This is a genomic window from Bradyrhizobium sp. CIR48 (genome assembly GCF_014198315.1).
Lineage (GTDB): Bacteria > Pseudomonadota > Alphaproteobacteria > Rhizobiales > Xanthobacteraceae > Bradyrhizobium.
This window is the reverse complement of record NZ_JACIHG010000019.1, coordinates 1-112,167: the sequence shown is the minus strand read 5'-3', so window position 1 is coordinate 112,167 and position 112,167 is coordinate 1. Positions and strand designations below refer to the sequence as shown.

Here is a 112,167-nt window from a genome sequence, read left to right as displayed (position 1 = left end):
CCAGGAACTCAAAAACCATTTGCCTGTGTCCAAAAAACACACGGCTTCTTAAGGCAAATCAGATGCTTCCGACCGTTTTCAACCTCGCCCTGGGGTGGATCTCGGCCTGCGACAGCACCGTCGTCTGGGCCCGGAACCGCTCCACCAGGGAGCGGACGAAGGGACGAATTGCCGCAGACGTGACCAGCACCGGCGCCTCGCCTTCGCGGGCGGCGCGCTCGAACGCCTCGCGCACGCCGGTCATGAACTCCGACAATTTCGAGGGCTGCATCGCAAGGCTGCGCTCCTCGCCCTGACCGATGATGGATTCGGCAAAGGCCTGCTCCCATCGCGCCGACAGCGCGATCAGCGGCAGATAGCCGGCATAGGAGGTGTTCTGCGCGCAGATCTGCCGCGCCAGGCGGGCCCGGACATGCTCGACCATGGTGGCGGGATTGCGCGAGAAGGCGAGCGAATCGGCGATGCCTTCGAGGATGGTGGAGAGGTCGCGGATCGAGATGCGCTCGGCGAGCAGGAGTTGCAGCACGCGCTGGATGCCGGAGACCGTGACCTGTCCCGGCACGATGTCCTTGACCAGTTCGCTCTGCTCCTTCGGCAGCTCCTTGAGCAGCTTCTGCACCTCGCCATAGGAGAGCAGGTCCGACATGTTGGCCTTGAGCAACTCGGTGAGGTGGGTCGAGAGCACGGTCGCGGCGTCGACGACGGTGTAGCCCTTGAGCGAGGCCTCCTCCTTGAGGCTGGCGTCGACCCAGGTCGCGGGCAGGCCGAAGGTCGGCTCGGTGGTGTGGATGCCGGGCACCTGCACCTGGCTGCCGCCGGGGTCCATGACCATGAACTGGTTCGGCCAGATCTTGCCGGTGCCGGCGTCGACCTCCTTGATCTTGATGATGTAGGTGTTGGCCTCGAGCTGGACGTTGTCGAGGATGCGCACCGCCGGCATCACAAAACCCATCTCGATCGCGAGCGAACGGCGCAGCGCCTTGATCTGCTCGGTCAGGCGGTCGGTGCCGTCGGGGCCGTTGACCAGCGGCAGCAGCGCATAGCCGAGCTCGATCTTGAGGTCGTCGATCTTGAGCGCCGCCGAGATCGGCTCTTCGGCGGCCGCAGCGCCCGGTGCACCGGGCTGGCCGGCGACCGGCGCGGCCATGGCGGCTTCCTCGGCCTTGACGGCGGTGCGCTTGTGGTTGCGGGCGTGCCAGGCCAGCGCGCCGGCGCCGGCGCCGAGCGCCAGGAAGGGGATGGTCGGAATGCCCGGCAGCGCCGCCAGCACCAGCATGACCGCCGAGGACATCGCGAGCGCCTGCGGATAGCCGGAGAACTGCTTCATCAGCGCCTTGTCGGCGGCGCCGGAGACGCCGGCCTTGGAGACGAGCAGGCCGGCGGCGGTCGAGACGATCAGCGCCGGCACCTGGGTGACGAGGCCGTCACCGACGGTCAGCAGCGTGTAACTGCGCCCGGCGTCGGCAAAGGACATGCCCTGCTGCGCCACGCCGATGATCATGCCGCCGACGACGTTGATGAAGACGATCAAAAGGCCGGCGATGGCGTCGCCGCGGACGAATTTGGAGGCACCGTCCATGGCGCCGAAGAAGCCGCTCTCGTCCTCCAGCTCCTTGCGGCGATGCTTGGCGACCTTCTCGTCGATCAGGCCGGCGCCGAGGTCGGCGTCGATCGCCATCTGCTTGCCAGGCATGGCGTCGAGGTGGAAACGGGCGGCGACTTCGGCGATACGGCCCGAACCCTTGGTGATGACGACGAAATTGACGATGATCAGGATGGCGAAGACGATGATGCCGATGACGAAATTGCCGCCCATCACGAAGCTGCCGAAGGCCTCGATGACGTGACCGGCGGCAGCCGTGCCCTCGTGCCCGTGCGACAGGATCAGCCGGGTCGAAGCCATGTTGAGCGACAGGCGCAGCATGGTCGAGATCAGCAGGATGGTCGGGAAGGCCGAGAATTCCAGCGGTGTCTGGATGAACAGCGAGGTCATCAGGATCAGGATCGAGAGCGTGATCGAGATCGCCAGGAACAGGTCCAGCACGATCGCGGGCAGCGGCAGGATCAGCACCACCAGGATGGTGAGGATGCCGAGCGCCAGCGCGATGTCGCCGCGCTTGAGGACGTTGACGATCTCGTTGAGGGAGGGAATCGAGGGCCTTGCGGTGCCTACGCCCTGTCCCGCGGTGACGTCGACCATGGTAGCTGCCTCCCCGCGCGACTGCCGTCCGCGCGCCCCAAACGTCTGCGCGGCGGCCGAAGGGCCGCCGTTCCGAAAGTGAGGCACCGCACTGGCGTCCACGGGAGCTCCCGTTCTACGCGGCTGACGACACTCGACTTCACCCGGCAATTTTTGCCCGGTGTATGGTTAGCAAAGGGTTAACGCGGGGGCGGGAAGCGGGGCGGACCGGTGTGTTTCGGGGGCCGAAGGCCGTCATTCCGGGGCGATGCGAAGCGTCGAACCCGGAATCTCGAGATTCCGGGTTCGCGCCAAGCGGCGCGCCCCGGAGTGACAGTCGAGTCGAAGGCTCTACTTCGCCTTGTCCATCTTGGTCACCGTATACCCCGAGGCCGCCTCCTCGGCCTCGAAGGTGACCTTGTCGCCGACCTTCACCTGCTTGAGCATCGCGGGGTCCTTGACGCGGTAGACCATGGTCATGGGGTCCTCCATGCCGAGGCTCTTCGCCGGCCCGTGCTTGAGCGTGATCTTGCCGGCGCCCTCGTCGATCTTTTTGACCTCGCCGCTGATCGAGGCGGCCCCAGCCGCGAGGGCGGCAGTGGTAAGGCCGACAGTCAGCGTCAGCGCTGCGGCAATGCGGATGATGCGGTTCATGGGAGTCTCCTTGTCGCTACTTCACGGTGACGTGGCCGACCATGCCGTAGTCGCGGTGGTCGGGAATGAGGCACGAAAATTCGAACGTGCCGGCCTTGCTGAATCTCCAGAGGATCTCGGCCGTCTTCTGCGGCGCGAGCCTGACCCCGTTGGGATCGTCGTGCTCCATGTGGGGATGCTTTTTCATCTCGACGGCATGCGCGAGATTCTCCTTGGTGGTGGCGAGCAGGAATTCGTGGTCCTCCTTGCCGACATTGCGCAGCACGAAGCGGACCTGTTCGCCGCGCTTGACCTCGATTTTGGCAGGCGCGTAGTCCATCTCGTTCAGCAGGATCTCGATGGTGCGCGCGGGCTTGTTGGGATCGCCGGGCTCGCCGGCCGAAAAACTCGCGTGCCCGTGCTTGTCGTGCGCAAGGGCCGGCGCGGTCAAAAGCGCCGCCAGCGCGAGGCCGAGCTTGATCGTCTTCATCGTCATCTCCAGTTGGTGGTTCATCGAAACGCTCACATCTTCATCTTGTGCGTCGGTTTGCCCTGCTGCCGTGCTGGCTCTGCGGACGGCGCCGAGACCTCGTAGGCGACGCTGCCTTGCGGAAACTTGTACGGGCCGGGATCGCGATAATCGTCGCGCGCGAGGTCCTCGCGGATCTTCATCACGGTGAACATGCCGCCCATCTCGATCGGGCCGAACTGGCCGGTGCCGGTCATCATCGGCAGCGTGTTGTCGGGCGCGGGCATCTCCATGTTGCCCATCGCCATGCCGGTCGAGCCCATCGCCATGCTGTCGGGCGCGAGCTTGCCGACGGCCTTGGCGAGGTCCTTGCGCGACACGCCAATCAGATTGCGCACCTCGTGCCCCATCGCATTCATGGTGTGATGCGACTTGTGGCAATGGAACGCCCAGTCGCCGGGATTGTCGGCGAGCACGTCGAACACGCGCACGGCACCGACCGGCACGTCGGTCGTCGTCTCCGGATATTGCGCGCTCTCCGGAACCCAGCCGCCGTCGGTGCAGGTCACCGCGAAGGCGTGGCCATGCAGATGGATCGGATGGTTGGTCATGCTGAGATTGCCGATGCGCACGCGTACCTTGTCGCCGAGCCGCACCGGCAAGGGGTCGATGCCGGGAAACACCCGCGCATTCCAGGTCCACATGTTGAAGTCGGTCATCTCGTTGACCAGCGGCAGATAAGTGCCGGGATCGACGCGATAGGTGCTCATCACGAACACGAAGTCGCGGTCGACCGGCCGGAAGTTCGGATCGCGCGGATGCACGACGACCATGCCCATCATGCCCATCGCCATCTGCACCATCTCGTCGGAATGCGGGTGGTACATGAAGGTCCCGCTCTTCCTCATCTCGAACTCGTAGACGAAGGTCTTTCCCGGCTGGATGTGCGGCTGGGTCAGCCCGCCGACGCCGTCCATGCCGCTCGGAATGATCATGCCGTGCCAGTGCACGGTGGTGTATTCGGGCAGGCGGTTGGTGACGAAGATCCGGACCTTGTCGCCCTCGACCGCCTCGATCGTCGGGCCCGGCGACTGGCCGTTGTAGCCCCACAAATTCACCTTCATGCCCTCGGCGAATTCGCGCACCACGGGCTCGGCGACGAGATGGAATTCCTTCCAGTCGCCGTTCATGCGAAACGGCAGTGACCAGCCGTTCAGCGTCACGACGGGGCGATAGTCCGGTCCGCTGACGGGGTGCAGCGGCGGCTGCATCACCACCTTGTCCATGTGCGCAGCTTCCGGGATCGATGCCGCCTGCACGCGGCCTTGCACCGCGGATGCGCCGACGAGCGCGGCGGTGCCCAAGAATCCTCTGCGGGAAAACATGCCGGCCTCCATCTCAGTGGCCGCCGTCGGCAGGCGCTGCCGCGGCAATGGTGGTTGAAGTGTCGCCGCCCGCAGCAGGCGCGCCGCCGCCATTGACGGCGGTCTGCAGGTCGGACTGGGCGAGGAAGAATCGTTGCCGGGCGTCGATCGCGCCGCGCAGCGAGGCCAGACGCTGTCGTGCTTCGGTGAGCAGCGCAAAGATGTCGACCTGCATGCTGGAGAAGCGGAGCTGCATCTCCTCGGTGATGATCTTGCGCAAGGGGATGATCTCGCGCTGGTAGTGGCTGGCGATGTCGTAAGTGGATCGGTAAGTCCGATACGCATCGCGCGCCTCCGAGCGCACGTTCACGGCGCGCTCGGTCAGGCGGTTGAAGGCGAGATTGTAGATCTCTGCCGCCTGTCGCATCCGCACCTCGCCGCCGTCGAAGATCGGGATCTGGAACTGGACGTCGAAGCCGCGTTCGCGGAACGGCGCGCCTTCGGGATCCCTGGTGCGGCGGGAGATGCCGGCGAGATCGAGCAGCGTCACGAAGCGGGTCGCCTCGGTGAGGTTCAGCGACTTCGCCAGCGCCGTCAGCTCCAGCCGGGCGATCTGCAGATCGATGCGATGGGCCACCGCATCGGCCTCGATCGAGGGCAGTGCCTGCGGCCGGCGCGGCAGCGGCGGCAATTGATTGGGCAGACGGAAGTCGAGGCCGCCGTCCCACAATCCCATCAGCCGCGCGAGCCTTTCGCGCGCGCTCGTCGCCGCCTGGCGCGCGGTGGCGAGGTCGGCGGTGGTCTCGGCGTAGAACACCTGCTCGCGGGCCTGGTCGAGCTTGTTGAGCGAGCCGGTCTCGCCGAGCTTGACCGCAAGCTGTGCGGTCGATTCCGCCGTCGCCTTCGCATCCGTCAGCAGCGCCACCATCTCGTTGCCGGCGACAGCGCGCACGTAAGTGCCGCGGACGTCGGCGGCGAGCCGCAAGGTCGCCAGCGCCGCGCGCAGCTGCGCCTGGCGGAATCGGTCGCGGGCAATGTCGGAGCGGAACGGCAGGGTGGCGAGCGCAAGAATGTCGCCGACCACCTGGCGCTCGATCTCGCTGGCGCCGTTGCCTGAGATCCGCGAGATCGAGAACACGGGATTGGGCGGCAGGCTCTGCTCGACCAGATCGGTCTCGGCCAGCGCCAGCTCGTTATAGGCGGCTTGCAATCCCTTGTTGTTGAGCAGTGCGATCTGAACGGCGGCCTCCACGCTCAGCGCCCGCGACAATAACTGGCGAACGCGCGCGTCAACCGCGCCCGCTCCCTCGGGCGTGCGCACGAAGGCGACATCCTTGTTGATGGTCTGGCTCGTCAGCTCTGAGACATCAGTCATGCCGCTGTCGGGCGAGAACGCGGCGCAGCCGGCAAGTCCGGGTGCGCCAAGGCCGAGCGCGGCGAGAACGAGCAGGCTTCGCGCGAATTGATGGGTCATGGCGCGCTCCTACCGGTCTTGCTTCGGCCGCGGCGCGACGGCGTCGTTGCGGTCGCGCCACGGCGCCGGCGCTGCAGGCCGCAGGCTGGTGTAGGGCGCAATGGTCGACCGATAGCCGACAGGCGCGACCTTCGCCGAGGGATCGGCGGGATCGGCGCCGGCGACTAGCGTCGTTGCCGGGGTGCAGCCGGACAGCGCCAGCGCCATCACGGCCAGCAACGGCCAATGGAATCGAAAGTGTCGTCCACCCACCGCGGATGCGGCGGCGAACTTCGCCCCGGAAAGCGTAAGCATGATTCATCCCTGATCTGAAAGACCACAGGTCCGCGCGCGCAAAAGCGCGCACAGCCCGAAATCGTCGTGTCAGATCAGGCGATGGGAGGACGGTAGTGCAGGGGCGGCGCCGCGCTGTGCAGGCTGGCCACGATCTCGGCCGCACAGGTGGACATTGGCTGGACCGGCGTCGCGACGACCGGCAGATCGGCCGGCAACGCGCTGACGCACATCATCGCACAGCAGGGGCCGACTGTTCCCTTGCCGCCATGGTCATGCTGAGCCGGCGCGTCCTGCTTGGCTTGGTGATGCGCGTGCACCCCCGCGTGGTCGTGCGATGCGCCGTCGTGCGCATGACCCGCCGCCATCTGATGATGGACTGGTGCGGGATCTGCCAGCAGGGCCTCATCAAGGCACGGCGCCGGGCCGCTGCCCAAGGCGAGGCTTGCGGCCGGCGCGAGCACGCAGAACAGATAGGCGAGGGCGATGATCCGCCCCACCCTGATCCGCATCGCTCGTGTCAAACGCAGCAACATTCCGCCGACATGTGTTCCGCGCGGCGATTTGCTCACGCAGATTGCAAACTAATCGCAAAACGCGCGTTCGCCAAGAACTTATTACCGCAGTGCACCGCGCATGCCCAATATCGCGCCACGATGCTTGACCGCAAGGCGATCCGCGAACATGTTCCGCGCGTGCACGCGCCCAATCATCCAGGACAAAGCTCTGATTCATTCAGCCCTGATTCCCGTCAGGCCTGGATGCGGCTGCTTATTGCGCTTGTGATCGGCTCGATCGGCGCCGTCGGCATGTGGGCGGTCGTGGTCGTGATTCCCGTGGTGCAAGCGGAATTCGGTGCCACACGCGGCGCGGTGTCGCTCGCCTTCACGCTGATGATGTTCGGTTTCGGGCTTGGCGGCGTGATCGCCGGCAAGATCACCGACCGGTTCGGCATCGTGCCCGCGATGGCGATCAGCATCGCCTTCCTCGGCGTTGCCAATGTGCTCGCGGGGCTGTCCGCGCATCTCTGGCAGTTCGTGGCGGCGTATTTCCTGATCGGCCTCGGAACGTCGGCGACCTTCGCGCCGCTGATGGCGGAGGCCTCGCACTGGTTCGAGCGTTATCGCGGCCTTGCCGTGACCATCGTCGCCAGCGGCAATTACTTCGCCGGCACGATGTGGCCGCCGATCGTGAACTGGGGCATGCAGGAGGTTGGCTGGCGTCACACCCATATCGGCATCGGCATCGTCTGCGTCAGCCTGATGACGTTGCTGGTGCTGGTGTTGCGTGCGCAGATGGGCGACGACAAGGTCCAGGATCACGCCAATGCGCCGCCGCCGCGCGTCGACCTCAAGCTCTCGACCAACACGCTGACGGTGCTGCTTTCGATCGCCAGCATCTCCTGCTGCGTCGCCATGGCGATGCCGCAGGTGCATATCGTCGCCTATTGCGGCGATCTCGGCTATGGCGTGGCGCGCGGCGCCGAGATGCTGTCGCTGATGATGGCCTGCGGCATCGTCAGCCGGATCGGCTCGGGCTTCCTCGCCGACAAGATCGGCGGCATCCGCACACTGCTGGTGGGATCGGTGGCGCAGGGCTTCGCGCTGGTGTTCTATCTGTTCTTCGACAGCCTCGCCTCGCTGTATCTCATCTCCGCGATGTTCGGCCTGTTCCAGGGCGGTATCGTGCCGAGCTATGCCATCATCGTGCGCGAGGCGATGCCGGCGAGCGAGGCGGCGACGCGCGTCGGCATCGTGATCTTCGCCTCGGTGTTCGGCATGTCCTTCGGCGGCTGGGTGTCGGGCATCATCTTCGATGCCACCGGCTCCTACGCCGCGGCGTTCGCCAACGGCGTGGCGTGGAACGCGCTCAATATCGGCATCGTCGTGTTGCTGTTGATCCGCTCGCGGATGAAGTCGGTCAGGACCGGACCTGGCTTCGCAACCTAAACCGCCTGTCCCGCCTTCAGCAGCGAGCAGCCGGTGATCTTGTAGTTGCCGTCGGCCTGCTGTTCGAGCGTGTAGAGCGCTTCCCAGGCTTCGCCATTGGCGTCGATAATATGAACGCGCTGTGCAATCCAGCTGCCTTCGCTCTTGCTCTCGCCAAATTCAAAACTCTTGTGCCGGTAGACCGGCGCGTAGCCGCTTTGCACCATGGCCATGAAGATGTCCGGCGCGGGAAAGATCTCCCGGATCGCCGGCGCGGCAAAGGAATAGGCCGCGCTCGCATCGTCGCGGGCGAAGGCCTGCTCCTGGGCCCGGATCACGCCCTGCGCCGCGGCAACATCGTCCGCGAGGGCTGCGGTGGAGCTGAAGACAATGCTGATAGCGACGAGCAAGGCGGCAATGCGCATGACAGGCTCCGCGTTGAAATCCCGGCAATGCTGATCCTAGCATGACCTCAGGGAAATACGGGCGCGCTATCGCTTCCGTTTCACCGCGGGCTTGGCTGGCTTGGCCGCGCGCGCCTTGGTCTTGGCAGCGGATTGCACCCGCAATCCGTCGACGAACACGTCGAGCAGGCGCAGCACCGAGGATTGCCATCCCGGCTGATCGTGTATGTAGCACATCCCGAAAAACGCCCGCAGCAGGTCCTCCGGGCTGATATCGGCGCGCATCTGGCCGGCCGCGACCGCGCGCTCGAGCAGCGAGCCGATCGCCTTGGTCAGCCGGTCCATGGAGAAAACGGCAAGTTCCGACGAGCTCTGATACGCCAGCGCCAGCGCGGCTAACATGCCTTTCTTGGTGGCAACGAATTCGACGGCGGACTGCAGCCAGCGCCGCAGCGCCTCGACCGGATCCTTGGCGCTTCGCAGATGCTCGGCAAGCTCGCTGAGCTGCTCGACCTCGCGCCGGTACACCGCCTCGAACAGATCCTCACGCGTCGGAAAATGCCGATAGAGAGTGCCGATGCCGACGCCGGCGCGCTTGGCCACGGCCTCCAGGCTCGCCTCCGGGCCGCCGGCGTTGAACACGGCCTTGGCTGCTTCGAGCACGCGCTCGCGATTGCGCACGGCATCGGCGCGGGGCTTCCGGGTCTGGTCGGTGTGGTCGTCCATATCAGGCAATGTAGATCACGAATTGGTTAGATTGAACCCTCGTTGAACCCTTGCCGGGCTGCATCGCGTTGGAGGCGCACGGGGTTTTGACCAATTCCAATATTTTTCCACTGGCCCTTGTTAAGCGGAGGGAGCCTCCGTATCTTCGCCTCGATGTTGGCCGGCTTCTGCCCGGTCAATTTGGATCGACGGCGGCCACGACGGTGGCGCGCTGCGCGATCACTCATGTCCAAATCTGATCGAGAGCCTTGTATGAACCACTCCATCAGCCTCACCGTGAACGGTGCGCGGCGCGACTTCGTCCTCGACGATCCACGCGTCACGCTGCTCGATCTCCTGCGTGAGCGCCTCCATCTCACCGGAACCAAGAAGGGATGCGACCGCGGCCAGTGCGGCGCCTGCACTGTTCTGGTCGACGGCAAGCGCATCAACTCCTGCCTCGCGCTCGCGATCAGTCATGACGGCGCCGACATCCTCACCATCGAAGGCATTGCGCGCGGCGACCAGCTGCACCCCGTGCAGGCCGCCTTCATCGCCCATGACGGATTTCAGTGTGGCTTCTGCACGCCGGGTCAGGTCATGAGCGCGATCGGCATGATGCGCGAAGGCCAGGCCGGCAACGATCCCGAACGCATCCGCGAATGCATGAGCGGCAATCTGTGCCGCTGCGGCGCCTATGCCGGCATCGTCGATGCCGTGCTCGATGCGCAAGGACAGATGGACGAAAGCGATCAGAGGCGCTCCGCATGAGACCGTTCGATTACGTCAGGCCTGCCACCGTCACTGAAGCGGTTGCCGCCGCTGCCCAGCCGGGCGCGGTCTATCTCGCCGCTGGCACCAATCTGCTCGATCTGATGAAGGGCGGCGTCAGCCGTCCGGATCGTCTCGTCGACGTCACGCATCTCGATGGGCTCGACGGCATCGAGCGCCTCGCCGATGGGTCCTTGCGCATCGGTGCGCTCGTCAGCAACGCCGATCTCGCGCATGATGCGGACTTTGCAAGGTCCTATCCCGCCGTCGCCGAAGCCCTTCTCTCCGGGGCATCCGCGCAGTTGCGCAATGCCGCGACCGTCGGCGGCAATCTGCTGCAACGGACGCGCTGCGCGTATTTCTACGACACTGCCAGCCGCTGCAACAAGCGCGAGGCCGGCAGCGGTTGCGATGCGCGTGAAGGTGAGAACCGCACCCACGCGGTGCTCGGCTGGAGCGAGAGCTGCATCGCCACGCATCCCTCCGATTTCTGCGTGCCGCTGGTCGCGCTCGGTGCGGTCGTCGAGATCGAGGGGCGGGCGGGCCAGCGCGAGATCGCGCTCGACGAGCTGCATCGCCTGCCAGGCGATACGCCCGAGCGCGAGTCCGCGCTCGAGCCGAGCGATCTCATCGTTGCGGTGCGCCTACCGCCGGTTGCGCGCGAATTTGCCCCGCATGCGCGCTACCTCAAGGTCCGCGAGCGAACCTCCTACGCCTTCGCGGTGGTCTCGGCCGCTGCTGCGTTGCGGATCGAGAACGGCAGGATCGCCGAAGCGCGGCTTGCGCTCGGCGGTGTCGCCGCAAAGCCCTGGCGTGCCAGAGCTGCCGAAGACGTTCTCAAGGGCGTCGCGCCCACGGCCGATGCTTTCCAGGAAGCCGCCTGGCGTGCGCTCACCGACGCAAAACCGTCCGGCGACAACGCCTTCAAGATCGAGCTCGCACGCCGCATCGTCGTGCGCGCGCTGACCCTCGCTGCCGCCGGTACGCCCGCGCGCCTGCCGGCGCTGCCGGCCTCTCCCTTTGCCTCGACATCAGGAGCCATCCATGCCTGAGCTCAACCTCACCAGCGCACCCGCCCATCTGCGCCACGGCTCTAATATCGGCCAGCCGCTGACCCGTCGTGACGGCGTCCTCAAGGTCACGGGGCAGGCGACCTATGCTGCCGATAATCATCCGCCCGGCATGCTGTTTGCGGTGATCGCGACCTCCAGCATCGCGCGCGGACGTGTGGCGTCGCTCGATGTCGCCGCCGCCAAGCGCCATCCCGGCGTCGTCGATGTCATGACGTCCGACCACAAGCCACCCCTCGCCATCGACCCCGAGATCAAGACTAATCCCTTCGTGTTTCGGATGGAGGCTTTGCAGAGCAACGAGGTCCGCTACGCCAATCAGCCGATCGCGGTCGTGATCGCCGAGACGCTTGAAGCCGCGACGGAAGGTGCCGCGCTGCTGGCGCCGCGCTATGAGACGCTGCCTGCGCTCATCGGCCTCGATGCCGGCGAGAGTTTTGTGCCGCCCGTCGTCGGCGTCGGCAACCCCACCGAAAATCACCGCGGCGATGTCGAGGCGGGCCTTGCCTCGGCCGAGACGCAGATCGACGCGACCTACGAGACGCCGCCGCAATATCACAACGCGATGGAGCCGCATGCGGTCGTGGCTCACTGGGATGGCGACAAGCTGTCCGTGGACATGCCGACCCAGGGCCTGAAGCTGTCGCTCGCGCGCATCGCCGAGCTGTTCGGCATTGCGCATGACAAGATCCACATCCGCAGCCCGTTCCTCGGTGGCGGCTTCGGTTCGAAGGGGCTCATGGGCGGCCCGCCGGTCCTCGGCATCATGGCGGCGAAGCTGGTCGGCAAGCCGGTCAAGCTGGTGCTGCGCCGTGAGCAGATGTACGGCCCGGTCGGCCATCGCGCGCCGACGCGCCAGCGCCTGCGCATCGGTGCCGACGGAGAGGGGCGCCTCACCGCGCTCGATCACCATGCGCGGACCGTATCGAGCACGTTCGACGATTTTTACGAGCCCGCGGCCGATGCCTCGCACACACTCTATGCGGCGCCTGCCATCCGCACCTCGCATGACGCCGTGCGCGTCAACACCGGCACGCCGCTGTTCATGCGCGCACCCGGTGAGGCGACCGGCTCGATTGCGCTGGAGAGCGCGATCGACGAAATGGCGTGGGCCTGCGGCATCGATCCGCTTTCCTTCCGCCTGAAGAACTATGCCGAGGTCGAGCCGATCACGGGAAAACCGTTCTCGTCAAAGGCGCTGCGGGCCTGCTACGATCAGGGCGCGGCGCGCTTCGGCTGGGCGAAGCGTCCGCTGCAGCCGCGTCAGATGCGCGACGATGCCGGCCTGCTGGTCGGCTGGGGCATGGGCACGGCGACTTTCCCGGCGCTGATGTTCCAGGCCGAAGCACGCGCGGCGATCCGCCGCGACGGCTCGGGCGTGATGGAGATCGGCGCGCACGACATGGGGCAGGGCGCCTGGACGGCACTGGCGCAGATCGCGGCCGACGCCGTCGGCCTCGATGTCGACCGCGTCACGTTCAAGGCGGGGACATCGGACCTGCCCGATGCCGGCATCGCCGGCGGCTCCGCGCACACCGCAACCGCGGGTGCGGCGATCCACAGCGCGGGCGCGGCCGTGATCGCAAAGCTCGCCGATCTCGCCACCAATGACGAGCGCTCTCCGCTGTTCGGCGCCGGCAATGCCGGCGTGATCGCGCGTGACGGCAGACTGATCCGGCGCGATGACGAGAGCCGCGGCGAGAGCTATGCCGAGATCCTCGCGCGCGCCGGCGTCGCCGAGGTCGAGGGGCACGGCACCGGTGCGCCGAACCCTGCGGCGATGGAGGAATATGCCATGCATGCCCATGGCGCGGTGTTCGCGGAAGTGAAGGTCGATCCCGAACTCGGTCAGGTCCGCGTCACCCGCATGGTCGGGGCCTTTGCCGCCGGGCGCATCGTCAACCCGCGTATGGTGCAAAGCCAGCTGTTCGGCGGCATGATCTGGGGCCTCTCCTTTGCGCTGCACGAGGAGGCCGTCACCGACCGCCGCAGCGGCCGGATCATGAACGCCAATCTCGGCGAGTACCACGTTCCCGTGAATGCCGACGTGCCGCCGCTCGACGTGATCACGGTCGAGGAGCCCGACCCGCACGTCAATGCGCTCGGCATCAAGGGCGTCGGCGAGATCGGCATCACCGGCAGTGCCGGCGCGGTCGCGAACGCGGTCTGGCATGCGACTGGCGTGCGCGTCCGCAAATTCCCGATCCGGATTGAGGAGTTGCTGACGCAGCGTTGAGGCGGTAGGCGGAGCGAGGCCCGCTCGCTCTGCGGCGGACGATCAGTTCATCATCCTGCGGAGAGCCTTGATCTGCTCTTTCTGCACTTCGATGTATTTCGCGATGGCCTTGCGCAGCTCGCGCGAACGGAGCTTGTCGGTGTCGCGCAGGACTTCGTCGAGCGCGGCTTCCGCATTGGCAAGAGTGGTCTTCGCGAGCCCCTGTTACGAAGCGGCCCCGGAGTACCCAGGAGTCCGGGGCCATAACCTCAGCACCTCTAAGCCAGGCTGCTCGGCTACGGTTCGTAATATATAGCGGTCCGGCGCGCGGAAATTGAGATGGCTCAACCACCGTAAGATACCGGTGGCCGCCCGGAACCTTCCGGATGCGACTGTTCGCGATTCAGAACGTCGGCGGCGTGCAGGCCGAGATCACCTCGCACGGTTTGCCGCCGACGCAGCGGAAACGGTGCGGGCGGCGGCTCTCGAAATAATAGGCATCGCCCGGATTGAGGATGCGCCGCTCGTCTTCGACGGTGACTTCGAGCTTGCCCGAGATCACGATGCCGCCTTCCTCGCCGTCATGGACGAGGTGGACGCGCCCGGTGTCGCTGCCGGGCTCGTAGCGCTCTTTCAGGATCTGCAGGCTGCGGCCGAACAGATTGTCGCCGATCTGCCGATAGGAGATCGGCTTCTTGCCGACTTCGGTCAGCTCCTCGGCGCGGTAGAAGATCTTGCGCCTCGACTCCGGCTCCAGCGCGAAAAACTCGGCGAGCCCCATCGGGATGCCGTCGAGGATGCGCTTGAGGGCGCCGACCGAGGGGTTCATCTGGTTGGATTCGATCAGCGAAATCGTCGAATTGGTGACCCCGGCGCGCTTGGCCAGCTCGCGCTGCGACAGCTTGTGGCGCGCCCGGATGAATCGCAGCCGTCCACCGATGTCGACGCTCATAGCCAAGTCCTGTGTTGCAGGTGTTGCGGATCGCGCAAATATGGACCGGCAGCCCCAGCGAAATCAATGGCTTGCAGGTCACCAGAAAAGGACTTGTTGCGCTTTTGAAGCCGTGGCTCTGCTAGAGGGTCAGCAAAGGAGCGCGGCCGTGACCCTTCATCAGATTCCGAACACTATCAAGACCGACTCGTTCTGGATGCCGTTCACGGCCAATCGGCAGTTCAAGAAGGCGCCGCGCCTGTTCTCCTCGGCCGAGGGCATGCACTACACCACCGTCGACGGCCGCAAGGTGATCGACGGCTCCGCCGGCCTGTGGTGCGTCAATGCCGGCCACGGCCGCAAGCAGATCGCCGCCGCAGTCGAGCGCCAGCTGATGACGCTGGACTTCGCACCGTCGTTCCAGATGGGCCATCCGCTGGCCTTCGACTTCGCCGAGCGCCTCGCCGAGATCGCGCCGAAGGGCCTCGACCGGATCTTCTTCACCAATTCCGGCTCCGAATCGGTCGACACCGCGCTGAAGATCGCGCTCGCCTATCACCGCGCCAACGGCCAGGCGAGCCGCACCCGCCTGATCGGCCGTGAGCGCGGCTATCACGGCGTCGGCTTCGGCGGCACCTCGGTCGGCGGCATGGTCGCCAACCGCCGCGCCTTCGCCACCCTGCTGCCGGGCGTCGACCACATCCGCCACACCCACGATCTCACCCGCAACGCCTTCGCCAAGGACCAGCCCGAGCACGGCGCCGAGCTCGCCGACGATCTCGAGCGTCTGGTGGCTCTGCACGGCGCCGAGACGATCGCTGCCGTCATCGTCGAGCCGGTGCCCGGTTCGACCGCGGTGCTGCCGCCGCCGAAGGGCTACCTGCAGCGCCTGCGCGAGATCTGCGACAAGCACGGCATTCTCCTGATCTTCGACGAGGTCATCACCGGCTTCGGCCGCCTCGGCACGCCGTTCGCCGCCAACTTCTTCGGCGTCACGCCTGATATGATGACCACCGCCAAGGGCATCACCAACGGCACCATTCCGTGCGGCGCGGTGTTCGCGCATCGCAAGGTGCATGACGCCATGATGATCGGCCCGGAAAACGTCATGGAGCTGTTCCATGGCTACACCTATTCGGCGCACCCGACCGCCTGCGCCGCCGGCATTGCGACGCTCGACATCTACAAGGATGAAGGCCTGCTGACGCGCGGCGCCTCGATCGCCGACTATTGGCGCGATGCGCTGCATTCGCTGAAGGGCCTGCCCAACGTCATCGACATCCGCAATTGCGGGCTGATGGGCGCGGTCGAGCTGTCGCCGCGTGACGGTGCGGTCGGTGCGCGTGGCTACGACGTCATGGTCGACTGCTTCAATCGCGGGCTGTACTTCCGCATGAGCGGCGATTCCTTTGCGCTGTCGCCGCCGTTGATCGTCGAGAAGAGCCACATCGACGACATCGTGTCGATCCTGGGTGACGCCATCAAGCGGGTGGCCTGATAATTGCTCTCGCCGTTGCGAGTTGTTTCCTTGCAGCGGCGAGCGTGATGCCGCGGGAGTTTGACCAAGCGTGAAAGTTCTGATCCTCGGCAGCGGTGTCATCGGTGTCACCTCTGCCTACTACCTTGCGCGTGCCGGCCACGAGGTGACGGTCGTCGACCGTCAGCCCGAGCCGGCGCTGGAGACCTCTTTCGCCAATGCCGGCGAAGTGTCGCCCGGCTATTCCTCGCCCTGGGCCGGCCCCGGCGTGCCGGTGAAGGCGGTGAAGTGGCTCCTGATGAAGCACGGCCCGCTGGTGATCCGGCCGAAGCTCGATCCGGTGATGTGGGTCTGGCTGCTCAAGATGCTGCGCAACTGCACCAGTGCGCGTTACGCGGTCAACAAGAGCCGGATGATCCCGATCGCGGAATACAGCCGCGATTCCTTGCGCGATCTGCGCCGCGACATCGGCATCCAGTATGACGAGCGCTCGCAAGGCACGCTGCAGCTGTTCCGTTACCAGGCCCAGCTCGACGGCACCGCCGAGGACATCGCCGTGCTCAAGCAATATGGCGTGCCCTTCGAGGTGCTGAGTCGCGAGGGCTGCATCGCGGTCGAGCCGGCACTCGGCGGCGTGAAGCAGAAGTTCGTAGGCGGGCTTCGCTTGCCGCAGGACGAGACCGGCGACTGCCACATGTTCACGCAGGCGCTGGCCAAGCATGCCGAGGCGCTCGGCGTGCGCTTCATGTTCAACACCTCGATCGACCGTATCGTCACCGACGGCGCGCGCGTCAGCGGCGTCGCGACCAGCGCCGGCATGTTGCAGGCTGATGCTTACGTGCTCGCGCTCGGCAGCTGGTCGTCGCGGCTGGTTGCGCCGCTCGGCATTTCGCTGCCGGTCTATCCGGTGAAGGGCTATTCGATCACGGTGCCGATCAAGGAGGCCTCCGGCGCGCCGGAATCGACCGTGATGGATGAGAGCTACAAGGTCGCGATCACGCGGCTCGGTAATCGCATCCGGGTCGGCGGCACTGCCGAAATCTCGGGCTATTCGGACAAGCTCTACGACGCGCGCCGCGCCACGCTCGATCATTCCTTGACCGATCTGTTTCCGCGCGGCGGCGATCTCGCCAAGGCGACGTTCTGGAGCGGCCTGCGTCCGATGACGCCGGACGGCCCGCCCGTGATCGGCCCGACGCAATTCGCCAATCTCCACCTCAACACCGGCCACGGCACCCTCGGCTGGACCATGTCTTGCGGTTCGGGTCGCGTGCTCGCCGACATGCTGTCGGGCAAGAAGCCGGACATCGACGTGAGTGCGCTGACGGTGGACCGGTATAAGCACCGGTTTGGGTGATCTCTTCGCCTCTCCCCGCGTGCGGGGAGAGGCCGGAATTTGCATAGCAAATTCCGGGTGAGGGGGAGCCTCCGCGAGTCTCACTCTGACCGCTTGCGCGGAGAGGGCCCCTCACCCCGATCCTCTCCCCGTAAGAACGGGGAGAGGGAGAGCGGTCACCCCGCTCCCGTCACGCAATTCACCCACAGCACCATGGCCTTCGCATCCTGCGCCGGATTGGAAAACCGGTGTGGCCGGCGGCTGGCAAAGCGAAAGCTGTCGCCGGTCTTCAGCGACCAGGTCTCGCTGTCCACCGTCAGCATCATCTCGCCTTCGAGCACGAGGCCGGCCTCTTCGCCGTCATGGGTGTAGAGCTCGTCGCCAGTGGAGCCGCCGGGCTCCAGATGCACCAGGAACAGATTGAGCTTGTTGTCGGCGCTCGCCGGGCTGAGCAATTGCTTGGAGACGCCGGTGCGCCAGAGCTTCAGCTCGGGCCGCTGCAGCCCACGCGTCACCACCTGATCGGAGGTGCCGTCGGCGCTCGGGCTCGCGCCGAACAATGCAGCGATGCCGACGCCGAGCACGTCGGCGAGCGTCGCCAGCACGCGCAGCGATGGTGACGACAGGCCGCGCTCGATCTGGCTGAGAAAGCCGATCGACAGGTCCGTGCGCGCCGCGACCGTTTCCAGCGAGAATTGCCTGCCGCGCCGGAGATCCCTGATGCGGCGGCCGACCGCGACGTCCATCGCGGGCTCGGCGGATTTGGCGACGGCTTTGGTCTTCACCCTCTTCACCGGCTTTATCGCGGCCGGTCTGCGCATTCTTTTGCCACCGCTCACGTCAAACCGCTTCCTTCATGTGCATGAAAACCACTTGCATCATCCGCGAAAGTGTGACCAAATTTTCATATTGGTGAAAATAGGCCGAAACGGCTCGGCTCGCAACGTCTGATCACGACACCTGCGAGCGCCGCCATCGGCCAGACCCAAAGGGGGATGCGATGAAGCGTTTTGGTCTGGCCGCGGTCGCGGCGCTCGCACTGGCAGCCGTGGCGCCCGCTTCGGCGCAGCAGGTACTGAAGGTCGGCTCGACGCCGACAGGCATTCCCTTCACGTTCCTGGACACCAAGACCAACACCATCCAGGGCATCATGGTCGATCTCGTCACTGAAGTCGGCAAGGACGCCGGCTTCAACGTGCAGATTGAGCCGATGCAGTTCTCGGCGCTGATCCCGTCGCTGACCTCGAGCAAGATCGACATCATCGCGGCCGCGATGTTCATCACCGCGCCACGCAAGGAGGTCGTCGACTTCTCCGATCCGATCTACACTTACGGCGAAGGCCTGGTGGTGCCGAAGGCCGACACCAAGGCCTACGCTACGCAGGACGACCTCAAGGGCGAGACCGTCGGCGCGCAAGTAGGCACCGCCTTCGTCGATGCGCTGAAGAAGTCCGGCCTGTTCGCCGACGTGAAGGCCTACGACACCATTCCGGACATCCTGCGCGACGTGAACACCGGTCGCCTCAAGGCCGGCTACGCCGATTATCCGATCCTCGCCTACAATCTGAAGCAGGGCGGCTTCCCCGAGGTGCGGCTTGTCGACGGCTACAAGCCAGTCACCGTCGGTTCGGTCGGCATCGGCGTGCGCAAGGGCGAGAGCGCGCTGCTCGGCAAGATCAACGCCTCGCTGGCCAAGCTGAAGGCCAACGGCACCATCGACAAGATCCTCGATAAATGGGGCCTGAAGGCCCAGGGCTGATCGATAAATCCGGATCGATGAAGGCTGCCCGATGAAAGGCTTCTGGCGCGACGCCGTCGAGTTCTTCCCGATCCTGATGAACGGCGTCGCGCTGACGATCGTCGTCACCGTGGGCTCGCTGCTGCTCTCGACGGTGCTCGGCCTGATCTGGGCGATGATGCGGGTGTCCGGCATCAAGGCGCTGTCGATGATCAGCGCCAGCCTGATCAATGTGATCCGCGGCATCCCGATCATCGTGCTCTTGTTCTATCTCTACTTCGTGATGCCCGATCTCGGCGTCACGCTGTCAGCCTTGCAGGCTGCGATCCTCGGGCTCGGCATCGCCTATTCGGCCTATCAGGCGGAAAACTTCCGCGCCGGCATCGAGGCGATCGACAAGGGCCAGATCGAGGCGGCGCAGTCGATCGGCATGGGCTGGTGGCTAACCATGCGCCGCGTGGTGCTGCCGCAGGCGGTGCGCATCGTGCTGCCGCCTTACGGCAACGTCCTGATCATGATGCTGAAGGACTCTTCGCAGGCCTCCACCATCACGGTCGCCGAGCTCGCGTTGCAGGGCAAGCTGATCGCGTCCTCGACCTTCAAGAACACCAGCGTGTTCACGCTTGTGGCGCTGATGTACCTCACCATGAGCATTCCGCTGATCCTGCTGGTTCGTCACTTCGAGAAGCGGGCCGGCAAGCGATGATCGAGCTGAAAGACGTCCACAAGAGCTTTGGCGAGAATGAGGTGCTCAAGGGCATCACGGCCTCCGTGCAGAAGGGCGAGGTGGTCTGCATCGTCGGTCCCTCCGGTTCCGGCAAGTCCACCATCCTGCGCTGCATCAACGGGCTCGAAAGCTACGACCGCGGCGAGATCAGCGTTGAGGGCCTGAAAGTCGATCGCGATGCGCCGTCGATCGTGAACATCCGCACCCAGGTCTCGATGGTGTTCCAGCGCTTCAATTTGTTTCCGCACCGGACGGCGCTGGAGAACGTGATCGAGGGGCCACTCTTTGTGAAGAAGGAGCCGCGTGCCCAGGCGCTGGAGCGCGGCCGCGCATTGCTTGTCCAGGTCGGGCTTGCCGAGAAGGCCGATGCGCATCCGCCGCAGCTCTCCGGCGGCCAGCAGCAGCGCGTCGCGATCGCGCGGGCGCTCGCCATGCAGCCCAAGGCGATCCTGTTCGACGAGCCGACCTCGGCGCTCGATCCCGAACTCGTCGGCGACGTGCTCGGCGTGATGCGCAAGCTCGCCGACGACGGCATGACCATGGTCGTCGTCACTCACGAGATGGGCTTTGCCCGCGACGTCGCCGACCGCGTGCTGTTCATTGACGGCGGCGTCATCGTCGAGCAGGGGCCGGCCAAGGCGCTGCTAAACCAGCCCCAGCATCCGCGCACGCAGGATTTTTTGCGGCGTGTGCTGCATCCGCTTTGATTGGTCTTTGCCATGCCTGCGCGCCTGCCTCTGCCGCCCTCGCTCTATGCCGACACCGCCGTCGCGCCGGCCGCCACGCCGCCGCTCGATACGGACAGGAATGTTTCGGTCGCGATCGTCGGCGGTGGTTACACCGGCCTGTCCACGGCGTTGCATCTGGCGGAGCAGGGTGTCGAGGCGCTGGTGCTGGAGGCGCAGGAGCCGGGTTGGGGCGCGTCCGGCAACAATGGCGGCCACACCAATCCCGGCCTGAAGCACGATCCTGATCAGATCGAGGCGGACTTCGGCGCAGACCTCGGCCGCCGCATGATCGAGTTCGCCTACGGCACCACGAATTTCACGCACGATCTGATCCGCCGCTACCAGATCCCGTGCGAGGCACGTCAGAACGGTACGCTGCGCGCGGCCTATCACGAGGCCAGCGCTGCCGCGATCAAGACGACCGCTCAGCAATGCATCCGCCGCGGCATGCCAGTGACATATCTGAACCGCGAGCAGCTCCGCGAGATGACCGGCACCGACCGCTACATCGGCGCCATGCTGGATGCGCGCGGCGGCGATCTGCATCCGCTCAGTTATGCCCGTGGTCTCGCACGCGCCGCGGTCTCGGCCGGCGCGAAGGTGCACGGCGAGACGCCGGCGCTGTCACTGCGCCGCGATGGCAGCCGCTGGCGCATCGAGACGCCGCGGGCGGTGGTTCATGCCGACAAGGTCCTGCTCGCCACCAACGGTTTTACCGACGATCTCTGGCCGGCGCTCCGCCGCACAATCGTGCCGGTGTTCTCCTCGATCGCGGCCACGGCGCCGCTCTCCGATGCGGCGGCCCGCGCGATCATGCCGACGCGGTCCGTGCTCTACGAGAGCGGCCACATCACCGTCTATTACCGCATCGACCAGCACAATCGCCTCTTGATGGGCGGCCGCGGCCCGATGCGCTGGATCAAGTCGCCGTACGACGTCGCCTATCTCATGCGCTATGCCGAGCGGCTATGGCCGCAGTTGAAAGGCGTTGCCTGGACTCACGGTTGGAATAGCCGGCTCGCCATCACCGCGGATCATTACCCCCATGTGCATGAGCCGGCCGAAGGCATCCTGATCTCGCTCGGCTGCAACGGCCGCGGCGTCGCGCTCGCGACCGCGATGGGCGCGCAGCTCGCGCGTCGGCTGATCGGCGGGGCCAAGGCGGAGATCGACATGCCCATCACGGGCATCAAGCCGATCCCGATGCACGCCTTCTGGCCGGTGGGTGTGACGACCGCCGTGATCGCCGGCCGCATACGGGACCGGCTCGGCATGTGAAGAAGGCGCCGCCCGGTCAGGAGCGACGCCTTGCATCATAGATAGATATAGGACGTCAGCAGCGGCCCTGTTTCCACAGGCCGGGCGGGCACCCGTGACCGCGCCAGCCGACCTTGCGCCCGCGCGACCATCCGGGTGGTGAGCCGTGGTAATGATGGCCCATCGAATGACCATGACCATGGCCGTGCCCATGTCCACCACCATGCCCGCCCTTGGCCAGGGCAGGACTGGTGAATGTGAATCCGGCTGCAAGGATCAGCGACGCGGCGAGCGCAAGTTTCTTCATATGTCCTCCACTGGGGCGAGCGCACTTGTCCATTCAATCAACGAACGGCCGGTAGGTAAGTTCCCTGCGAATGTGGAGGAGTCGTGACGCTCGCGCAGATGCGTAATCGCGCGAGAACTCAACGCGCGCTGGCACAATCCCGCATTGATCGATGCGCTCAGGCTTCCGCCACCGCGTCGGCCCAGGGCTGGAAGATCTCGACCGCACCAAAATTCGTGTCGCCCTCGCGCATCACCACGCTCGGGCAGGCGAATTTTTGCGGCAGCGTCTGCACGCGGGTCTCTTCATAGTCGAAGCGCGAGCCCAGCGTCTTGCGCACGTCCTCCGGCAAGCGAGCATCGCCGATCACCACCGCGCCCTCGCTGGCGTCGATGCGCGGCTGGTGGATGGCGGCATCGAGGCCCATGCCGAAATCCATTGCGAAGGAGACGAGCTGCATCACCGAGGGCAGGATGCGGCGGCCGCCGGAGGCGCCGACCGCGAGCCGCTTGCCGTCCTTAGTCTCGGCGATGACGGGCGTGTAGTTGCAGAGGCAGCGCTTGCCGGGCGCGAGCGAATTGGTGGTGCCCGGCGTCGGATCGAACCACATGATGCCGTTGTTCATGGTGATGCCGGTGTGCGGCGTCACATATCTCGAGCCGAACGACGAGAGCAGCGTCTGCGTCACCGCGGCGATGTTGCCGTGGCGGTCGACCACGGAGAAATGCGTGGTGCAGGCGGGAGCCAGATATTCGGCACCGAGCGAGCGTTTGCCGTCGGCATCGCCCATGTCCTTGAGCCGCTCGCGGAAGGCCGCCTGCAGAGCGAGCGCATATTCGACATAGGCAGCCGCGTCCGGCGCGCTTGCCGGCGTCAAGCTCTGCTGCAACAGGCGCAGCGCGTGCGCCATGGTGGGCCCGGCCGTGAGCTCAGGCGTCGCATAGACCTTGCCGCCGCGATACGGGATCGCCAGCGGCTCGCGCAGATGCGCGCGGAAGGCGGCGAGGTCCTCGACCGACAGCGAACCGCCATCGGCCTTGATGTCGGAGGCGATGCTCCTGGCGAGATCGCCCTGGTAGAAATCGCGCGGTCCGGCCTCGGCGAGATGCGACAGCGTCGCTTTCAGCGTGTCCTGCGGCAGTCGCGTCTCGGCCTTGATGCCCCATGGCGCGCTCGGCGGCAGCCCATCCTTCAGGAACGCCGCCGCGCTGGCGGGATAGCGCCTGAGATCGGCGGCCGAGCCCGAGATCGTCACCGTGGTCCACCAATCGACCAGCAGGCCTTCGCCGGCGAGCCTGGCTGCCGGCGCGACCAGATCCTTCCACGGCATTTTGGCGTAGCGGCGGTGCGCCTCTTCCATCCCGGCGACGACGCCGGGCACGGCGATCGAGCCGGGGCCGTGGATGTTGCGATCGTCCTTCACCCGCGGCCAGGGGAAGAGATCGGACGCAGCGCCTTCGCCGCTGAGCGGATAGTCGGCAACGCGCAGGCTCTGCGGCGCACACATGCCGTAGTCGATCACCTCGTAACGATTTTCCTTGGCGCGGTAGAGCACCATTGCACCGCCGCCGCCGATGCCGCTGTTCCAGGGCTCCACCACATTCAGCGCCATGGTGGTTGCGACGATCGCGTCCACGCAGTCGCCGCCCGCCGCCAGCACCTGCGCGCCCACTTCGGCCGCCCGCCGCGATTGCGAGGCGACGATGCCGCCCTTGGAGCTGACGGCGGGTTTGCGGATGGTTTGGTTGAGGCTGAACTGATGAGGCATGATGTCGTCTTGATCTCTGTTGTTCTGGCGTTGCTGTGCTGGCGCGGAAGCTCGGCATTGGCTGATGTTGCGAAGGATGGCACATTGCCGCCAACGAGAAAATCCAAAGGGAGACGCGACATGGCTGGTGTGAAACAGGCGCGGGATGGCGCGGTCGGAATCCTGACGCTGGACGAGCCGGCGAGCCTGAATGCGATGACGCCGGACCTGCTCGGTGCGCTCGCCGCCGCCATCGGCGAGATGTCGCAGGACGAGGGTATTCGAGCCCTGATCCTCACCGGCGCGGGGCGCGGCTTTTGCTCAGGACAGAATTTGAAGGCCTCGGAAGCGCTGGGTGAGGATCTTGCTGCCGGCGTCATGCGGTTCTACTGGCCCGCCTTCAAGGCGCTTCGGGAATGCCGCGTGCCCGTCGTCGTCGCCGTTAACGGCGTCGCGGCCGGCGGCGGCTTCAGCCTGGCGATGGCCGGCGACATGATCGTGGCGGCGCGGTCGGCGAGCTTCATCCAGGTGTTCAGCCGCATCGCGCTGGTGCCGGATCTCGGCTCGACCTGGCTGTTGCCGCGGCTGATCGGCCGCCAGCGCGCCCTCGAGCTGATGCTGCTGAACGAGCCGCTGACGGCCGAACGCGCCCAGGAGATCGGCCTGGTGCGGCAGGTCGTCGAGGATGCAAAGCTGATGGACGAGGCGCTGGGTCTGGCGCGCCGCATCGCCGAGGGACCGACCCGCGCTTTGGTGGCAACGCGCCTGCTCGTCGAGGAGAGCGAGCATGCGACCTACGAGGCGCAGTTCCGCCGCGAGATCGAACTCCAGGCGGTGATCCGCAAGAGCGCCGACGCCCTTGAGGGGCGCAACGCCTTCGTGGAGAAGCGCAAGGCGAGATTTACGGGGAGGTGAGGTGGGGCACGCTTGCCCTGCTCGTCATGCCAGGGCTTGCCTCGGGCATCCGTCTTTGGCCCACGCCCCAAAACGTAGATGGCCGGGACAAGCCCGGCCATGACGAAGGAGAGACGGAGATTGGAAGCCGCGAGGCCTCAGCGCTCAGAGCGAGCGGTTCAGCCGGCTGGCCTGATACTTGGCGCGCCATTTGGGGCCCGGCCCGCGCATGTAGTGCAGCTCCGGGCGGTAGGGGTCGCCCGCGACCCTGATCAGCGTCTGCCATTTGGCGGCGACGAAGTTCACGGGCTGGCGGAACAGGCTCAGTGAAGCGAGCAACATGACATCACCTCAATGCGGCTTGCCGAGCATGGCGGTGAAGGGAAGATCGAACAGATCCTCGCCGTCGGAGCCGCTGACATGGATCACCCAATCGCGCCAGTCTTCAGCGCCGGGCGTCTGGATCATCGAATTCATGATCTGGGAGGCACGGTCGCGCGCCTCCGTGAGATTGGAGACGGCGGCGCCGTAGCGGTCGATCAGCGTGCCCTCGGTGTTGGAGCAGTGAAAATAGACCTGGACCATATGCGCCTCCTGGCGGGAGTAACTTGGATGGCAAATCGATACCACCCGAAGCCTTCGCGAAACATTCGGGTCGAGCCCGGTAAGGGAATCTACGGATATTGGTCGGCTCAGAGGTCGTTACAGGTTTAATCACAGGCGAGTGATGTTCGGCTGGACGGCGTTCGGACGGCATGAAACAGCTGTTTCGCGGGAAATCTTGGGGGCCGCCGTGAGCTACTTCACAACCAGGCGTGGACGCCGAAGCCTGCGCGCATGTGCGGGGATGTTGGCGGTCCTGCTTGGGCTCGCCTCGGCGGCGTCATCGGAGCCGCTCCGCCGCAGCGGCTATGCGGTCGGCGCGGAAACCTGCGGCAATGGCGATCTCGCTTTTCCCAGGATCCAGATCGACATGAAGGCCGGATTTTGCGCCGGCCTCGTCGCCAGCGAAGAGGATGGCCTGAAATTCCCGCGCGCGATTGTTCAGGTGCCGGGCCGGGAGCTGTTCGTGGTGGCCGACATGGGCGGCTGGGGCCACACCGACGGACGGCTGCTGCTGCTCGACCCGCGCGCGGCCCAGGGCCAACGGTTCAGGGAGCTTCTGACGGGAATCGAATATCCGTTCGGCCTGGCCATCGGCCCGGACAAAAAACTCTACGCCTCGACCGCCGAGACCATCTTCCGGTTCGACCCGCTCGCCGACAATCCGCGCGGCGCCGTCGAGACCATCATCCGTCATATGCCGGGCCGCCGGATCACGCTGCCCGACGGGACAAGGCTCCAGGAGAGCGCGCATCCGCTCAAGCAGTTTGTCTTCGACAGCAACGGGCGGCTATTCGTCAATGTCGGCTCGCACAGCGACGACTGCATCACGCCGGCGCCGATCACAAAGCCTTGCGCGGCGGCCGAGGGCGCTTCCGCGATGGCAGCGATCTGGCTGTTCACGCCGCCCACGGGTGGCGTCTTCCCGGCGCTGAAGCCTGGCGATGCCGATCCGCCGCACACCGTCTATGCGCGGGGCTTGCGCAACTCGATGGCGCTGGCGCTGCATCCGAAGTTTCCCGAGGCCGGCTACGCCTTCCTGCAGGGCGAGAACAGCCGCGACTTGCCCGACATCTTCAAGCCGAACGAGGAGATCAACGCGATCGAGCAGGGCAGGCATTATGGCTGGCCCTATTGCTACGATCTGTCGACGCCGAGCCCGGAATTCAGGAACGTGCTGCAAGGTGGGCTCTACAAATCGCTCTGCACGGCCAACGCGCTCTACAAGCCGCCGCTCTCGCTGATGCCGCCGCACGGCGCGCCGCTCGCGATGCTCTATTATCACGGTGGCAAATTTCCGGAGCTGGAGGGCAAGCTGCTGGTCGGCCTCCACGGCTATCGTCCGACCGGCAGCCGTGTCCTCGTCTACGACGTCGACGATCGCGGTTTCCCCAAGCCGTCCCCGGCGCCGGTGCGTTACCGCGTCAGTTGCGCCGCCGATCCGGCGCGCAGCTTTCAGACAGACGCCGCCGAGGTCGCCGCCGCGCCGTTCGACGAGCTGATCGCAGGCTGGCACCGCGTCAACGGCGCGCGGCCGCAAGGTGCGCCGGTCGGCATGACGGTCGCGGAAGACGGCGCGATCTGGCTGGTCGAGGACAAGAACCGGACCGTGATCCGCATCGATCGTGCCGCGGGTGATCCGCCACAGCCGCTGCCGTGCGACATGCGCAGCCAGGCGATGATCAATCAGCTCGCGGCCTTCGTCGCCGCGGATGCGCAGAACAGCGCCCGGCTGACCACGCTGCGCAAAGGCCTCGTCGAGAAGCATTGCGTCGGCTGCCATTCCGATTTCGGTTTGAAGGGCAGCCAATCGGAGGCGGAGAAGGACGCGGCGGTGCTCCGCTTCATGCTGTCGCAGGACGGCTGGATCTATCCGGGCGATCCCGATGCCGGCAAGCTGCGCACGCGACTGCGCGGTCTCGGCGCGGAGAAGCTGATGCCGCCGGGCGGCGAGAGCCTGCCGAAGATCGAGCCTGGCTACAAACGCCTGCTGGACACCGCGGATCTGCTCGTCGCGACAATGGTTCCGGGCACGCGGATGCGGATCAAGCTGGGCCCGCCGCAGCGCAAATTCTTTGGCAAAACCAGCAAGGAATGCGGCGAAATACCGGCTGCGAAGGTCGTTGTCGTGACACAAAGGAGCGCTGTAGACAAACCCGGCTTCAGCCGATTCTTCCGGCCTGCCGATCCCTATTTGAATGGCGAGTGCACCGACGGCGATGGCTATTACATCCGGCAGGAGTTTCTGGTGCCTGTGCAGTAGCGTCCTACTCGCCGTTGCGACGGCATCCGCCCAGGCAGAGACGAAACTATTCGAGAGCGCGCAGGTGACGCCTCCCGGCGAATATACCTTCGGCATCGAGGGCCCCGCGGCTGACCTCGACGGCAATTTGTTCGTGGTCAATCTCGGCAAGCCCGGCACCATCGGCCGGCTGCCAGCCGGCGCCACCGCGTCGGAGCCGTTCACGGCGCTGCCCGATGGCAGTGTCGGCAACGCCATCCGCTTCGACCGCAGCGGCACCATGTTCATCGCCGATTACAAGAAGCACAACATCTTCGCGATTGCGAAGGGGGCGACCGAGCCGTCTCTCTGGTTTCACTCCGACGAGATGAACCAGCCCAACGACATTACGATTGCACGCGAGGGCACGATCTATGCGAGCGATCCGAACTGGAAGGGCCGCGAAGGCCATATCTGGCGGATCGCGAAAGCCGCCGACGGCACGGTGCAGGGGCAGATCATGTCGGCGCCGCGCGCAATGGGCACCACCAACGGCATCGATCTCAGCCCTGACGGCAAGACGCTCTATGTCGGGGAATCCAGCAGCGGCCAGATCTGGTCCTATGCGATCAACGGCAACGAGCTCACCGGTGCAAAGCTCGTCAAGGCGTTTCAGCCCGACACCGTCGACGGGCTGCGCACGGACGTCATCGGCCGGCTCTATGTTGCGCGCATTCTCAAGGGCACGATTGCGCTGATGAAGCCGAACGGCGCGGTCGAGCGGGAGATCGCGCTGAAGGCCAAGGAGCCGACCAACCTCGCCTTCGGTGGCAGCGACGGCAAGACCGTCTTCGTCACCCAGCGTCAGGGTGGCTTCATCGAGTCCTTCCGCGCCGATCAACCGGGTCGCGAGCACTGCCTCCAGCGCGGGCGCTGCTGAGCCGAGGGCGATCTGCTTCCGCCGCAGGGCGAGACGGCATTCTTCTTGCTTGCATCTGGCCGCCGCAGCGATCAAGACGTCTGTGAGCACGCGACCACGGAGTGTTTGAGTGAAAGCCGTCCATACCGAACTGCACCGCAGCCACGATCCGCAATTCTTCCTGGTTCGCGGCGTCGTCAAACGCACCACCGAGCAGCCGGAGCGCGCCGACCGCCTGCTGAAGGGGTTGAAGGACGGCAAGCATCAATTGGTCGAGCCGACCACATTCGGGCAGGGGCCTCGCGCGCGCATTCACAGCCCGGAATATCTGTCGTTCCTGAGCGAAGCCTGGGACGCCTGGACCGCGCTCGGCGATTCCGGCCCCGAAATGATCGGCAACATCCATCCGGTGCGCCACGCTGCGACCTACCCGACCCACATCGTCGGCAAGCTCGGCTGGCACACCGCCGACACCGCGGCGCCGATCGGTCCGGGCACTTGGGCTGCGGCCTGTGCTGCGACCGACGTTGCGGTCACCGCCGCGCAGATGGTGATGGATGGTGAGGATGCGACCTATGCGCTCTGTCGTCCGCCCGGTCATCACGCCTATCGCGACATGGCCGGCGGCTTCTGCTTCCTCAACAACAGCGCTATCGCCGCGGCGCATCTGCGGCAGAAGCACGAGCGCGTCGTGATCCTCGACGTCGACGTCCATCACGGCAACGGCACGCAAGGCATCTTCTACGCCCGGCCCGACGTCTACACGGTGTCGATCCATGCCGATCCCATCGCCTACTATCCCTATGTGTGGGGCTATGCCCATGAGCGCGGCGAGGGACCCGGCCTCGGCACCAATCTCAACATTCCGCTCGCCATCGGCACCGGTGATGACGGCTACATCCAGGCGATGGACGTGGCGCGCAAGGCGATCGAGTCCTTTTCCCCCGGTGCCCTCGTGATCGCGCTCGGCCTGGACGCCTCCGAGCACGATCCGCTCAAGGGATTGGCCGTCACCACGCCCGGCTTCCGGCGCATCGGCCAGGCCATCGCCAGGATGGGCCTGCCGACCGTGTTCGTGCAGGAGGGCGGTTATCTCTCGGATATTCTGGGCGCGAACCTGACCTCGGTGCTGGCCGGATTCGAAGAGGCGCGGTGAGGTTCGCCGAATAGACCGCCATCCTCCGTCATTGCGAGCGAAGCGAAGCAATCCAGAATCTCTCCGCGGCACCAGTCTGGATTGCTTCGTCGCAAGGGCTCCTCGCAATGACGATGTGGAGGCACAGGATCCGTCCTCAAAACATCCCGCTTGCCGCGAGCGCCTTGCAGACGTGCTGCATCTCGGCCTCGTCGGCGACCATGTCGAGCATGACAGTGGTCAGGCCCTTGGCCGCAAAGTCCTTCAGCTTCGCGCCGATCTCCCGGTAGCTGCCGACGAGATAGGGGCAGTCGGCCTGGAAGGTCAGGAACGGCAGCAGCCAGTAGCCATTGTCCCCGAGTTCGCCGCTCTGGCCGGCATAGAGGTGCCGCTTCCACACGGAATCGGTGTTCTCCATGGTGAGCACGAGAAGCTCGCGATCGTCAGGGTTGTCGCGGAAACGCAGCTTCGCGGCCTGCCGCGCCTCCTCGCGTCCCTCGCGGGCGAAGATGCCGAAATTCATGCCTGATACGCTGAGGCCGCGATCGAGATCGGGCGGCAGCATTTGCATCTTGATGCAGCCGGTCTCCTTCGCCACGCGCTGGGCCGCCTCGGATTGGCCTGCGATCAGGAATTCGGGCATCAGCTCCGCCGGCAGGCGCGGGCGAAGCTGCAGATGGTGCGCACGGTAGAAGCGGCCCTCGAAATTCACCGGCCGCGGGCTTGCCAGCAACTGCCGCATCAGCCCCACGAATTCGCCGAGCCTGATATAGCGGTCGGCATGCGACTGGTCGTCGCCCAGCCCCTGCAAGTCGCTGACCGCGGTCCCCGTGATCATGTTGAGATAGACCTTGCGGCCGTGAAGCTGCGCCAGGGACGAGACGAATTTCGCCGCCGTGAACGGGTGCATGTAGACCGGATTGACGGCGATTAGCGGCGAAGATCGCGTCGTCGCAGCCATGACGTGCTGGGCCATGGCCCAGGGCTCGACGAACACGTCGTTGCCTTCGAACAGCAATATGCCTTCGAATCCGTTGCGGTCGGCGAACTGCGCCACCCGCATCAGCTCGCCGACATATTTTCCGGCGTCGCGGTTGCGTGAAATCGCGGGAAAGACGCGCAGCCGCGGCTGCGTCATTCAGCCGCTTCCTGGAGCGGCCAGGCATTGCGACTGATGGGAAGGCCACCGTCCGCACGGGAGCCGTCGGCGATCGCGAGGCGATGCGAGGGTGAGGGCGAGCACAGCGAGAAGCGCCAGCCGTCGGGATCGTCGGCGATATCGGGCTTGAAGCTGATCTCGATGGCCTCGCGCGAGACCTGCATCGCGAAGGCGTCGAGCGGCAGATTGAGCCCAAAGCCCCTGGCCTTCAGATAGGCTTCCTTGAGCGTCCAATAGTCGAAGAAGCGCTCGGTCGCCGCGGGCTCCGGCAGTCCGCGCAGCGTTTCGACCTCCTCCGGCGCAAAGAAGCGAAGCGCGGTGGATAGCGGCGCCACCCGCCGCGACACGGTTTCGACGTCGACGCCGACGGACTCATGTCTCGACACGACGCAGGCGACGCAGCCGTCGGCATGAGAGAGGCTGAAATGCAGCGCGCTCGAGGTCGCGGGTGCTGCGACAAACGGCCGCCCATAGCGGCCGGCTGCAAAGGACCAGTCGGACGGCGCGACGTTGGAGGCGATCTGCGACAGCGCCAGGCGCAGCATCGCATGTGCGAAAATATACTGCCGCCGATGCCGCTCGAACATGAAGCGATCGGCCCGGACCCGTTCGTCGACCGAGAGCAGCCGTCGACACGCCTCGACCGCGCCCGGCGCGTCGATGGACTCGATCAGTCCGACAAAGAGTTCAATTCTGTCGTCCGCCATCAATTGGGCCTTTTGCGTCAGGCCGAAGGCAGATCCCCGGTCCCGACGGAAGAAACAACTGAGCAAGAATCAATCAAGCGGACCGCTTCTAGCGGTCCACCCGGGCGAATTCTTGTCGATTTGCAGGCCGGTTTACAGGCGCAAGCTTGTGCGAGACCCCAACTCGACACGCGAGCGGCCCATCCCCGAAAAGTGAAGCCCTAAAGATTCGTACGGCGTCCCGGCCGACGAATCTTACTTCTTCTTCTTCTTCTTGGCTTTCTTCGAGCCGCCAAGCACCGAAAGGCTGGCGTCGACGTCCTTCAGCGCGGACTGGAGCTTCTTCTTCTCGGCACCAAGCAGCTTCTGGAGGGCCTTGCGGTCCTTGTCGCTCAACGACGTGCCCTTTGTAAATTTGATGAAACCCATAACACTCCCCCGGTGGAAAATAATCGTCCAAATCAAAACGCGGGAATAATCTTGCGCGACGGCGCCAAATAATCAAGATGCAACTTGGTCATGCACAGCTTTGACGAGTGAACCCGTATTCGTCCGCGATGTCCTCCGCTCACGCCGCGTTGCGCGCGAGTAATCCGTCGAGCGGCGTGTTGGGCTGGGCGACGGCGGCCCCCAGCAGCGCAACGAGATCCTCCATCCACGCGCCGACCCTGCGGCCGTCGAGCAGCTCAAGCTTGTAATTGCATGAGCCGGTGATGCCGGTCGGGCGCTCCTTGAGCATCAGCGACAGCCAGGTCTGGTCGATCGGCAGCACCGGCTGGCCTTCGCGTGCGATGTTGCCGATCGATCCTGTCGCGAGGTCCGGGAGATCGAGCGGCTGGCGCAGCGGATTTTGCAGCGTGAAATAGACCTGGAGCAGCGAGGCCGGATCGATGCCCTCCCGCTCCAGATGGTCGGCCAGGATGTTGAAGGGCAGCTCTTGCCGCGCATGCGCGTCGAGCACGCTCTGGCGTACCCGCGCTAGCGCCTGCGTGAACGACAGCTCCGGCGTGATTTTGGTGCGGACGATCACCGTGTTCTCGAACGGGCCGACGATTCGGTCGGTGTCCGGGTGGGCGCGATTGGCCATGGCGGTGGCGATAGAGATGTCGGTGCGACCCGTCCGGGCCAGCAGCAGGGCCTTCAGACCGGTGAGCAGGCACATGAACAGCGTGCCATTGTGCCGGCCGGCGAACACCGTGAGCCGGCTGATCAGCTCACGATCCAGATTCACCGGATGATGCCCGGTCGACGCGCCCGGGCTTGATTCGCCGTCGAAAACGGACACCGCGCCGCGCAAATTCTCCGTCCAGTCGGCCGCCTGCCGGCGGGCGGCGTCCGTGCCGCACCACCAGCGCTGCCAGCGTGCGACGTCGGAAAAGGCCGGGGGCGGCTTCGGTAGCGGTACCGACTGATATCCGGCCAGCGCCGCATAGCGGCTGGACAATTCCTCGGACAGCACGCCGATCGACCAGCCGTCGACAATGGCATGATGCAGCGTCAGCAGCAGCACATGTTCGTCGTCATGGAGCCGCAACAGCCGGGCGCGGAGCAGCGGCGCGCGCGTCGTGACGATGGGCGTAGAGGTCTCCTGTTGGATCAGAAGATCGATCTTCCGGAGCTCCAGTGCCTTGCGCCGTTTGTTGGCGTGGGGATGACCGTCGCCGATCGTCTCGATGGTCAGGACACGGCCGAGGGTGCCGGGTGCGGCGATGCGGCTGACGGGCTCCTCGCCGTTCCAGCCGAACGCGGTCCGCAGCGATTCGTGCCGGCGCACGACGTCCTCGATCGCCTGTGCCAGGGCGGCCGCATCGAGCGGACCCTGCAGACGGAACGCGAAGGGCAGGTTGAACAGCGGCAACCCCGGGAGGTTCTGCTCGATCCGCAGCATCTGGTCCTGCGCGATCGAGAGCGTTGGTCCGCCGCTGTCGGCCAGGCTCGCTTTGGCCGGGCTTGTCACGCTTGCGGCAGGCTTGCGCGGCGTCGCCGCCATGGCCTGGTCGACCCGGCGGGCAAGCCCTTCGATCGTCGGTGCCTCGAAGATGGTCTTGATCGGCAGCGACACGCCGAGCGCGCGGGCGATACGCGCCATCGCCTGGCCCGCCAGCAGCGAATGGCCGCCAAGGTCGAAGAAATTGTCAGTGACACCCAGGCTTTCCACCTTGAGCAGGTCGATCCAGATGTCGGACAGCACCTTTTCAGTAAAGCGCCGCGCCGGCACGGGCGCGTCCGGTCCGGGCGCCTCCTGCTGCGTCGGCGCCAGCAGTGCGGACCGGTCGATCTTGCCATGGGCATTGAGCGGCACGTGATCCAGGAACAGGAATGCGGACGGGATGGCGTGGCCCGGCAACCGGCTCTTCAGGAATTCGCGCAGCTCGCTGGCGCTGATCCGGCTGTCGGGCTTTGCGACGATATGGGCGATCAGCCTGACGTCGCCGCTCGCCTCGCGGCGCGGCTCGACGATGCCGGTCCGCACGCCCGGATGGTCGGCTAGCGCGTTCTCGATCTCCTTGAGCTCGATACGGTAGCCGCGGACCTTGACCTGATGGTCGGCGCGGCCGAGGCATTCGATCGTCCCGTCGGCACGGCGCCGGGCAAGGTCGCCGGTGCGGTAAAGCCGAGCGCCTGCCTGGCGCGAGAACGGATCGGGCAGGAAGCGCTGCCGGCTCTGCGCGGGATCGTTGACATAGCCGCGGCCGATTCCGGCGCCGCCGATGCAGAGCTCGCCGGTCACGCCGACCGGCTGCGGCTGGAGATTGGCATCGAGCACGTAGACCTGGGTGTTCGGCAGCGGCGCGCCGACCGGAACGTTGCTCGTCGCGGTCGTCGGCGCTTTGGTCAGGCGATGCAGGGAGACGTCGTCGGAACATTCCGACGCGCCATAGGCGTTGATCAGCGGCACCTTTGGGCAACGGGCGAACCAGGCCCGGCAGAGCTCGACGGGCAGCGGCTCGCCGGTCGAGATCAGGAGGCGCAATCTCGCAAAGGCGCGCCGGACCTGCGCCTCGTTCATCCGTTCGACGATGACGCGCAAAAGCGATGGGACGATCTCGAGCACCGTGATTCCTTCGCGTTCGATCTCCCGTGCCAGCAGGATCGGGTCCTGCACGATCGCGTTGTCGCAGACATGCACGCGCGCGCCGACCATCGGCCCCGCCAGGAACTGCCAAACCGATATGACAAAGCTCTGCGGCGCGGTCTGCGCAATCACGTCCCTGGCGGAGAGGCCGAGCTCGGCAATCAGCGAGGCCAGATGGTTCGACAGGCCCCGCTGCTCGATCATGACGCCCTTCGGCGCGCCGGAGGAGCCGGACGTATAGATGAGATAGGCGAGGCTAGAGGCTGTGTGCCGTACGGCGCGGGACGGCTTGGTCGATCCCGAGGCGATCGCATCTTCGAGTTCAGCCACCGGGATGCGCTCGACCAGCGGTTCGAGCAGCGCGGCAACCATGGGTGACCGCGCGCGGCTGGTCAGCAGCATGCGGGCGCAGCTCGATCCGAGAATGGTCGTGAGCCGCGCCGGCGGCTGATCGGGATCGAGATTGAGGAAGGCCGCGCCCGCGCGCTGCACGCCGATCATCGCGGCGAGCAGGTCGGGGCCGCGATCCGCAAGCAAGGCCACCACGCTCTCGGCACCGACGCCTTCGCGCACCAGCCAGCGCGCAACCGACCGGCTGCGGCGCGCCAGTTCGCGATAGCTCAGGGTGGTGTGTCCATCCGTCACCGCGATGGCGTTCGGTATTGTCCTGGCCTGGCGGTCGAAGCGTTCGCTCACATTGCCGCGGGTGGTGAAATTGGCCGGCACGCCCCGGCCTGTCGTCAGCAATTGCCGGCGCTCGGCCTCGTTGAGAAGCGGCAGGCGCGAGATGCGCTGCTCCGGATTGGCGATGACGGCCTTCAGCAGAGACTTGAACTGTGCCGCCATGCCGTCGATCGTCGCGGCGTCGAACAGGTCGGTGGCGTATTCGAAGAAGCCGGTGAAGCGACCGTCGGCCTCGACCAGCTCGAGCGTGATGTCGAAGCGCGCCACTTTCGGATCGATCTCCAGCCGCCGCGTCGAGAGGCCGGGAAAGCGTGCCGCCTCGATCGAGGCGTTCTGGAGGATGAACATGATCCGGAACAGCGGATTGCCGTCACTGCGGCGTGCGATCTGCAATGCGCGCAACACCTCCTCGATCGCAAGGTCCTGGTTGCGGTAGGCATCGAGCGTGACCTGCCGGACCCGCCGCAACATCTCGCTGAAGCTCGGGTCGCCGCTAAAATCGTTGCGCAGGATCAGGGTGTTGGCAAACAGCCCGATCAGGCGCTCGCTCTCGATCTGGTTGCGATTGGCGATCAGCGATCCCGTCGCGACGTCCTCATGCCCAGTGTGGCGGTACAGCAGGCATTGGAAGACCGCGAGCAGCGTCATGAAGGGCGTGACGCCCTGGTTCTGGCTCAAGGTGCGAAGCTCGGCCGACAGCGTCCTGGAGAATTCGAGATAGTGGCGGGCGCCGTGACCGCTCCAGACCTCCGGCCTTGGCCGGTCGGTCCGAAGCGGCAGCGTGGTGACGCCGTCGAGCTGGCCTCGCCAATAGTCGAGCTGGTCCTTGGCTGCTGGCGTCTGCGCCCAGCTCTGCTGCCAGAGCGCGAAGTCGCGATATTGAAAAGCGGGCAAAGGCAATGCCGCCACGCTCTTCTTGTGAGCGGCGGCGTAGTGGGCGGCAAGCTCCTCCCAGAACAGGCGTTGCGACCAGCCGTCGGTGACGAGGTGATGGACATTGACCACCAGCGCATGGCTCGTCTTGTCGAACGACAGCAGGGTGACTTTCAGCGGCGGCTCGTGCGCCAGATCGAACTTGTATTGCGCGAGCTTGAGCGCCTCGCGCCTGATCACTGCGGTCCGCTTGTCGGCAGGACAGGGCTTGAGCTTGACCCGCTTGAGCCGCGGCGGCGATTGCAGCACGAGCTGCGCCGGCTCGCCCCGTCGTTCGACGACGACCGAGCGCAGCGCCTCGTGGCGTGCGCTGATCGCGGCAAGGCTCGCCTGAAGCGCGGCGACGTCGATCTGGCCCTTGAGCACCGCGACTTCGACGACGTTGTAATTGTAGCGCGTCGGATCGAGCCGCGAGAGCACGTACATCCTCTGCTGTTGGAACGAGAGCAGCGCGTCTGCTTCCATCGCCTGCCGCCAGGCCGGCAGTGTCGCCCCGTGCCGGCTTGCGGCGGTGTCGATCCGGGCTGCAAGCGCGACGACCGTGGCGCAATCGAAGATGTCCTCGAATGAGAAGTCGACGTTGAAGCGTTCGCGCAGGCGAGAGCGCATTTGCGTCACTGCGAGCGAATCGGCGCCGAGCGCGAAGACGTCCTGATCGATTCCGACCTGCGGCAGCTCCAACAGGCCGGCCCAGATCGCGGCGAGTTGTGTCTCCAGCGCGTTGCGTGGCAGCCGTGCCTCGTCGCCGTTCTCCGGCTTGGCGATCAGCTCGGCCAGCGCGTTGCGCTTGACCTTGCCGCTGCCGCCTTTCGGCAGGGCTGCCGCGCTGCGGATCAAGCTCGGCACCTTGTAGGCCGCGAGCCGTTTGCGCGCGAACTGGCGCAGCTGATCCGAGGTCGCCTCCGCATCCGGTCGCAGCACCACGACGGCGGCGACGTTCTCGCCGAGCTTTTCGTGCGGGACGGCGAATACGCCGGCCTCCAGCACCGCCGGATGGCTGAGCAGGACCTCTTCCACCTCCAGCGGCGAGATCTTCTGCCCGCCGCGGTTGATGACGTCCTTGATGCGGCCGACGATGAAGAGATAGCCGTCCGCGTCGAGATAGCCGAGATCGCCGGTCCGGAACCAGCCGTCGCGGAAGGCGGCCTTTGTCGCCGCCTCGTCGTTATAATAGCCGCGGCTCATGTTCGGTCCGCGCAGCATGATCTCGCCACGCTCGCCGCTCGCAAGCGCGCGGCCCGTCTCGTCCATGATCGCGATCTCGGGGCCGGCGGCGCGCCCGACCGATCCGACCTTGCGTTGCTCGAACGGATTGGCCGCGATCTGCGAGGCCGCTTCGGTCATGCCGTAGGTCTCGAGCACGGGAACGCCGAACGTCGCCTCCAGTCCTTGGAGGATCGTGGGCGCGAGCGAGGCCGAGGCCGAGCGGATCACGCGCAGCGACGACGATCGGGCGCGGTCCGGGTCGGATTCCGCCGCCGTCAGCAGCGCGCGATGGATGGTCGGCACCGCCGTGTACCAGGTGGGCTGCAGCTCCCGCATCCAGCCGAAGAAGGACGGTGCATCGAAACCGTCGGTGCAGATCACGCTGGAGCCCGCGGCCAGCGCCGTCAAAAGGCCGGAGATCAGGCCGTGGGCGTGAAACAGCGGCAGGACGTTGAGCAGGCGATCGCGGGACGAAAGCGACAGCACGTGGCCGGCATTGTAGGCAGACAGGCATACATTGCGATGCGTCAGCGGTACCATTTTCGGCCGCGCCGCCGTGCCTGACGTCAACAGGATGAACGCATCGTCGTCGCCGCGCGAGGCGCCGCCGGTCGCCGCCGGCCCGACCGTCGGACCGATGAATTTGCCGCCGCCCAGATTGTCTTGCGGTCCCGGCACGAAATCGATCACCGCGATATCGAGTGCCTTGGCGACGTCGCGGCTTGCCGAGTTCATGTCGGCCCGGGTCACGAGCGCGGTCAGCTTCAGTTCGCTGAAATAACGCTGCAGCTCGTCCGCGGTCAGATCGGGATTGACGGGGACGCAGGCGCCGCTCGAGGCAACCGCGATCAGCGCCAGCGCGCTGTCGGCGCCGCGCGGCAGCGCAACCGCAATCCGGTCGGCAGAGGTGATGCCGAGCCGGCGCAGCGTGCCGACGAGATCCTGCGTCACCTCGCCAAGCGCGCCGTAGTTGAGGACGGGCCGACCCGGGGCGAGGAGGGCGGGCGCCGCCGGCGTCTTGCGGGCGTAGAAATCGAGCAGGCCGCCGATATGGACGAATGTCTTCGTTTCGGCCGCCGTGCCGCTTGATTCCTCCGGGGCTGGGAGTGTGACGTCCGACAATTCCGTTCCCTTTTGATCCGATTGAGCTATTCTTCCAAGAAGTCAGGGAACGCGTCCAGTCTGAGGTGAAGTTTTGGCCCCAAAATCTGTGGTTGAGGGGCCCTAAGCCCTTCGACGGAATTATGGTCGGGCAGAAATCACCATGCTGGAGAATGGGCCGGACACGGAAAGGGAAGGCGAGCTGAAGCGCTGGCTCGAGGGCGTCGGCCTCGGCCACTACACCGATCTCTTCGTACAGCACCGTCTCGATCTCGACGTCATGGGTGACCTGACCGAATCCGATCTGGTCGAGCTCGGATTGCCGCTCGGCGATCGCAAGCGGCTGCAGCGGGCGATGGCGGCGCTGTTCCAGGCGGAAACGGCCGAGGCGCCCGCGACAATGGTGCCGCCAACGCGCACGGAGGTCGGCGCTGAACGGCGTCAGCTCACCACCATGTTCTGTGACATGGTGGATTCCACCTCGCTGTCCGTGCAGTTCGATCCGGAAGACGTTCGCGACATGATCGCGAGCTTCCGCGAAACCTGCGTCCGTGTGGTCAAGCATTACGAGGGCTTTGCCGCCCGTTTCGTCGGCGATGGTATCCTCGTCTATTTCGGCTATCCGACCGCGCATGAGGACGATGCCGAACGTGCGGTGCGCGCCGGGCTCGAGATCGTGCGGCTGCTATCGAGCGCACGCGCGACCGAGCTGCGCGGTGGGCTCAGCCACTCACCCGCCGTCCGCATCGGGATCGCGACCGGCCTCGTCGTGGTCGGCGATCTCGTCGGGCAGGGCACCGAAGAGCGCGACTCCGCGGTCGGAGAAACCGTCAATCTCGCCGCGCGCCTGCAGGGCCTCGCGCCGCCTAACGGCGTGGTGATTTCCTCATCGACCCAGTCGCTGTTGAAGGGGAAGTTCGACTACCGCAATCTCGGGGTCCATGCCTTGAAGGGGATATCCGAGAAGACGCAGGCCTGGCACGTGGTGCGCGCCTCGCGGGTGGAGACCCGCTTCGCCGCCGCCATGGGCACGCGATTGACGCCGCTCGTCAACCGCGAGGAGGAGATCGCGCTGTTGATGGGCCGCTGGGAGCAGGCCAAGGATGGTGACGGCCAGGTCGTGGTCAAGTTCGGCGAGCCCGGTATCGGCAAGTCGCGCATCATCCAGGAAATCTTCGAGCGGATATCGGGCGACCGGCATGGACAGGTCTCGTTCCAGTGCTCGCCCTATTACACGTCCACCGCGTTCTATCCGTTCGCCGAGCAGCTCAAATTCTACCTCGGCCTCGACCGCGAGGATGCGTCCGCGCTGTCGCTGGCGGGCCTGGAGAGCGCGATCGCCGCCGCTCATGGCGACATCGAGCAGGTCACGCCGCTGTTTGCCGCGCTGTTGTCGATACCGACCGGCGACCGCTATCCGCGGCTCGAGCTGTCGCCGCAGCAGCAGAAGGATGCGACCGTCGGGGCGCTGGTCAATCACTTCCTCGGCCTTGCGCGCGAGATGCCGCTGGTGATCGCGTTCGAGGATTTGCACTGGATCGACCCGACCTCGCGCGAGGTGATCGACCTCCTGGTCGACCGGGTGCAGAACCGGCCGATCCTGGTCATCATCACCGCGCGGTCCGAATTCCAGCCGAGCTGGAACGCGCATTCGCACATCACGACGCTGGTGCTGAACCGCCTGAGCCGGCAGCTGCGCGCCACGCTGGTGGAGCGCGTCGCCGGCAGAGAGCTGCCCAAGGAGGTCGTCGAGGAGATCATCGTCAAGACCGACGGCGTGCCGCTGTTCCTGGAGGAGCTGACCAAGACGGTCCTCGAATCCAACCTGCTGACCGAGCGGCAAGGGCGCTACGTGCTGTCGGGCCCGTGGCGGCAGCTCGCGATCCCGGCAACCCTGACCGACTCGCTGATGGCGCGGCTGGACCGGATGGGGCCGTTCAAGCGGATCGCGCAGATCGGCGCCACCATCGGCCGCGAGTTTTCCTACGAGACGCTGCACGCGGTCGCCAATACGCCGGCGGAACAGATCGAGGCGGCGCTCAATCATCTGGAGCAGGCCGGGCTGATCATGCGCCGCGGTCTTCCGCCCGATGCGCTCTATTCCTTCAAGCACGTCATGATTCAGAACGCCGCGCATGCGAGCCTGCTGCACAGCGAGCGGCGCAAGCTGCATTCACGGATCGCCCAGGTGCTTGCCGAGATGTATCCGGAGAAGACCGAGCGCGAACCGGAGCTGCTCGCCCATCACATGACTGAATCCGGCCAGAGCGAGGGCGCCGCGAGCTTCTGGCTCAAGGCCGGCAAGCAGGCGGCAAAGACCGGCGCCAATCTGGAGGCGATCGGCCATCTGCGCCGCGGCCTCAGCGTCGTGCAGGCCAATGCGCGGATGCAGGGCGCCGACGAAATGGAGCTCGAGCTGCGCATTGCGCTCGGCAACGCGCTGATCGCCGCCAAGGGCTACGCGGTCCAGGAGGTCGAGGAGAACTACATCCGCGCGCTCGAGCTCGGCCAGCAGCTTGACGACGACGAAAAGATCTTTGCCGCCACCCGCGGGCTCTGGGTCTGTCACTTCATCCGCGCCGATCTCACCCGCGCGCACGATCTCAGCGTCGAGCTGTTGAAATTCGCCAAGCGCGAGCGGCTCAACGAGCGGACACAGCCGGCGCAGCAGACCGGCTATCTGATCGAGGCGCACCGCTCGATCGCGATGACCATGCTCTATCGCGGCCGCTTTGCCGCTTCCCAACATCATCTGCACCGCTGCATCAATCTCTACAGCCCGGATCTCCACTCCGATCTGATGGAGCGGCACGGCATCGATCCCGGCGTCGTCTCGCTGTCCTATCTCGGCTACCTCCTGTGGTTCCTCGGCCGCCCCGACGCGGCGCGCCAGCACAGCGAGCAGGCGATCGCGAATGCCGAGAAGATCCGCCATCCTTTCACGCTCGCCTTCGCGCTCGTGTTCGGTGCGTATCTCTGCCAGCACTTGCGCGACGTCGAGGGCACGCGCGACCATGCCAACCGCGCCATGATCATCGCCACCGAGCATAATTTTCTGCATTGGAAGCAGCAGGCGGCGATCCTGCGCGGCTGGGCGCTGGCGCAACTCGGCGAGGCCGATGAAGGCCTCAGCCAGATGCGCTTCGGCCTCGACGAGTATGAGGCGATGGATTCCTGGCTCGCCGGCTGCTGGTTCCGCTGCCTGCTTGCGGAGGCCTACGCCAAGGTCGGGATGCGCGAGGCCGCCTTGCGCGCGCTCGATGGTGCGCTCGCGACCGCGCGGCGGACCGGCGATCATTCCTATCTCGCCGAAGTCTATCGCCTGCAGGGCGAGATCACGCTGTCGGACGGCGACCCGGCCTCGGCACAGGAGGCGGGTGATCTGTTCGCGCTGTCGCTGGAGATCGCGCGCAAGCAGGGCGCGTTGTCCTGGGAGCTTCGCACCGCCGTCAGCCTCGCGCACCTGTCACATCAAGCCGGCAGGCGCGAGCACGCGCGTCTGCTGCTCGTGCCCGTTGTCGGCAAGTTCAGCGAGGGTTTTTACACGCCGGACCTGAAGCAGGCGGTGCAGCTCGTCAACGAGCTCGGTGCGGACGCGCCGGTCCGCGAACGCGCCGACCCCTGACATGAGCGATCTTGCCGCCGCGCGTGCGCGCTATGTGGAGAGGATTGCAAAGCGCGAGCGGATTGCTTCAAAGCGCCTGCTCGAAGCGCTCGCCGCCATCCCGCGCGAAAACTTTCTGCCGAGAGGGCCCTGGCGGATCAAGAGTGAAGCGGCGCGCAGCTATCGGCTGACGCCGGATGGCGATCCCGTCCATCTCTATGACAACGTGCTGGTCGCAATCGACGCGCGCCGCAAGCTCGACACCGGGCTGCCCAGCCTGTGGGCGCATTTCATCGATTTGCTCGACATCAAGGAGAAGCACCGCGTGGTCCAGATCGGCTGCGGGCTCGGCTATTTCTCGGCGGTGTTGTCGAAGATCGTGGGACCCAAGGGCAGGGTGATCGCCATCGAATGCGACGAGCGTCTGGCGCGCCGCGCTGCAGGTTTCCTTCAGACTTATCATAACGTCGAGGTGGTCCATGGCGACGGATGTGAGGAGATCCGCGAGCGCGCTGACGTGATCATCATCCACGCCGGCTTCTCGCATCCGCATCCGCTCTGGCTCGAGGCGCTTCGGCCGCGCGGCCGCCTGTTGGTGCCGCTGACCCAGCGGGACCGTGAAGGCGCCGCCCTCAAGATCACGCGCAGGGGCGGGGGGTTCGAAGCCGAGGCGGTGCAGCAGATCCGGATCTTCCCCGGCCAGGGCCGTGGTGTGACCGCGCTCGACGACCGTGTCGCCGACTGGTGGCAGCGCGCCTCGGCTCTGGCGCCGCTGCGCTTTCGCGGGATCGAGCAGGGACTGCCGTCGGATTAGGGCTTGCCGGAATCGAGGTGGCAACTATCTGGAAGTTATGCTCTTTTTTGTTTCGCGTTGGTTGTCTATATTCTGGTCCGGTCCACGGACAAGCAGATGAGTGACGGATTGAACGAAGGCGTGGTTGGCGACACCGCTAAGCTGATGATGCATCGGCTGATCGCGCGGAGACTTCGTCGTGACCCAACTTTGGTGGACAAGGGCAAGGCAGCTCACACGCGTCAGGCCGACCAATTCACCGACTGGCCATTCGTGCAGGAGTGGCAGGAATTGCTGGCGCTTCCGACTGGAGAGTTGGCGGTGAAACTGATCAGTCGCGATCGCGAGATGGTCAGATTGCGCAATTCGTCGCCGTTCTTTCTCACCGATGGCATTCATTTCGGCGATTACGACACGAGGATCCGGCTACGGAGGGCTGCGAGAAGAATCGTCGAGCGCGGCTTGAGCACTCAACTCGCTTCTGCTCGAGGCCTGTGATGCCTGGTGGCCCCTTCCGCGATTTCGAGGATTTGCTCAGAGTGGTGAGGGCACTTGCCTTGGAGTTCAAGACGGACACCGTGTTCATCGTTGGTAGCCAGGCGATTCTGGCTTCCATGTCGGACGCGCCGGAGGCGGCGACGGAATCGCCGGAAATCGATGCGTTTCCAGCAAACGCGAAAGTCTGGGAAATGACGGAGGCCAAGCGCACGCGTGACGGTGTGCAGCCTATTGCGTCTGAGCACATCGATGGTCTTTTCGGATCTGAAAGCCACTTTCACCGAACACATGGTTTCTACATCGACGGCGTGGATGAGACGACGGCCAAGCTTCCGAGAGGCTGGCGGCACCGCCGTTACAGTGCAGACCGAAGTCGAAGGACGGACGGTAATCGGCGTGGCGCCTGCGCCGGAAGACCTCGTCGTGTCCAAAATCGCCAGATTGGATGAGAGGGACAAGCAGTTCGTTGGCGCGATCCATGAGACGCATCCGTTGGACCTGGAGTTGATCGAACGGAGAATCCGAGAAACCGACCTTGATCCGGCTATTGCGGAGCGAGCGGTCGCCTACATCAGAAGCCTGAAATCCAAAAGCTAGATTTCCCGTGTCGCGCTCCATTTCGCTTTACCTTGATTCAGGTTGAGAGTTTCCAGTCTCTATCCGCGCCGCTATGAGTACGGCCTGATGGCCATTTGAGCGCGCTCCATGCATTCCGTTGCCCTGCTGACCGCCAGCTATGCCAAGGATATCGAACGCTTTTCGCTGCTCAGCGAGAGCATCGACACCTGGCTCTCGGGATACACGCGGCATTATGTTCTCGTTAACGATGAAGACGTGCCGCTGTTCGAGCGCTTCGCCTCCGACAAGCGGGTCATCGTTCCGGCCTCGCGCTATTTGCCGAAATGGCTGTTTGCGCTGCCGCCGGCGCTCCAGTTCATCAGCAAGCGCCGCGTCTGGCTGTCGCTGCTGTCCTCGCCGGTGCATGGCTGGCACATCCAGCAGATCCTGAAGATCGCCGGCGTCCTCAATGCGCCCGAGCAGCGCGTCTGCATCCTGGATTCGGACAATCTGTTCTTCCGCGAATTCGACGTCGGCCAATATGCCGGGGCTGAGAAGACGCCTCTGTTCGTCACGCCGAAGGACATCCGCGCTGACCACCCGCTGCACGGGCTGTGGCTGCGCACCGTCGATCAGCTTCTCGGTATCAAGGATCGCTCGTTTCCCGCCGACGATTATGTCGGCAATGCGCTGGTCTGGGACAAGGACACCGCGCGCGCGATGACCGCCGCCATCAAGTCGGCGACCGGCTTGAACTGGGTTCTGGCGCTGTGCCGGAAGAAGAAGTTCTCGGAATATCTGATGTACGGCCACTTCGTCGCGAACTCGCCCGCACATCTCGCCGCCCACCGGGTCACCGAAGACAGCATCGCGGTCTCGCATTGGGATGACACGCCGCTCGACCGCCCGGCGATCGAAGCGCTGATGCGTGCCGCTTCGCCCGGGCAGGTCGCGCTCTGCATCCAGTCCTATTCCTCGACCTCGGTCGAGGACATCCGCGACGTGTTCCGCCTCAGCTCGCGCGATCGCCGGGCTCCGAGCCTGTCTCCCGAAGATATGGGAGACGCGGCCGAGTTCGAGGTGAAGACGCGCAGCTAAGCTCGCGCGTTCAAACGTCCTTTGTGAACTTGCTGATCACGTCCATGAATGGCTTCGGCTTGAACTCGCCGTCGAGCGGCAGCGGCCGGTTCGGCTGCTTGTCCGCGCGGGCGAAGGTGCCGTTGATCCAGCTGTAGCGATCCGAGAGGCCCCAGGTCAGGATCGACCGCACCGGGCCGCTGGTTGAAATGGCCGTCAGCAGGTCGTCGACGCGTTTGGCGACGATGGCGTCGCGCTCGGCCGGATTGCCCGTCAGCTTCTGGTCGTCGACGTCGAGTTCGGTGACATACACCTCGAGTCCCCACGAGCGCAGCTCGGTGACGAACTCGGCGAGCCCATGGGTGTCGATCTCGAGCTCGGCGTGCAGATGCGATTGCAGTCCGACGGCGTGCAGCGGAACACCCTGGTCGAGCAGGTCCATGATCAGATTGCGATAAGCCGCGCGCTTGGCAATGAACGAGTCCTTGGCCGACTCGATATCATACTCGTTGATCGCGAGCTTGACGAACGGATCGGCCGCAGCGGCCGTGCGGAACGCCAGCGGAATCCAGCTCTGGCCGAGATGCTGCGTCCAGAACGTGTCGCGCCGGTCCTTTGTGCTGCGGGGATTGTCAGGGATCGGCTCGTTGACGACGTCCCACGACGTCAGCTTGTCCTTGTAATAGGAGACGACGGTGCCGATGTGGTCGACATAGGCGCGCTCGACGCCGCGTGTGTCCTTGATCTGCTTGGCCCAGTCCGGGATGTCGTGATACCAGGCCAGCGCGTGGCCGCGCATCGTCAGATCGTTGTCCCGCGCAAAATCCAGAATCGCGTCGGCGCGCTCGAAGTTGAACGTGTGCGCATTCGGCCGCAGCATCGGCCATTTCAGCTCGAGCACCGGGACGACCTGGGTGCAATAGGTGCTGATGGCTTCGCCGAGCCTGGGATCGGCCTGCAGGTCCCAGAGCGTGGCCGCTGCCCCGAACCCCGGATGGCGCTGCGCCAGTTTCGACGCCGGCGCCGCCGACGCGGATGCGCCCGCCGCGAGGGCTGCGGCGCTGCCGAGGAGAAATTCGCGTCTGTCGAGCCTGGTCACGGCCGTCCTTTTCGAACCAACGCACCATCGTACCAAGCGGCGCCTCGCGACGCCGGGGTTTCGCCTTGTTAAGTTAACCTCTGCCGCCTGGAAGCCATGGTTCCTTTTCGTGATGGCGCCTTGTCGTTCAGGGAAGGGCAAATTTAACGCTAATGCGCGAAAGCGGCTCCAAGGCTTCATTCGCCGCCCGATCTGCAGACTTATGTGACACTCTTGAGCGATGCTGCGGCGCATTCGTTTGCCCCGCCAAAGGCCCCATTTAAGGCCCCATTCAAGGCCCCATTGATGAACGGCCGTCACACCCGCAAGACCGCTGCCGGTCCCGTGCTCGCATGCTGAACCGACATTTTTCGATTTATCTCGTTGCCTACATCCTGCCTGCGGCGGTGGGCTTCTTCGCGGTCACGGCCTATACGCGGCTGCTGACGCCGGCAGAGTACGGCGTCTATGTCGTCGGCATCAGCCTCGCCGGCATTCTGGGCGCGATCTTCTTCGCCTGGATCAAGCTGTCGGTGTCCCGTTATCAGGCGATGTCGGCGGAGGTGGATTTTCGCGGCACGGCGATGGTGGCTTTCGGGCTCACCGTCGCGGTGCTCTGCGCCACGACGCCGCTGGTCTTCCTGTTCCGCAGCGACCTCAGTGTCGAGCTGCTGCTTGCCAGCATGTTCGTCGCGATCATGGCCAATGCCGTCGATGTCGGCCAGGAGTTCGAGCGCGCCAAGTTGCGTCCCTACCGGTTTGCCGCGATCTCGATCGTGCGCAGCGTGTCGAGCGTCGGCTTCGGCCTCCTCGGCATCTGGCTCGGCTGGGGTGGATTGGGGCTGCTTGCCGCGTTTGGTCTGGGGTCGCTCACTGGCATCATCCTGAACCTCGTCGGCGACCGCACCAAGATCGCACGCTTTGAGCGCAGCCAGTTCATGCAGCTCGCGCGTTACGGCCTGCCGCTGACGCTGGCCGGGCTTTCCGTTGCAGTTTATTCGGCCTGCGACCGCCTGATTGTCGCGTATCTGCTCGGCAAGGACGCCGCCGGCATCTTCGGCGTTGCCGCCGACCTGCCGCGCCAGTTCATGGTCATGATCGCATCCAGCGTTGCCGCGGCCACCGTGCCGCTGGTGTTCCGGTCGTTGTCGGAGAATAGCAAGGAGACGACGCGGGAGCGGCTGACCGAGAGCCTCGAGCTGCTGCTCGTCGTCGTCACCCCCGTTGCGATCTGGCTCGCGCTTGCAGCGGATCAGGTTGCCGGCACGCTCGTCGGCATCGACTTCCGCGCCGGCGTGTCGGCGCTGCTGCCGACCCTGGTGCTCGCCCGCTTCTTCGGTATCGCCAATCAGTTCTATGTGCAGATCAGCTTCCAGCTTGCCGAGCGGCCCTTCATGCTGGCGGCGCAGTCCTTTCTCACGCTGGTGGTCAGCGTGGTCCTGATGTTCGCGCTCGTCGCCGGCTACGGGATCTTTGGGGCGGCACTGGCGACGCTCGCGACCGAGGCGCTCGGTTTCCTCGTCGCCGTCGTCCTGATGCATCGCGCCCACCCGGTCCCGTTCGACCTCGGCCGCCTCGCCGGTATTGCGGCCTCCGCAGCGGCGATGGCGGCTGCAATCCTGGCTGCGCGGTCTCAAGCGGGCGGCACCGGCTTTGTGTCGCTCGTCATCGTCAGCTTCGCCGGCGGCCTTGCCTATGTCGCGGCGGCCTGGCTGCTCAACGTCGCCAATGTCCGGACGCTGTCGCTGCGTTTCCTGCGGACGTTCAACCGCAAGGCTCTGGGCGCCTGACGGGCGTGTCCTTGCCGGCAGAGGCGGACATTCTGCCGCAGTGAATGCCACCAGGTTCGGACCAACCCCGGCTGCAACCGACCTTCCGCCGGCTCGGGCCGTCATATATGAGGGATTTGTCGCCGGACCGGGCCGAATATCGCCACAGACGGAACGTATGGCGGCTGCGATTTCTTAATTGAATGACCGCAATCTGATACATGATCGGCACGAGCGGGCCGGCATTTCGACCGAGGATGGCATGAAAAACCGACTGACGACGGCGCAACCCACCAAGGCGATGCGGCGTCGGGTGCCTCCCGGAATCGTGACATTGGCGGCAATGGCGGTCCTGGCGGCGGTCGCGCCGGCGAGCGCGGCCAAGCAGGCGCGCCAGCCCGCCGAGGCGGTGGCGCAGCGCCAGGCCGGCGATCCCATCATGGCGATCGTGTCGATCAAGAGCCAGCAGGTCACGTTCTACGATTCGGAGGGCTGGATCCTGCGCGCGCCGGTGTCGACCGGCACCACGGGACGCGAGACGCCGGCCGGCGTCTTCGCCGTCGTCGAGAAGGACAAGGACCACCGCTCGACCATGTATGACGACGCCTGGATGCCGAACATGCAGCGCATCACCTGGAACGGCATCGCGCTGCATGGCGGACCGCTGCCCGGCTATGCCGCCTCGCACGGCTGCGTGCGCATGCCCTTCGGCTTTGCCGAGAACCTGTTCGACAAGACTTATATCGGGATGCGGGTGATCATCTCGCCTCACGATACGGTCCCGACCGATATCGCTCACCCCTCGCTGTTCGTACCGAAGCCGGAAGCGATCGCGGCAGCGCCCAGGCTGGCCGACAAGCTCTCCGTCGAGGCCGACGAGGCCACAAGGGCCGCCGACGAGGCCAAGAAGGCTGCGTCCGCCGCCGCCAAGGAAGCTGCGTCGCTTCCTGCCGCGCTGCGCAAGCTGGAACAGCAGAAGGCCCGCGCTGACGCCGAGCTCGCCTTCGCCGACAAGACGCTCGCGAATGCCAAGAACGATCAGGCCCGCGCCAAGGCCGAGGAGTTGAAGCAGAAGGCGGCGACCAAGGCCGCCGACGCGGCGACGCAGCTCGACGCCGCCAAGGCCGCCGCGCAGCCGAAGCGCGATGCCGTGGCCGCGACGAAGGACGCCGCGAAGGCCTCCGCGGCCAGGAAGGCCGACGCCGTGAAGGCCGCGACCGACGCAAAGCTCGCGGGTGAGCCGGTCTCGGTCTACATCAGCCGCTCGACGCAGAAGCTCTACGTGCGGCGAAACACGCACAAGCCAGCACCCGATGGCGGCGGTGAGGTGTTCGACACCAGCATCGAAGTCCCCGTTACGATCCGCAATCCCGAGCAGCCGATCGGCACGCATATCTTCACGGCGATGGCGAAGTCCGCTACGGGCCTGCGCTGGAGCGTGGTCACGATCGAGAACGGCGACGAGGCGAGGAATGCGCTCGACCGCATCACCATCCCGCAGGACGTCTGGGATCGCATCGGGCCGACTGCATTGCCACGTTCTTCCATCATCATCTCGGACGAGCCGCTGAGCAGCGAGACCAATTACCGGACCGAGTTCGTGGCGGTGCTGAGCGACCAGCCGCAAGGCGGCTTCATCACGCGCAAGCCGACGGCACCTGCCATGATCGCCAGCGATGACGGCTGGGACAATGGCGGTAACGGCTTCGGCTTCTTCTACCAGCGTGACCCCTATGTACAGCCGGCCAATCCGCGCCGGCAGCGCGGCCAGTACCAATACTATCAATCGACGGAGCCGATGCAGCGGAGCTGGTGGTAGGACGCGGGGCGGCAACCCGAACCGTAGCCTGCAGTTACGGACGCGCTTCGATCACCACAGCCTGAATCTTGCCTTCTACCGGTCCGGCGCCATGACGCGTCCGGATCGCCTCGGCGACGATGTCGGTCGCAGCCTGAAGCTTGCTGGCATCCCTTGCCTCGATCTCGCTGCGCAGTGGCGTGCCTTGGCAAAGGGCGACCGCGACGTATTCGGGCGATGGCGCGCGGCTTGTTTCAGCTCGCGTCTCGATCGAGATGTCGCGGAAGCCGGCACGTTCGAGGTCGGCTCTGATGACGTCTCTGTCGTGATAGCCGTGGGGCGTGCGGACCATGAAGCGCGGCGGGTCGTCGGGAAACAGCTTTCCGAGCGCGACCGTCGCTTCATGCGTCAGCACATTGTCCTCGATCCGATCCCAGACGTTGAACACGAACGTGCCGTCCGGCTTCAGGACGCGCTTCACCTCCGCGTAAGCTTTGGTGCGGTCCGGAAAGAACATCGCGCCGAACTGGCAGCAGACCACGTCGAACTCGGCATCACCGAAGGGCAGGGCCATGCCGTCCGCCTGGCGCCAGCTGATGCGATCATCGTCCTTCTGACGCTGCGCGGCGACTGCGAGCATGGGCTCGTTGAGATCGGTGGCTACGTAACGGATGCCGCGCGGCAGCGCCGCCGCCACGGCGCGCGTCACTGCGCCGGTGCCCGCGGCGATCTCGAGCAGCACGGAAGGAGAGCGGGCGGCGATCCGTCTTGCGATGTCCTCCGCATAGACGGAGAAGATCATCGGGACGAGATACTCGTCGTAGATTTTCGGAATCGAGCCGGCGAAAACCTTGTCAGTGTCGGACATGCTTGCCTCGCTGAAGGTTCGGACACCCGGCTTATGTACCATGGTTTGTCCGCCAACGCGCCTGCCCAGCCGGCGAAAGCTCCTACGATTTCCCGCCACCGACCTCGCGGATCGGCCGGGTGCCGTCCCAGCTTATCGCGGCCTGCCGGACCTTCTCGAAGAACGGCCCCTTGGTGCCACTGATGTCCGAGATCTCGATCACCGTACCCGGATGGGCCTGGGTGTCGAAATAGGCAAAGCGCCCCTTCTCGCCGCCGATCTGGCCCTCATGGCCAATCCTGTAGCCGAGCCCGATCGCCTTGTCGTAGAGCGCCTGATAGTCGTGGCTCCAGTACGACATGTGCTGGAGGCCTTCGTGCCCGGCGTCGAGGAATTCCTTGTAGAGCGAGGGCGCGTCGTTGCGCTGCTGGATCAGCTCGATCTGGAGGTCGCCGGAATTTGCCAGCGCGATGCTCATCTCCACGGCGGAGTCCTCGCCGCGATGGCGAAACCAGTCGGTCTTGATCCGGTCCATGTAGTACCAGGGGCCGACACCAATCACCTCGATCCAGTGCTTCATCGCGGCGTGGATATCCCGCACCACATATCCGTTCTGGCGCACCGCGCCGAAGATGCGGCTCATGCCCGCGCTCCTGTTCTCTGCCTATTCACTTGACCTCAATGCCGGCGTCCTTGGCAACCTGTTTCCAGGCTGCGATGTCGCGCGCGTTGAGATCGCGCTGCTCGTCGCCGGGGACGAATTGCGGCGTGATGCCGAGTGCCAGCAGCTTCTGCTTCACCACCTCGTCACCGAGCGCGTCCTTCAAGGCCGCCGACAATTTTTGTGCGATCGGCGGAGCGACGCCCGCCGGCGCATACATCGCCCAGGACAGACTGCGATCGAACGGCACGCCCTGCTCCCCGTAGCTGGCGACATCCGGCAGGCTCGGCGAACGCTCGCCGCAGGCGGCCAGCGCCTTGATCGAACCGTCCTTCACCAGCGGCGTTGCCGTCGCCACGTCGAGCGTTGCAAGGGAGATGTGGCCGCCGAGCAAATCGCCGGCGAGTTTTGCGATGCCGTTGAAAGGCACGTGGTCCATCTTGATGCCGGCCTGCTGCATCAGGATCTCCGCGCAGAATTGCCCGGTCGAGCCGACGCCCCAGCTGCCGTACTGGATCGGCTCGCCCTTCTTGGCCAGCACCACCAGGCCCTTGATGTCGTTGGCGGCAAAATTCCTGGTGGCGACCAGCATGATCGAGGAGGTGCCGACGCGGCCGATGGTCGTGAAATCCTTGATCGGATCGTAGGGCAGTTTTGGATAGATCGCGGGAGCCAGCACATGCGTGGTCATGCCGCCGACGGTGATGGTGTAGCCGTCATTCGCAGATGTCGCGACCATCTGCGTGCCGAGCGTGCCGGCCGCACCGGTGTGGTTCTCGATGTAGATGCTCTGTCCGAGCGTCTTGCCCATCCTGTCCGCAAGCAGCCGGCCGACCACGTCGCCGCCGCCGCCGGCCGCGTAAGGCAGCAGCATCCGGATCTTGCGGGTCGGGTAGGCGGCGGGATCTTCGGCTCGTGCCGGCAGGGCCGCCGACAGCAATGCTAGAAACGAAAGCGTGATGGTGCGCAGCTTCATGATGTGTCCCCCTAATTCTCGAAACGAAATCTGTAGGCATCGCCGTGCCTGACCACGCGTCCCGCGGTCGGTGCCGGAAAATGGCCGGTGAGCAGATAGCTCGGCGTATCCGCAAGCTCTTCCAGCAGCGCCATGCGCGTTGCGACCGCCGCAGCCGGATCGACGTCGGCGGCATTCGATAACCACGGCGCGGCGCACTGGATCGGATGATGGATGACGTCGCCGGACATCACCGCGTGATCGCGGTCGCCGTTGAGGTGGATCTGCATGTTGCCGGCGGTGTGCCCAGGTGCCGGCGCAAAGCGCAAGGCAGCGTCGCGATCGCTAAACAGGCGATGATCTGTCTCGACGAATTCGGCGAGGCCTGCGGCGACGACCGGCAGCACGGAATCCTCAAACGAGCCGTGGTTCACTGGGCTCCTCGGCGCCGCATTGTGCGCGGCTTCGAAGTGGCGATATTCGGCGCGGCCCATCAGATAGCGCGCATTGGGGAAGGTCGGCACCCAACGGCCGTCGATCAGCCGCGTGTTCCAGCCGACGTGATCGACATGCAGGTGCGTGCACATCACGAAGTCGACCTGTTCGGGTGCAACGCCCAGCGCCTGCAGGTTCTCGAGATAAGGCTGGTCGAGGTTGTTCCACGCCTGCACGCGGGGTCGATGCTTGTGGTTGCCGCAGCAGGTGTCGACGATCGCGGTCCAGCGCGGCGTGCGGATGAGATAAGAGTGATGGCTGAGGATGAAGCGGCCTGTCTCCGGCTCGATGTAGCGATGATCGAGCCAGCTCCGGTTCTCCGCGATCACCGCGTCGGTGACGTTGGCGAACAGCCAGCTCTTGTCGAAGGCAAGCGAAGGGATCTCGCTGACGAGATCGACCCGCATGCCGCCGATCTTGACCTGCCGCATCGGTCAGTTCTTCAGGAGATCGCCGAACGGCACCCAGCGCGTGCCGTCGAAACGAATCAGCTGGAGGCTCGTCATCGGCGTAAAGCGCTCGGGCGAGTTGTTCACCGCGGTGCCGTTGATCAGCATCGGCAGCTTCACGTCCTTCATGGTCGTCGCCTGCTTCATCACGTTGGTTCGGGTGAGATCGTTGCCGGAGGCCTTCAGCACCGTGACCAACGTCTGCGCGATGGTGTAGCCGTAGACGTTGAGCCAGTCGCTTTTGTTGGCGTCCGGCATGTACTTGTCCATGAAGGCGAGCCACTCCCGGTAGCCGGCGTCATCCTTGTTGGCGGGATCGGTTGCGTCCTTCAGATATTGGCTGGAGATGACGCCGGTGGAATTGTCCTTGCCGGCCGGCTCCAGCACGCCGCTGATCGAGGCCGAGACATTGGAGATGATGGTGACCGGCTTCCAGCCGATCTCGCCGATCTTGCGGATCGCCTGCGCCGCGAATTTCGGCGTCGCCGCGACCAACACCACGTCGGCGCCGGCGGTTTTCAACTGCAGAATCTGTGTGTCCACGGTCGGCGCAGAGGTCTCGTAAGCGGCGCGCGCTACAATGGCCTCGCCGCTGCCAAGGCCTTCCTCCAGCGCCTTCAGGTAATCCTTGCCGAGGTCGTCGTTCTGGTAGAGCACGCCGATCTTCGCATTGGCGTGGCTTGCCTTGATGTACCGGGCGTAGGCGATCGCCTCATCGCGATAGGTCGGCTGCCAGCCGACCGTCCATGGAAAGTTCTTGGGATCGTCCCACTTCGCGGCGCCCGAGCCCAGAAAGAGCTGCGGCACCTTGCGGTCGTTGAGATATTTGTGCACGGCGCCGTTGGTCGGCGTGCCGACGCCGCCGAAGATCAGCAGCACCTCTTCGCTCTCGACCAAGCGGCGGGTCTGCTCCACCGTCTTCGGCGGGCTATAAGCATCGTCGGCGATGATCATCTGGATGCGCCGCCCGTTGACGCCGCCGTCGTCGTTCACCTTGCGGAAATAAGCCTCCGCCGATTTCGCGATCTGCGCGAAGGCCGACACCGGGCCGCTCAGCGGCGCGGTGGTGCCGATCTTGATCGTCTTGTCGTCGGCGCCGGGATCGTATTTGCTTTGGGCAGAGGCGGCGCTGCTTGCGAGCAGCGGCAACAGGATGCAGGCCGCACGAAGGCGGGCAAGGCGCGCCATGACGTCGTCTCCCCAAAATTGCTCTCCGCCTCTCGAGGAGCGGAGTTGAAACGCGAGAACAGCGCCCGCAAGCGGGCTTGCGGGCCGCGACCATTGCCGCCAGACTGACGAAACGAACGATCGTTCGTACGGTTGACTAGCGAACGATCGTTCGTTAGTCAAGCCGACATGGCTGTCCACACCTCCAGCGCGGCGGAAGCGGCTGCGCCCACGACCCGTGAGCGCATCCTCACCGAAGCGCTCGACCTGTTCGCCCAGAGCGGCTATGGCGGCGCCTCGATGCGCGAACTCGCGCGCCGCGTCGGCATCCGCGAGAGCAGCCTCTACAATCATTTCCCGGGCAAGGCTGCGATCCTGGAGGCGATCGTCAGCGAGCATGGTCCAGCAAGCTCGGCGAGCCGGCTGGAGGAGCCGCGCTACAAGCAGCTCGCGCGCCAGCCCGCAGCGTTCTGCCGGCAGTTTGCGCTCGACCTCGTCGAGCAATGGTCCGATCCGCGCGAGCACCAGTTTCAGAAGGTGATCACGGCTGAGCGTAACCGCGTGCCCGGTATCCGCGCCAAATTCGCCGATCATTTCTACGCGCGCGAGCAGAGCATGATGACGGATTACTTCCGCGGCTTTGCGCTCGCCGGCCTGGTCAAGACGCCGGACCCGCGCGAGACCGCGCGGCTGTTCGCGGCCGGCCTGATCTACATCCGCCTCGAGCACTACGTGATGGGCGCAACGCCTTCGCCGCGGCCCAAGGTGATCGAAGCGATCGACCGCTATCTCGCCTTCTTCCTGTCGCTGATCGCGGCAGGCGAGGACACCGACAACAAGAAACGGAAACCCAAGGGAGAGAACCGTGGCAAGGCTGCCCCTGATTGATCCGGAGACGACGAGCGGCGATATCCGCGCCTCGTTCGACCGTATGCCGGTTAAGCTCAACATCTTTCGCATGATGGCCCATGCCGAGGCCAACATGATCCCGGCGATGCGGCTCGGCAATTCGATCCTGCACAAGCAGAAGCTCTCGGCCGTCAACCGCGAACTCCTGATCCTCCAGGCCGCTCAGCTCGAGGGCGGCGCCTATGAATGGCGCCAGCACGTGCCGATCGCGCTCGGGGTCGGCTGCACGCAAGGGCAGGTCGATGCCGTCGAGCGCGCAGATTATGACGCCGCCGCGCTGAGCGAGGCCGAGCGTGCGCTGCTCAAGTTTGGCCGCGAGGTGATCGAGAACGTCCGCGTGCCCGAGGCGACCTTCGCCGCTGCTCACGCGCATTTCAGCGACCAGGAGATCGTGGAATCCATCGTCGCGCTCGGCTTCTACATGATGATGGCCCGTCTCACCGAGGCGACCGAAACCGATCTCGATCCCGCGGCCGGGATGACGGTCTATGACGGCGGCAAGAGGCCCGGTGGTTGAGATGGCGGAAACCGACAGCAGGCCGGAGCGCTATGTTCGTCCGCCCAGCGCGGAATCGCTAGGCGAAGCGCCGGGCAGGGGGCGGCTGAAAGGCCGCCGCATCCTGATCGTCGGCGGCGGCCAGCGCGTGTTCGACGCCGCCACCGATCCGATCGGCAACGGCCGCGCCATGAGCATCTTGTGCGCACGCGAGGGCGCGAGGGTCGCGGTGGCCGACCTCAACCATGCCTCCGCGCAGCAGACCGTCAAGCACATCAACGATGAAGGCGGGGAGGGCTTTGCCATCGTGGCCGACGTCACGTCAGAGGCGGACGTCCAGCGCATGATCGAGGAAGCCCATCGCGCCATGGGCGGCCTTGATGGCATGGTTCTGAACATCGGCACCTTCGGCAAGACCGGCCTCGATAACGTCAGCCCCGAAGAGTGGAACAGGATCTACGACGTCAATGTCCGCGGTCCCATGCTGTGCTGCCGCGCCGCGCTGCCGCGATTCGACAATGGCGGCTCGGTCGTCTTCATCTCCTCGATCGCCGCCTTGAAGGCTGGATCGCAGATGGCGGTGTACGATTCCTCCAAGGCCGCGCTCGGCGGCCTGATGCGCAACATCGCCCATCTCGGATCGCGCCGCGGCATCCGCGCCAACCTCGTCTATCCCGGTCTGGTCGATACCCCGAACGGTCGCGAAGCTGGCGCCGGCCGCCCCAACCGCGGCAAGGGCCACGTCCCGTTCGGCCGCCAGGCCACGGCCTGGGAGATCGCCTATGCGGTGCTGTTCTTCCTGTCGGACGAAAGCGTCTACGTCACCGCGCAGACACTCGCAGTGGATAGCGGTTTGAGCGGGATGTGAGGCCTGCCATTCGGGCTACTGCTGACCACACCCTTTGACGTCATCCTGAGGTGCTCACCTTGCGATGCGAGAGCATCGCAAGGTGAGCCTCGAAGGATGGGCCACGGGCGCTTGCGGCCCATCCTTCGAGGCGCGCAAGGGCGCGCACCTCAGGATGACGGCGATGCATGTGGAGACACAAAATCGGGTATCTACTGCGGCTGCGATCGCGCGCGACAAAGCAAATGATCGAGCGAAATGTTCCCCGGCCCGTGAGCCATGATGCCGAGCGCCATCGCCGCCCAGGTGAGGTGGATCGGCCAGCCATCGGGCACCGTGAGCTCGACGATGACAGTCATGAATAGCAGCCCGAGCGCGGCCAGCCGGGTGCCCAGCCCGAGCACCAGCAGGATCGGAAGCAGGATCTCGCCGCAGCCCGACAGGAATGCCATCACGGTCGGTGCCGGGAAGTGATAGGGCCCGCCCGGCAGATGCAGCATGAATTCGTCGCTGAACAGCGTCACGGCGCTGTCGTTCAGCTTGAGGAAGCCGCCCCATTTGAGCATGCCTGAACGCCAGAACGGCACCGCCAGCGCGAGGCGCAGCACGAGCTGGACGAGCGAAGGCGTGGCAAGCGTCTGGATCAGGCGATTGGCCCTGTCGACGAGCAACCAGGGCGAGGGCAGTCCGCTTTCGGTGGTCATGTGCTGGTCCGTGATCATGATGGGTCTCCGCAAGCGAGCGAGATGAAGGCGCCGGCCTCGATCAGCCCGGCGATGTTCGCGGCGATGTCGAATTCGGGCGCAGCGTCCAGCGCCGCCGCCGCGGCCTCGCCGAGCGATAGCCCCGAGATCAGGTTACTCGCGAAGACCGCGCCGCCGGGCGGAAGGCGGCGCACCGTTACGTCGAATGCCGGTCGCGTGATCAGGGCGTCCTCCGGCGTCGAGGCATCGATGCGCAGAAGCGGTGCACCGTCGCGATTGGCCGCAAAGATCGTGACGGCTGCGTATTGCGAGCGCAGGCATCGCGTCGCCGGATGCGGAACGAACGTCAAATTGGCCAAACGGTGGGGCGTCACCGCCGACAGCCGGTCCGCCGGCAGCGGGGCGGCATCGCGCGCATGATAGCAGTCGAGCCAGGCCCGCTCGATGCGCGCGACGTCGGCGAGAAAGGGCATATCTTGCGCATGCTCATAGGCTGCGATGAACTCCGGAAAGTCGCGGCCATACTCGAACAGCAGCGGCGAGGTCGGCGGATTGCTGCGAACATGGAAGCGCGCCATGGCGCGGAAGAACTCGGCGCCGGTGATGCGCTGCACCGCCGGATAAATCGCGGCCAGCGCGTCGATCAGGCTGACGGTGACGTTGTTGCGGTAGACATCGTAGCGCCGGCCGGCGGCCTTGCCGTTCGGGCCGGTCACGATCGCAGGCGTGCTGCGTGCCGGATCCAGCAGCGCCGGCGCGAAGGCAGCAGCAAAGGACAGACCGGGTTCAGGCAGCATGACGCTCTCCTGCCATTGCTGTGGATTGATGACGGTCGAGGATCGCCTGTGCGGCAAGGGCTTCCGCTTGCAGCACCGGCCAGTCCGGAATTTTGCTGTCCCATTCGACCAGCGTCGGCACCGCGCCGCGGCGCCTGATGACGATTTCATAGAGCTTCCAGACGGCGTCCGCGACCGGGCCGTCGTGACTGTCGATCAACAGCAGATCGCCTTCGTCGTCGGCCTGCTCGGCATGGCCCGCAAGATGAATTTCCTGGACGTGCGACAGCGGGAAATTTGCGAGGTAGTCGAGCGCCGAATAGCCCTGATTGGTGGCGGAGACGAACACGTTGTTGACGTCGAGCAGCAGCGCGCAGCCGGTGCGCTCGGCAATGGCGCGGATGAACTCGGTCTCGCGCATCGAGGATTCGCGGAAGGCGACATAAGTCGACGGGTTTTCCAGCAGCAGCGGACGGCGGATCGCCTCCTGCACCTGGTCGATGTGGTCGCAGACGCAAGCCAGCGTCGCTTCGGTATAGGGCAGCGGCAACAGATCGTTGAAGAAGCTGGTCTCATGGGTCGACCAGGCGAGGTGCTCGGAGACCAGCGCCGGCTGATAGCGCGCGACGAGGCTACGGAAGCGCGCCAGATGCGCCTTGTCGAGCGGCCGAGGGCCGCCGATCGACATGCAGACGCCATGCAGCGACAGAGGATGGTCGCGGCGGATCGCTTCCAGGGCGCGATGCGGCGGACCTCCATCGCCCATGTAGTTCTCGGCGTGAACTTCGAAGAAGCCACGCCGAGGTCCCGCCTCGAGGATATCAGGCAGATGCTCGGGCTTGAAGCTCGTCCCGGCAACGCCGCCGATGGGCGTTGCGAAGCGGAGCGGCATGGCTGCTGGTCGGGTCGGCTGGATCACCGTGCTCATCGTGCTGCTCCGTTCGTGCTTGTTGGCGACGTCGCGGCGGCGGTCAGACCGGCTTGAGCGAGCCCTTCTTGCCGCCCGGCAGCTCGATGCTGGTGCAGGTGCCGCCCTGCACGAACTTCCAGGCGTTGCCCTGGAAATCGATGGTCGAGGTGCCCTGGCAGGTGGTGCCCGGTCCTGCCGCACAATCGTTCTGGCCCTTCAGCGCAACGCCGAAGCACTTTTCCTTCTTGGCGGCGACGGCAGCTTCGCCCTCGGCCTTGGTCAGCGGGCCGGCGGCGGCGAGGGTCGCGAGCGCGGTCGAGACGGCGCCGGCGAGGACGAGCGAGGTGACGGCATGTTTGGCAGACATCGAGATTCTCCTGTTCGAGATGGCATCGCCTGGCAGGCGACGCGCGCATGGTCTCCTTCGCTGCGCGCGCAGCCCGCGTTACAGCGAGACTGCTCACGAACCCGTGAGACCGTTTGGATCGGGCGCACCGCCGGTGCGCTTGGGCCGGCATTAGCGGGCAAGCGTCCTTTGAAGGCCAATGCCTAGGGTCTATCGAGACGGTAGCCACCGGGCATTGGCGACGCGCCTTCATTTCCTGCCAGACGTAACGGGCGAGCGCCGGCGGCGTAGAGCAATGTCAGTGGCTCGTATGGACCGGCAGGCGAAGACAGCGATGAAGGTTGATCCCGAACGACGGCTTCATGCGATCGCTGGGCTGACGGTCAGCATCCGTCTTGCGGTGTCCGCGCTGGTCCTCGCGGCGATCCTGCTGACGGCCGCGCTCTCCAGCCTGCTCTGGTGGCGCACGGCGGAGGCGACCAGCCGGCAGCTCGCCGCGACCATCAACGAGCAGATCGTTGCGGCGGTGCGCAAGGAGGTCTCGGCCATCGTCGACGAGGCCCGCGCCGCGCACACCGCGATCCGAACGCTGTTCCTGCAGAACGTGCTCGACACCCGCGAGGCCGACAAGCGGGAATTCGTGTTCCTGTCGCAATTGCAGTCGCAGGCGACGATTTCCTGGGTCGCCTTCGGCTGGCCCGACGGCTCCTTCTTCGCCGCGCACAAGCTCGGCGATCGCCGCCTGGAGATGATGGAGATCTCGCTGACCGATCATCCGGGCCAGCGCCGCGTCGACGAATATGACGTGGTGCCTGGCGATATCGAATTCGCCAATCGCCGGTTCGAGCCGAGCGGATTCCACGTCGCCGATCAGGCCTGGTTCAAGGCCGGGCTGACCGCGGACGAGCCGCAATGGTTCAGGGTGATGGACCACCCGACCGGCGAGCGGCCGTCGATCGCGTTTGCGGGGCCGATCGACGTCTATCAGGAGCGGCAGGGCGTTCTGGCCGTCATCATCGAATATACCAGGCTTGCGCGTTTCCTGTCGCAGCTCGAGGTCGGGCGCACGGGAACTGCCTTCATCGTCGATGGAAGCGGCGAGCTCGTCGCGGCGCCGGACAAGGAGGCCGACGAGCTCCATCCGGCGCGCGGCGACACGACGCTGCTGCCGCTGGCGCGCGCTGCGCTCGACAAGGCGGGCGAGGACGGCCGCAAGGAGGCCTGGCGAAGCCGGCTCACCTCCGGCGGCGCGGCCTACGAGGTCGCGCTGACGCCGCTGCCGTTTCCTGGCTGGTCGCTCGCCACCGTGATCCCGGAGGCCGAATTTCTCGGCCCGGTCGAGACGACGCTGCGGCGCCTGATCCTCGGCCTCGCCATCGGCGCCGTGCTCGCTGCGCTGGCCTCGGCGATGCTGGCGCGTTCCGTGATCGCCGCGCCGCTGTCGCGCGTCGTCGGCGAGCTTCGCCATGTCGAGGCCTTCGCGCTGGAGCAGGTCCGCCGCCACCCGTCACGACTCAAGGAGATCGCGAGCCTGTCGGGTGCGATCGCCGAGATGGCGGCCGGCTTGTCCGCGTTCCGCAAATTCATCCCGGCCGATCTGGTCCGCGGCCTGCTGCGCCAGGGCGTCGAAGCGCGGCCCGGCGGCAGCGTCCAGGAGCTCAGCGTGATGTTCATCGACATTGCCGGCTTCACCGGGCTGTCCGAGCGGCTAGGCGACCGCGTGGTGCCGCTGCTGTCGCGCTATCTCGACGTCACCTCGGAGATCATCGTCGCCAATGGCGGCACCATCGACAAGTTCATCGGCGATGCCGTGATGGCGTTCTGGGGTGCGCCGCAGCCGCAACGCGACCACGCCGCGCGATGCTGCCGCGCGGCGCTCGCTTGTCGCAGGGCGATCGAAGCATCGGGCCTCGCTGACGATCTCGGTCAGCCGCTCCAGATCCGGATCGGCATCAATTCGGGCCGCATGCTGGTCGGCAATATCGGCTCGGAGCTGCGGCTGAACTATACCGTGATCGGCGATGCCGTGAATGTCGCCAGCCGGCTCGAAGGCGCCAACAAATCCTATGGCACGCAGATTCTGATCGGCGAGGCGACCGAACGCCTGGCGCGCGGCGCCGTCATCACGCGCGAGGTCGACAGCATCGCGGTCTACGGACGGGAGGAGGGACTTTCCGTCCACGAACTGGTCGGGATCGCGGACGAAGACGCCATCGACGGAGAGGCGATCGGCTGGATCGGGGATTACGAGCGCGGCCTTGCCTGCTATCGCGCGCGGCGGTTTGCCGATGCGCTCGCCGATTTCGAGGCCGTGCTGAAACGGCGCGGCCACGATCGTCCGGCCGAGCTGATGCGCGACCGCTGCAAGCAGCTCGCATCGGCCGCGCCCGACCCCGCCTGGCGGGCCGTGGCGACACTGGCGTCGAAATAGCGGCGTCCGAGTCCGGGACATCTGGCGTTCTAATCGCGTTTGTCCGCGCATCTCGCATCAGGCTCTTGAGCCTACCGGGCGTCTATAGTAGGAACTACGCGGGTCTGCAGTTCACCCAGGCGTCACCGTCCCGCGAGGGAAGCTAAACCTGCAAGGCTCAATCGCACCGACACCAACCTCGTGCCGCGTCGTAAGCCGGTGACCTCCGACAATCCTACCCGGATCGGCGCATCGAGGATTGGTCATGACCAGAACTCCCATTGCCTTTGTCGCGGGCGACATCTCCGCGCTCGCGAAATCCGTACGTGCCCAGCTGCTGCAACGGACGTCGCCGCCCGGTCACGTCGAGCTGCTCAACATTCTTGCGCGTGCGACGGGACACAGGAACTATCAGCATTTCCGCGCGCGTGCGGTCGGCACTGCCGTGGATGACCGCGGCACGCCCGCACCACAAGTCGATGCGGTCGATCTGAAGCGCGTGCAACGCGCGGCGCGCCATTTCGACGACCACGGCAGGCTGTTGCGCTGGCCGGCCCGCCACAGCCTGCAGCAGCTGAGTCTCTGGGTGCTGTGGGCCGGCTTTCCGCCGCGGAGCAGTCTGGCCGAGGCGGAAGTGAAGACGCTGCTGAACCGTCAGCACGCTTTCGCCGATGATGCCTTGCCTCGCCGCGCGCTGTGCGATCACGGCATGGTCTCACGAACGGCCGACGGGCGCGCGTATCGCCGGATCGAGCGTCGGCCGCCGACGGAGGCGGCAGCGCTTTTGCGTCATCTCAAGGCCAGCGCACCTGGGCGAGCGGAAGCCGCAACATGACCGCAATTTCGGACGCATTGCCGCCCGCCGGGCGAACGCGCTTCCCTGCATCGCCATCGCATCGAGGACCGCCATGAAGGCAACACTGCTCAGATCTGAAGACTACACCCGCTCGCCCTGGAAGAACGGCGGCGGCATCTTCACCGATATCGCGGATGAACATCGCGCTGACGCAGCGGTGAAGGATTGGAGCAGCATGCTCTGGCGTTTTGCGAGCACGCCGATCGTGGCGCCCGGTCCCTTCTCCCATATGCCGGGCATCGACCGCTTGCAGATGGTGGTCGGTGGGCGCGGGCTGGTGCTCAAGGCTCCGGGCCAGGAATTCGACGAGCGTGAACCTTTTACGACCGTGCGCTTCACCGGCGAGCTCGAGATCGTGACGGAGCTTCACGCCGGGCCGGTCGAGGTCGTCAACCTGATGGCGCGGCGCGGCGTCGCGGAGATCGAGCTTGAAGCGCTCAGGGAAGCCGGCGATCGACCGTTGCATGCCGGCACGCATCTGGTTTACGCACCGCACGGCGATTGCCGCATCCGCCTCGATGGTGAGGATTTTGCCATCCCCGGCAACGGCACGCTCAGGATCGAAATGACCGAGACATCGAGGCTCGCGCTCGTTTCGGGTCTGGTGGTGCTGGGGTCGATCCGGATCGTCGGCTAAGGGGCGATAGCCCCGACCGGCCGATGCGTACAATCCATGCAACTGGCTAGGTTGACGCGGCGGAGCCGGGGCACGATATCTGCCCTGATGCAGACCGCCGTGAAGGGCAGGACATGACCGCGCAAGACAACCACGCCACGCAGGCCGACGGTGTCGTCGACTGGCTGACCAACGGCACGCGCGACGAACGCTTCATCGACAATATCTTCGCCGACATGTGCATCCGTCTGCAGCAGGCGGGCATTCCGCTGAAGCGGTCGACGCTGCATGTCCTGATCCACCATCCGCAATGGCTTGGCGCCCGGTTCATGTGGTCCGACGGCATGCGCGAGGCGGAGATCGCGCGGGTGGATTATGACGTCCGCGAGCGGTCCGAATTCATTGGCAGTCCCGCCAACGAAATGCAGGACGGCGCCAGCGAGGTGCGCGAGAATCTCGAGCGCGATCCCTCGCTCGGCCGCAAGCACGCCCTCTACGACGAGATGCGCGAAAAGGGCCTGACCGACTATGTGGCCTGGCCGCTCTACCACACGCTCGGCAAGCGGCATCTCATCACCTTCGCGACCGACCGTCCCGGCGGCTTCGAGGATTCGCATATTGCCGCGCTCAAGAAGCTGCTGCCGGTGCTGGCGCTGGTCAGCGAGATCCGCATCAAGAACCGGTTGGCGCGCACGCTGCTGGAGACCTATGTCGGCTCCCATGCCGGCCAGTTGATCCTCGCCGGCGCCACCAGGCGCGGCAGCGGCACGACCGTGCGCGCCGCGATCATGATCTGCGACCTCAGGGATTTCACCAAGATCTCCGACAATTGGCCGCGCGACGACGTCATCGATCTGCTCAACGATTATTTCGACGCGATGTCCGAGCCGATCGCGCGGCACGGCGGCGAGATCCTGAAATTCATCGGCGACGGCCTGCTCGCCATCTTCCCGCTTCATGAGCCCGATGCCTGCGCGAACCTGCTCCACGCCGTGACCGAAGCCCGTCAGGCGATGACGGCGCTGAACGAGCGGAACAACGCGACCAGCCGCGCGCCGCTGAACTACGGCATCGGCGTCCATGTCGGCGATGTCATGTACGGCAATATCGGCTCAACAAGCCGGCTCGACTTCACCGTGATTGGCCCCGCCGTCAACATGGCCTCCCGCCTCGAAGCCCTCACCAAGCAGCTCGGTCGAACGGTGCTGCTGTCACGCGACTTTGCGGAGCTGGTGGAGGAGAAGTTCGAGCTCGAGCACGTCGGCAAGCACGAGGTCCGCGGCTTCAGCGATCCGATCGAGCTGTTCGCGTATCACGGGTAGGGCGACTGCCTCACCCAGGACGAATTGCCAGCGGCGCATCTATTTGCGGTTCGCTCCGGAGGAGCCCGAGTTCGGCATCGCCTGCTGGCCGCCCTGGGTTTGCCTTGGGTCGTTGTCCCCCGGCCGCGTCGTTGTCGATTTGGCCGGTGCGCTGGCGCCGCCGCTATTGTTGTCCGATGAGGTGTTGAGGCCCGAAGCTCCTGCTCCGGTGGTGCCGCCCGTCCCGGTCGAATTGATGCTCGACCCGGTCCTGGAGGTACCCGCGCCGCCTTGGGCGTACGCGGAGGGAGGCGATGCGAGAGCCGCAACGAGCCCTGCGAGAACAAGCACTTTCATGTCCGCTCCTCTTGCTTCGGTCAAGCAGCCCCGGCTCTCGGTCCAGGGGCGGAGGTCGAGCCGAGGCCGCCATTCGCCGGAATTGTCGGACCCCGGTGCAGGCCAATGCTCAGGGCCGCGCGGTCGTTCCAATCTGGGACGGCACGCCCATCACGCCTACGCGGACCAACGATCCTGCTCTTCCTGGTGCGCGTGCTCGTTCAGACGTTCGGCGATCTGGTCCGCAATCTTGTCCGACTCCGCCGAGGCGACGGGCTCGCCCTTGCGTGTGCTGAGTTTGTCCTTGTCGGCCTCGATCGGGAAGTCGTCAGGCTTCAGTCCATCATCCTTGCCCATGGCGCGCCTCACTGCATCTCATGTCGGAAGAACACGTCTGGAGGCTGATCGTTGCTTGGACAAGAGAAACTTCCGACCGACGAATGGACGGGCGGCTCGCGTTTGGGCGTTGTAAGCACGATCCCGGTGTCAGGCGCCGCCGGCAGCCCTGGCAAGCCCCTATTGCCGATGCAGGATTGTACGAATAGGCTTCCGCCCCGAAGACGCCCAAACGGTCTTTCAATTTCGGCCGCACGTTCATGCCCAAATTCCTTCGCATCGGAGTCCTGCAGTCCAACGTATCCGGCTACACGTCGAAGGCGTGGTGCGTTCGGCGCGTCGGCTCGGCGGTGTTCCTGAAGTGGGGTGCCGTGGAGGTGCAGGGCGCCGGCGATGGGCGAAGGGTCTACTGGACGCGACTGCCGCAGGAGAAGACAGTTCGCTGCGGCACGACGCAGCGCGCCCAGGACTACGCCAAAGCGGCTATCGCCCGGCGCCGCAGCCACCGCTACGAACCGCTGGCCGGGCCGATCGCGCTCCGGCCCCGATCCGGCGAGCGGAGCGCGGAGCTCAAGCAGGCACTCGCCACCATCCTGATCGTCGATATCGTCCGCTCCACCGAAAAGGCGGCAAAGCTAGGCGATGCCCGGTGGACCAAGGTCATGGGCCACTATTACGCGGCCGTGCGCAAGGAGCTGAAGAGTACGCGTGGCAAGGAAGTGGTGACGACCGGCGACGGCGTGCTGGCGACATTCAAGGCGCCGGCTTCCGGCGTCCGTTGCGCGACTGCGATCCAAAAGGCCGTGCGCACGCTGGGCCTCGACATCAGGGTCGGGCTGCATGCGGGCGAGTACAGTGTGAGCGGAGGCGAGATGGTCGGTCTCGCGTTTCACATCGGCACGCGCGTCGCCGCCAAAGCGCGCGCCGGCGAAGTCCTGGTCTCGAGCGCAGTCAAGGACCTGATGGCGCAGTCGGAGATCCGGTTCCGCGATCACGGCGTGCATCAGCTCAAGGGCGTGCCGGAGCGGTGGCGGCTGTTTCGGGTGGAGGATTGAGGGGATTGCGGTCTATCCGTTCGAATCGGTCCGGTCGCATCTCGGGCATCGCCCGTCCGCGGCGGCGGCGAGTTGGTGGCCGATCTCTTCCCTGAGAGCGTCCGCCTCGAAGGCCGTGCCGTCGCTCCTGAGGATTCGCTTGGCGCGTTCGTAGGCATGGCTCTCGGCGGCGTCGTCGCCGACGCGGACGATCACCTCATCGTGGAAAGGGCAGATCGTGGTCGCACGAGTGGTTTCGAGCGCGTAGCGCACCACTGCGGTCAGATCGTCGATGTTGGCGGATATCATGGCTGCTCTCCTGATCGTGGCGGTCCCGATGGTGGCCCGTTTCCGGCGGAGGTCGTACCGTACGGCCGTGTTGGTCGGGTCAGGCGACAAGGACGACGTCAATCAGCGTCGGCTTCCTTGAAGCGCCGATTGCGTGTTCTGTTCAGGGCTGCGCCATCTCAACCCGCGGTTCTTGCCCTGGTTCCATCGAAGCCGCTCGTCCGGAGCCGGCTCCCTGGTCGCGGTCGGTTGGTGCCCGTCTTGCGAAGCGGTGCCCGGAGTGCCTAGGAGTCCGGGCTCCGCTTCGTTCGGCACCGGAGCAGGAGCGCGCCCGATGTCATGCAGAGCATAGGCGTGGGCAGACCGTTCGCCTTGACCCATCTCAAACACTGGGAAGGCCCCTAAGGAATCATCCGCAATTTCGCCGGCCGCGTTTCGGGCGCACCAATAAGGACATGCAGCGCCAGATCCTCTTCAGGTGCCCGCGCACCGGCATGAACGTCCAGCATCGGATCGATGACGCGCGGCCCGAGAGTTTCGAGCCGGCGGACAGCTATGTGTCCGTGAGGTGCCCGGCCTGCATGTCGCTGCACTTCGTCAACAGCACCACCGGCAAGCTGCTCGGTGAGCGAAGCGCGCAGCCTGTCTCCATGCCGCGTTCCGCCTGATCGGTCCCCGTCGATCGTGCTGCGACGTGGCGGGCGGGCAACCGTCAATGGATCGCGGCGTACGTGGGCGGGCGCCGAGCGCCGGTGATGACGTTCGGCGGCAATCAAGTCCGGCAAATGGCCGGTCCGCGCGTTCTATTTCTCCACCGCCCCCGACCAGTCCTTGAAGCCGCCGACGTTATAGACATTCTCGTAGCCCATATCCTTCAGCACCTTGCCCGCCAGCGCCGACCTGCCGCCGGACGCGCAGTAGAGAATGACGGACTTGCTCTTGTCGAACGCCTTGTCGTGATAGGGCGACTCCGGGTCCGCGCGAAACTCCAGCATCCCGCGCGAGACGTGCACGGCCCCCGCGATCTTGCCGCTGGCCGCAACCTCCGGCGCATCGCGAACGTCGACGACCAGCGTGTTGCCGTTCTTGATCATGTCAGTGGCCTGTTCCGACGTGATCTTGGGCACCGCCGCGTTGGCGGCTTCGAGCATTTGCTTGACGCTGGTTGGCATGTTTTGTCTCCGTTGGTGGCCTCGCGGGGAGGATAGCACATTGGCCGCGCTTCGCCTCCTTCTGTTGGAGGAGCGTGCTCTGCTTGATCATGCGCTCATTCTGCGCCCAATATCGCCCGGGCCAGCTCCGACGGGTTCTCGACAGCCGAGAAGTGGCCTGTATTCCTCAGCGTCACCATCTGCGCGTTGGGAATGAGAGACCGTGTGCGCTCGCGCTCGTCGGGCCGGGACCAATCGCTGTCGCCATAGATGAGCGTCACCGGCGCCGAGATCTGCCAATAATAGTCGCGGGCCTGGCTCCAGGATCGCCATCCGGCCAACACCTTGCGTGCGGCCCGCTTGTATCCCGGGCGGTGGGCCACCTTGTCGAACTCGGCGAGCAGATCGGCCGGCAGCTTGCGCGGGTCGTGATATCCGCCGCCCATGATCTTGCCGAGAACGATCTTGTTTTCGAGTGACGCGTTGATCGCGCCGAGCACCGGCACTTGCAGGCTTCCGATGATGAAGTTCGCGAGCCAGTTGCCACGTCGAAGTCCGTCGCCATAGCGGGTCTCGTAATCGTAAGGATTGATTGCAAAGACCCGCTTCACCCTCTGCGGAAGTGACGCCGCCACCGTGAGAGCCAATGCGCCCCCGATCGACTCGCCGACGAGCGTGACATCCGAGAGGTCTAGCTCCTCGAGGAAACGTATCAGCGCCTGCCTGAAATAGGGTTCGTTGAAGCTTGCGTCCGGATCGATCGGCGAGTGTCCGTGGCCGGGCAGATCGATGGCGTATACCGTGTGCGATCCTGCGAGCAGAGGCGCAAGACCGCGGAAATACTCGAGCTGCGTCCGGATCGTATGGAGGAGGAGCAGCGGAGGCCCGCTGCCGGTCTTGTGAAAACGCACACTGAGCCTCTCCGATAATTTGAGCAAGCTCGGCCCGGCTTCGCTCACGTCAAGCATCGGTCTCTCCATGTTTCGAGGGGGCCGTCGTTCAAGCGGCGGCGGCTTCACGGACCAGCGCGGCTGCGGCATCGAGAAGGGCCCGTGCGAGGTCCGTATCGTTGACCGCGCGCGCCAGCGTCACGGCGCCGACCATCGTCGCGAGAATGGCCATGGCCTTGTCTCTCGACCCCTTGCCTTCCTTGGCGATGAAGCGGCCGAGCACGTCGAGATGGGCCTTGATGCCCGCTTCGAACTCGGCCTTGACGTCGGGGCCCTGCCGGGCGGCATCCGAGCCGAGGGCCACGATCGGACAGCCTTCCATTCTCTCTTCGCGATGATCTGCGCTGAGATAGAATCCGATCACTGCGCTGAGCGGATCGTCAGGATTGCGTGCGGCCGCGTCCGACCATCGGGTGGAAGCGCTCTCCAACGCTCGCTTGGAGGCCTCGACCGCCAAGTCCTCCTTGGACGCGAACTGCTTGTAGAAGGCGCCCTGGGTGAGCCCGGCCCCTTCCATCAGATCCTTGAGCCCAATGCCGTCAAAGCCGCGCTCCCTGAAGAGGCGACTTGCCACATTGATCACGGTTTGGCGGTTCTCCGCGGCTTGAACGCGACTGACGCGCATCATGCTCCTCCATTTGGATTTCAGTCGAAATCTATGCCCAATATAGATTTCGAACGACATCTATCAAGTTGCCCTCGGACGCGCCCTGGCTTCCTGAGATCACGTTTCCGTCAGGACGCAAATTTAGATTTCGATCGAGCTCTAAGTCAATATAGAGTTCGAACGAAATCTAAATCCCAGAGGAGACCGTTATGAAAAGGGGTGTTGCCGTGTTGGCCGGTATTATGATCCCGGCGGGGGTGGCCACGTTCGTCAGTCTTGGCATTGTCGCCCCCAACGCCTCTGCCGTGAGCGACCCGAGACAGGAGCCGCCGATGGTCAGCCTGGCGACGGCCACGCGGGTGAGCGGATCCGACCGCGGGTTCACGGGCACTATCGGCGCGCGGGTGGAGAGCAATCTCGGCTTTCGCGTAGCCGGCAAGATCGTCGAGCGGCTGGTGAATGTCGGTGAGCAGGTCAAGGCCGGGCAGCCGCTGATGCGGATCGACGAGACCGACCTCCGCCTTGCGCTCGCGGCAAAGCGCAACGCTGTCGCCGCAGCGCGCGCAGTCGTCGTGCAGACGGATGCGGATGAGCGTCGATACACCAACCTGGTCAACGACGGATGGACGTCCAAGCAGCGCTACGAGCAGGCGAAGGCCGCCTCGGACACAGCCAAGGCGCAACTCGCCGCGGCCGAAGCCGAGGCCGGGGTCGCGGAAAATCAGGCGACCTATTCCATCCTGGTGGCAGATGCGGACGGCACGGTCACCCAAACACTTGGCGAACCCGGCCAGGTGGTCTCGGCCGGCCAGACCGTCGTTCGGCTCGCGCAGTCCGGGCCTCGCGAAGCCGTGGTGGCGCTTCCCGAAACGATCCGGCCGGCGATCGGCTCGCTCGCCGAGGCCAGCCTGTATGGCAGCGATGGACGCCATTACGCGGCGCATCTGCGCCAATTGTCGAACTCTGCTGACGCGCAGACCCGGACCTACGAGGCCCGCTACGTGCTCGGCGGCGAGGCGGCAGCAGCACCACTCGGCGCGACAGTCACCATTCGGCTCGCAAGCCAGGACAGTCAGTCGGAAGTCCAGGTGCCGCTGGGCGCCGTGCTCGATGATGGCAGGACCACCGGCGTCTGGGTGTTCGACAGCGCCAGCTCGACCGTACACTTTCGCCCCATCAAGCTTCTGCGCGTGACCAGCGAAGCGGCAATCATCTCTGGATCGAGCTCCAGTGATCCGATTGTGTCCCTCGGCGCTCACCTCCTGCACGAGGGCGCCCGCGTCAGGACCGTCACCGACGGCGGGAGCAAATCATGAGCTTCAATCTCTCCGCGGTCGCCGTTCGCGAGCGGGCCGTGAGCCTGTTCTTCATCATGCTGCTGGCGGCCGCAGGCGCCTACGCCTTCTTCATGCTCGGACGGGCCGAGGACCCGTCCTTCACCATCAAGACGCTCACGGTTACCACGGTATGGCCCGGTGCGACGGCACGCGAGATGCAGGACCAGGTCGCCGAACCCCTGGAGAAGCGGATTCAGGAGCTGACCTGGTACGACCGGGTCGAGACGACCACGCGGCCGGGTTATGCCTACATGACGGTGACGCTGAAGGACAGCACGCCGCCATCGAGCGTGCAGGAAGAGTTTTATCAGGCGCGCAAGAAACTCGGGGATGAAGCGCGCAAGCTACCGGCCGGCGTGCTCGGCCCCTTCGTCAACGACGAATATTCGGACGTGAGCTTCGCACTCTATGCCCTCAAGGCGAAGGGCATGCCGATGCGTGAGCTCGCCAGGAAGGCGGAGGTGATCCGCCAGGACCTGCTGCACGTACCCGGCGTCAAGAAGATCAATATCTTCGGCGAACGTCCCGAGCAGATCTTCGTGGAGTTTTCCTATCCCAAGTTGGCAACGCTCGGCGTGTCGGCACAGGATATCGTTGCCGCCCTGCAGCGGCAGAATACGGTGACCCCGGCAGGTTCGATCGACACAAGCGGGCCACAGGTCTTCATCCGGGTCGACGGCGGTTATGACAGCGTGCAGGCGATCGCCGACACGCCGATCGTTGCTGCGGGACGAACCTTGAAGCTGTCGGACATCGCCGAGGTCCGTCGCGGCTACGAGGATCCTCCCACCTACATCATCCGGCACCAGGGTGAGCCCACGATCATGCTCGCGGCGGTGATGCAGGAGGGCTGGAACGGTCTGGCGCTCGGCAAGGCGTTGGAAGAGAGGTCCGCAGCCATGGCGCGGACACTGCCGCTCGGGATGACGCTCGACAAGGTGACCGACCAGGCCGTGAACATCACCACCGCGGTCGACGAGTTCATGATCAAATTCGCAATGGCGCTCGCGGTGGTGCTGCTGGTCAGCCTGCTCAGCCTCGGCTGGCGCGTGGGAATTGTCGTGGCCGCCGCAGTCCCGCTGACACTGGCCGTCGTGTTCCTCATCATGCTGGAAACGGGCCGGTTCTTCGACCGCATCACGCTCGGCGCCCTCATCCTCGCGCTTGGCCTCCTCGTGGACGACGCCATCATCGCCATCGAGGTGATGGTGGTGAAGATGGAAGAGGGCATGGACCGCCTCAGTGCGGCGGCCTACGCATGGAGCCACACCGCGGCGCCGATGCTCTCGGGCACGCTGGTGACGATCGCGGGATTCCTGCCGGTGGGTTTCGCGCGCTCGACGGCCGGCGAATATGCCGGCAACATCTTCTGGGTCGTCGGGTTCGCTCTCATCGTCTCCTGGATCGTTGCGGTGATCTTCACGCCTTACCTTGGCGTCAAGATGCTGCCCGCGATCAAGCCCATCGAGGGCGGTCACCACGCGATCTACGACACGCCGAACTACCGGCGTTTGCGGCGGCTCATCACCTTCGCCGTGCGCCACAAGTTTCTGACCTGCAGCCTCGTCGTGATCGCTTTCTCGCTGTCCGGCCTCGGCATGGGCGCGGTCAAGCAGCAGTTTTTCCCGACGTCGGATCGCCCCGAGGTTCTCGTCGAGGTTCGCCTGCCGGAGGGCACCAGCATCGAGACGACGACCGCCGCGGTCGAGAAGCTCGAAGGCTGGCTGCATGATCAGCCCGAGGCGAAGATCGTCACCAGCTATGTCGGTCAGGGCGCGCCCCGCTTCTTCTTTGCGATGGCGCCGGAGCTCCCCGATCCGGCCTTTGCCAAGATCGTCGTGCTGACGCCTGACGCCGAGGCGCGCGAGGCCTTGAAGCACCGGCTCCGGGAGGCCGTGTCACACGGTCTTGCCCGGGAAGCGCGCGTGCGCGTCACCCAGCTCGTCTTCGGACCCTACACGCCGTTCCCGGTGGAGTTTCGGGTGATGGGCCCCGATCCCGTGAAATTATACGCGCTCTCTGAAAAGGCCGTCGAGGTCATGCGTGGCGTTCCCGACGTGCGACAAGCCAATCGCGATTGGGGCAATCGCACACCCGTGCTCCGCTTCATTCCAGATCAGGATCGGCTGAACCTCATCGGCCTCTCGCCGGCGGAAGTCGGGCGGCAGCTCCAGTTCCTCCTGACCGGCATCGCCGTCACGCAGGTCCGCGAGGACATTCGCAATGTCCCGATCGTGGCGCGCAGCGCCGGCGGCGAGCGGCTGGATCCGGCGCGGCTGGCCGACTTTTCACTGACGAGCCGGGACGGCCGTCTGATCCCGCTCGACCAGATCGGCCATTCGGAAGTCCAGCTCGAAGAGCCGATCCTGAAGCGCCGCGATCGCACGCCCGTCATCACGATTCGTTCGGACATCAATGAGGCGACCCAGCCTCCCGAGGTCTCCAAGGACATCGTGAAAGCGCTTCAGCCGCTGATCGCATCGCTTCCGGCCGGCTATCGCATCGAGACCGGCGGCTCGATCGAGGAGGCGACGAAGGCCAATGACGCGCTCGCGACCATCTTTCCCGCCATGATCGCCGCAACGCTGATCGTCATCATGCTTCAGGTCAGATCATTCTCGATGATGGCCCTCGTCATGCTGACCGCACCGCTTGGTCTCGTCGGCGTCGTGCCTGCGTTGCTGATCTTCAACCAGCCCTTCGGATTCAACGCGATCCTGGGACTGATCGGACTGGCCGGGATCCTGATGCGCAATACCCTGATCCTGACCGAACAGATCAAGGAGAACCGCGCGGCGGGCCTCGACGACTACCACGCCGTCATCGAAGCCACGGTGCAACGCACGAGGCCCGTGATCCTGACCGCACTTGCCGCCGTGCTGGCGTTCATCCCCCTCACACACTCCGTCTTCTGGGGATCGATGGCCTATACCTTGATCGGCGGCACGGCAGTTGGCACGGTGTTGATCCTGCTCTTCCTTCCTGCGCTTTATGCCGCGTGGTTCCGGATCAAGCCGACTGCGGATGAGAGCCATGAGAGCGCGACGGACAAACCCGAGGTGCGAACGGCAATGGCTGCGGAGTAGGGCGATCTGATCAGCTCGCGAGGAGCCTGGCGTCTTCCGATCGCAGCAAGAGAGCTTCGATCCGAACGGTGTCTCGAACGCTCAAGCGGCGTAACGCGGCGCCCGCCTTCGCCCTCAGGGCTTCGGCGCGGCAGCCCCGCGGAACACAGTGACCGTCTCAAGTAGATCTCTACGGCACGTCTAGATTTTGCAAGTTGGGGCGTCCTGCCTTCGGTTCAGTAGCACGCAGCCATCAATCCAAGTGGTGGGTACTGCCGATCGATTGCCACTAGCTCATCCCGCATCTGTACGATGATCCAATCCCGGATCTCAGCAGCGATCGGGCGCATCGGCCGGTTGCGCGGCGGCAGGAATTCGCAGACGCGGCGCGTGGTGGTCAGACGGTCGGAGGCCGGCACAAGCGCGCCGGTGAGCAGCCAGTGCGAGGCGACCGTCAACCATCCGAGCGCGATGCCCTGGCCGAGCAGGGCGGCCTGCACCACGACGGCATAATCGGTGAAGCTCAGCGCCTTGGCCGCGCCGCGGCGTCCGGTGAGGAGCGATGCGTAATCCGCGGCCCAGTCGCCCGGCGTCTCGGCGAGGCGGATGATGGTGTTGCTCTCGGTGGGATCGGTTTCCCCGAGATAGGTTGGGCTGCACATCGGCAGCATGACTTCCTTCATCACGAGCGTGCCGCCCGACGACGGCTCGTCGCGATCGCGAAAGCGCATGCCAAGATCGACATTCTCCACGGGGCCGCGCAACGCGCCGGAGATGAGTTGGAAGCGCAGATCGACCTCGGGAAACTGCTTCTGCAGCTTGTCGATGCGCGGCATCAGCCAGTGCGTGGTGAAGGCGGAGGACACCGACAGCGTCACCGTCTCGGTGCCCTTGCGGCGGCGCTCGATCTCGACGAGTCCGGTCTCGATGCTGCGAAAGCCTTCGAGCACGCGGCGATACAGAAGCTCGCCTTCCTCGGTGAGCACCGCGCGGCCCGCCTTGCGATCGAACAGGCGGACGCCGAGATGCTCCTCGAACTGGCCGAGCATGCGGCTCACCGCGGGTTGCGTGACGTTCAATTCAGCGGCTGCGGCCGTGAAGCTGCCGTTGCGCGCCGCTGCGTCAAAGACGAAGAGGGCGTTGCTGGAGGGCAGCATCCGGCGTAGCTCGGGCATAACGTCATGTTATGAGCGCGGTGAGAATTTGGCAATTGCCGAGTTTTGCCAAGTCTGTTGTCATTGGCATGAAAGCCTAAAGACAGGGCTTACGGGAGAAGGGATGGTGCGGTGCACGCTTCGAGCGTGAGTGCGTCAACTCCCCTGTCTATAAAGCAGGCTTATGGCGTGCAGTGAGGCACGCCATTGCAGGGACGAGGCGAGGTCGATCGTTGGACAAACGAGCGGAAAGCGTCGAGGTCAGATCCGCGAGCAAGGCCTATGGCCCGGTTCGCGCCCTCGATGACGTCTCCCTCAATGTCGGCGCCGGCGAGTTCGTCTCGCTGCTCGGTCCCTCCGGTTCCGGCAAGACCACGCTGCTCGGCATTTTGGGCGGCTTCATCATCCCGACGTCGGGCGCAATTCTCTTCGGTGGTCGCGACGTCACCTGGATGCCGCCGCACAAGCGCGATATCGGCGTGGTCTTCCAGAACTACGCGCTGTTCCCGCATATGAGCGTCGGCGAGAACGTCGCCTTCCCCTTACGTGCACGGCGTCTGCCGAAGGTGATCTGGCCCGACAAGGTGCGCGCGGCGTTGTCGATGGTCGGCCTTGCCGGCTACGAGGAGCGCGGCATCGCGCAGCTCTCCGGCGGCCAGCGCCAGCGCGTCGCGCTCGCGCGCGCGATGATCTTCGAGCCGCGGCTGATCCTGATGGACGAGCCGCTCTCGGCGCTGGACAAGCAGCTGCGCGAGACCATGCAGATCGAGCTGCGCGCGCTGCACAAGCGCATCGGTGCCACCATCATCTACGTCACCCACGACCAGCGCGAGGCGCTGACCATGAGCGACCGCGTCGCGGTGATGAAGGACGGCCGCCTGATCCAGATCGACGCCCCCGAACGGCTGCACGATCATCCCGCCGACTCCTTCGTCGCAAGCTTCATCGGCGAGGCCACGATGCTGCCGGTGCGCCGCGTCGACGCCTCCAGCGTCGCGCTCGGCAACGCGCTGCTGCGCAGCGCCCGCGCCATTCCCACAGGCGATGCGCTGATGCTGGCCGTGCACAGCGAAAAACTGCTGATCGACGATGGTGCGCAGGATGCCGCCTGCAACCGGCTCACGGCTACGGTCACCGACATCGTTTATCAGGGCGAGAGCCTGCGCATCTTCCTGGCGCTTGCCGACGGCGTCGCGCTCAGCCTGCGACAGCCGAGCTATCACCAGGCCTACAGCCGCATTCCGCCACTCGGCGGCAGCCTCACCGTCACCCTTCACCCCGAGGACACCATCATCGTGCCCCGGGTGGACTGAACCCTAGCCTGTCTAACCTGAGAGAAACACGACATGTCGATCCAAGCCGCGTTCAGCAACTTCAAGGTCCTCACCTTCGACGTCGTCGGCACCTTGATCGATTTCGAAACCGGCGTGATCAACGCAGTGCGCAAGATCTCGGGCAAAACGCCGGCCGAGCTCAGCGACGATCAGATTTTCGAGCCCTACAAGCGCGGCCGCGACATGCACTACGAGCGCTCGAGCGAGGCGATGTTCCACGTCTATCGCCATCTCGCCAAGGAGCTCGGTCTGCCGTCTGACGACGCGTCGTGCGATGTCTTCCAGCTCTCGGTGCTGCGCTGGGGACCATTCGTGGACTCAGTCGAAGCACTGAAGCGGTTGCGCACGAAATTCCGGCTGGTGGCGATGACCAATGCGGACCGCGTCGCGCTCTCGTGTTACGCGCATGCGCTCGGCAATCCCTTCGACGACACCGTCTGCGCCGACGACACCGGGGTGGCAAAGCCCAATCCGGAGTTCTTCGCTTACAACAAGGGGCGTCAGTCCGCCTTCGGCTACAAGCAGTCCGACATTCTGCATGTCGCGCAGAGCCAGTACCACGACATCGGCATCGCGCGGAAGCTGGGCTACAAGGTGTGCTGGATCGAGCGCCGCCAGGGCATTGCCGGTTTTGGCGGCACGCCCGCGGTGGAGACGCTAACCAAGCCGGACTTCCATTATCCGACCTTGAAGGCACTGGCCGACGCAGCGATCGGGCCGGCGGCATAAATCCATGAGCGCGGGCATGACACGGGACTGGAGCGCGCAGCCATCGGTCAACTCGCTGTGGGAAGCCACGGCGGAGCCGGCGCGCGATTGTCCCGTGCTGTCGGGCGAGCATCAGGCCGATGTGGTGATCATCGGCGCGGGCTATACCGGGCTCTCCGCCGCGCACCATATCGCCAAGAGCGGGCTCGCACCGATCGTGCTCGAGGCCAACCGGCCCGGCTGGGGCGCGAGCGGGCGCAACGGTGGCGTGATCACCGCAAAGTTTCGCCTGTCGTTCCGTGAGATCGACGCCGTGCACGGCCGCGCGATGGCAAAGCGCATGTACGAGATCGCTCATGAATCGACCGACATGGTCGAGGAGCTGGTGTCCGAATTCGGTATCACCAGCGCAAACCTGACGCGCACCGGCCAGGTCAAGGCTGCCCACAACGAGACGACGCTCAAGGCGGCGATCGACGAAGCCAACTGGATGACGCGCGAGATGGGCTCCGCCGAGGTCCGCATCCTCGACAGAAGCGGCGTGCGCGAGGAGACCGGCTCCGACATTTTCGTCGGTGGCGTGCTCAATCCCGGCTCGGGCGGGATCCATCCGCTGAACTATCTGCGCGGCCTCGCCGATGGCGTGGCGCGCCGCGGTGTTCCGATCTTCCAGGAATCTCCGGTCGTCAAGCTGCGGCGCGAGAACGGCGGCATCGTCGCCGAGACGCCGCAAGGCGCGGTGCGCGCGAAACAGGCGATCATCGCGACCAACAGCTATTCGGATTTGACCGGCGCGACCGCGCATCTGCAGCGCACGCTGATCCCGTTCCGCAGCGCCATGGTGGCGACCGAGCAGCTGCCGCGCAATCTCGCTGGAAAGCTGATGCCGACGGGACGGACCTACACCGAGACCAAGCGCATGATGCGCTGGTTCCGCATGGTCGACAATCGCGTGATCTTCGGCGGGCGCGGCGCATTCGGCAAGCAGGACTCCCAGGCCGCGTTCGACGCGCTGCGCAAGGCGATGGTCGGCATCTTCCCTGATCTGGCCGAGGTCCCGCTCGCATACAAATGGTCGGGCCTCGTCGCGATGACGCTGGATTCGGTGCCGCATATCGGCCGGCTCGACGACCGCACGCTGGTCTCGCTGGGCTACAACGGAGCAGGTGTGGCGATGTCGAGCCTGATGGGCCGCTATCTCGCCGCCTTCGTGCGCGGCGAGAGCCCCGACGTCGCCCTGCTCGATGTCAGTCGCATGAAGACCATTCCGTTCTATCCGCTGCGCGAGCCCGCCGTGCGCATGGTCGCCGGCTGGTACCAGTTTCTGGATGCGATCGGTCAGTGAGAAGTCTTTGGAGGAGGCGAGGATGACGATGAAGCAGAAGTTTGGACTGGGCTGCGCGCTGCTGGGCGCAATCGGATTGACCAATGCGGCCGATGCCGCCGAGCAGATCACCTTCGTCTCGCAGGGCGGCGCCTACCAGCAGGCGCAGACGGTGGCGATCCTGGATCCCTCCGCCAAGAAGCTCGGCATCACCATCAACCAGGATTCCATTCCCGACGCCTGGCCCGCGATCAAGACCCAGGTCGGCAGCGGCAAGCCGATCTGGGACGTCGTCGACACGCCGACCGGCAATTGCCTGCGCGGCGGCGAGCAGGGGCTGATGGAGAAGCTCGACTTCTCGAAGATCCCGAACGGCGCGGCGATGCCGGAGGCGTATCGCAGTCCCTATTCGGTCTCCTATGAGTTCTATTCCAGCGTGCTGGCCTACAGCCAGAAGACCTTCCCGAAGGACGCGCCGAGTAGCTGGGCCGATTTCTGGGACGTCAAGAAATTTCCCGGCCGCCGCGCGCTGCGCAACCACCCGTTCGCAACGCTCGAGGCCGCGCTGATGGCCGACGGTGTTGCGCCCGACAAGCTCTATCCGCTCGATGTCGACCGCGCCTTCAAGAAGCTGGAGGAGATTAAGCCGCACATCACGGTGTGGTGGACCTCGGGTGCGCAGTCGGCGCAGCTGCTCAACGACGGCGAGGTCGACATGGAGATGGCCTGGAACGGCCGTGTCAGCGCGGTCGCCAAGGAAGGCGCCAAAGTCTCCTTCACCTACAATCAGGGCATTTTGCAGAGCACCTCGCTCTGCATCCTCAAGAGCGCGCCGAATCTCGCCACGGCGGTGAAATTTCTCAACGAGGCTGTCGATCCCGTACACCAGGCCAACCTGCCACTCCACATCGACTACGGCCCGGGCAATCCAAAGGCTTTCGAAACAAATGTGATCAAGCCCGAGCGTGCCGCGCAATTGCCGAGCGAGCCGGCGAATGCAGCGAAGCAGGCGCTGATGTCCTACGCTTGGTGGTCCTCGCCCGCCGGCGAGGCGGCCGAGAAGCGTTGGGCTTCGTTCATGCAGAAGTAAGACGAGGCGGCGTTGACGATATCAGAGCCAGATCGATCGCAAAGGCATCAGCGCCGCGAGCACGGCCTGATGCTGGCGCTGGTGTCGCCGGCGCTGCTGGTGATTCTGGCGCTGATCGTGCTGCCGGTCGGCTGGCTCGCCTGGCAGTCGATCTATCATGACGGCTTCACACTGGAGAATTATCGCCGCGTCTTTACCGAGGACATCTACTGGCGCAGCTTCGCACTGACCTTCGAGATCAGCCTCGCGGTCACATTGATCGCGCTGCTGCTCGGCTATCCCGTGGCTTATCTTGCCAACGCGTTGCCGAAAGGCTGGAGTATCCTCATCCTGTCGCTGGTGGTGCTGCCGTTCTGGACCAGCGTGCTGGTGCGCGCCTATGCCTGGCTGGCGCTGCTGCAGCGCACCGGCGTGATCAACCAGTTCCTGCGCTATCTCGACGCCATCTCCGAGCCGCTCGCGCTGGTCCACAACACCTTCGGCACGGTGGTCGCGACCGTGCATATCCTGCTGCCCTTCATGGTGCTGCCGCTTTATGCCGCCATGCAGAAGATTCCGAACGACCTGATGCAGGCCGGCGCCAGTTTGGGCGCGAGCCCGTCGCTGACCTTCTTCAGGGTCTTCCTGCCGCTGTCGTTTCCGGGCGTGCTCGCCGGCTGCACCATGGTGTTCGTGCTCTGCCTCGGCTTCTACATCACGCCGGAGCTGCTCGGCGGCGGCCGCACCGTGATGGTGTCGATGCTGGTGAGCCGCAATGTCGAACTCTACAACCAGTTCGGCGCGGCGAGCGCCGTCGCGGTGGTGCTGCTTCTCAGCGTGCTCGCAATCTTCTTTGTCGTCAGCCGCTTCATCTCGCTCGATCGTGTGCTGGGGCAGAAATGACGCGCATCTCGCCCGCACGTATTGCCCTTTACGTGATCAGCGCGCTGGTGCTGGTCTATCTGATCCTGCCCGTGCTGATCATCGCGCCGATCTCGTTTTCCAGCGCACGCTTCCTGACTTTCCCGCCGCCGTCGTTCTCTACGCGCTGGTACCAGCAGTATTTTTCGAATCCGGCCTGGATGCAGGCGACGCGGGTGACGCTGACGGTCGGGTTGCTGACCGTGGTGATCGCAACCCCGTTGGGGGTAGCCGCCGCCTATGCCATCAGCCATTCAAAACTGCGGATCATGCGCGTGATCCACATTGCGCTGCTGCTGCCGCTGGTTGTGCCGATCATCATCACCGCGGTCGGCATCTTCTTTTTCTACGCCAAGGTCGGCCTGGTCGCGACCATGCCCGGCCTCGTGCTGGCGAATGTGATGCTGGGGTTGCCCTATGTCGTCATCTCGGTGCTGGCGGGCCTGCAGAGCTTCGATCCTGCGCAGGAGATGGTGGCGCGGAGCCTCGGCATGAACCGCCTGCGCAGCTTCTTTGCGGTGACGCTGCCGCAGATCAAGTCCAGCGTGGTCGCCGGCGGCATCTTCGCCTTCATCTCGGCGATGGACGAGACCATCGTCGCGCTGTTCATCTCCGGCGGGCAATATCAGCCGCTGACCAAGCGCATGTTCACCGCGCTCCGCGACGAGATCGATCCGACCATTGCCGCGATCTCGACACTGATGACGGCGGCTTCCTTCGTGCTGGTGCTGCTCGCAACTGGGCGACGCCGTAGGAATGCCTGACGTATCGCGAATATGGCATCAGAGCTAACGCATGGCGAAATGCCCGAGGCCAACGACTTCAGCAGCCTGTTGCTGGAGTAGGAATTACACCATCCGCAAATTTGCGGCTGCGGGGCATCGGTATCGAGGGACGTCCAGGTGCCGTACGTCCTGGCCGGCTTGCCGAGTCCAAAAGGATTGGACATCGCCAATCTGCACGTTCCGCTTGCAGGTTCGCAACCACACGATCGCGAGGAAACCATTGATCCCGCTGGTGGGCCCGGCAGGACTCGAACCTGCAACCAGACCGTTATGAGCGGCGGGACAACGATTGGCTTCGTTGATTTTTCTGACTTTTTGTTTGAATCTGATCTCGTTTGTTGCGCTCCGGCTGGATCGTTTCTGGTGCGAAACTGGTGCGGTAGCGCCTGCTCGCGCAAACGAGCCGGCCCTGACATCCGTAAGCTCTCCATCGCAGGACTCTCCTCGCGATGATCATCAAGCGGATCGAATTTACCCTCTCAAGGCTGAAACAGGGGTTCGATTCCCCTAGGGAGCGCCAGTGATGTCAATGGCTTAGATCCATTTTACAAAAATCGTCGAATATCCGTCGAATAAGCATTGGCGAACGTGGGCGAACGGGCGTCGCTGGTTAATCGGCTCAGCCGCTGCCTATCCTTGCGGTCTTCCACCGTCGAAAGACCGTTGCTTCCGAGGCGCTGGCCAACCGATCCGCCGCAGTCAGTCGCGCCCGAATGCATTCTTTGCGATCCGAACGGCGACGTGATTCACGATCATGTGCCAATCGCCAGGTGTGTAAATCGAGAATTGCAGCGCAAGCGTCAGCTTTCTTCGGCCGAGCAACCGAGGTCGGCCCAGAGGCAAGATGCGATTATCTCGCTGTCAGGCTAAGCAATCCGAGCGCTCGATTCGCGATGGCAAAAGTCGACGGCAACATCAGAAGCTCCTTGATGTTGTTGCGTCGTGTGATTGACGTTGCCGTGTTATGCGCGCTTGCGCCGCTTACTGAACGTGGGATCGCGATTGGGCATCCTCGAAAAGGCACAGCTTAGCGAAGCCGCTTTTTAGCTGGCCTCATAGACCGTGTGAAAATCCGTTAGAGCAGCCTGCCTCGGCCGCTCCTGGACTTGTTTCTTTTCACAACGGCAGAACCGGACCGCGTCCGGCTACCAAGAAGAGTGGGACGCGAGCCTACCTGCGGTTCATCCTGAGCGTCCCGATTTTCAAGGGCTCGGCTGCGAGCGCAAAGGTCAGGTTGCGCTGGGACGTCGTTTCATGTCCGCGCAGGACCTTGACGATCGACGCGTGATCGGTGGTGAAGAGCAGTTTTTCATCCAGGCAAGCGTCCACGTCGCCCTTCGGCCGTTTTTCCGATACGAGACCGAAGGACAGGATCGGGCGGATTGTTGGGTGAACATTGATCCCTGGCTTCGTCGCCTGCGTTTCGCTAAGGACAGGGTCTGTCTCCCAATACTTGTCACCATCGAAGAAAATCATCGGCGTCACTTCGTCGAGGGTCTTGGCGTAGTAGTTGCGCTCCACATCCTGATAGATCTCCCGCATCGTCCCGCCGCCGCCGGGGCCGTAAATGATGCCCGCTCGCGAATTGTTGACGAGCGCTTCCTCTCGCAAGCTGTTCTGGAAATATTTCGCGTAGTGCGTTGCGAACGGCATCGTTGGCTCCGCGCCATAGAGCCACGTCGGGATCGCCAAACTAACCGGCAGGATTGACGGCGCCTTAGCGCGGACCTCAAGGGCCGTCTTCAACCAGTTGCGCGCTTCATCGATCGCCCCGAGCTTCTCCTTTTTGATCGTCCAATCATCTTTAAAAAGATCGTCGAGGAAGGGGGCTTTCGGCGCGGCGCTTATAAGCCCAATTGCTTCGTCGAGCGGTCCAACACTGTCGAACGAAGAAAACGCCACCCCGAGATGCGCGGCCTCCATCACGCCCGGCCCGCCGCCCGTGACAAGCAGAAAATGCTCCCGGGCGAGATCGCGCGCGAGATGGGCGATGGCTGCATAAGCCTTGTGATTGCGCGGAAGGCTGTGGCCACCCATGACTCCCACGAGCGGCCGTTGAACCGTCTTGAGAAAGACCCGCAGCGCATCGGCGATCGCAGCGTCATGCGCGGCCTACGCCGCGCGGATGGCGAGCGACGCCGGCAAGGGGCCCCCATCGCTGGCGAACTCGCGATAGATCGCGAAGTCTCGCGACAGCGTGAAGCCCATCGGATCCCACGGGTTAAAGCCTCCCAACAAATCTTCGGCGGTGTAGAGCTGGTGGGGCACGGTGGCAGGCATCGCAATGCTCCAGAGAAAAATGACAAGAATATAAAGGCGGAAAGCGTCTGGACGGGCGTTATACACCTCCTGCACGTATTGCGCGAGCGGTCTATTCGTGCATGATATCCCGCCGAGCGGGGGAAGCGGTCATGGTCACTCCAGTGACAGTCAAAGCCTATGCCAGTCCAGGCTGCGTGCTTTTGACGTTCGATTGGGAGGACGGCGCAGACCACCCGGATTTCCTGGGCTTCGCCATCGAGCGCAACCCGGGTTACGGGCGCGACGGAAAACCGCAGTTCTTGTTCAACAAGCTCGATTTTGTGCCGCTTGCGGATGACGCCCGCTCGAAGGGAAGCGACCGCGCGCCGATCCAGAAGTTCAACTGGTGGGACGGCGGCATCAATACCGACGACCAGGGAAAGACCTTCGAATACACTGTCATTCCGGTCTTGGGCACGGGCCCAAACGACCTGAAATTACAAAAGGGAGCTGCCGGCAAGCGAAAGGTCGCCGTGCCAAAACCGCTCCAGGGACAGATCGCCACCTATTTCAACCGGGCCGTCGTGAGCGCCCAGAGCTTTGCCAAACAAAAGGACAAGCCGCTCGAGAAGCAAATGGATTGGCTCGCCAACGGCCTTCAAAATGCGATCCCGGACATCCTTGAGGAGAGCGACGCGTTCGAATGCGCCATCTACCATCTGACGGACAACCGATGGGTCATCCCCGCTTTTACCAGCTTCGAGGGGCGCGGCTCGATTGTCTATTTCGACAAAGCGGACGATTCCAAATCCCGCACCGCTGCCCATCTGATCGCGGACGAACGCCACAACATCTCGATCCACAAGCGCGATGCCATCTCAAAGCTGATGCACGACAAGTTTATTGTTTTTTATAAGAAGAAACATGAGCAGGCCGTGCTGATGGGCTCGACAAACTTCACGCCCGAAGCCCAGACGGTGCAGGCGAATCTTCTGCACATCATCCATTCGCGCGAACTCGCCGCGCTCTATGCGGAGCGCGCCAATCTCCTCGCCAAAAACATCGGCAAGAAGGATATGGAGGCGCCTGCCTGGAGCGATGTGACAGACGTTGAAGATACCAAGATCCGCGTTTTCTTTCTGCCGGAACCCGGCACCCAGCGTGAATTTTTGGACACGGTCACGGAGGCTGTAAGCAAGGCCAAATCGTCGGTGTTGTTCTGTATGTTCACAGCGTCCGACAAGGCCCTCATGGAAGCCATCTTTGCGAAGGGAGATTCACCGAAGCATCTGATCTACGGGTTGTTGAACAGTATTGATGATCCCGACAAGCCGACCAAAAAGGGCGAAAAGCGGGAGCTTCCGGAGATCGCCAGCACGATCTTCCACCGCTCGCAGACGAATCCGGACACGCTTCCCTATTCAGCTTTCGGCGCCAATGCGCCGCGTGGATTCTTGCCCGAATTGAGGACGATCGACACAACGCGCTACGACGCGTCGGTCACCAAGAGCAAGGCCAAGGCCGCAAAGAAGAAATCGAGCGTTCCGCCGATCCATGTGCACCACAAGTTTATTGTAATCGACGGCGACACCGCGGCGCCGACCATCTACACCGGCTCCCCCAATTTCAGCAAAGCCTCAGAGAATTCCAACGACGAGAACGTCTTGGAGATAAAGGGCAATGCCGCGCTCGCTCAGGCCTATGTCGCGGAATTCATGCGCCTCTACAACCACTATCGGGCGCGCGCCATTTGGAACAAGACCCATGAGAAGAAGGGAGCGAAGCCGAAGCCGGGCTCTGAGGCCGACCCGCTTGTGCTCAAGCAAACGCGCGATGAGTGGGTAAAGGACGCCTATAAAAAAGGGACGAAAGCATCGCTCGCCAGAGAGCGTGGTCTATAGGCCGAACGCCGAAAGGGCGGCACGACCGGCTTGCTTTTTTCTTTGCGCGTAACTTTTTGATTGACGTTGAACGTATGCTGTTAGCAACCGATTAAAACTAAGCGATTGCAACCTTGGCCCAGACTGCACCATCACCGGCCCTTCTCGCCTTTCCAAACGCGATATGGCGATCGCCGTCGTGGCTGGCTTATCCATTGGTCAACGTCAGGAGCGTCTCATGAGAATTCGCCGAATGATCCTGCTAGCCGCTCTCATCCTGCTCGAAACAACGCAGGGCGTGCAGGCGCGCGACATCAAGATCGCAACGTGGAATCTCGGCTGGCATCTGAGTCAGGCTGAAGCAAAGGATTGGATCCGTGATTGCGGCCAGCCTTTCGCACTAAATCCCGCCAGCGGCTTGTTCGAACCATCAACAACTGGGGCAACAAAGCCAGGCTGGGAACTCAAATGGGGTCGTAACGCAAAGATCAAATGGGACATTGCCGCAAAGCCCCCATGCGACGTCTATCAGGCCAACTTCAAGATCGTCCCGGTGACCGAAGCGGCCTATCAGAAGCGCTCTCAGCAGCTCCAAGATTTCATTGGCAGGAACCTCGATCCGGACATCATGACGTTTCAGGAGGTGAGCGGTGCCACCGCCGTGCGCGAAGTTCTGCCAAACAACGGTGCTGATTACGAGATCTGCTCGTTTGACAATTTCAAGGTCCAGCGGCTCGCCATTGCCTGGAAAAAGAGTCTCGGTACGGGCTCCGACTGTGCCGTCGCTGCGACCTTATCCCTGCCGGATCTCGCTGCGACGGATCAGGTACGTCCCGGGTTATCGCTGACGCTTCAGATCGACGGCAGACCGCTGCGGGTCATGACCGTGCATCTCAAGTCGTCCTGTGTTAGTCCGCTCGAAGACCGAGGCAAGCTTGATGGTGGCGGCGATGCTTGTCCGATCCTCCAGCGACAGGTTCGTCCGCTCGAGGATTGGCTAGAAACAAGCTCCTCTGGCATGCCGGTCATCCTGATGGGGGATTTCAACCGCAATCTCTCGCACGAGAAAACTTCTATCGCGAAATCAGCCATCCGTTCCGACGGAAGCGACCCAGCGACGTCCCTGCCAACCGGCGTTCTCGTTCGCAGCTTATACGGCGAGGTCAATGATGGTGCCCCGGCTTCCAGCGCCCTCGCGCACCTGGAACCTGAATGCCCAGTCAATGCTGTCGCTAAGCAGCTCTGCGAGCGCTCTAAGCGGGAGCTGTTCGATCAGGATGCGCAGAAGCCGCTAACGCGCGCAGATAGCCTTGGCTGCCGAAATCCAATCGGGTTGGATCAAATGCTCGCAAGCGCCAGCCTTTCAGTGCCAAATCCCGTCACCAAGGTTGCCATCGGTCGCTTCGGAGGGACGCGGCCGGCCGGGCAAGGCCATCCCGATCCGTTGCTGGCCATCTCGGATCATTGTCCGTCAACGGCAACCCTGAGCTTCTAGCGTGGCAGTGACCGGAAAACTTCCGACGCCCGTCTCTTCGACCATCTCACCATCATGAACGTACGACATGTCTTCATTCGTAATCTACACCTTAGATGCACCGTCGGACACATTCAAAAACCTCCATGTGGTCGTGTCCAGCGAGCAGGATGCACGAAACACGGCAACGGGATTGGATGCGCTTGTCTTTAAGGACGGCCAGCCGTGGAAGTATTTCGATAGTCATGGCGCATCGTTCAATATCAGCGAGGAATAAGGTGCCATACGCTGCCGTCTAGGCCCTCACAACGCTCAGGGAGACCCACACATGTCTTTAGGCGAGAACCAGACCTCCGATGAAGCCCTTGATGGACAGAAGCCGGGCGACAAGGGCAGCGGCGTTTTTGCCGTTCCGGACCCTACAAGCCCCGAGCAGGGTGCGTTCAAGAAAGTAATCGTGTCCGACATCACCTATCCGGATTGCGTCCGGCGAGGCCAGAACTGCATGGTCTACAAATGGCTGCCCAAGAAGCTGAGCCAAGGGACAACCGAATGTCCGACCAAGGGCGTCCTTTGCAACAAATCATGCGCGCATGATCTCTGTCTTTGCATCAATGGTACCTGTCAGTGATGCTATGTGGAGGCTCTTTCTCTTCTTTCTGATCACGTTTGTGATCTTTGCCGGTGTCGTCGGCGGCCTCCTGTACACCGCCGATCAATGGATTCCGATCGCAACAGCGTCATCGCGCGTAACAGGCTGCCCCGGGAGAGCGATCTTTACCTGGAATGGTGCGCGTTTATGCAATGGGGCCGTCTTCTGGAAGAAAATGCCGGGAAACGAAAGGCCGCTGGACAGGTGGAAGTCTGGGAGGAGCCTATCCCGGAGCATGGCGACCGCGAGCTCGGCGTGATTTTTGCCGACAGCGGCGAGCGTGTCCTGGCGCTCATCGAAGACGCAATCACCCACCTACGCACGACGCGTTGAGAGAAGGGACTGCCAGCACTTTCATGTGGTCGCCAAACAACTGCTATTGATATTTGTAACGGACCACAAGTGCGTCTAAGGCGAGTCAGCCTTCTGCGCGGAGCCTTCCCCGCCCTGGCGCTTGAGTTCTTGCGCTTCGTATTGTGCCTTGAGCGCCGGGTCGCTCGTCTCGCCCGCGACCGCATCCGCGTTGCTGCCGTCAAGGCCCGGCGCGGCCTTGATGGCGTCTCCAACGTCCTTCATCTCGGAGCCCTTGCGGATGAACGGCTTCAGGTAAGCATCGAGCTTACCTTTGCCAGGTTCTTCGAGCTCCTGCGTCAGGGCGGCGAGGTATTGATCCTTATCGGTGGCGGCCCAATCGATACCGATGCCCGCGCGGCGCGCAAGCTCCGCATGGATCAGCATGATCGTGCGGCCGTTGCCGTCGAGGAAGGGATGACCATAGGCGAGATAGCCCATGACTTCGCCCGGCTTCTCCGCCATGAACGCTTTGTCCTGTCCCTTCTCAAGCGCGTAGTCGATGGCTTTGCGAATATCGTTGGGATGGGCGAAGATAACGGAGCCCTTCTTCACAAAGATATGGGACGCATTTGCGTGGCGATCCCCTCCGGCCCACGGGAACACCGCCTCGAAGAGCGTTTTGTGTGTTTGCAGGACGTCGGCGTAGCTTAGAGATTTCTGCGCCTTGAGATGCTTCAACGCGGCGTCGATACCGGTCAGGAAAGAGTTATGCAGGAGGCGCTGAACGATTTCCGGATCTTTGGCCTTGGCGACGTTGCGCAAATAGCCGCGTGTCGCAAAATCCCCGAACGGATCGAACGTCACGGGCGGTTTTCGCGCAGATAGCGCGCCTGCAGGCGCACGGCCTGGACGCGGCTCAGGATGCCCGCCCGCTGCAAGGCGACGATGGTATTTTCGACATCGTCAAACGTGACGTCATCGCCGGAGAGCCGGGTGACATGTTGAGCAAACATATCGTTTGATGACACAACGACTGCCACATTATTGGCGCTCGCCAGCCCCCGGATCACACGGGCCGTAAAATGCGGGCGGTTGGAACGTGGGACAGGCATCGGCTCACTCCTCACGCTCAATATAATATGCCAAGGCCTGAAAATCCATTAACTTGCGCCCTTAGGCAAAATAAGCCTTTGAAAAGACTTGGAATCAAGCCTCCTTGAGAAATCTTGCAGCCGGCTTGGCTTAGCCTTTCCGGCTAGAATATCCGGGGACGTACGCACGACTGGTTCCCCGATCTGATGCGCACCGCGCGAAGGATATTCCCGCCGCCGCCAAGTTCGATCCGCGCAATGCTAGCCGCCAAGTGGCAGCAATCTGGCTCGTGAACTGGGGCTTTGGGACGAGAAGCGACTCTTATAGGTTCGCCGCATGTCCATTCATATCGAACGAACCGGCGGCCCGTCCGATCTGCCCGCCGCTTTCGCGCATTTTGTCGTCCACCATCTTCACGGGCTATCCTTGGACGACAATAAAGACGAAGAAGCCAAGCGCGGAAAGTTTCCGGACTTTGCCTGCTATCGAGACCTGGTGCTGATCGAGATGAAGCATCTTGAGACCGAGCAGAATGAAAGGATCAACGAAACCTACAAAGGCCGGGTGCCTGCAGATGAGGTGCCCTTCTTTTACGGGAAAAGGCGGCTCGACCTCAATCAATTCAGCAATGGGAGGGAAATTGCCTCTGCCATTGTCAGCAAGCTTGCGCGAACCCTTGAAACCCATCTCAGCAAGGCGAATGATCAGTTCGAGGGTTATCGCAGGCGCAATCCCCGCAAAAACTCCGTCTCGATATGCCTGCTTCTCAACTCGAAGATTGATGAATTCAGTCCAGACGTCGTCATCTACGCCGTTCAGCAGAAACTACGGCAGCCATCCCCTCAAGGCGTGAGGTTTCCCGATATCGATGCGGTGCTCTACATCTCGGAAAAGCACGCGCAAAAGCTTCCCGACGGTAGAATTGCCTTCGCCATCGCGCACATCGTATGCGCGCCGGCTATCGAGCAATACTGGAAGATAGCGATCGTTGATCGCATCCTGCAGCGCTGGTCGGAATTCAGAACTGGCGGTGCTGCCGTCTCAGGCCGCCCCGACGGATTTGCGAGCGTCGTCGATGTTTCGCCCCAGATGCCGCCCCATGAAGCCTGGAAACTCGCTTATAGGCGCAATCCGCATCTGCGCCCGCTCACAAATCGACAGTTGATGGTTCACTTCCACCACTGTGTCGGCTTCAGCGCCTTGCTCTCCCATGGCAGTTGGACGATGCCTTCGCAGGAAGAGCACTTGGGTTATGTGAGAAGTTTCGGCGATGCCATCGAGGAAATAAACCATCGTGGCATCGACTTGCGACAGTTTACTCCCGAGGGGCTAACGCCACAGGAGCGCGCTACTGGCTCCCCACCTTCCTCAAGGCCTGGGACGCGGGTGCGCCGGTGATCGATGCTGCGTTCGATGCCAATGCTCGCGTCCGGGACACGTTCAGCTCGGAGCTCCGTGATTGCATGGCCATGAGCGTGTACGGCGATCCTCTGCGGACAAAGGAGCGGTGACGGTTCGGCGATCGAAGCTCTTTTTGTGGCAACCGAAGCAAGGAGAACCAGAACTGCAGCGCCTAAAACGTGTATCGTGAGCTCGCGAACCAAAGCGACATCACGTTTCGCCCAGGCCCGCCCTCATCTCCGCCGTCTTACCCAAACCATCCGAGATTCGAAGGCTTCGCGCGCATGCTCAGTCACGAGTTTCAATTGGGATTGAGCTTGGCTGCTATACGCTTCGAAGTTGGCGCATTGTTCGCGATGTCCATGGCGACTTCCATCACTTCCTTGGCCACAATGGGAGTATCACCGCGCTTGATCCTCAATGCGACAATCAAAGGTTCCATGGTTGACCCAAACTCGTCATTCTCAAGAATGCTCCTTACGCGATCTCCGTGGCCAGCCTCGGCCACAGCCATGGCCGCGTCTACGAACATGGGAGTAAGCTCGCGCTGCTGAGGCAGCTCTTTCAAAGCAAGTTCCAGATGCGTCTGGGCTCGATTTGCCTCGTTATGGCCGAGCAATGTCCGCGCTAGAAAAAGATGAGCCTCTGCGTAGGAGGATGACAAACGTATTGCTTCCGACGCGTCTTCAATCTGACTCTCTAGGTCGTCCTGCCGCAGGCGCGCACGCGCAAGCAAGCAGCGGTGATCGGACGGATCAGATGCCATTGCGCGAGCGATAAGCTCTTCACCCTCTTCCCGGTCTACGAAGCGCGACAGGCCGGTAAGCGCGTGAACGCCATCCTCACGTTGTTCGAGGGCGCTTCGATAGGCACGTCTCGCGCTGTCCGAGTTACCACTTCGTGCCGCAATGTCGCCCTCAAGTACGGAGCAGCAGTAGCAGCGTGTATCGCCAGCAAACCACTTCGAAATTTCCTCTTGCGCGGCAGTTTCTTCGCCCCGATGGACGAGAAATTCGGCAAGTAGGCGCACGGGCGAGCAGAAGCGATCTTTTTGAGCAAGCACAACGGCCTTTCGGAAGGCCTCTTCTGCTTCAGAGGAACGCTTGGGCTGTTCCTGGAGGAGTACGGCCAACGTGAGCCAGCCGTGCGCATCGTCAACAATATTGATTGCCTTACGCGCGTAGACCTCCGCGAGCGCCTTGTCGCCAGCCGCGCTCGCAAGAAAGCCCGCACTTGTCCACGCATCGCGATTGTCGTGGAGCCGCTCGACGAGCTCCTTTGCTACATCAACGATTCGTGCGGGCGGTTCGCCGCTCCGTTGCAACGCACGGGCATAACTAACGAACACCATAGGATCTTCTGCGCCGAGCGCGATGGATTTCGCGAGCGCCTCGGCAGCATCTTCGTCGCGACCATCCCGCGCAAGGACGAAGGAACCAAGGTCCGCCCAATGGCGCCAATCCTGCGACCGGTTGGCGACACGACGAAGCACATCGAAACCTTCCTGCTGCCGACCACTATCGCTCAGCAGTTCGACGAGCGCCCGTCGGCTTACGAATTCCTCGTCTTCGTCGATAGCCACGCGCAATAATTCTTCAGCTTCCCTGCCGCGATTCTCCTCCTGCAAGACACGTGCATAACCGGCGCGAGTCGTGTCGGTCAGGGCGTCGAGCGTGGTGGCCTTTTCATAAAGTTGAAGCGCCAATTGGCGCTGGCCCTTTTCTTCCTTAATCGCGGCTAGCTCCGCAATTGCCATGCCATACTCAGGTTCAATATCGAGAGCCATCTCAAAAGAGGTTTCGGCCAAATCTGTCTCGCCGTCGATAACGTGAGCCATGCCTTTGATCGTGGGGCCCCACGGATTCTTGGGGCGTAGCCGGATGACTTCCTCAGATGCTTTGATCGCTTCCTCAGCGCGGTCTTCGCTTATGTATAAAACAGCAAGCTTCATCCAGGGCGCAACAGCCTCTGGACGAAGTTGAGTAGCTTCGGAGTAAAGCTCAATGGCCTTCTGAAGGTCGCCATCGTCCGCGGATTGTTCAGCCCTGACTAGAAGTGCCTGTAAGGCGTTGTCGACGCCCCTAGATTCCGTTGCAGGTAGCGCTGCATTCGCTCGGGCGCTTTCCGCGGTTGTTTTTTGATGCGCCGTGAAAGAAGTTAGAAAGTCCGGAGGCGTTCGCTCCAAAATGCTCGTGCGGACCAAAACCGGTGCACGTGCAAGAATGGCATCATAAAAAGCGTGGTAATCCATTCGGCTATCGGGGCCAACCGAGCAAGCTTCACGGGCGAGCGTGGTGGCCGTATCGATAAGCTCATCTCGATCGTAGTAGTCCGTCATGAACGATACGAGCGCACGTACGCGACTGGAGGGGTGGCTCCGACGCCGCATAAGGTAGTAAATGTTGAAGAGGCGCTCGGACGCTGAATAGAGAGCCGACTTGCCGTATCCAGGGCTCTTTATGACGGCACCACGTTCTGTCAGACGTGAAAGCATCGCCGATGCCGTATTCGTCGTCACGCGAGCGGCATCCGAAACTTGTTTTGCAGTCGAAGGATCCCACGCTTCTAAAAGCGCGGCAAAAATCTTTCGCTCAGTCGGTGGAAGGCGATCGAGTTGGCTTTTGAAATATTCGGTATTCTGATCGATAAGGAAATTTAAGTTTTCCATCAAATTATGAAGCGAAGGCGATCGCATAAACTCTGCGAGAATGTGAAGTAGGCGCGGACTGCCGCCGGTTAGAATTTCCAGGGGGCGAATGCGCTCTGTCTTTATGTCTTGCTGCGTGAGCGCGTTCCAAAGCGCGCGGCACTCTTCGCGCGAGAGAGGCTTCAAATCCAGACGTAGGAAATCTGTCGGCAGGGCGACGTTTTCTTCGGTGAGGAGTTGAGACACCGATGTTGCGAGTACACCGAAACAATCTGTGTCGGAGAGGCGCCTCAGCAAATCCTTGGCGCCAGAACCAATTTGATCGTCGAGGATGGTCTGGAAATTTTCAACGATAATCAAAAGGCGCTTTCCGATGCGCTTTGAAAAAGTGCGCAGCGTCCTCAGCGCGATATCGAGCAGCTCTTTCTCACTTTGGTGAGATAAGGCCTTCTCATAGGCGTCCTTCATGGTTCGATCATCCGACCGATCCTGAAGGTGAAAAAGGCATTCGAGAAAGAATTCGCCCGGCGTTGTAATGGCGTAGCTCTCTTCGCCGAAGAAGACCGGATGCCAGCGCGCGCGAAGGGCCGGATCACGATTTACTTCTGCCAAGACGCGGCGGCACAGGGTGGTTTTGCCGGCGCCGCGCGGCGCCACGACCATCACGCGAGGCGGGATTGTCGCCCCCTCCCGAAGCGGTCCGAGAACTTGAGCGAGGTCTGCCTTGCGGACAATGAAGTTCTGAACGGACTCTTCGTCCGATTGAAAGCCGGGATTGAATCTGTACGTCGATGGCATCTAAGGGACTGAACTGGCAGGCATTTTATGCGCTCCCAAGGTCCGGTGCACACTAGGCCGACGATACATGCCAGCAAATCTGTTGGCAAGTCTTGCGAATCGAGAACTCGCGATTTATGGTTGCCAGCAGATTTGTTGGGAACGGGTAATTCGAGTTATGCGCCAATACGAGCCTTGGGCTGACCCGCGCCGGGTTGGCGACACCCAACTGGGGCCTCGCGCTTGCGAGAACCCGCAACCGCAACTGGAGGTAAACGTGACGGCCCAATTGAAAGTTCTCGCCGCCGAAATCGAGCTGCCCAAGGGAATCCAGCGCATTCTTCCTCTCCCCGACGACCGGCTCGGGGCCCTTTGGACGTCGATCATCCTTGATCCGGCCGTCAAGCAGAAGCTGTTGGCGCAGGCCGTCCTGAATTTCTCGATGCGGAGCAAAGTCAGCCGCAACGTGCTGCCGCTGCACGGCGTTATTCTCCTGGTGGGGCCGCCCGGCACGGGCAAGACCTCGCTGGCACGCGGCCTCGCGCACCGCGTGGCCAAAGCGTTCCCCAACGACAAGTTCCGGCTGATGGAGGTCGAGCCGCACCAGCTCGCGAGTTCCTCGCTCGGAAAGAGCCAGCGGGCCGTGACCGAGTTGTTCGCGCAAGCCATCGCCGAAGCCGCCGCCGGCGGGCCGGTGGTTGTGCTCCTAGATGAAGTCGAGACCCTTGCCGCCGATCGTGCCAAGTTGAGCATGGATGCCAACCCGGTCGACGTGCACCGCGCTACCGACGCGGTGCTGGTGCAACTGGATGCGCTTGCCGAGCGCTATCCGAACCTCCTGTTCGTCGCAACGAGCAACTTCCCGCGTGCGGTTGATAGCGCGTTTACCTCCCGCTGCGACCTGATCCTCGAAATCCCGCTCCCGAACAAGGAGGCCTGCGCCGACATCCTGAAGGATTGCCTCACCGGCCTCGGCGCCGTTTACCCCGCGATCGGCAAGCTGGTGAACGCGCCGGGATTTGCGGACTGCGCAGCGGCATGCGTCGGCCTGGATGGCCGGGCGATCCGGAAGATTGTGGGGAGCGCCATCGCCACGAACCTCGAAACGGCTACCGCGCCCGGGAACTTGACGCTCGCGCAAATCCTCGCGGCTGCCAAAGCCGCGAAGACGAGCCGTATGGCCGCGGAGCGCTGACCCCCCATGAGCACCGTTTACCGCCGTACCTTTGTCAGCACACCGGCGCGCGATTCTACCAAGACCTGGCATGCGGTCGTCGACCTGCTGGCGCCTAGCGCTACGCACCCCGCACGCAAGGAATTGCTGGATGTTGTGGGCGTCGCTGCCAGTATCATCTCGGATCGGTCGCCGAAGGATCACGCAATCGTCGCAACCTGCGACGGGCCACGCACACGCGTTTATTGCCTTTTCGATGCTGATGCCGTGGATGGCTCGGACGCGAACGAAGCCGCGCTCGGCTACGATGCCCTGAAGGGCGATTGGGCGGTTTCCTTGCCGTGCGATCCCGATGAGCTCGATTGGGTCCAGCGTGCGCTCAAAAAGCACAGCTCGCGTATCACCGCGCGTGAACTCAACGCCACCGTCGCCGCTGACCAAGACGAGCCGACGGCGGTGGCCGCACAGGTCTCGCTTGTGCCTGACCTCAAGGGATTGCTGTCATGACCGCAGTCGCCGTATCCGTTTACTCCTACACGCATTCGGTTACTTACGTGGCCGAAAATATCCTCAAAAGCCTCAAAGATATCATTCGCCTCAGCGGGCTCGACCCGGCCGCGTTTGTTGAGGACTGGGACTTGTATATGCGCGGGATCAATGGCTGGCTGCAGTCGGGCGATCTCCAAAGCGTGATGCTTGACATCTATAACCCCAAGGATGGCCAGCTCCTGTTCCAATGGAAGATTGAGATTTCCTATAGCTGGACCGGTGGCGATGGGAGCTTCTGGACCGACACGGAAGCGCTCAAATACGCAATTCGCAAAGCCGGGCTGGCGCCGAGCGAAGCGAAGTACGAGCTGTGGCTACAAAACAAACCGGGCCGGCACGACATCGCCGGATGGGGCAAGGGGACCGTGCGGTCTACCGAAGGTATGATTCGCCAAAGCGTGGGGACGACTGTCGAGCATAGCGGGCTTAGCGGTAGCACGTCGTATTTGAGGAGGGCCTGATGCTCACGACCAACGAAGCGTTCCGCAAGTTCAAGAGCAAGCTGGAGCTGAACCAGCGCGAACAGGACAATGCGTCCTCCCGTGAAAAGGAGGTCCGTAACTATCTGGACACCAAGTTTTCCATCAGCAGCGACTTCCTGACTGGTTCCTACGCGCGCTGGACCAAGACTAAGCCGCTCAAGGACGTCGATATCTTTTTTGTGCTTAACCCGAACAAGCACGACTATCGTTCCAAGTCGCCTTCAGTCGTGCTCACCGACTTCCAGAACGCGCTAGTCGAGAAATACGGAGATAAAGCTGCGAAGAAGCAAGGCCGGTCGATCAACATCGACTTTGGTGTGCATGTCGACGCGGACGACAACACGGACTACCGGATTATGAGCGTGGACGCCGTGCCCGCCTTTGAGGCCGGTAGCGATTACGAGATTCCGGATAACGATCTCGGCAGGTGGATCAAGACCAATCCCAAGACCCATGCTGAAAAAGCCACAACGGCTCATCAAGCCTATTCCAGCGAGTGGAAGGGCCTCGTGCGCATGGTAAAGTATTGGAACAACAACCCCAAGCACGGCGAAAAGCCGGTGAAGCCGTCGTTCTTGATCGAGGTGATGGCCCTCGAAGTGCTTCACGGCGGCTTCGGTGGGAGCTTCGACCGCGAGATTCAAGGCTTCTTCGCGACGCTTGCCGATCGCATCTTCGACACATGGCCGGATCCGGCAGGATTGGGGCCGCCGATTAGCGATGGCATGGACCAGGCCCGAAAGGAGCGCGCGCGTACGCTGCTGCGTGCAGCCGAACGGGATGCCGCGTTTGCTATTGATCTGAGTCGCAAAGGGCGCCAGGGCGACTCACTAAAGGCTTGGCGAGCATTGTTTGGTCCTAAATTCCCGATCTCGTGAGACTGCATGACGCACAATCGGCTCGGAGTTGATAATGGCTGATGCGGTGGTACCGAGACCGCGCGGCGACAATTACTAGGCGGAAAAGCGAATGGCCAAAATCACCTCCGGATCGCCCGATGATAAGGGATCGCTCCTCTCGCCGGAGGCGATGGGCGGAATTAACGCTGGTAAGGGCTTTGATTTCCAGACCCGCTACACGGTGTGCCACCTGCCGATCTGGCTACAGGATGGCACCTTTCATCAGCTCTTCACGGAAGGCACAGGCGACATCGACATCCGTTATCTTGAAAACGGAAAGTCGCGCCGAAAGCACATCCAGACCAAAGACCACGACGTAGCGCCCGCCGAATTCAAGGAGGTCATCGCGGCGTTTCGTGGTTTTGAAGCGGACATGCCAGACGTCTATCAGGAATTCCGTCTGGCCTGTCCAAGTCTTTCGCCGCAGATGCGGCCCGTTGAAACGGGACTTTCACGCTTCCGAAACGCCAAGCCCTTTTACGACGACGAACCTTCGGCACTCGCGCAGACTCAACACGACATTGACGAGCGCATGCGGAACGTGGGTCTTAGCGACGAGGACATCGCCTTCATCCACGCGAAAGTTTTCATTGACGTCGGCTATGGCTATCTGGCGCACGATGAGAAAGCGCTTGATCACTTCATCGGCCGGATCCTCGACCACCCTGAATTCGCGAGTAAGATTCGAGCGATGGTTCTGCCCGCTTACGATGCGTTGCTGCGCAAGATCGGCGCCAGCAAAGGCGTCGTCTTGGACAAGTCGTCGCTCGAGACTTTGTTGCGTTCTGCGGTCCTCGCCGACTTGTCCGCAGAAGCCAGCGTTACGCTTTGGGTCCACAACTGGACGAAGGAAGCATTCGCACCGCCAGCGGACTACGAGTTGGACTGGACGCCTCTCTTTCACCGCGGGTCGCGAAAAGTGCCTTCGCCCGATGCCTGGACGAATGACCTTGTCCCACAACTCGATGCCTTGCGGAAGCAGATTATGGCAGCGGGCGCCGTGCGTACCATACGGTTACGCGGAAAATGTACCCTCACAACCGGCATAGCTCTCGGCGCAACGTTCCCGGCGGTCGGCAGCTGGAAGTTCGAAATACCGCAACCGCCGGCGAAGGAGTTTTGGCGCTCGGATGCAACGCCAACGCCCGGTTACGTCTTGCAGACCGAAATCACGGAGGCCGACCCAAACGGCACCGACCTCGTTCTTGGTCTGAATATTCGGGGCGATGGCGGCACGGATGTCATGCGGTACGTTGAGTCCACCGGTCAGACGCCCAATGCTTTCGTATTCATGGCACCGCCGAGCCAGGGAGCGCAATCAATCGGCGGCGATGGCGACGCCGTTGCTATGGCAATGGCCGTCCGGGAAGAGCTTGGCAAGCTGCTGAAGGTCCGTCAGCTCCGCATGACCAGGCTGTTCTTCTATGGGCCGTTCGCACTTTCGGTCTTTCTTGGCCAGCAGCTTACTTCGATCGGAAGGATCCAGTTGTTCGAGTATCAGGATCCCAGTTACGTTCCAAGTTGCCTTCTGAAAACCTAACCACACTCATTACATCCCTTCCATGCCGCCGCCCGGAAAACGACCAGAACTGATAAGGCTTCAAAAGGCATTCGAGGAAGAGGCCGGGAAGTTTCCGGATCTCTCGCTATCGATTTTGTATTTTTCCCAAGAGGCTATTCCGACGGACCGGACATTCAGAAAGCCCAATCACCAGATTGTGCTCTGGCAGTACTATGGTCAGTAAGATGGCTCTGACGATGAGACCAGCCGGTTATACGACAATATGCAAGCAAGCGATTTCGCCATGGCGGGCTTAAGGGGCTGCCAGTTCTCCTGCTATGCGTTGCTGGAAGGCGAGCCGACAGCGCACTTTATTCGCATGGCGCAGAGGGCCGCCAACCTCTTTTCAGAGAAAGAGTGCGACCGGATCAAGACCCAAGTCATCGCTGATTTCGCGTCGAACCTTCCCCCGTCCACGACGGGCAAGCCGATATCCTGCAGCAACAGCAATCGTTTGGCGATTTGGCTCAATCATCTCTTGCACCACCTTGGCCGAACGCATCCCCGATACCTGATGGAGGCGAAGATTGGCCTTGATCCTTACGCTGCGTCCCTATCGGCTATTGATGCGATGCTTGCCAAGCCGAAGCGCAAAGCACCCATCTCGGCAGCAATTGATACGCGGCGGTTCCGAGTTGCTCTTTCATTTCCAGGCGAAAGCCGCCCGTTCGTCTTGGCGGTCGCCGAACATTTGAAGAGCGAACTCGGGCAGAATTCGGTGTTCTATGACAATGACTATGTGGCGGAGCTGGCGCGGCCGAACTTAGATGTGCTGTTGCAGCGTATTTATCACGACAATTCCGACCTGATCGTCGCGTTCTTGTGTGGTGACTACAGTGCCAAAGAGTGGTGTGGCCTTGAATGGCGGGCGATCCGCGACATCATCAAGCAGCGCCGCGACGCAACGGTGATGCTTATGCGCCTCGACCAGACGCCAGTACCCGGCTTGTTTGGCATCGACGGCTACATCGACATTGCGTCTTGGTCGCCGGCGCAAACCGCCGAGGCGATCGTGACGCGCCTGCGGTCCAACGATGTTTAGACATCCCATGGCCCTACACTCCGCTGCCAGCGTGTGGCGGATCAGAGGTCGTTGAATGCAATGAAAAAGAGGAGGCAGCACCATGTTTGGCAGCGCTACCTGAAGCCGTGGTCACACGACGGCAAAATATACTGCCTGAGAGGCGGCATGATATTTGCTACGAATACGGCCAATGTTGCGGTGGAGCGGGACTTCTACAAGCTGCAAAAATTGACTGCTGCCGACGTTCGATTGCTACAGAATCTCATTATCGAGCCGGCCCATCCGCTGGCAAAACGCCATCACGAACATCTCTTGATGCAATTTACGCTCCCGGCGCGCTTTGTGAAACAGAACCGAGCGCTATTTGGAAACACCGAGCAGATAGACGATCTGCTGGACGAGTATCAGACAAATGCTCTCGAAGACTATCATTTCAACATCGAAAATTCATTCTTACCGATTCTGGATGAAATACTTAAAGGCGATCTCTCATTCTACTCAGGCGACGATCGCTGCATCCGATTTTTTCACTTCATCTGCACCCAACACATGCGGACAAAGGGTGTAAAGGAGAGATCCGTCGAGCGCGTGATGGATCGAAACGGTCAAGATCTAAGCCGCATCTGGAACATTGCCGTTCATATGTTCGCGTTCAACATTGGTCTGACCCTGTTCGCTGAGAGGAAGAAGAGGACGCTCGTGCTGTTGCAGAACCGCTTAGACGTGCCATTCATCACAGGTGACCAGCCAATCGTAAACTTGCATGGCGACGGCCTTCGTTCACCGGATGAGCTTTGCTTCTACTATCCTGTTTCACCGAACCTCGCCCTTATGTTGACGGAGGTCGATCAGGAGCCTGCATTTTCGACAGACAATCTCACCTCTGCGAATGTCGAAGCGCTGAACGCTAGGATGCGAAAGGCGAGCCATAGCCAGTTGTTCGGATTGACCAAGGAAACGCTCAATGTCTGACAATGAATTCGCGGATGCATGAATTGTTGTGATCACTATGTCGCAAGAGACTTTCCCCGGCCTCCTTTCCTCGCGTGATGTTAGCGCGAGGGTAGCTCAAACGAGGACAATGCTTGCCTAAGGCACAAATGGACGATCGCGCCAAAAATCAAGCGCCGCCTTCCTGGCCAGAATTGCGCCAGCGCGGCGACGCCTTCCTGCGCGAAATCCCTCAAGACGACTTCGCGGCTACCGTGCTTGCGGGCGCATTTCAGGTTGGCGAAAGCAGAAACCCGATCCGGGGCAATCTCTGCGCGGCGGCGATCCGCGAAGTTGCCGGGCACGTCCTGCACGCGCTCGCGCCGGATTCGCGTGTATCCAAGTGCTGCTGGTACAAGCAGGAACCCAAAACCAAGGGCCCGACGCGACAGCAGCGAGCGATCTATATCGTACAGGGCGGCCTACCAATCGACTTCGTGACCAACACCCTCAAGCTTGACCACAAGGCGGTTTGCCGCCCCCTGATCAAGGCTATGGACAGGTTGAATCGGGCCACCCATGTGCGCGAAGAAACCATCCTGACGGATGACAAGGAAATCCGCAGGCTTGTCGATGACGCGTTGAGTGGTCTTCTTGACGTATTCGCGGCGACGCGCGAATGCCAGGAGGAAGTTCACAAACAGCTAGCCGACGAAATTCACGATGCCGTCTTCGATACGTTCTTGACAGAGACTCTCCAGGAACTCGACGAACTTTCGACGCACACAACGGTCGATGACCATTACGTTTCCGAAGTTCGCGTACTCAACGTGGACGAGGAATTCATCAATATCGTTGCGAACGGTACCGTCTATGTCGAGCTTCAATACGGCTCCGGTTCAGACCTGCGCAATGACATGGGCGCCGTGATCTCGGATTCCTATCCTTACTCCGCGCGCGTGAAATCAAAGGTCCGGTCGCCAAGCGAGATCATCAAGGAGACCGTCGACGTTTCGGTCGATAACCGCAGCTTTTATGAATGACCCGCTCGTGAAGCTCTTGGCCGGAGCGGCTTCACCGGCGCACGAGATTCAGCTTAAGAAGCTTGCGCCGGCCTCAGTATTTCACGCGGCATCGGGACGATATCGCTGATCTCAGCAATGCTTCCGGAACCCGATGTCGACATCGTCAAATCGAAACGGCGGCCCGGCTGCGTGATGGTACTACGCAGCTTGTGACAAAGGACATCCGCCAGCGCTCGGTTTTCGACTGCAACCACGACCTGCCGGCCGGTGCGCCGGATTGCAGACAACACCTCAACGAGATTGAGCGCCCGGTAATCGTCGATGTGCTGGACCGGATCATCGAGCAACAAGGTCTGCCATTGGCACCAGCGCCGGGAAAGATGGATCGACAAAAGAAACGCGAGGCCTGCGGCACGCCGTTGGCCGCTGCTGAAAAGGAACTGCACGTTGTGTCCGTTGCCGACCGTGAAGTTCAGGGTCCCTCTTACCTTGCCGCCAAAGTCGGATTCGATCTCGCGCCACTCGGAATGGGGACGGAGTCGCCGGTAAAGCTCTTGCAGTAGCGGCATCACGGTATCGAATTGTTCTGCGGAAATTTGGTTAGCCACTGTTTTTGCAGCCGTCTGGATCTCGCGCGCTTTCGATGCCGCCCGCTCGGCATCGGCATGCTTCGTCGATTCGGCATCAAGGCTGGTGCGTAATCCGTTGACACGGTTCTGCCAGGTTGCCACACGGTCGGCGGCTCCTGACGCTTCCAGAATGAACAGGGCGCGCTCGATGCGAGCAATCTCTTCCTGATCGTCCAGCAAAGCGATCTGCGCAAGTTCGGGCTCAGCTGGATCCGCCTTGAATTGGAAGGTTTCGAACAACGTCGTGATGTCCTGGAGGCGCTTTAAGGCATCCGCTTGTTGCTGTTGGGCGCCCATGATGTCGATGCGGAGGCCCTCGATTTGGGTGCGTTCCGCTTGCAAGGCGCGTTCCGCCACGTGCAGGGCATCGGTTGCCTGCGCAAGGCTCGCATCACGGCCCGCGAGTTTTGTTCTCGCGGCGGCGAGCGCCGCCTCGAACGCGTCATTGGAGCGCACGGCATCACAAAGAGGGCAATGACCATCCTGCAGTCCAAGATGCGCGCCATGGTCGACAAGTGCGGCAAGGTGGCTGGCAAAGGTGTCGCTTTCGCGTTCGGCCTCAAGAGCCCGCGCGGCTGCGTCAAGTCCCGCTTCCGCAAGCGAGGCGCGCTCTTCGGCCGACGCAAGCCCGCGCTCCATCGCCTTAAGCTCTTCATCCCACTCGCTCGACCGAACGCGGTCCAGAACGTACTTCAAATCGAACGCCTGCGAGATCAGCCGGTCCAGCTCCGCCACACGCTGCCTTCTCTCGGCGACTATCTGCCGTAAGGCATCGTTACCGCCTTCGGAGGGGAGGGAGAGCTTCATGTCTTCGAGCGTCTTCATCGCTTCGGCGACGTCCGGTGACTTCTCAGCTGCACTCCTTGCCTCGGTGAGCGAGCTTAAAGCCCGCCCAAGCTCCGCTTGCACGTTGTCAAGGCGCCGCTTTTGTTCGTCCCTTGCGGTGACGGCGGCATCGAGAATTTCCTGCGCCCTGTCCGAAAAGTCGGGACCGACCAACCCGCCAATGGCCTCACGAACGGCCTCGAAACGGGCTTGTTCCGACTGATCTACGCTTAGCCGGACAATCGACTCGTCCCGGATCAGGGTCGTCTTCATCAGAGTTTCGGCCGATACCCGTCCGCCGTCGCCGCCGCAGAGGAGATCGAGGCCCGTCGGCCCCTGATCAACCAGCCCACGACGAGTGCGCGTGACCGTGAAGCGTTCCCCATCATCCGTGATGAATCCGATCGAGACGAAATGCTCCTTGGCCTGGCCGCTGCCAATCCACCAGATATGGTCTTCAAGTCCACCGCCACGCGCGTTACGTACCGTGAACTTGTTGATCGAGCCGGTGAGGGCGAAATCGATCGCGTCCAAGACGGTACTCTTACCGGCGCCGTTGTGGCCGGTTAGGACAACGAAACCCGCAGGCAGCTCGAAGCGCGTTCGCTCCTTGAATCCGCGAAACCCTGCAATTTCGACGAATTCGATCCTCATGATTTCGTCCCTAGCAGCGCGATGACGTCCGCGGGCGGCACGTCTTCATTCAGAGCGGCTTCAGCCGCGTCCGGGGCGAAGTCAGCGATCCGGCGGCGCAAGCGGGCGGCGTAGTCTTCCTGTTCGAGCGTGGGGCGGTACTGAAGGGGCATGATGGGCAGTAGCGCCGTCACGACTTCATCAACGGTCCCTACGCCACACGCGGCGATCTTGCGCGTCCGGTCGAGGTCTTCTTCAATCTGCCGAATGACTCGCGCCTGCTCCTCCTCAGCCGCGGTGGCACAAAGGAAAATCGAGTAGATGTTCCAAGCTTTCTCGTTCGCCGCGCGAAAGCGGGACGCATAGCGGTTCAAGGTAGCGGCCTCCTGCGCCCGCCACTGCTCGATCAGAGATTGCGGATCCTCGAAGACATAGCCAAATCCCATCAAGGTATCGTCTTCAAACGTCACGCCGGCGCGGCGCTCCACTGGCATCAGCCAGCATTGATATCCGCCGTCTTTGAGAACCAACTGGAGCGTCGAAAGCAAGTCCGTCATATTCCAAGTTCCGCCCGGGCCTGATCAAGTGTAAGCCATTTTGCGCTTCCGCCTTTGGTTGGACGGACCACGCTCGCGCCTGCGCCCCCCGGGATGATCTTGGCAGGCAGGCTGAGATCGACAGCGCCTGCACAAATCACGTAGTCGGGCGATGCGAGCGAGGACGGTTCGTCGTATCGCTCCCGCACGGTCGACAACGATTGGCCTCCACCTTGGACCACCCGGATCGTCTGGTTGTTAAGCCTATACCAAGCCCCCTCCCGTGTCGCGTTCGCCTGTGTCAAAAGTAGATGAGCCAGGGCCGCCTGGGCGGCTTCAGGGGTCGGCCCTTTCTGCCTGGCTGCCCGGTTGTACGGGACGCCTTCGGCGTCCCTGCGCAGATCATAGAGTTCATCACCCAGCCAGTCAGAGGGGTCAGGAGCAGGAATCGCGGGCGCCATGGGCTGGGCAAGCCTGAAGAACCGCCGGGCCCACACTTTCGAAAAGGCCGTTCGCAATTGATCGAGGGCCTCGTCGCCCGAGCCGACAATATGAGAAAACTGCGTGCCGGCGGTAAGATGGCCCCAGAGACCCGGTGCCTTTCGCTGAAGGCCCTCTGCCGAATCGGGATCGATGACCAGCACGCGCCCAATGCCGCCGACAGCGATGGCATCGGCCAGGACATCATTGAAATATCCCCAGTCGGTCCAGAAGCCCACAATCAGCAAGTCCTTGCCGGGTAGATTGATGGAAAGCCAGTGCTTGATGCTCTCGATGCGCTGCTGGACGCTCGCTTCGCCGAGTTGGCGTTGCGTCCACAATGTCGCATCCCTGTCTCGGTCGAGGCATCCATGAAACTTGAGCAGAGGGTTGGTCGCGGCACTATATTCGGTAGCCTGCGCGCCATCCAAAGCACCGCGCAGATCGATTTTCCGTGTCTTGGCCCAGATTTCGATCAACGGGTCGAAGTTCGCCGACAGCGTCGAGTGCGCCGCGCGCGCGACCAGCAGATCGGAGACGGCAGCATGCCCGGCATTGGGCGCGCCCAGCAACTCGGCCCAGGGAACAAGGCCCAAGAATTGGTCCTTGAAATGACCGGCCGCGTGGAAATGACCGGCCAAGGCGTCAAGGTCATAGCGGAGCGCTTCCGGCAGAACCTCGATATCACGCCTCCTTTCGTAGCATAGCTTGGCGACCCTCCAGGCGGGCAGAAGGTTGCTCGGCGACGGCATTGACAGTCCGGCGCCACAAAGAAGCATGAGCCGGTTGGCTTCAATACTCCCAAGCAACTCGGTGATGATGGGGTCACTCAGAACGGGCATATGGTCCGTCAAAATCAGCAAACGCGCGGAAGCCATGCCCGAAGCAGGTACGCTCAACTCCATTGAGCGTCAGCGCGGTGCTGCAACCAAGCTAATCGTAATCAGCTCGTCCCACCATGTCGATCTTAAACGTGAAGTTGGCATCATTTCCGTAGCTTTGACCCAGGCTTTTCCACGCGCGCATGGGCGCTCTTCGATCTCGCGGCTGCGCCGCACATCTCGATCGGGCGTCCCCGGACTACCGGAGGCTTAAATGCCGGCGACGGGAGAGCCACGGCGCCCGCGTCGAGATGCTCCGCCCAACGCCGGATTGAGGTCAACGCGCTCCATCAAGTCACCTTCCCAGGCTGCGCTGTCATCGTCACGCTCACCAAAACCCGGCTCTCGCGGGCGGAAGCTGCCAAACCTCATATCCGGTGACGCCAGCCTTCGTCCCTTTCGGCGGTCTGGGCTCGGCGCCTGTCGCGATTGCGCTGTCCCCATGAGAATTGGCTGGCGTAGTATGGGCGATGCGCAAGACAATCGCCGATTTGACCCGCGGGGTCTACGACCATGACGCCCATGCGGATCTCGCCGATCGTGGGTTTCGCCGCTATCATCCCTTTTCGTTTGATTTTGACTCCACGCCCTTGAGCCTTGCCGAAGCCGAAGAGCACTGGGACGAGCCGGTCAAGCAAAATCACCGGGAGAACCGGGCGCAGGCGATCAAGCGGCTCGAGCAGCAATACGGCTCGGCGCAGATCGACAGCGTCATCAAGAATGTGACGGAGCTCGGCCCAAAATCGATGTCTCTGCTCGCCTATCACAATCAATTCCACGAGCAGGCGCGCCGGTCCTTTGTCGCCGGCCTCTATTACCCGGCCCTGGTCGCGGCCTGCGCGCTCGGGGAGCGCATTCTGAATCACCTCGTATTGGACCTGCGTGACAGCTTCAAATCCTCCGAGCATTATCGCAAGGTGTATCGCAAGGACTCCTTCGACAACTGGACGTTCGCCGTTGCTGTCCTGACCGACTGGAAGGTCCTAGTGGATGGTGTCGGCGCGGAATTTCTCAGGCTCGGCGAGCTTCGGAACCGATCCATCCATTTCGATCCTGACACTTATCGTTCCTTGCGCGAAGACGCGCTCGCAGCGCTGCAGCGGCTGAATGCCATCATCGCAAAGCAGTTCGGTTATTTCGGCCTCCAGCCCTGGTTCATCGACCACACACCCGGCGCCCAGTTCGTGAAGCGCGCCTACGAGGCGGTTCCGTTCGTCCGTGCCTATGTCATTCCGCGGAGCGGGTTTATCGGGCCCCTCTACGGCATGGACCTCAGCCAGGGCGGCTGGCATCACCTTGACTATGCCGACTATGGCGATGGCGACCTCAGCGACGAGGAATTCGCAACGCGCTATCGGGAGCGTGATCCGGAGAAAGTTGTCTCCCGCGCCATGATCGAGAAAGCGCAGCTGGAAGCCAAGCCCGAAGGCGGCGTTTAATCCCGCCTTCGGATCAAGCTCGCAGGCTCACCGCTTCAGGCGCCGGATTGCGGCGTAGCTCCGTAGCTTCCATCCGCTCGGAATTCATATTCAGCGAATTCGCGGAATGATGAGGTCGCGCACATCCATAATGGTGTCATTCAACGCCTCGATCCGTCGTTTCACCAAGCGGTCAATCGGAAAGCCTGGCGTGTCGCTCTTGATGCGATCGAGATAATCGAACAGCGTTCGTAACGTAATGATGCAATCTTCGAGCTTGTTTGTGATGATGTTCATGATCGCCGGGCCGTCAGCGATGCCGAGAGTGCTGGTCTTCTGCTTATCGATGATCAATAACGCGGCGCTCCTCGCATCGGAACAATCGCGAACGACCTTGTCGGCGAGACGGAGGAAGTTTCGCCGATAGATAAGCATCTTTTCGGGAAAGCGCGTCTCCGAACCAACGAGTTGATTCATCAGGAAGGAACGATCGATCGAGGACGCCAAGAGCCGTGCGAGGTCGGGCATCTTGCATTCGGTCGGCAACATGGCGGTCAATTCCTCCAAGCGATCATTCTTGATCCAAAAATCTGTCGGTTGCTCGCAAAGCCCGAAGGAGCTCTTCATCGGAATAGGCGCAGCCGGTACGCTCGATGGCCCGTTGGCGCTCCTTCCCGCTCTCCGTCGGAGAATGACCGTCGCCCGCTTTCAAGCGCTCAAGCATCGGTTCGTATCCAACAAGTCAGCATAGCTGCGCTGAACATCACAAAGGCAAGTTTTTTAGGCATCAGCGACACGATAGAGGTGCCAATGGCCCTGACCGGATGATATTTGAAAGGCATCCCGCCATCGGAAAGCTGATAGAGCGCGTCGCTTGCTATCGCTCGCTGGCCGTCGCCGCCTGGCGTCGTCTGGGCGCAGATCGAAAGCGGCGGCAAGATCGATCAACCGGTCCGCCGCTCAGTGCCCTATCTCAAGGCTTGAGAAGCGAATGATGCCCGGTCTCCTTGCAAAACCGGAAACGCTACGCGACCGAAACCGCCGCCAAACGCTGCAGCGGATCGATGCGGCGGAACTCACCCATGAATTCGAGAGGCAGGGAGTCCGTATCCGTCCGATCTTCCAGCCGAGACTCCACGCGGAGGTCATGTATTGGGACGATGATGCTTTGGCCGTAAGCAGTCAGAATTGGCTGTCGGCGAATTCGTCTCAAGCGAGCCCTCGGAAGGAGATTGGCGTGTTTGTTGAACTCAACAAGATCGCCGACACTTTCCTCCGACGCTTCGAGCACGCGCGTTCGAAACTTTCGTGATCTTGTGCTCCGCACATTCTGCAGGGCGTGTTTTGAGGTGCGAGCAAGAAGAGCGAAAACCAGTCAAGAGGCACTCCTCATAACTCGGTCGCCGCCGAGATTCGGCATTCATAGCTCGCGAATGAGCTGCAGTATTTCCACCACGCCTGCCGCGATCGCGACCCGTACCGATGATCGCACACTCCATGATCACGTCTTATCGGCCTTACCATCCGCAAGCTTGTCGGAGAGATGCCGAAGTCCACGAAGCGCAGGGACGGCTAGCAGCAATCTGAAACTCTCCGACTTGGACGTCCATGCATAGCGCCGCTCCGCCATCCTGAACGATCCGATATATCAGGCATTGACGACGTCTGAGGGTCGTCATTCAAATCCTGTGTCCAGCAGGTCTTCCTTAACGCCGCGGGCGACGACCCGGAGCGTTCCGTCCGGAAGCGGCCGCTGCAGCTTCAGGGCATCGTCCGGAGGAGCCGCCATCCAGGTCTCGACTTCGTCTGGTGTTGTCAGGATCACCGGCATCGCCTTCGGATGGATGGTGCCGACCTCGGTGTTGGGCTCTGTTGTGAGGAACGCGAAGAGATCGTTGTTCGTCTCACCTTCCTTGACCTTCCGGAGGGACGTCCAGTTGGTCCAGATGCCGGCGAAGCAGGCGAGGGGGCGAGTCTCATCGAGCGCGAACCAGATATCGCCGCCCTCAGCCTTGTTGAACTCGCTGAACGAGTTGAAAGGCACCACGCAGCGGTTTTCGACGCCGAGCCAGCGGGCCCAGTGTTTGCTCTTCACATTGCGGATGTTGGTCGTGCCGCCATCGGGCTCCATTCTGAGCAATTCCTTGAAATCGATCGTCTTGCCCTTGGCCTGCAGCTTCTCGGCTCGCTTCTTCGTGGCATCCATCAGCGCTTTTGATGATGATGGCATTCCCCACCGCGCCGTAGCGAGTTCACGGCCCTCAGCTCCGTTACGCACGATCGGTGCGTTGTAGTCGGGAAAAACCCCGGGCATCGGCGCCAGATTTCCAACGTATCGATTGACGACGCGGAACAGCGCGCTGATCGCGGCTTGGTTGGTCGTGATCGAATAGAGATTGCACATCGGTCAGGATTCGGTTCGAGGGTGACGCGGCTGCCACGTCAACTGTAGCAGAGTCGCGGATGGACGCCGGCCCGCTTTGGCGCATTTGCGGCAGCGCAGCCGGCCGGCGAGATCGTGCACGAAGGTGGTCGGCGGGTGCTTCATCGCCGCGAGGTCGACGTCGCTCGGTGTCTTGCAGCGCGCGCACCTGATCTCCAGCCAGGGAAAGCCTCCGTTCACAGCCTGGTCGATGGTCGGTGACGGATCGATCGGTTCGCCGTCACTCCACATCCGCTCGTTCCAGCTTTCGCAAAGCAGCCTGTCGGCTTGCTGGATCATCGCCTCACCTTTGGCCCGCATCTCCGCCGACTGGCTCGCCAGCATGCTAGCCATCGCGCGAGCCTTGCCGAGCTCTTTCGCCAGAGCCTTGCGATCGCCGCCCGACAGCGGCGTGGGGTGATACTTTGGGGCCATCCGGACATCCAGGCGCAAAGAGATCGGATCGGCAAATCCGGAGCGACTACGGCGTCTCGAACGCTGGCCAGCACCCGTCTTCTTCATGCCTGCCGGTACGCTGCTGAGAGGTGTTGTCGAGCAATCGCTGCGCCACGTCCTTCCAGACTGCGTTGGCGCCATACAAGCGGACGGCATCGGCGGTCTGGATTTCCACGGTTCGCTCGCAGCGGCGGCAGGAGACTCGGAGCACGTGGCGCTTAATTTCCGAAAGGCGTCGCTGTCGGGCCTGGGCCATAGTCACGCCGGCGCGAGAGTCTTTGAGGATCGATTCCCAATATTCGGCCGGGAGGGGGGCATCTGGACCCGCAGCGGACGGCTCTCGCGTACGGCCGGCTTCAGCGGCCAGTTTTTCCATTTGTTTCGGGGTCGGCATGCGCCAGCTCGCGGGTCGGTCGGTCATGCCCGAATTAGAACATAACAAGAACAAATGTCGAGTCCGACTAGGCAGCCGCTGAGAAAAATCCTCCGATGGGGGCGGGTCGGGATGTCGGAACCAAGCCCGGTCGTTCGTCTTGAATCCGGTATCAGTATCGGAGTTCCCCCGGCATGGCCCCGCGCGCTAACTGGAAAGGCTTCCTGCGTCTTTCCCTCGTCACTTGTCCGGTCGCGCTCTATCCGGCCATCTCGGAATCCGAAAAAGTGTCGTTCAACCAGCTGAACCGAAAGACCGGCCATAGGATCAAGTACGCCAAGGTCGACGCCGACACCGGCGAAGAGGTCGACAACGAGGACATCGTCAAGGGCTACAAGGTCGACACCGATACCTACATCGAGGTGACCAAGGAGGAGCTCGAGAATGTCGCGCTGGAATCGACGCGAACCATCGAGATCGACGAGTTCGTCGATCGGAGCGAGATCGACCCACGGTATCTGATCCGCCCCTACTATCTGGTGCCAGATGGGAAAGTTGGCCACGACGCCTTCGCCGTCATCCGCGAAACGATCCGCGAGATGAACAAGGTCGCGATCGGTCGCGTGGTCCTGACCAATCGGGAGCACATCATCGCGCTCGATCCCCTGGACAAGGGGTTGATGGGGACGCTGCTGCGCTATCCCTACGAAGTCCGCTCCGAAAAGGAGTATTTCGACGAGATCCAGGATGTCAAAGTCACCAAGGACATGCTTGATCTCGCAAAACACATCGTCAATCAGAAGGCGGGCCATTTCGAGCCCGACAAGTTCGAAGACCAGTACGAAACCGCCCTCATCGATCTCATCAATCAGAAGCGCGCCGGCAAACCCATTACCGCGAAAGCCCGTCCTCGAGGAGAGAACGTGGTGGACCTGATGGACGCCCTGAGAAAGAGCATCGGAAGAGAGGGCGCGGCCGCGCCAGAGGCACCCAAGAAATCAGGCAAAAAGCCGCGCAAGGCGGCGGCTGGGCAGAAGGAAATGCTGATGCCGATCGCAGGCAAGAAGCCGGCGAAGGAGACCGCGGCGAAGAAGCCGGCGGCCAAGCCGAACCGGAAGTCGGCATAGGGTATGTCGTGAAGCATTCGGTAACGCCGGATGGCCACTCCTTCGTCGCTCGCGGAATGCTGTGGCGGATGGCAATCCCAATCTCGACAATGTCACGCGAGATCGTCTCATCGACAGGCTAATGGTGAGCCGGCGGGCGGTGCGCGGCGCCAGGAATGCCGACGACGGCGAAGCCGAAGCGACGGTGCATAGGGCCGTCGACGAGGTTAACAAGGCGCTCCGCTAGCGTGGATACCATGCCATCGCCTCTTCTCCGTCGCTGGCATGACGTACTGGCGCTGCTCGGGATGAACACAAGAGTTGGTTCCTCTGAGGCTGATGCCGCGGTGCCGGTGGCGCGGAATCGGGTCCAGATGAGAGCCGGCCGGTTCCTTCGAGAGGGCGTTGCGCAGCCGATGAGGCGGTATAGGTACTTCAGACAATCGCCACAAAGTTCACCGACACGCTCCCCTACAGTCAGTCTTCAAAGGCCGCTATGATCGAATATTCACTCGACGTGTTGCGTCAGCGCTATGTGGTCGAGAAAAGGCCGCTCGAGGTCAGCGTGGAGCAGATCTTGCGGGCCGACAGCCGTGCGGGAGCGCGTGCCATCCTCGCTACAATCGATAAACGTCGTTTCGAAAATCGGTCCGAGGGGCAGCGCCTCCGCAAGATGCTCCGCTGCGAGACCTGTCTCTGGGAAAGCGGTCATCATGCCGTGGCAGGCGTGGATGAGGCTGGAATGAGCCCTCTCGCCGGGCCGGTCTCTGCTGGCGTCGTGATCCTGAAACCTGGCACGCGGATAGTTGGGATCGACGACTCAAAAAAACTTGACGCTGCGGCTCGCGAAGAACTCGCAAAGGAGATCAAGGAAAAGGCAGTCAGTTGGTGTGTGGCGTTCGTCGAGGTCGAGGAGATCGACGCGATCAACATCTATTGGGCAGGCATCCAGGCCATGCAGCGCGCGGTCCTGGGGCTAGGGCTGACACCGCAGCACTTGCTGATCGATGCGAAGCGGTTGAAGGAAATTGATATTCCTCAGCAGGCTATCATCAAAGGCGACGCCAAGTCCGCCAGCATCGCCGCCGCCTCCATCCTGGCGAAAGTCGAGCGCGACGCCGTCATGCGGACCCTCGACGTGCGACACCCCGGCTACGGATTTGCGGATCACAAGGGCTACCGGTGCCGGCTCATTATGAGGCGCTCGCAAGGCTCGGAGCATGCGCAGCACACCGAAAATCGTTCGGACCTGTACGCAAGGCTCTCGGCTTGCCGCCCCTGCCGCCATGGCCTTCGGCATCCGAGCGCGAAGCCGGCTGAATTCCAAGTCGTCCGCTTCGTCTCGGAGTTATTTTCGCGACCAGCTCTTTTCGCGAACGACGTCCGCGGCCTTTTTGTCAGACCGGAGTCCGAGATAGACCGGCTGGCGCAGCTCGCCCTTGCTGGTCCACTCCGCGAACTTCACTTCTGCGACCAACGCAGGACGCACCCAAGTCGTGACCTGCTCATCCTTCACCTTGGATGGGAACGGCGACTTTGCCGTTTTGAGCTTCATGAGCTTGGCGTGAAGCTCTTCCAGAGCCTGGTGGCTGAAGCCGGTGCCGACGTGGCCTATGTACCGCCATGCATCGTCTTCGCGTACCGCTAGCACGAGAGCG

104 protein-coding genes and 2 pseudogenes are annotated in these 112,167 nt (G+C 63.3%); 56 read left to right on the top strand and 50 right to left on the bottom strand.

From position 1 onward, the window contains the following. Positions 1-58 precede the first annotated feature (58 nt). The 7 genes from flhA to GGD66_RS39090 all read right to left on the bottom strand — a co-directional run bounded on the left by flhA (position 59) and on the right by GGD66_RS39090 (position 6,928). The gene (flhA, locus tag GGD66_RS39120) at positions 59-2,200 is read right to left on the bottom strand and encodes a flagellar biosynthesis protein FlhA (protein WP_179734732.1); all 2,142 of its coding nucleotides are present in this window, start codon (positions 2,198-2,200) and stop codon (positions 59-61) included. Between the two features lie 330 nt (positions 2,201-2,530). Next, positions 2,531-2,833, bottom strand: coding sequence for a copper-binding protein (locus tag GGD66_RS39115; RefSeq protein ID WP_183237124.1), 303 nt, complete (start codon positions 2,831-2,833; stop codon positions 2,531-2,533). 16 nt (positions 2,834-2,849) lie between these two features. Next, positions 2,850-3,326, bottom strand: coding sequence for a cupredoxin domain-containing protein (locus GGD66_RS39110; RefSeq protein WP_409362401.1), 477 nt, complete (start codon positions 3,324-3,326; stop codon positions 2,850-2,852). An 8-nt stretch (positions 3,327-3,334) separates the two neighbouring features. Then, positions 3,335-4,666, bottom strand: coding sequence for a multicopper oxidase family protein (locus GGD66_RS39105; protein WP_183261926.1), 1,332 nt, complete (start codon positions 4,664-4,666; stop codon positions 3,335-3,337). Positions 4,667-4,679: 13 nt separating this feature from the next. Then, positions 4,680-6,119 carry a TolC family protein gene (locus GGD66_RS39100; RefSeq protein WP_183261923.1) on the bottom strand — a complete coding sequence of 480 codons (1,440 nt, stop codon included), beginning with the start codon at positions 6,117-6,119 and terminating at the stop codon, positions 4,680-4,682. 9 nt (positions 6,120-6,128) lie between these two features. Next, positions 6,129-6,413, bottom strand: a complete 285-nt coding sequence (locus GGD66_RS39095) for a hypothetical protein (protein WP_183261921.1) — start codon at positions 6,411-6,413, stop codon at positions 6,129-6,131. A gap of 74 nt (positions 6,414-6,487) precedes the next feature. Continuing rightward, positions 6,488-6,928 (bottom strand): hypothetical protein, encoded by a 441-nt coding sequence (locus tag GGD66_RS39090; protein ID WP_179734720.1) that lies wholly within the window; start codon positions 6,926-6,928, stop codon positions 6,488-6,490. A gap of 225 nt (positions 6,929-7,153) precedes the next feature. Between GGD66_RS39090 and GGD66_RS39085 the strand changes: the two genes are divergently transcribed. After that, positions 7,154-8,341, top strand: coding sequence for an MFS transporter (locus GGD66_RS39085; RefSeq protein WP_183261919.1), 1,188 nt, complete (start codon positions 7,154-7,156; stop codon positions 8,339-8,341). On the opposite strand, the gene GGD66_RS39080 is transcribed toward GGD66_RS39085, so the two are convergent. Together GGD66_RS39080 and GGD66_RS39075 are read right to left on the bottom strand one after the other, a co-directional pair. Beyond that, a complete protein-coding gene (locus GGD66_RS39080; protein WP_183261917.1) occupies positions 8,338-8,745 on the bottom strand; it encodes a DUF4864 domain-containing protein in 408 nt (135 codons plus the stop codon). The genes GGD66_RS39085 and GGD66_RS39080 overlap by 4 nt on opposite strands. A gap of 66 nt (positions 8,746-8,811) precedes the next feature. Continuing rightward, positions 8,812-9,450 (bottom strand): TetR/AcrR family transcriptional regulator, encoded by a 639-nt coding sequence (locus GGD66_RS39075; RefSeq protein ID WP_183261945.1) that lies wholly within the window; start codon positions 9,448-9,450, stop codon positions 8,812-8,814. Positions 9,451-9,702: 252 nt separating this feature from the next. On the opposite strand from GGD66_RS39075, the gene GGD66_RS39070 reads away from it, so the two are divergent. The 3 genes from GGD66_RS39070 to GGD66_RS39060 are packed head-to-tail and all read left to right on the top strand — an operon-like array spanning position 9,703 to position 13,506. Beyond that, positions 9,703-10,200 carry a (2Fe-2S)-binding protein gene (locus GGD66_RS39070; protein ID WP_179734714.1) on the top strand — a complete coding sequence of 166 codons (498 nt, stop codon included), beginning with the start codon at positions 9,703-9,705 and terminating at the stop codon, positions 10,198-10,200. After that, a complete protein-coding gene (locus tag GGD66_RS39065) occupies positions 10,197-11,252 on the top strand; it encodes a xanthine dehydrogenase family protein subunit M (protein ID WP_183261915.1) in 1,056 nt (351 codons plus the stop codon). The genes GGD66_RS39070 and GGD66_RS39065 overlap by 4 nt, the downstream gene beginning before the upstream one ends. Next, on the top strand, positions 11,245-13,506 hold the full coding sequence (locus GGD66_RS39060) for a xanthine dehydrogenase family protein molybdopterin-binding subunit (RefSeq protein ID WP_183261913.1): 2,262 nt from the start codon (positions 11,245-11,247) through the stop codon (positions 13,504-13,506). The genes GGD66_RS39065 and GGD66_RS39060 overlap by 8 nt, the downstream gene beginning before the upstream one ends. 382 nt (positions 13,507-13,888) lie before the next feature. Here GGD66_RS39060 and GGD66_RS39055 read toward each other — a convergent pair whose 3' ends face one another. Beyond that, positions 13,889-14,437 (bottom strand): cupin domain-containing protein, encoded by a 549-nt coding sequence (locus GGD66_RS39055; protein ID WP_008561958.1) that lies wholly within the window; start codon positions 14,435-14,437, stop codon positions 13,889-13,891. Between the two features lie 148 nt (positions 14,438-14,585). On the opposite strand from GGD66_RS39055, the gene GGD66_RS39050 reads away from it, so the two are divergent. Both GGD66_RS39050 and GGD66_RS39045 read left to right on the top strand, forming a co-directional pair. After that, positions 14,586-15,914 carry an aspartate aminotransferase family protein gene (locus tag GGD66_RS39050; RefSeq protein WP_177236993.1) on the top strand — a complete coding sequence of 443 codons (1,329 nt, stop codon included), beginning with the start codon at positions 14,586-14,588 and terminating at the stop codon, positions 15,912-15,914. A gap of 70 nt (positions 15,915-15,984) precedes the next feature. Further along, a complete protein-coding gene (locus tag GGD66_RS39045) occupies positions 15,985-17,250 on the top strand; it encodes a D-amino acid dehydrogenase (RefSeq protein WP_183261911.1) in 1,266 nt (421 codons plus the stop codon). Positions 17,251-17,405: 155 nt separating this feature from the next. On the opposite strand, the gene GGD66_RS39040 is transcribed toward GGD66_RS39045, so the two are convergent. Further along, positions 17,406-18,050: a helix-turn-helix domain-containing protein gene (locus GGD66_RS39040; protein ID WP_183261908.1), complete on the bottom strand. Its 645-nt coding sequence runs from the start codon at positions 18,048-18,050 to the stop codon at positions 17,406-17,408. Between the two features lie 179 nt (positions 18,051-18,229). Here GGD66_RS39040 and GGD66_RS39035 point away from each other — a divergent pair, with 179 nt between their 5' ends. From GGD66_RS39035 to GGD66_RS39020, 4 genes are read left to right on the top strand one after another with little or no spacing between them, the layout of a single operon-like run. Beyond that, positions 18,230-18,988 carry an ABC transporter substrate-binding protein gene (locus GGD66_RS39035; protein WP_183261906.1) on the top strand — a complete coding sequence of 253 codons (759 nt, stop codon included), beginning with the start codon at positions 18,230-18,232 and terminating at the stop codon, positions 18,986-18,988. Between the two features lie 31 nt (positions 18,989-19,019). Further along, positions 19,020-19,673, top strand: coding sequence for an amino acid ABC transporter permease (locus tag GGD66_RS39030; RefSeq protein WP_183261903.1), 654 nt, complete (start codon positions 19,020-19,022; stop codon positions 19,671-19,673). After that, complete coding sequence (locus tag GGD66_RS39025) at positions 19,670-20,401, top strand: amino acid ABC transporter ATP-binding protein (protein WP_183261901.1); 732 nt, start codon at positions 19,670-19,672, stop codon at positions 20,399-20,401. Before GGD66_RS39030 ends, GGD66_RS39025 begins: the two co-directional genes overlap by 4 nt. Before the next feature lie 12 nt (positions 20,402-20,413). Beyond that, the gene (locus tag GGD66_RS39020) at positions 20,414-21,700 is read left to right on the top strand and encodes an FAD-binding oxidoreductase (RefSeq protein ID WP_183261899.1); all 1,287 of its coding nucleotides are present in this window, start codon (positions 20,414-20,416) and stop codon (positions 21,698-21,700) included. A 55-nt stretch (positions 21,701-21,755) separates the two neighbouring features. Here GGD66_RS39020 and GGD66_RS41885 read toward each other — a convergent pair whose 3' ends face one another. Both GGD66_RS41885 and GGD66_RS39010 read right to left on the bottom strand, forming a co-directional pair. After that, positions 21,756-21,986 carry a hypothetical protein gene (locus GGD66_RS41885; RefSeq protein WP_179734483.1) on the bottom strand — a complete coding sequence of 77 codons (231 nt, stop codon included), beginning with the start codon at positions 21,984-21,986 and terminating at the stop codon, positions 21,756-21,758. 157 nt (positions 21,987-22,143) lie between these two features. Beyond that, a complete protein-coding gene (locus GGD66_RS39010; protein ID WP_183261897.1) occupies positions 22,144-23,733 on the bottom strand; it encodes a gamma-glutamyltransferase family protein in 1,590 nt (529 codons plus the stop codon). A 120-nt stretch (positions 23,734-23,853) separates the two neighbouring features. On the opposite strand from GGD66_RS39010, the gene GGD66_RS39005 reads away from it, so the two are divergent. Continuing rightward, complete coding sequence (locus GGD66_RS39005; protein ID WP_183261895.1) at positions 23,854-24,627, top strand: enoyl-CoA hydratase-related protein; 774 nt, start codon at positions 23,854-23,856, stop codon at positions 24,625-24,627. A 144-nt stretch (positions 24,628-24,771) separates the two neighbouring features. Here the strand turns inward: GGD66_RS39005 and GGD66_RS39000 are convergent, their stop codons facing one another. Together GGD66_RS39000 and GGD66_RS38995 are read right to left on the bottom strand one after the other, a co-directional pair. Beyond that, on the bottom strand, positions 24,772-24,948 hold the full coding sequence (locus GGD66_RS39000) for a hypothetical protein (RefSeq protein WP_018316954.1): 177 nt from the start codon (positions 24,946-24,948) through the stop codon (positions 24,772-24,774). A gap of 9 nt (positions 24,949-24,957) precedes the next feature. Then, positions 24,958-25,191, bottom strand: coding sequence for a DUF6894 family protein (locus GGD66_RS38995; RefSeq protein WP_018316955.1), 234 nt, complete (start codon positions 25,189-25,191; stop codon positions 24,958-24,960). 262 nt (positions 25,192-25,453) lie between these two features. Between GGD66_RS38995 and GGD66_RS38990 the strand changes: the two genes are divergently transcribed. The 3 genes from GGD66_RS38990 to GGD66_RS38980 all read left to right on the top strand — a co-directional run bounded on the left by GGD66_RS38990 (position 25,454) and on the right by GGD66_RS38980 (position 29,505). Then, positions 25,454-27,472, top strand: coding sequence for a sorbosone dehydrogenase family protein (locus GGD66_RS38990; protein WP_210321807.1), 2,019 nt, complete (start codon positions 25,454-25,456; stop codon positions 27,470-27,472). Continuing rightward, positions 27,429-28,370: an SMP-30/gluconolactonase/LRE family protein gene (locus GGD66_RS38985; RefSeq protein WP_018316957.1), complete on the top strand. Its 942-nt coding sequence runs from the start codon at positions 27,429-27,431 to the stop codon at positions 28,368-28,370. The genes GGD66_RS38990 and GGD66_RS38985 overlap by 44 nt, the downstream gene beginning before the upstream one ends. A 109-nt stretch (positions 28,371-28,479) precedes the next feature. Then, entirely contained in the window at positions 28,480-29,505 is a 1,026-nt protein-coding gene (locus GGD66_RS38980; RefSeq protein WP_183261891.1) for a histone deacetylase family protein, read from the top strand. Between the two features lie 136 nt (positions 29,506-29,641). Here the strand turns inward: GGD66_RS38980 and GGD66_RS38975 are convergent, their stop codons facing one another. The 4 genes from GGD66_RS38975 to GGD66_RS38960 all read right to left on the bottom strand — a co-directional run bounded on the left by GGD66_RS38975 (position 29,642) and on the right by GGD66_RS38960 (position 38,350). Further along, entirely contained in the window at positions 29,642-30,622 is a 981-nt protein-coding gene (locus tag GGD66_RS38975; RefSeq protein WP_183261888.1) for an LLM class flavin-dependent oxidoreductase, read from the bottom strand. Next, entirely contained in the window at positions 30,619-31,350 is a 732-nt protein-coding gene (locus tag GGD66_RS38970; RefSeq protein WP_018316960.1) for a 4'-phosphopantetheinyl transferase superfamily protein, read from the bottom strand. The genes GGD66_RS38975 and GGD66_RS38970 overlap by 4 nt, the downstream gene beginning before the upstream one ends. A 234-nt stretch (positions 31,351-31,584) precedes the next feature. Further along, the gene (locus tag GGD66_RS38965) at positions 31,585-31,758 is read right to left on the bottom strand and encodes a hypothetical protein (protein ID WP_183261887.1); all 174 of its coding nucleotides are present in this window, start codon (positions 31,756-31,758) and stop codon (positions 31,585-31,587) included. A gap of 139 nt (positions 31,759-31,897) precedes the next feature. Beyond that, positions 31,898-38,350, bottom strand: a complete 6,453-nt coding sequence (locus tag GGD66_RS38960) for a non-ribosomal peptide synthetase (protein WP_183261885.1) — start codon at positions 38,348-38,350, stop codon at positions 31,898-31,900. A 142-nt stretch (positions 38,351-38,492) separates the two neighbouring features. Between GGD66_RS38960 and GGD66_RS38955 the strand changes: the two genes are divergently transcribed. The 5 genes from GGD66_RS38955 to GGD66_RS38935 all read left to right on the top strand — a co-directional run bounded on the left by GGD66_RS38955 (position 38,493) and on the right by GGD66_RS38935 (position 44,880). After that, positions 38,493-41,954, top strand: coding sequence for an AAA family ATPase (locus GGD66_RS38955; RefSeq protein ID WP_183261883.1), 3,462 nt, complete (start codon positions 38,493-38,495; stop codon positions 41,952-41,954). Between the two features lies 1 nt (position 41,955). Next, on the top strand, positions 41,956-42,747 hold the full coding sequence (locus GGD66_RS38950; RefSeq protein ID WP_092253873.1) for a protein-L-isoaspartate O-methyltransferase: 792 nt from the start codon (positions 41,956-41,958) through the stop codon (positions 42,745-42,747). 96 nt (positions 42,748-42,843) lie between these two features. Beyond that, a complete protein-coding gene (locus tag GGD66_RS38945) occupies positions 42,844-43,224 on the top strand; it encodes a hypothetical protein (protein ID WP_183261881.1) in 381 nt (126 codons plus the stop codon). 249 nt (positions 43,225-43,473) lie between these two features. Further along, positions 43,474-43,821 (top strand): DUF6036 family nucleotidyltransferase, encoded by a 348-nt coding sequence (locus GGD66_RS41880; RefSeq protein WP_244550628.1) that lies wholly within the window; start codon positions 43,474-43,476, stop codon positions 43,819-43,821. Positions 43,822-43,929: 108 nt separating this feature from the next. Beyond that, on the top strand, positions 43,930-44,880 hold the full coding sequence (locus GGD66_RS38935) for a DUF6492 family protein (RefSeq protein WP_092253871.1): 951 nt from the start codon (positions 43,930-43,932) through the stop codon (positions 44,878-44,880). Positions 44,881-44,890: 10 nt separating this feature from the next. Here GGD66_RS38935 and GGD66_RS38930 read toward each other — a convergent pair whose 3' ends face one another. Beyond that, positions 44,891-45,958, bottom strand: coding sequence for an endo-1,4-beta-xylanase (locus GGD66_RS38930; RefSeq protein ID WP_018316968.1), 1,068 nt, complete (start codon positions 45,956-45,958; stop codon positions 44,891-44,893). 332 nt (positions 45,959-46,290) lie between these two features. Between GGD66_RS38930 and GGD66_RS38925 the strand changes: the two genes are divergently transcribed. Continuing rightward, the gene (locus GGD66_RS38925) at positions 46,291-47,727 is read left to right on the top strand and encodes a lipopolysaccharide biosynthesis protein (protein ID WP_183261879.1); all 1,437 of its coding nucleotides are present in this window, start codon (positions 46,291-46,293) and stop codon (positions 47,725-47,727) included. 241 nt (positions 47,728-47,968) lie between these two features. Continuing rightward, positions 47,969-49,525, top strand: a complete 1,557-nt coding sequence (locus tag GGD66_RS38920) for a L,D-transpeptidase (RefSeq protein ID WP_183261877.1) — start codon at positions 47,969-47,971, stop codon at positions 49,523-49,525. 34 nt (positions 49,526-49,559) lie between these two features. On the opposite strand, the gene GGD66_RS38915 is transcribed toward GGD66_RS38920, so the two are convergent. The 5 genes from GGD66_RS38915 to GGD66_RS38895 form a co-directional block, all read right to left on the bottom strand. Beyond that, positions 49,560-50,372 carry a class I SAM-dependent methyltransferase gene (locus tag GGD66_RS38915; protein WP_183261875.1) on the bottom strand — a complete coding sequence of 271 codons (813 nt, stop codon included), beginning with the start codon at positions 50,370-50,372 and terminating at the stop codon, positions 49,560-49,562. Positions 50,373-50,454: 82 nt separating this feature from the next. After that, entirely contained in the window at positions 50,455-50,994 is a 540-nt protein-coding gene (locus tag GGD66_RS38910) for a VOC family protein (RefSeq protein ID WP_183261873.1), read from the bottom strand. A 25-nt stretch (positions 50,995-51,019) separates the two neighbouring features. Next, the gene (locus GGD66_RS38905) at positions 51,020-51,988 is read right to left on the bottom strand and encodes a tripartite tricarboxylate transporter substrate binding protein (protein ID WP_183261871.1); all 969 of its coding nucleotides are present in this window, start codon (positions 51,986-51,988) and stop codon (positions 51,020-51,022) included. An 11-nt stretch (positions 51,989-51,999) separates the two neighbouring features. Further along, a complete protein-coding gene (locus GGD66_RS38900; protein WP_183261869.1) occupies positions 52,000-52,893 on the bottom strand; it encodes an MBL fold metallo-hydrolase in 894 nt (297 codons plus the stop codon). 3 nt (positions 52,894-52,896) lie between these two features. Further along, a complete protein-coding gene (locus GGD66_RS38895) occupies positions 52,897-54,099 on the bottom strand; it encodes an ABC transporter substrate-binding protein (RefSeq protein WP_183261867.1) in 1,203 nt (400 codons plus the stop codon). A gap of 168 nt (positions 54,100-54,267) precedes the next feature. Here GGD66_RS38895 and GGD66_RS38890 point away from each other — a divergent pair, with 168 nt between their 5' ends. The 3 genes from GGD66_RS38890 to GGD66_RS38880 are packed head-to-tail and all read left to right on the top strand — an operon-like array spanning position 54,268 to position 56,351. Continuing rightward, positions 54,268-54,966, top strand: a complete 699-nt coding sequence (locus GGD66_RS38890) for a TetR/AcrR family transcriptional regulator (protein WP_183261866.1) — start codon at positions 54,268-54,270, stop codon at positions 54,964-54,966. Then, complete coding sequence (locus GGD66_RS38885) at positions 54,944-55,504, top strand: carboxymuconolactone decarboxylase family protein (RefSeq protein ID WP_183261864.1); 561 nt, start codon at positions 54,944-54,946, stop codon at positions 55,502-55,504. Before GGD66_RS38890 ends, GGD66_RS38885 begins: the two co-directional genes overlap by 23 nt. 1 nt (position 55,505) lies before the next feature. After that, entirely contained in the window at positions 55,506-56,351 is an 846-nt protein-coding gene (locus tag GGD66_RS38880; protein WP_183261863.1) for an SDR family NAD(P)-dependent oxidoreductase, read from the top strand. 191 nt (positions 56,352-56,542) lie between these two features. On the opposite strand, the gene GGD66_RS38875 is transcribed toward GGD66_RS38880, so the two are convergent. The 4 genes from GGD66_RS38875 to GGD66_RS38860 are packed head-to-tail and all read right to left on the bottom strand — an operon-like array spanning position 56,543 to position 59,087. Further along, positions 56,543-57,052, bottom strand: a complete 510-nt coding sequence (locus GGD66_RS38875; protein ID WP_183261861.1) for a DoxX family protein — start codon at positions 57,050-57,052, stop codon at positions 56,543-56,545. Then, entirely contained in the window at positions 57,049-57,831 is a 783-nt protein-coding gene (locus GGD66_RS38870; RefSeq protein WP_183261859.1) for a DNA-binding domain-containing protein, read from the bottom strand. Before GGD66_RS38870 ends, GGD66_RS38875 begins: the two co-directional genes overlap by 4 nt. Then, a complete protein-coding gene (locus tag GGD66_RS38865; protein ID WP_183261857.1) occupies positions 57,821-58,738 on the bottom strand; it encodes a DUF692 domain-containing protein in 918 nt (305 codons plus the stop codon). Before GGD66_RS38865 ends, GGD66_RS38870 begins: the two co-directional genes overlap by 11 nt. 43 nt (positions 58,739-58,781) lie before the next feature. Then, on the bottom strand, positions 58,782-59,087 hold the full coding sequence (locus GGD66_RS38860; RefSeq protein ID WP_092253843.1) for a DUF2282 domain-containing protein: 306 nt from the start codon (positions 59,085-59,087) through the stop codon (positions 58,782-58,784). 313 nt (positions 59,088-59,400) lie between these two features. Here GGD66_RS38860 and GGD66_RS38855 point away from each other — a divergent pair, with 313 nt between their 5' ends. The 4 genes from GGD66_RS38855 (at position 59,401) to GGD66_RS38840 (ending at position 64,270) form a co-directional block, all read left to right on the top strand. Next, positions 59,401-61,497, top strand: a complete 2,097-nt coding sequence (locus GGD66_RS38855) for an adenylate/guanylate cyclase domain-containing protein (protein WP_183261855.1) — start codon at positions 59,401-59,403, stop codon at positions 61,495-61,497. Between the two features lie 244 nt (positions 61,498-61,741). Further along, positions 61,742-62,311: a DUF2087 domain-containing protein gene (locus tag GGD66_RS38850; protein ID WP_183261943.1), complete on the top strand. Its 570-nt coding sequence runs from the start codon at positions 61,742-61,744 to the stop codon at positions 62,309-62,311. Positions 62,312-62,384: 73 nt separating this feature from the next. Then, positions 62,385-62,969, top strand: a complete 585-nt coding sequence (locus GGD66_RS38845) for a HutD family protein (protein ID WP_092253837.1) — start codon at positions 62,385-62,387, stop codon at positions 62,967-62,969. A 113-nt stretch (positions 62,970-63,082) separates the two neighbouring features. After that, on the top strand, positions 63,083-64,270 hold the full coding sequence (locus tag GGD66_RS38840) for an adenylate/guanylate cyclase domain-containing protein (RefSeq protein ID WP_092253835.1): 1,188 nt from the start codon (positions 63,083-63,085) through the stop codon (positions 64,268-64,270). Between the two features lie 39 nt (positions 64,271-64,309). On the opposite strand, the gene GGD66_RS38835 is transcribed toward GGD66_RS38840, so the two are convergent. Both GGD66_RS38835 and GGD66_RS38830 read right to left on the bottom strand, forming a co-directional pair. Then, positions 64,310-64,606 (bottom strand): hypothetical protein, encoded by a 297-nt coding sequence (locus GGD66_RS38835; RefSeq protein ID WP_183261852.1) that lies wholly within the window; start codon positions 64,604-64,606, stop codon positions 64,310-64,312. Positions 64,607-64,762: 156 nt separating this feature from the next. Next, positions 64,763-64,942 carry a hypothetical protein gene (locus GGD66_RS38830; protein WP_183261851.1) on the bottom strand — a complete coding sequence of 60 codons (180 nt, stop codon included), beginning with the start codon at positions 64,940-64,942 and terminating at the stop codon, positions 64,763-64,765. A gap of 239 nt (positions 64,943-65,181) precedes the next feature. On the opposite strand from GGD66_RS38830, the gene GGD66_RS38825 reads away from it, so the two are divergent. Continuing rightward, entirely contained in the window at positions 65,182-65,976 is a 795-nt protein-coding gene (locus GGD66_RS38825; protein WP_018316988.1) for an adenylate/guanylate cyclase domain-containing protein, read from the top strand. 12 nt (positions 65,977-65,988) lie between these two features. Here the strand turns inward: GGD66_RS38825 and GGD66_RS38820 are convergent, their stop codons facing one another. After that, positions 65,989-66,264: a hypothetical protein gene (locus tag GGD66_RS38820; protein WP_183261849.1), complete on the bottom strand. Its 276-nt coding sequence runs from the start codon at positions 66,262-66,264 to the stop codon at positions 65,989-65,991. Positions 66,265-66,698: 434 nt separating this feature from the next. Between GGD66_RS38820 and GGD66_RS38815 the strand changes: the two genes are divergently transcribed. After that, positions 66,699-66,911 carry a hypothetical protein gene (locus tag GGD66_RS38815; RefSeq protein WP_018316991.1) on the top strand — a complete coding sequence of 71 codons (213 nt, stop codon included), beginning with the start codon at positions 66,699-66,701 and terminating at the stop codon, positions 66,909-66,911. A gap of 135 nt (positions 66,912-67,046) precedes the next feature. Here GGD66_RS38815 and GGD66_RS38810 read toward each other — a convergent pair whose 3' ends face one another. The 3 genes from GGD66_RS38810 to GGD66_RS38800 all read right to left on the bottom strand — a co-directional run bounded on the left by GGD66_RS38810 (position 67,047) and on the right by GGD66_RS38800 (position 68,969). Continuing rightward, positions 67,047-67,415: a rhodanese-like domain-containing protein gene (locus tag GGD66_RS38810; protein WP_183237083.1), complete on the bottom strand. Its 369-nt coding sequence runs from the start codon at positions 67,413-67,415 to the stop codon at positions 67,047-67,049. Between the two features lie 95 nt (positions 67,416-67,510). Beyond that, on the bottom strand, positions 67,511-68,362 hold the full coding sequence (locus tag GGD66_RS38805) for an alpha/beta fold hydrolase (RefSeq protein ID WP_183261847.1): 852 nt from the start codon (positions 68,360-68,362) through the stop codon (positions 67,511-67,513). Positions 68,363-68,393: 31 nt separating this feature from the next. Further along, the gene (locus GGD66_RS38800) at positions 68,394-68,969 is read right to left on the bottom strand and encodes a TetR/AcrR family transcriptional regulator (RefSeq protein WP_092254012.1); all 576 of its coding nucleotides are present in this window, start codon (positions 68,967-68,969) and stop codon (positions 68,394-68,396) included. 191 nt (positions 68,970-69,160) lie between these two features. Between GGD66_RS38800 and GGD66_RS38795 the strand changes: the two genes are divergently transcribed. After that, positions 69,161-70,267 carry an efflux RND transporter periplasmic adaptor subunit gene (locus tag GGD66_RS38795; RefSeq protein ID WP_183261845.1) on the top strand — a complete coding sequence of 369 codons (1,107 nt, stop codon included), beginning with the start codon at positions 69,161-69,163 and terminating at the stop codon, positions 70,265-70,267. Further along, positions 70,264-73,374 (top strand): efflux RND transporter permease subunit, encoded by a 3,111-nt coding sequence (locus GGD66_RS38790; RefSeq protein WP_183261843.1) that lies wholly within the window; start codon positions 70,264-70,266, stop codon positions 73,372-73,374. Before GGD66_RS38795 ends, GGD66_RS38790 begins: the two co-directional genes overlap by 4 nt. Positions 73,375-73,589: 215 nt before the next feature. Here the strand turns inward: GGD66_RS38790 and GGD66_RS38785 are convergent, their stop codons facing one another. Further along, positions 73,590-74,528 (bottom strand): LysR family transcriptional regulator, encoded by a 939-nt coding sequence (locus tag GGD66_RS38785; protein ID WP_018316996.1) that lies wholly within the window; start codon positions 74,526-74,528, stop codon positions 73,590-73,592. A gap of 212 nt (positions 74,529-74,740) precedes the next feature. On the opposite strand from GGD66_RS38785, the gene GGD66_RS38780 reads away from it, so the two are divergent. From GGD66_RS38780 to GGD66_RS38755, 6 genes are all read left to right on the top strand, one after another. Further along, the gene (locus GGD66_RS38780) at positions 74,741-75,820 is read left to right on the top strand and encodes an ABC transporter ATP-binding protein (protein WP_183261841.1); all 1,080 of its coding nucleotides are present in this window, start codon (positions 74,741-74,743) and stop codon (positions 75,818-75,820) included. A gap of 33 nt (positions 75,821-75,853) precedes the next feature. Next, a complete protein-coding gene (locus GGD66_RS38775; RefSeq protein WP_183237079.1) occupies positions 75,854-76,570 on the top strand; it encodes an HAD family hydrolase in 717 nt (238 codons plus the stop codon). A gap of 16 nt (positions 76,571-76,586) precedes the next feature. Beyond that, positions 76,587-77,894 (top strand): FAD-binding oxidoreductase, encoded by a 1,308-nt coding sequence (locus GGD66_RS38770; RefSeq protein ID WP_246789177.1) that lies wholly within the window; start codon positions 76,587-76,589, stop codon positions 77,892-77,894. Between the two features lie 22 nt (positions 77,895-77,916). Continuing rightward, a complete protein-coding gene (locus tag GGD66_RS38765) occupies positions 77,917-78,963 on the top strand; it encodes an ABC transporter substrate-binding protein (RefSeq protein WP_183261837.1) in 1,047 nt (348 codons plus the stop codon). A 69-nt stretch (positions 78,964-79,032) separates the two neighbouring features. Continuing rightward, a complete protein-coding gene (locus GGD66_RS38760; protein WP_049814808.1) occupies positions 79,033-79,845 on the top strand; it encodes an ABC transporter permease in 813 nt (270 codons plus the stop codon). After that, positions 79,842-80,627: an ABC transporter permease gene (locus GGD66_RS38755; RefSeq protein ID WP_018317002.1), complete on the top strand. Its 786-nt coding sequence runs from the start codon at positions 79,842-79,844 to the stop codon at positions 80,625-80,627. The genes GGD66_RS38760 and GGD66_RS38755 overlap by 4 nt, the downstream gene beginning before the upstream one ends. 1,191 nt (positions 80,628-81,818) lie before the next feature. Here GGD66_RS38755 and GGD66_RS38750 read toward each other — a convergent pair. Together GGD66_RS38750 and GGD66_RS38745 are read right to left on the bottom strand one after the other, a co-directional pair. Then, positions 81,819-82,685 carry an LOG family protein gene (locus tag GGD66_RS38750; protein ID WP_183261835.1) on the bottom strand — a complete coding sequence of 289 codons (867 nt, stop codon included), beginning with the start codon at positions 82,683-82,685 and terminating at the stop codon, positions 81,819-81,821. A 75-nt stretch (positions 82,686-82,760) separates the two neighbouring features. Then, positions 82,761-82,928, bottom strand: a complete 168-nt coding sequence (locus GGD66_RS38745; RefSeq protein ID WP_183261833.1) for a hypothetical protein — start codon at positions 82,926-82,928, stop codon at positions 82,761-82,763. A 131-nt stretch (positions 82,929-83,059) separates the two neighbouring features. On the opposite strand from GGD66_RS38745, the gene GGD66_RS38740 reads away from it, so the two are divergent. The 5 genes from GGD66_RS38740 to GGD66_RS38720 all read left to right on the top strand — a co-directional run bounded on the left by GGD66_RS38740 (position 83,060) and on the right by GGD66_RS38720 (position 87,228). After that, positions 83,060-84,790, top strand: a complete 1,731-nt coding sequence (locus tag GGD66_RS38740) for a phospholipase D-like domain-containing protein (RefSeq protein ID WP_183261832.1) — start codon at positions 83,060-83,062, stop codon at positions 84,788-84,790. Between the two features lie 163 nt (positions 84,791-84,953). Then, entirely contained in the window at positions 84,954-86,264 is a 1,311-nt protein-coding gene (locus tag GGD66_RS38735; protein WP_183261830.1) for an endonuclease/exonuclease/phosphatase family protein, read from the top strand. 67 nt (positions 86,265-86,331) lie between these two features. After that, positions 86,332-86,520, top strand: a complete 189-nt coding sequence (locus tag GGD66_RS38730; RefSeq protein WP_183261828.1) for a hypothetical protein — start codon at positions 86,332-86,334, stop codon at positions 86,518-86,520. A gap of 51 nt (positions 86,521-86,571) precedes the next feature. Then, on the top strand, positions 86,572-86,874 hold the full coding sequence (locus tag GGD66_RS38725) for a hypothetical protein (protein WP_183261826.1): 303 nt from the start codon (positions 86,572-86,574) through the stop codon (positions 86,872-86,874). Positions 86,875-86,961: 87 nt separating this feature from the next. After that, the gene (locus tag GGD66_RS38720; RefSeq protein ID WP_183261824.1) at positions 86,962-87,228 is read left to right on the top strand and encodes a hypothetical protein; all 267 of its coding nucleotides are present in this window, start codon (positions 86,962-86,964) and stop codon (positions 87,226-87,228) included. Between the two features lie 75 nt (positions 87,229-87,303). Here the strand turns inward: GGD66_RS38720 and GGD66_RS38715 are convergent, their stop codons facing one another. Both GGD66_RS38715 and GGD66_RS38710 read right to left on the bottom strand, forming a co-directional pair. After that, positions 87,304-88,053: a Fic family protein gene (locus tag GGD66_RS38715; RefSeq protein ID WP_183261821.1), complete on the bottom strand. Its 750-nt coding sequence runs from the start codon at positions 88,051-88,053 to the stop codon at positions 87,304-87,306. Continuing rightward, complete coding sequence (locus GGD66_RS38710; protein ID WP_183261819.1) at positions 88,050-88,301, bottom strand: hypothetical protein; 252 nt, start codon at positions 88,299-88,301, stop codon at positions 88,050-88,052. The genes GGD66_RS38715 and GGD66_RS38710 overlap by 4 nt, the downstream gene beginning before the upstream one ends. Positions 88,302-88,617: 316 nt before the next feature. On the opposite strand from GGD66_RS38710, the gene GGD66_RS38705 reads away from it, so the two are divergent. Next, positions 88,618-89,679 carry a hypothetical protein gene (locus GGD66_RS38705; RefSeq protein WP_183261817.1) on the top strand — a complete coding sequence of 354 codons (1,062 nt, stop codon included), beginning with the start codon at positions 88,618-88,620 and terminating at the stop codon, positions 89,677-89,679. A 304-nt stretch (positions 89,680-89,983) separates the two neighbouring features. Here the strand turns inward: GGD66_RS38705 and GGD66_RS38700 are convergent, their stop codons facing one another. Next, entirely contained in the window at positions 89,984-93,127 is a 3,144-nt protein-coding gene (locus GGD66_RS38700) for a tetratricopeptide repeat protein (protein WP_183261815.1), read from the bottom strand. A gap of 256 nt (positions 93,128-93,383) precedes the next feature. On the opposite strand from GGD66_RS38700, the gene GGD66_RS38695 reads away from it, so the two are divergent. The 8 genes from GGD66_RS38695 to GGD66_RS38660 all read left to right on the top strand — a co-directional run bounded on the left by GGD66_RS38695 (position 93,384) and on the right by GGD66_RS38660 (position 100,768). Beyond that, positions 93,384-94,301, top strand: coding sequence for an AAA family ATPase (locus tag GGD66_RS38695; protein WP_312014226.1), 918 nt, complete (start codon positions 93,384-93,386; stop codon positions 94,299-94,301). Positions 94,302-94,307: 6 nt separating this feature from the next. Further along, positions 94,308-94,787 carry a hypothetical protein gene (locus GGD66_RS38690; RefSeq protein ID WP_183261812.1) on the top strand — a complete coding sequence of 160 codons (480 nt, stop codon included), beginning with the start codon at positions 94,308-94,310 and terminating at the stop codon, positions 94,785-94,787. Then, the gene (locus GGD66_RS38685; protein WP_183261810.1) at positions 94,784-95,290 is read left to right on the top strand and encodes an HORMA domain containing protein; all 507 of its coding nucleotides are present in this window, start codon (positions 94,784-94,786) and stop codon (positions 95,288-95,290) included. The genes GGD66_RS38690 and GGD66_RS38685 overlap by 4 nt, the downstream gene beginning before the upstream one ends. Further along, positions 95,290-96,189, top strand: coding sequence for a CBASS oligonucleotide cyclase (locus GGD66_RS38680; RefSeq protein ID WP_183261808.1), 900 nt, complete (start codon positions 95,290-95,292; stop codon positions 96,187-96,189). Before GGD66_RS38685 ends, GGD66_RS38680 begins: the two co-directional genes overlap by 1 nt. Before the next feature lie 91 nt (positions 96,190-96,280). Then, positions 96,281-97,750 (top strand): dsDNA nuclease domain-containing protein, encoded by a 1,470-nt coding sequence (locus GGD66_RS38675; protein WP_183261806.1) that lies wholly within the window; start codon positions 96,281-96,283, stop codon positions 97,748-97,750. A 244-nt stretch (positions 97,751-97,994) separates the two neighbouring features. Next, positions 97,995-98,813, top strand: a complete 819-nt coding sequence (locus tag GGD66_RS38670; RefSeq protein ID WP_183261804.1) for a toll/interleukin-1 receptor domain-containing protein — start codon at positions 97,995-97,997, stop codon at positions 98,811-98,813. Between the two features lie 60 nt (positions 98,814-98,873). Then, a complete protein-coding gene (locus GGD66_RS38665) occupies positions 98,874-99,767 on the top strand; it encodes a DUF4238 domain-containing protein (RefSeq protein WP_246789182.1) in 894 nt (297 codons plus the stop codon). Between the two features lie 128 nt (positions 99,768-99,895). Then, on the top strand, positions 99,896-100,768 hold the full coding sequence (locus GGD66_RS38660; protein WP_183261799.1) for a hypothetical protein: 873 nt from the start codon (positions 99,896-99,898) through the stop codon (positions 100,766-100,768). A 53-nt stretch (positions 100,769-100,821) separates the two neighbouring features. On the opposite strand, the gene GGD66_RS38655 is transcribed toward GGD66_RS38660, so the two are convergent. The 3 genes from GGD66_RS38655 to GGD66_RS38645 are packed head-to-tail and all read right to left on the bottom strand — an operon-like array spanning position 100,822 to position 104,758. Continuing rightward, a complete protein-coding gene (locus GGD66_RS38655) occupies positions 100,822-102,858 on the bottom strand; it encodes an AAA family ATPase (RefSeq protein WP_183261796.1) in 2,037 nt (678 codons plus the stop codon). Next, the gene (locus tag GGD66_RS38650) at positions 102,855-103,394 is read right to left on the bottom strand and encodes a hypothetical protein (RefSeq protein ID WP_139859087.1); all 540 of its coding nucleotides are present in this window, start codon (positions 103,392-103,394) and stop codon (positions 102,855-102,857) included. The genes GGD66_RS38655 and GGD66_RS38650 overlap by 4 nt, the downstream gene beginning before the upstream one ends. After that, positions 103,391-104,758 (bottom strand): SIR2 family protein, encoded by a 1,368-nt coding sequence (locus GGD66_RS38645; protein ID WP_183261795.1) that lies wholly within the window; start codon positions 104,756-104,758, stop codon positions 103,391-103,393. The genes GGD66_RS38650 and GGD66_RS38645 overlap by 4 nt, the downstream gene beginning before the upstream one ends. A 446-nt stretch (positions 104,759-105,204) precedes the next feature. Here GGD66_RS38645 and GGD66_RS38640 point away from each other — a divergent pair, with 446 nt between their 5' ends. Further along, positions 105,205-106,173 (top strand): hypothetical protein, encoded by a 969-nt coding sequence (locus GGD66_RS38640; RefSeq protein WP_183261793.1) that lies wholly within the window; start codon positions 105,205-105,207, stop codon positions 106,171-106,173. Between the two features lie 90 nt (positions 106,174-106,263). On the opposite strand, the gene GGD66_RS38635 is transcribed toward GGD66_RS38640, so the two are convergent. Both GGD66_RS38635 and GGD66_RS38630 read right to left on the bottom strand, forming a co-directional pair. Beyond that, a complete protein-coding gene (locus GGD66_RS38635) occupies positions 106,264-106,719 on the bottom strand; it encodes a hypothetical protein (protein WP_183261791.1) in 456 nt (151 codons plus the stop codon). Positions 106,720-106,868: 149 nt separating this feature from the next. Further along, on the bottom strand, positions 106,869-107,090 hold the full coding sequence (locus GGD66_RS38630) for a hypothetical protein (protein ID WP_183261789.1): 222 nt from the start codon (positions 107,088-107,090) through the stop codon (positions 106,869-106,871). A gap of 53 nt (positions 107,091-107,143) precedes the next feature. On the opposite strand from GGD66_RS38630, the gene GGD66_RS38625 reads away from it, so the two are divergent. Next, positions 107,144-107,464: a phospholipase D-like domain-containing protein gene (locus GGD66_RS38625; protein ID WP_183261787.1), complete on the top strand. Its 321-nt coding sequence runs from the start codon at positions 107,144-107,146 to the stop codon at positions 107,462-107,464. A gap of 363 nt (positions 107,465-107,827) precedes the next feature. On the opposite strand, the gene GGD66_RS38620 is transcribed toward GGD66_RS38625, so the two are convergent. Genes GGD66_RS38620 through GGD66_RS38610 form a run of 3 tightly spaced genes read right to left on the bottom strand, consistent with a single transcriptional unit; the run spans position 107,828 to position 109,451 of the window. After that, positions 107,828-108,556, bottom strand: a complete 729-nt coding sequence (locus GGD66_RS38620) for an SOS response-associated peptidase (protein WP_183261785.1) — start codon at positions 108,554-108,556, stop codon at positions 107,828-107,830. A 3-nt stretch (positions 108,557-108,559) separates the two neighbouring features. After that, complete coding sequence (locus GGD66_RS38615) at positions 108,560-109,009, bottom strand: hypothetical protein (protein ID WP_183261783.1); 450 nt, start codon at positions 109,007-109,009, stop codon at positions 108,560-108,562. A 46-nt stretch (positions 109,010-109,055) separates the two neighbouring features. After that, positions 109,056-109,451: a hypothetical protein gene (locus GGD66_RS38610; RefSeq protein WP_183261781.1), complete on the bottom strand. Its 396-nt coding sequence runs from the start codon at positions 109,449-109,451 to the stop codon at positions 109,056-109,058. 146 nt (positions 109,452-109,597) lie between these two features. Here GGD66_RS38610 and GGD66_RS38605 point away from each other — a divergent pair, with 146 nt between their 5' ends. Together GGD66_RS38605 and GGD66_RS38600 are read left to right on the top strand one after the other, a co-directional pair. Next, complete coding sequence (locus tag GGD66_RS38605; protein ID WP_183261779.1) at positions 109,598-110,530, top strand: Ku protein; 933 nt, start codon at positions 109,598-109,600, stop codon at positions 110,528-110,530. A gap of 475 nt (positions 110,531-111,005) precedes the next feature. Beyond that, positions 111,006-111,829: pseudogene (locus tag GGD66_RS38600) on the top strand (ribonuclease HII). Positions 111,830-111,857: 28 nt separating this feature from the next. Here GGD66_RS38600 and GGD66_RS38595 read toward each other — a convergent pair. Continuing rightward, positions 111,858-112,167: pseudogene (locus tag GGD66_RS38595) on the bottom strand (DNA ligase); the annotation flags it as partial.

Coding starts and splice junctions, on each gene's coding strand:
- GGD66_RS38755 (WP_018317002.1), top strand. CDS start 79,842: ATGACGCGCATCTCGCCCGCACGTATTGCCCTTTACGTGATCAGCGCG.
- GGD66_RS38855 (WP_183261855.1), top strand. CDS start 59,401: ATGAAGGTTGATCCCGAACGACGGCTTCATGCGATCGCTGGGCTGACG.
- GGD66_RS38725 (WP_183261826.1), top strand. CDS start 86,572: ATGTCTTTAGGCGAGAACCAGACCTCCGATGAAGCCCTTGATGGACAG.
- GGD66_RS41885 (WP_179734483.1), bottom strand. CDS start 21,986: ATGAAGAAACTTGCGCTCGCCGCGTCGCTGATCCTTGCAGCCGGATTC.
- GGD66_RS38700 (WP_183261815.1), bottom strand. CDS start 93,127: ATGCCATCGACGTACAGATTCAATCCCGGCTTTCAATCGGACGAAGAG.
- GGD66_RS38875 (WP_183261861.1), bottom strand. CDS start 57,052: ATGATCACGGACCAGCACATGACCACCGAAAGCGGACTGCCCTCGCCC.
- GGD66_RS38975 (WP_183261888.1), bottom strand. CDS start 30,622: ATGACGCAGCCGCGGCTGCGCGTCTTTCCCGCGATTTCACGCAACCGC.
- GGD66_RS38640 (WP_183261793.1), top strand. CDS start 105,205: ATGCGCAAGACAATCGCCGATTTGACCCGCGGGGTCTACGACCATGAC.
- flhA (WP_179734732.1), bottom strand. CDS start 2,200: ATGGTCGACGTCACCGCGGGACAGGGCGTAGGCACCGCAAGGCCCTCG.
- GGD66_RS39055 (WP_008561958.1), bottom strand. CDS start 14,437: ATGAGCGTCGACATCGGTGGACGGCTGCGATTCATCCGGGCGCGCCAC.
- GGD66_RS38950 (WP_092253873.1), top strand. CDS start 41,956: ATGAGCGATCTTGCCGCCGCGCGTGCGCGCTATGTGGAGAGGATTGCA.
- GGD66_RS39025 (WP_183261901.1), top strand. CDS start 19,670: ATGATCGAGCTGAAAGACGTCCACAAGAGCTTTGGCGAGAATGAGGTG.
- GGD66_RS38680 (WP_183261808.1), top strand. CDS start 95,290: ATGCTCACGACCAACGAAGCGTTCCGCAAGTTCAAGAGCAAGCTGGAG.
- GGD66_RS38890 (WP_183261866.1), top strand. CDS start 54,268: ATGGCTGTCCACACCTCCAGCGCGGCGGAAGCGGCTGCGCCCACGACC.
- GGD66_RS39000 (WP_018316954.1), bottom strand. CDS start 24,948: ATGTTGCTCGCTTCACTGAGCCTGTTCCGCCAGCCCGTGAACTTCGTC.
- GGD66_RS38675 (WP_183261806.1), top strand. CDS start 96,281: ATGGCCAAAATCACCTCCGGATCGCCCGATGATAAGGGATCGCTCCTC.
- GGD66_RS39100 (WP_183261923.1), bottom strand. CDS start 6,119: ATGACCCATCAATTCGCGCGAAGCCTGCTCGTTCTCGCCGCGCTCGGC.
- GGD66_RS38920 (WP_183261877.1), top strand. CDS start 47,969: ATGAAAAACCGACTGACGACGGCGCAACCCACCAAGGCGATGCGGCGT.
- GGD66_RS38655 (WP_183261796.1), bottom strand. CDS start 102,858: ATGAGGATCGAATTCGTCGAAATTGCAGGGTTTCGCGGATTCAAGGAG.
- GGD66_RS38710 (WP_183261819.1), bottom strand. CDS start 88,301: ATGCCTGTCCCACGTTCCAACCGCCCGCATTTTACGGCCCGTGTGATC.
- GGD66_RS38880 (WP_183261863.1), top strand. CDS start 55,506: ATGGCGGAAACCGACAGCAGGCCGGAGCGCTATGTTCGTCCGCCCAGC.
- GGD66_RS38825 (WP_018316988.1), top strand. CDS start 65,182: ATGCCCAAATTCCTTCGCATCGGAGTCCTGCAGTCCAACGTATCCGGC.
- GGD66_RS38965 (WP_183261887.1), bottom strand. CDS start 31,758: ATGGGTTTCATCAAATTTACAAAGGGCACGTCGTTGAGCGACAAGGAC.
- GGD66_RS39075 (WP_183261945.1), bottom strand. CDS start 9,450: ATGGACGACCACACCGACCAGACCCGGAAGCCCCGCGCCGATGCCGTG.
- GGD66_RS38765 (WP_183261837.1), top strand. CDS start 77,917: ATGACGATGAAGCAGAAGTTTGGACTGGGCTGCGCGCTGCTGGGCGCA.
- GGD66_RS38610 (WP_183261781.1), bottom strand. CDS start 109,451: ATGACCGACCGACCCGCGAGCTGGCGCATGCCGACCCCGAAACAAATG.
- GGD66_RS38850 (WP_183261943.1), top strand. CDS start 61,742: ATGACCAGAACTCCCATTGCCTTTGTCGCGGGCGACATCTCCGCGCTC.
- GGD66_RS38995 (WP_018316955.1), bottom strand. CDS start 25,191: ATGGTCCAGGTCTATTTTCACTGCTCCAACACCGAGGGCACGCTGATC.
- GGD66_RS41880 (WP_244550628.1), top strand. CDS start 43,474: ATGGTCTTTTCGGATCTGAAAGCCACTTTCACCGAACACATGGTTTCT.
- GGD66_RS38910 (WP_183261873.1), bottom strand. CDS start 50,994: ATGAGCCGCATCTTCGGCGCGGTGCGCCAGAACGGATATGTGGTGCGG.
- GGD66_RS39020 (WP_183261899.1), top strand. CDS start 20,414: ATGCCTGCGCGCCTGCCTCTGCCGCCCTCGCTCTATGCCGACACCGCC.
- GGD66_RS39065 (WP_183261915.1), top strand. CDS start 10,197: ATGAGACCGTTCGATTACGTCAGGCCTGCCACCGTCACTGAAGCGGTT.
- GGD66_RS38945 (WP_183261881.1), top strand. CDS start 42,844: ATGAGTGACGGATTGAACGAAGGCGTGGTTGGCGACACCGCTAAGCTG.
- GGD66_RS39095 (WP_183261921.1), bottom strand. CDS start 6,413: ATGCTTACGCTTTCCGGGGCGAAGTTCGCCGCCGCATCCGCGGTGGGT.
- GGD66_RS38805 (WP_183261847.1), bottom strand. CDS start 68,362: ATGCTTGACGTGAGCGAAGCCGGGCCGAGCTTGCTCAAATTATCGGAG.
- GGD66_RS38790 (WP_183261843.1), top strand. CDS start 70,264: ATGAGCTTCAATCTCTCCGCGGTCGCCGTTCGCGAGCGGGCCGTGAGC.
- GGD66_RS39080 (WP_183261917.1), bottom strand. CDS start 8,745: ATGCGCATTGCCGCCTTGCTCGTCGCTATCAGCATTGTCTTCAGCTCC.
- GGD66_RS38750 (WP_183261835.1), bottom strand. CDS start 82,685: ATGGGTGGCCACAGCCTTCCGCGCAATCACAAGGCTTATGCAGCCATC.
- GGD66_RS38935 (WP_092253871.1), top strand. CDS start 43,930: ATGCATTCCGTTGCCCTGCTGACCGCCAGCTATGCCAAGGATATCGAA.
- GGD66_RS39035 (WP_183261906.1), top strand. CDS start 18,230: ATGAAGCGTTTTGGTCTGGCCGCGGTCGCGGCGCTCGCACTGGCAGCC.
- GGD66_RS39105 (WP_183261926.1), bottom strand. CDS start 4,666: ATGTTTTCCCGCAGAGGATTCTTGGGCACCGCCGCGCTCGTCGGCGCA.
- GGD66_RS38770 (WP_246789177.1), top strand. CDS start 76,587: ATGACACGGGACTGGAGCGCGCAGCCATCGGTCAACTCGCTGTGGGAA.
- GGD66_RS38815 (WP_018316991.1), top strand. CDS start 66,699: ATGCAGCGCCAGATCCTCTTCAGGTGCCCGCGCACCGGCATGAACGTC.
- GGD66_RS38985 (WP_018316957.1), top strand. CDS start 27,429: ATGGCTATTACATCCGGCAGGAGTTTCTGGTGCCTGTGCAGTAGCGTC.
- GGD66_RS38620 (WP_183261785.1), bottom strand. CDS start 108,556: ATGTGCAATCTCTATTCGATCACGACCAACCAAGCCGCGATCAGCGCG.
- GGD66_RS38800 (WP_092254012.1), bottom strand. CDS start 68,969: ATGCGCGTCAGTCGCGTTCAAGCCGCGGAGAACCGCCAAACCGTGATC.
- GGD66_RS38785 (WP_018316996.1), bottom strand. CDS start 74,528: ATGCCCGAGCTACGCCGGATGCTGCCCTCCAGCAACGCCCTCTTCGTC.
- GGD66_RS38665 (WP_246789182.1), top strand. CDS start 98,874: ATGAAAAAGAGGAGGCAGCACCATGTTTGGCAGCGCTACCTGAAGCCG.
- GGD66_RS38990 (WP_210321807.1), top strand. CDS start 25,454: ATGTTGGCGGTCCTGCTTGGGCTCGCCTCGGCGGCGTCATCGGAGCCG.
- GGD66_RS39040 (WP_183261908.1), bottom strand. CDS start 18,050: ATGCGCAGACCGGCCGCGATAAAGCCGGTGAAGAGGGTGAAGACCAAA.
- GGD66_RS38900 (WP_183261869.1), bottom strand. CDS start 52,893: ATGCGGCAGGTCAAGATCGGCGGCATGCGGGTCGATCTCGTCAGCGAG.
- GGD66_RS38670 (WP_183261804.1), top strand. CDS start 97,995: ATGCAAGCAAGCGATTTCGCCATGGCGGGCTTAAGGGGCTGCCAGTTC.
- GGD66_RS38735 (WP_183261830.1), top strand. CDS start 84,954: ATGGCGATCGCCGTCGTGGCTGGCTTATCCATTGGTCAACGTCAGGAG.
- GGD66_RS38895 (WP_183261867.1), bottom strand. CDS start 54,099: ATGGCGCGCCTTGCCCGCCTTCGTGCGGCCTGCATCCTGTTGCCGCTG.
- GGD66_RS38760 (WP_049814808.1), top strand. CDS start 79,033: ATGCTGGCGCTGGTGTCGCCGGCGCTGCTGGTGATTCTGGCGCTGATC.
- GGD66_RS38860 (WP_092253843.1), bottom strand. CDS start 59,087: ATGTCTGCCAAACATGCCGTCACCTCGCTCGTCCTCGCCGGCGCCGTC.
- GGD66_RS39110 (WP_409362401.1), bottom strand. CDS start 3,326: ATGAACCACCAACTGGAGATGACGATGAAGACGATCAAGCTCGGCCTC.
- GGD66_RS38730 (WP_183261828.1), top strand. CDS start 86,332: ATGTCTTCATTCGTAATCTACACCTTAGATGCACCGTCGGACACATTC.
- GGD66_RS38955 (WP_183261883.1), top strand. CDS start 38,493: ATGCTGGAGAATGGGCCGGACACGGAAAGGGAAGGCGAGCTGAAGCGC.
- GGD66_RS38740 (WP_183261832.1), top strand. CDS start 83,060: ATGGTCACTCCAGTGACAGTCAAAGCCTATGCCAGTCCAGGCTGCGTG.
- GGD66_RS38870 (WP_183261859.1), bottom strand. CDS start 57,831: ATGCTGCCTGAACCCGGTCTGTCCTTTGCTGCTGCCTTCGCGCCGGCG.
- GGD66_RS39090 (WP_179734720.1), bottom strand. CDS start 6,928: ATGTTGCTGCGTTTGACACGAGCGATGCGGATCAGGGTGGGGCGGATC.
- GGD66_RS39005 (WP_183261895.1), top strand. CDS start 23,854: ATGGCTGGTGTGAAACAGGCGCGGGATGGCGCGGTCGGAATCCTGACG.
- GGD66_RS38690 (WP_183261812.1), top strand. CDS start 94,308: ATGAGCACCGTTTACCGCCGTACCTTTGTCAGCACACCGGCGCGCGAT.
- GGD66_RS38820 (WP_183261849.1), bottom strand. CDS start 66,264: ATGATATCCGCCAACATCGACGATCTGACCGCAGTGGTGCGCTACGCG.
- GGD66_RS38745 (WP_183261833.1), bottom strand. CDS start 82,928: ATGCCTGCCACCGTGCCCCACCAGCTCTACACCGCCGAAGATTTGTTG.
- GGD66_RS38925 (WP_183261879.1), top strand. CDS start 46,291: ATGCTGAACCGACATTTTTCGATTTATCTCGTTGCCTACATCCTGCCT.
- GGD66_RS38705 (WP_183261817.1), top strand. CDS start 88,618: ATGTCCATTCATATCGAACGAACCGGCGGCCCGTCCGATCTGCCCGCC.
- GGD66_RS38615 (WP_183261783.1), bottom strand. CDS start 109,009: ATGGCCCCAAAGTATCACCCCACGCCGCTGTCGGGCGGCGATCGCAAG.
- GGD66_RS38830 (WP_183261851.1), bottom strand. CDS start 64,942: ATGGGCAAGGATGATGGACTGAAGCCTGACGACTTCCCGATCGAGGCC.
- GGD66_RS38905 (WP_183261871.1), bottom strand. CDS start 51,988: ATGAAGCTGCGCACCATCACGCTTTCGTTTCTAGCATTGCTGTCGGCG.
- GGD66_RS38795 (WP_183261845.1), top strand. CDS start 69,161: ATGAAAAGGGGTGTTGCCGTGTTGGCCGGTATTATGATCCCGGCGGGG.
- GGD66_RS38840 (WP_092253835.1), top strand. CDS start 63,083: ATGACCGCGCAAGACAACCACGCCACGCAGGCCGACGGTGTCGTCGAC.
- GGD66_RS38845 (WP_092253837.1), top strand. CDS start 62,385: ATGAAGGCAACACTGCTCAGATCTGAAGACTACACCCGCTCGCCCTGG.
- GGD66_RS38685 (WP_183261810.1), top strand. CDS start 94,784: ATGACCGCAGTCGCCGTATCCGTTTACTCCTACACGCATTCGGTTACT.
- GGD66_RS38720 (WP_183261824.1), top strand. CDS start 86,962: ATGGATTCCGATCGCAACAGCGTCATCGCGCGTAACAGGCTGCCCCGG.
- GGD66_RS38625 (WP_183261787.1), top strand. CDS start 107,144: ATGATGCCCGGTCTCCTTGCAAAACCGGAAACGCTACGCGACCGAAAC.
- GGD66_RS38650 (WP_139859087.1), bottom strand. CDS start 103,394: ATGACGGACTTGCTTTCGACGCTCCAGTTGGTTCTCAAAGACGGCGGA.
- GGD66_RS38865 (WP_183261857.1), bottom strand. CDS start 58,738: ATGAGCACGGTGATCCAGCCGACCCGACCAGCAGCCATGCCGCTCCGC.
- GGD66_RS39010 (WP_183261897.1), bottom strand. CDS start 23,733: ATGCCTCATCAGTTCAGCCTCAACCAAACCATCCGCAAACCCGCCGTC.
- GGD66_RS39060 (WP_183261913.1), top strand. CDS start 11,245: ATGCCTGAGCTCAACCTCACCAGCGCACCCGCCCATCTGCGCCACGGC.
- GGD66_RS38915 (WP_183261875.1), bottom strand. CDS start 50,372: ATGTCCGACACTGACAAGGTTTTCGCCGGCTCGATTCCGAAAATCTAC.
- GGD66_RS38660 (WP_183261799.1), top strand. CDS start 99,896: ATGGACGATCGCGCCAAAAATCAAGCGCCGCCTTCCTGGCCAGAATTG.
- GGD66_RS39115 (WP_183237124.1), bottom strand. CDS start 2,833: ATGAACCGCATCATCCGCATTGCCGCAGCGCTGACGCTGACTGTCGGC.
- GGD66_RS39085 (WP_183261919.1), top strand. CDS start 7,154: ATGCGGCTGCTTATTGCGCTTGTGATCGGCTCGATCGGCGCCGTCGGC.
- GGD66_RS39030 (WP_183261903.1), top strand. CDS start 19,020: ATGAAAGGCTTCTGGCGCGACGCCGTCGAGTTCTTCCCGATCCTGATG.
- GGD66_RS38775 (WP_183237079.1), top strand. CDS start 75,854: ATGTCGATCCAAGCCGCGTTCAGCAACTTCAAGGTCCTCACCTTCGAC.
- GGD66_RS38835 (WP_183261852.1), bottom strand. CDS start 64,606: ATGAAAGTGCTTGTTCTCGCAGGGCTCGTTGCGGCTCTCGCATCGCCT.
- GGD66_RS38810 (WP_183237083.1), bottom strand. CDS start 67,415: ATGCCAACCAGCGTCAAGCAAATGCTCGAAGCCGCCAACGCGGCGGTG.
- GGD66_RS38645 (WP_183261795.1), bottom strand. CDS start 104,758: ATGGAGTTGAGCGTACCTGCTTCGGGCATGGCTTCCGCGCGTTTGCTG.
- GGD66_RS38970 (WP_018316960.1), bottom strand. CDS start 31,350: ATGGCGGACGACAGAATTGAACTCTTTGTCGGACTGATCGAGTCCATC.
- GGD66_RS39070 (WP_179734714.1), top strand. CDS start 9,703: ATGAACCACTCCATCAGCCTCACCGTGAACGGTGCGCGGCGCGACTTC.
- GGD66_RS38605 (WP_183261779.1), top strand. CDS start 109,598: ATGGCCCCGCGCGCTAACTGGAAAGGCTTCCTGCGTCTTTCCCTCGTC.